Genomic DNA, 112,718 nt, shown 5'->3' on the forward strand with positions numbered 1-112,718 from the left:
GCTGGCCGCCGGGGCCGCCGGTGCGGCAGGCGACGATGTCGACGTCGGCTTCCGCGAACGTCGTGCGCGGGGTGTCGACCTGGCACGGCCGGGCGATGACGTACCAGTTCTTCCGCCCCGTGCCGGCCCGGTACGGGCTGGGGGCCTGCCAGCACAGGGTTCCGGTCCACGAGGCGGCGAACGCCTCGGCGCCGGCTCCCGATATCCGGATCAGGACCGACCGGTAGGTGCCGGGCCGGTCACCGGGAACGGTCTCGGCACGGCGGGTCTCCAGGTTCCGCCGGGTGGCGTCGGCTTCCAGCCGGCGCAGCAGCCGGGCCAGCGCCCAGGCGCACTCCTGCGGGCCGCGCCCGGCCGACAGGAGCAGGTGGACGCTCACCGACGGCCTCGCCTGCGCGCTCACGACCGGCCCCGCTTCCGGCGGCGGTCCCGCTGGGGCGTGGACCCGAGGTCGGGCGTCTTGTAGGTGACCAGAGGGACCGTGGTGGCCACGGGCGTGGCCAGGTCGTGGTCGACGAGGTCGGCGATCACCTGCTCGATGCGCTTGTAGGCCGTCGGCGCCTCCTCGAAGAGCAGCTGGCGGTCTCCGCACACCACCAGCGACCCCACCGGCGTGCGGCGCAGCTCCTCGACCGTGTGCTTGGCCCGGCCCCGGCGCAGGGCGTCCGCACGCGACATCTTGCGGCCCGCGCCGTGCGCGACGGAATGGTTGGCGTCCGGCCCGGCGTGGGCGGCCACGAGGTAGGAGGGGGTGCCTCGCGTACCGGCGATGAGCACGTCGTTGCCGTCGCCCGGAGCGGCCCCCTTGCGGTGCAGGTAGACCCCGTCGCGGATCTCGACCAGGTTGTGGCACTGGTCGACGAGCGGCTCGGCGGGCTCGGACCCCAGGGCATGGGCGACCCGGGCGGCCATCAGCCGCCGGTTGAGCGATCCCCAGCGTACGGCGTCGTCGTGCATCGCCAGGTAGGCGCCGGGATCGGGGGCGGGGCCCGCGCCGTGGACCTCGGTGTGCGCCCGCAGGATCCGCTCGCCCAGCCCCCGGGAACCGCTGTGGACGATGAGAACGAGGTCGCCCTCGGCGAGTCCGAGACGGCTCGCGTGGCCCGGCTCGAAGACGGTGCCGATCCGCGCCAGCTCGACGAAGTGATTGCCCCGGCCGACCGTCCCGAGGCCTTCGGTGTGACCGGCGGGAATGTCGCCCTTCACCACGGCCCAGGCCGGGTCGCCGGCGTCCCGCTCGGGATCCAGCGCGCGATCGAGGTCGGGGAAGCGGGCGGCGAGCTTCTCGGGTACGGCGCGCTTGAGCTTCATGGGGAACACCGCGATGCCGCACCCGATGTCGGAGCCCACCAGGAACGGGTACAGCACGGTCGACGCCATGGCGGCGCCGATGGGGGCCCCCTTGCCGGGATGCAGGTCGGGCATGGCGGCGACGTGCGTCATGCCGTCGAGGGCGGCCACCTGGTGGCACTGCGCGAGGGCGTCGGACTCGATCCAGCTCGTGGGGGAGGCGAACACGGTGACGGTGGCCGGACCCGTGGCCGCGGTGGACGGCGGCGGGGAGTGTTGTTGCGACAAAGAGTCTCTCTCAAAGGGCATGGGCTCTCAAAGGCTCAAAGGGCATGGGCTCTCAAAGGCTCAAAGGGCATGGGCTCTCAAAGGGCATGGGCTGACGGCGTTACGGGGCGCGTCGGCGCCGTGGCATCTCGCCGTGGCGTCTCGGGGGCGGGGTGCTGTCCGTCAGAGCGTCATGGACACCACGTTCCCCGAGCCCGCCACGTGAGGCAAGCGGTTTTCGGCCGTGCGAGCCTGCGCGTCTGGCAGGCCGGGACCTCGGTCGTGGCCCGCTTCGTCGTCGACGGGGCGCCGGCCCTGCCGCACGATCCCGCGTGCGAGTTCGTCGTCCTCAGCCGGGCGTGAGGCAGCCGGTGGGGCCCTCGCAGTACTCGACGGCCTCGGCCAGGCCGAGTGCGGCGCCCGCGGCGAAACCGGCCTCGTATCGGGAGTCCCCCGCCAGCGCGCGGGCCGCCGCCTCGCAGCGGGCGCGGGCGTCGCGCAGCTCCGGGGAGCCCATCTGGGGGTGGCCGTAGTCGCGCCACAGCTGATGACCCAGCCCCAGCAGCCGGGCGGCGCGCTCGCCGTCGCCGGCCGCGACCGCGACCTGGGCGAGGGTGTCGGCGCAGTTGGCCATGCCGAGGCTGTCGCGCAGCAGGTAGCGGGCCCGCAGCGAGCCGGCCGCCAGCGCCGCCGCCTCGTTGAGCCGTCCCATGACCAGGGCGACCTGGCTGCCGATGTAGTCGCCCCACGACCGGGTCCAGATCTCGCCCAGGCCCTCGGCCACGGCGCGGTGCTCGGCCAGTGTCGCCTGCGCGCCGTGCGGGTCGCCCGCGTGCAGGAGCGCGAACGCGCGCGAGATGAGCAACGTCAGCAGCCGGGCGGGCGGCCCGTCGCCCTCGCGGTGGCGGGCCACGGCCCGCCGGGTGGCGGCCTCGGCCACGGCGTGCTCCCCGGCCAGCGTCGCCGCCACCGCTTCGAGGTGGAAAGCGTAGATCAGCGCGTCCTCCGCCTCCACGGTCCCGGCGCCTTCGGCGATCACCGAGGTCGCGGCGGCCAGGCAGCCGGCGGCCAGGCGGCGGGTGGCCGCGAGGTCACCCTGGCCCACGGTCAGGTGGCCGCAGGCCCACAGCGCCTTGGTGCGCTGCGGGGAGGGCTCTGGGGCGGCGGCCAGGATGCGGTCGAGGTGGTGGCGGCCCTCGCGCAGCCGGCCGCACGCGGCCCACAGGGGCCACAGGGCGGCGGCCAGCTCAAGGGCGCGCAGGCGTTCGCCGGACCTGCTCACGCCGAAGTCGAGGGCGGCGCGCAGGTTGGCGTCCTCGCGCAGGAGACGGTCGCACCACTCGACCTGGCCGGGGCCGAACCACTCGGCCTCGAACCGTAGCGAGAGGGCGTGGTAGTGGTCGCGGTGCAGCCGGGCGGACCGCTCCTCCTCGCCGATCTCCCGCAGGCGCTCCCTGCCGAACTCGCGGATCGCGTCGAGCAGGCGGTACCGGCCGTCGTGCTCGCGCATCACGATCGACTTGTCGACCAGGCCGGCCAGCACCCGCCACACGTCGGCGGTGTCCTCGCTCGCGCCGACGTCCTCGGCCGCGCGCAGGTCGAAGGTGCCGGGGAAGATCGACAGCCGAGCCCACAGCGCCCGCTCCCCGGCCGAGCAGAGCTGGTGGCTCCACTCGATGGCGGTGCGCAGCGTCTGGTGCCGCGCCTGAGCCGTACGGGTGCCACCGAGCAGCGCGAACCGCGCGTCGACGCGCTCCAGCATCTCGGCGACCGTCATCACGCGCAGCCGTACGGCGGCCAGCTCGATCGCCAGGGGGATGCCGTCGAGCCGGTCGCAGAGCCGGGCGACCTGGTCGTGGTGGCGGGTGAGGGCGAACTCGCGGTCGACGTCCCTGGCCCGCTCGGCGAACAGCGCGGCGCCGTCGCCGCTGCCCGCCATCGGCCGCACGGCGTACACGCGCTCGCCGGGCAGGGCGAGGGCCTCGCGGCTGGTGGCCAGGACGCGCAGGCCGGGCGCGCCGCGCAGCAACGACTCGGTGAGGTGCGCGCAGGCATCCACCAGGTGCTCGCAGGTGTCCAGGATCAGCAGGGTCCGCCGGTCGGCGAGGTGGTCGCGCAGCTCGTCGGCGGGCGGCCGGGCGGTCTGCCCGGCCACGCCGAGGGCCTCGCCGACGGTCTCGGCCACCAGGCCGGGGTCGCCCAGCCCGGAGAGGTCGACCAGCCAGACGCCGTCGGGGGTCTGCGGTGCCAGGTCGCGGCCGACATGGACGGCCAGCCGGGTCTTGCCGACGCCGCCGACGCCGGTGAGCGTGACGAGCCGCGACCCCGCCAGCAGCCGCGCGACCTCGGCGACCTCGGCCCGCCGCCCGACGAAGGTGGTCGTGTCGGCGGGCAGGTTCCCGCGCGTACGGGCGACCGGCCCCGGCAGCAGCGCCGGATCGGCCTCGATGATGCGCTGGTGGAGGGCCACGAGGGCGGGCCCGGGAGCGAGGCCGTGCTCCTCGGCCAGGCGAGCCCGCAGGTCGCGGAAACTCTCCAGCGCCTCGGTCGGCCGCCCGGCCCGGTAGAGCGCCAGCATGTGGCTCTCCCTGATCCGCTCGCGCAGCGGGTGGGTCTCGACGAGCGGGCGGATCTCCTGGAGCGCGGCCTCCGTGTTGCCGCGTGCCAGCTCGATCCGCGCGAGGTCCTCGATGGCGGCCAGCCGCTGGTCCTCCAGACGGCTGCGGGCGGGCTCCACGAACGCGCCCGACGCGTCGGCCAGGGCGGGCCCGCGCCACTGCGCCAGGGCCTGCCGGAGCATGCCGGCCGCCTCGGCGGGTGGCAGCGTGCGGGCGCGCCCGGTCATCTCCTCGAACCTGGCAAGGTCGAGCGTGCCGTACCCGGCGGCGATGCCGTACCCGGCGGGGCCGGCCATCACGGCGTCCTCGCCGCCGAGGTCGCGCAGCGCCATGCGGACGGCGTGGATTCCGGTCTGGATCTGCTGGCGGGCCGTCGCCGGGGCGGCGCCGCCCCACAGGGCCTCGGAGATGGCGTCGACGGAGAGCAGGCGGCCCTCGTTGAGCAGCAGCAACGCCAGGAGCCCGCGCCGCTGTGAGCGACGGACGGAGACGCGAAGGCCATCCCGCTCGACCACGACAGGGCCGAAGACCGAAAACTGCATCGATGTGCCGTCCGTCCCCTATTAGTGCTGAGGCGGCTCTTGTGTAGCGAATGCGTAGTGATCATGTCAACTGTGTGTACGGCATCCCACGATCATCATGAGCACCACTCCGAACCTCCTGGGGGAACCACCGTGCGCAGCAACCTCCTCAGCCGGGCCCTGGTGGCCGTGGCCGCCGCCGGGCTCGTCGTCGCCACCGCCACGCCCGCCAGTGCGTACACCTCGTTCATCGAGCTCAAGCAGAGCGGCAACATGGCCGCCATCGTCTGGTACAACTCGGGCACCCACAACATGACCAAGGGCCGCAACTCCTTCACGCTGCGGGCCGCGGCGGGCACGACGTGGGCCAAGCTCCTCTACACGACCCAGTACGCCGGGGGGAAGTGGAACTCCACCCACAAGGTGACCACCAGCGGCGGCAACGCGGCCGAGATCACCTTCAGCGACTACAAGTCCGACACCGAGCGCCACTGGATCAAGTACCGCCTGTGCATGTACCGCGGCGGCACGGAGACCTGCTCGGTCAACACCATCACCGACTACATCGACTGACCGGTCCCGGAAGGAAGGCGGCCTGGCAGGGCGGACACCCGCGTGCTAGACAGGCCGGGGCACGGAGGCCCATCGGGGGACGCCTGCGTGCTAGACAGGCCGGGGCACGGAGGCCCATCGGGGGAGCGTGAACCACAGGGGCACGGCGCGGCGGAGCGCTTCGGGACCCCGCACCTCGACCGCGTGGGCGCGCAGCGCATCCGACCAGCTCAGGTCGCCGCGCCAGACCTCGACCATGCTGCGCAGGCCGGCGGTCACCGTCACGGTCACGGCGTGGCCGGGGTCTGTGTCGCAGACGTCGACCTCGCCACGCGTGATCACGAGCCACCAGTGGCGACTGCTGGGCGGCACGTCCGGGAACCGGAACTCGATGACCGTCCGCCCATCAGGAACGGCGGTCCGGTCGACGTTGCGGTGCATGTCCCACAACAGCAGCTTCGGGTCCAGGTCCTCGTCGCCCAGCTCTCCGATCCAGCGGACGCCCCAGGCGGCGAGTGCCTCGACCACCGGTCGCAGTTCGTGGCCGGCCTGGGTCAGGACGTATCGCACGTCGTTGTCCTCGACGTGCCTCTCCACGATGCCGGCATGCGCGAGCCGGTGCAGCCGCCGGGACAGCAGCGTGGGGGACATGCGCGGCAGGCCGCGTCGCAGCTCGTTGAAACGCTCGGTCCCGCAGACCAGCTCCCGGATGACGAGCAGCGTCCAGCGTTCGTCGAGGAGTTCCACGGCCTTGGCGACTGGGCAGAACTGGTGGTACGAGGAGCCCATGCTCCGCAGTCTAAGCTCAGCTGCCGTGAACGCCAGAGACAGCCGACCGGGTCTCGGCCGGGTGCTGGTACAGATCGTGTACTAGATGGCGAACCCGTCCTTCCTTACCGTCGATCCCAGTTCACCGCGGCGATGAGGGAGAAGCAGGATGAACGTACAGAGCGACGCGCCAGAGGCCGACCGTGCGCTGAAGGCCAGGCATCGCGACATGTGGGCGCTGGGCGACTATCCCGCGGTCGCCGCCGAGATCATCCCCGATCTGGGCGCGATCCTGGTCGAGGCGTGCGGGGTGGGACGCGGGGACCGGGTGCTGGACGTGGCCGCCGGGTCCGGCAACGCCGCCATCCCCGCGGCGCTGGCCGGGGCGAGCGTGGTGGCCGGCGACCTGACCCCGGAACTGCTGGAGGCGGGACGGGCCCTGGCCGCGCAGCGCGGCGCGAAGGTGGAGTGGCGGCAGGCCGACGCGGAGGCCCTGCCGTACGCCGACGGCGAGTTCGACACGGTCCTGTCCTGTGTCGGGGTCATGTTCGCTCCCCACCACCGGGCCGCCGCCGACGAACTGATCCGGGTCTGCCGCCCGGGCGGCACGATCGGCCTGCTCAACTGGACGCCGGAGGGGTTCATCGGCCAGATGTTCGCGACGATGAAACCGTACGCGCCCCCACCTCCGCCCGGCGCGCAACCCCCTCCGCTGTGGGGCAGCGAGGATCACGTCCGTGCGCTGCTCGGGGACGCGGTCACCGATGTCGTCGCGCGCCGGCAGACGGTCACGATCGACCGGTTCGCTCACCCCGACGCGTTTCGTGACTACTTCAAGGCCAACTACGGCCCGACCGTCGCCGTCTACCGGGGGATGGCCGGGGACCCCGACCGGGTCGCCGCCCTGGACCACGCCCTCACCGAACTGGCCCGCCGCCATCTACAGGGCGAGAAGAAAACGGTGATGGAATGGGAGTACCTCCTCCTCACGGCACGCAAGCACGACTGACGACAAGAATCGGTGTGTCCCTGGTCCTGCGGAGGCGGTGGTCTGCCCGGGTCCGGCGGAGCCGCGTCTCCCACCCGAGCGGTCATCGACGGATCGCCGTGATCCTGGGCAGGAATCGCTGTGATCCTGGGCAGACCGCCGCACACGTCGGCTCAGTCCATGGGCGGGTCAGTTGCGGAGCTGGTGGGCGATGGACGGGTCGGCGATGGCGGTGTCGGCGGCCAGCAGGAACGCCTTCGACAGGATGATCGACAGCATCCCGCCGTCCTCCTCGAAAGGCAGGAAGAGCTGGTCGCCACCGCCGCGAGGGACGATGCAGAGGTAGGCGTCATTGGGGTCCATGAGGATGTTGCCCGAGCCGAGGTGGATCTTGTAGGTGCGTAGGTCGCCCCGGACCACCAGGAAACGATCGGTCAACGTGCACCGGCCGGCGATGGTCGTGCGGCCGATCAGCCGGGACAGCGCGTCTCGGCGCACCTCGGCGGACGGCGGCAGCGGCCCGAACGAACCCGTCCGCCAGTGGTCCCGCAGCCGATCCAGCCCACGGTCGGTCCATTCGGGGTCGGTCGCGATCGAGGTGACCGCGACGAACAGGTCCACGTCTCGCATCGCCTCGCTGAACACCAGCCGCGGCACCTCGATCAGCGGCGCCGGGTGCCACTCGCCCTCCGTGAGCCGGTGGAAGCGGACCTGGTCGGTCACCGCGTACCCCTCGTCGTGCGAGAGGTACTCGTGGTGGAACTCCGCTCGCCACCGTCCACCGGTCAGTACGCGTCGCGCCTCCCCGGAACCACCGCCGTCCCAGGGCCCCATGTAGTCGGCGCGCCAGCCCCGCTGCTTGAACAGCGCGTACAGCTTCCGGTAGTCGACCACGTGCCCGGCGAACCTGTTGGAGTAGATCCCGGTCGCCTCCTCGGCGGGCGTGAGCAGATACACCTCACGGAACGCCTGCTTGAACGGCTGCCGCAGCTCCTTGTCCTGCACGACCTCCCGCCAGGCGCGCACCTCCTCCGGCGACGCGCGGGCCGGATGCCACAGCCGCACCGGCATGTCCGGCAGGCCCAGCCCCAGCTCGCTCCGCCACACACCGTGGGAGACCTCGAACTCCCAGATCAGCCGATCGGTGAGCGGCTGCCCCGCCAGCTGCCGGTACGGCGGCGCGTTCTCGCTCGCGTATCCGGCTTCCAGCGCTCTGACCAACGTCGCCTGCTGCTGCCGAACTCGCCTGGCCAGCTCCCGCAGCCGCTTGACCTCGTCCGCGTGCTCACGTCTGACCGCTGCGGGGACGGACTTGAGCCTCCTGTCCCCGTGCCACCACGACAGCTCGACCTCGCCCTCGGTCGAGATCACCGCCGTGTGCTCGCCCACTGCCTGTCGTACCCGCCCGTCGGGCAGCCGGAAGGCCACCTCCACCCGGTCGGCCAGGGCGGGTTCGATCCGCTTGAGCATGCGGTCCAGCTGTTTGGACGCCCCCGCGTGCCTGGTCGCCTGACGGGCGGCTCGCAGCGCCGAGATCGCCTCCGGGGTGGGGTGGTCCTCCACCGCTCGGGCGATCTCGAACAGCACGCCCTGCGAGGGCAGCGTCCTGGCCTGGGTGGGTGCCACCGAGACTCCGTGCAGGAGTCGCCGCAGCAGTCCGGGCAGCCAGGGTTCGTCCCGGAAGAGCGCCAGCCGTACGGCCCGGCCGATGGTCTCCTTCTCCCCGTCTTCGAACGCCTTGTCCGCCCGATAGGGGATCTGCCCGGCGTGGATCGCTGCGATGCGGGCCTCGGCCGCCTCCAGAGTCGCCTGGGCGAAGGCCACATAGTCGGACAGGTCGGCGAGCCGTTCCCGGACGTCGGGTAGCGGTGGCGAGGAGGTGTACGACCGCTCCTCTTGCACCGACTCGGCGTACAGCGCCCGGCGCTCGGCATCCCAGCCGAGCAGCAACTCCACCTCGGCGACCGCGATCGGCCCCCGCCTCTCGACGAGCCGGGCGGCCACCTCCGTGTCCAGTCCCGCGAGCCCGGCCGCCGCCAGCAGGAAGAAGGGGGTGTCCAGCCGGTTCTCGCGCAGCAGGAAGCCGACCAGCACGCGGGCGGGATCGGCCAGCCGCTCCAACGGCGCTCCCGCCGGGCAGCGCACCAGCGCACCGATCCCGACGCACAGATCCGCCCATTTCCGGGTCTGCAATCCCTCGACCAGTGCGTCGAACATGTCGACGCATGCCTCAGGCGTGAACAGCGGTTGCCGCTGCCTGGCCTGCTCTTCGATCGAGAACCGGGCACTCATGGCGCCGCCGCCCTGTTTTCCGACCCGGTAGGCCGCAGGGATCAGCGTGCCCAGCTCGACCGCGCTCACCTGAGAGGCGTCGGGCCACTCCTCGTGGTCCTTCCCGGCTCCGGTCATCAGATCCAGCAGTTGCCGCGCTTGAGGGGAAAGCCGCATGCCTTGAGGGGAAAGCCGCATGCGGGAGATCCTGCCGGATGCCACCGACAGAGTCACCTCACCCGCTTCGGAACTCCTGACGGAATGATCCGCGATCTCAGGAGTCGATCTCCCAGAAGAGCGCGCCCATCTCTTCCGGCCCGGTAAGGATCTTCACCAGGGGGTCCGGGTCAGTACCTGGAGGGAGATCGACAGAGAGATAGGTGCCCTGCAACCACTCGTGAGCCAGACCGGACGTCGCCACTTCGCCATGAAGGAGCTCGTGGAACCGGTCGCGATGAGGGTGCTGCCGGACCAAGGCGACCCGCAAAGTGCGGTGGCCCGACTTCTCGACCACGGCCGCCACCAGGTGCCGGTCGTCGATGGTCACCACATCGTGATGGCAGATGCCGTGGGTGAAGAACGGCAGGCAGGTGATCTCGAACCTGTCCGGGGTCAGCCGGCGGGTCCACAGCTGCTCGCGCCAGCCGTCCACGCGTTCGGAGAGATCCGCGTGGACCATGTAGTCGCTGAGGTCACGGCCGATCGGATTGTCGTGCGTGATGATGGTGATGACGCGCCTTTCGGGTGAGAGTTCATATTCCGACAGCCGGAGAAGATCAGTTTCGGTGAGATGCCGTCAACCGACGCCGACGGATCAGGGCGCGTCCCAGGCTGAGGAAGGCTTCGTGGTCGTAGGCGCGGTCGGCATACAGCCTGCGAGGCTTTCGGCGGGGACGGCCGACCTTTGAGGATCAGCGCTCCTCTCGACGGCCGGCTCCGGAACACATGCGCCATCCTGAGCAGAAGGATCACACGCACATCCCCTCGTCTGCTGCAGGAGCCGTCGATGCCGGCACGTCGGATCGTCCCCAACATCCAGTCCGAAGCCCTGGAGGAGAGCGCGGAGTTCTACGGCCTCCTGGGCCTGGAAGAGGTCATGAACCACGGCTGGATCATGACCCTCGCCTCTCCGTCCGCTCCCACGGCGCAGGTCAGCATCATGACCGGTGACAAGACGGCACCTGTCACTCCGGACATGAGCATCGAGGTGGACGATGTGGACGCCGCCTATGCGGCCATGCGTGACAGCGGTGCCGAGATCGTGCATCCGTTGCAGGACGAGGAGTGGGGGGTCCGCCGGTTCTTCGTCCGTGACCCGAACGGCCGCGTGGTCAACGTCCTGGGGCACCGCTGACCGCGGAGGTTCGGTGACGGCGGTGGCAGCCGATGTACGGCATCGCCCGGCTGGCCAGGTGGTGACCGATCCGCACTCGCAGCGACCGGTCCATCTCCGGCGTCTCGGCCTCTTCGCGCGGCGAAGCCGGACCGCGTAATCCCTATGGGGCCTCTGTGTACTCCCGCAACCGGCCGTTCATGAGGTCCCAGAAGGAGCGGAAGCGCATGGCTCCGGGTAGCCAGGGTGCGAGATACCAGGCCTCCCACTCACCGTCCGGGGTCTTGATGTGAGGGTTGAGGAGGTACGTGCCGTCGTCGTATTCGCCGATCTGGAGGGTGTCCGGTAGATACTCTGCCCGGAGATGGACCGTGTCCTGACCTTCCCCGTAAACGAAGTAGTCCTCATCGGGCACGCTCAGGAGCTTCTCGTCCGGGGACGACCACATGCCGGCCAGATGCGGATCGAGATCACGAAGCCAACCGATCTCGGCAAGCGGCAGCAACTGACCGCAGGCGATACCGTCCTTGTCCCAGCCGTTGGTGACCTGGAGGAATTCCCTGTAGCTCGGGGGCAGGCGGGCACCAAGACGCTGCTCGTGCCGCACGATCTCGGGCTCAGCGACCCCAGGTGAGCCCAGCCAGTTCTGGGAGCTAACTTCGGCCGAGAGGTGTTCGGGGTCATCCCCGTACACACGCTCAATGGCTGTCGGGCCCACGTGCCGCAGAAGGCCGAGCCAGGGATGGCGCATGGTGCCGGGGACGTGGATGGCGTTCATGGGCGGATACCGTAGGGCAATGTGATCAAGAGGATTCGATGATGCGCGGCAGGTCGTTTCCGGCTGGGTAGTGCTCGGTACACCCGGGTGTCGTTGTCGCTGTGACGGATCATCAGGATCTCGTCCGCCTCGTTGGGCGACCGTCACGTTGACGGACGGGACCGAACTCTCGGCTGCACGTGATCGTTGAGAGGGGGCGTACTGAGCCCCAGGTCAGGGGCTAAAACAGCTGGTCAGAAGAGTGCCCCCGGCATGATTCGAACATGCGACACCCGCTTTAGGAGAGCGGTGCTCTATCCCCTGAGCTACGGAGGCAGGGGCTCCTAGTAAGAGTAGCGAAAGTGGCGAGTGGTTGCGCGCCCTGAGGGGGAGTTGGGGGCAGACGGTGGGTTATCGGTTCGCTGGCCTGGAGTAAAAGGGCGGCAAGTGGGCGGGTGTGGGGTGGTGGGCGAGGTTAGCGTCACGTTCCGTGATCGACAGGCGACGGAAGCGCATCCGCGGGCATCGCGCCCTGCGACCGGTGGTGCTGTGTGGCGCGATGCTGGCACCCGCGCTTCTGGCCGGGGGGTTGCTGGTGGCCGAGCTCACCGGCTACGAGGCGGCCGTCCAGATGGCCGACGGCGATGTGGAGCCTGAGGGGCCTGGAGAGGCCGAAGGACGCGGGAGAGCCGAAGAGGCCGAGAAAGCCGCAGAGGCAGCGGAGGCGGCGGAGGCGGAAGAAGCCGAGGGACCCGGGGAAGCGGAGATGCTTCACGGAGACGGAGGTCTCTGGGCGAAGGGTGGGGAACGGCAGGGTTCCCAGGGGAGTGGTGGAGCCTGGACCGGCGCGGCGTCCCGGGTGGGAGCCGGGGGGCCGGAGAGTTCGCCGGACGAGGAGCCGCCGGGGGACGCGGTGGCCGTGGTACCGGTCGTGGTCGGGCCCGTGCGGAGCCGGATGTTCGAGCCGAGGCTGGTGCCTCCGCCGTTGCGGCCGGAGCGGGTGTACGGGGGGTGGGTGCCCGTCGCGGCGAAGTCGGGAGTGCGCCGTACGGAGGAGGACCCGAGCGAGCCCGGCCGGCTGGACGATGCCCGTGAGACGAACGGGACGGATGGTGCGGGTGAGTCAGATGTGGTCGTTCCCATAGAGACCTATCCGCAAGGCTCCAGAGGGCCACGGAAGGTGGCATTGCCGCCCTCTGTGGCACCTGGGCCTCGGGGGGAGCGGAGGCCGCCACTCGCGCCACCTGAGCCCCGCGACGGGTGTTCGGCGGAGTGGAAGGGGACGTGGCTCTGGGAGGTCTGCAAGAAGCGCGGGCGGCAAGAAGTCTGACTTGTCCGGTCCCAAAAAGGGGTGTTCGGCGCATAACGGCTGTGGGGAGTCTGGCCCGTGCACTTGGTCAGCTGTAGTAGCGTGCGTGCCTGACCCAGGTCACGAGTTCGCAAACGGAGGGGTCGAACGTGCCACCTCGTCGATCAGCGGGTCTGATCGCCGTCGTCGCGACGATGACTTCCTTCCTGCCGGGAGCCGCTGCCGCGCAGCGGGCGCCGGCGGAGGTTCAGGCCGTCGTTGCCGCGGAGCCGGTGAATCTCACAGAACTGCGTCGTGAGGCGGAGAAGGCCGCGAAGGATCTAGAGGCCGCGACCAAGGCGCTGGAGCAGAGGCGGACCCAGATCCGCACCTCGGAGAAGGAGCTCTCCACCAAGCTGCGGGAGCTGCAGGTGGCAGAGAGGGCCTTCGCCCAGGTACGGCAGCCGCTGTCAGACCTTGTCGGGTTCCTCTACCAGCAGCCGAGCGGTGGGGACGTGGCCGGTTTCCTTTCCGGTGAGTCCGACGCCGACACCCTGCGCGCGATGGCCGGTCTCACCCAGATCGTCGCCGAGCGCGACCTGATCCTTGAGGACAGCAGCCGCCTGCAGCTGGAGCGAGAGCGCCTGGCGGGCGAGGCGCAGGAGCTCCGGGCGAGCAACCTCCTCGCGGAGGCGCAGATGGGCGCCGAGATCGAGACGCTCAGGGTGCGCTCGCAGAAGATCGTGCAGTCTCTCACCAAGGCCCTGGTGAAGCTGGGCGTCAAAATCAACAAGAAGGGGCAGCCGGCGGCCGGGTGCGACCCGACCAGGGCGACCTCGATGAGCGAGTTCCCCAACGGGCTCATCCCGCAGGCGTACCTCTGCCCGCTCCAGCAGCGGGGCAACCAGCTGCGAGGGGACGCCGCGCTCGCGTTCATCAGCCTCAACGAGTCGTACAAGCGGCAGTTCGGCAAGCCGATGTGCGTGACCGACAGCTACCGGAGCCTGGCCGAGCAGCAGTCGGTCTACTACACCCGCCCCGGCCTGGCGGCGATCCCGGGCCGCAGCAACCACGGCCTGGGACTCGCCGTCGACCTGTGCGGGGGCGTCGAACGCTTCCGCTCGGCCGAGTTCAACTGGCTGGAGACCAACGGCAAGAAGTTCGGCTGGATCCACCCCAAGTGGGCCTACGTCAGCCCCTTCGAGCCCTGGCACTGGGAGTACGACCCCAAGATCGGCTCCCTGCTGTAAGGGCTCGGTCGCGGTCTCGCGGGCGCTGTACCTGCGGCCAGTGCTCGGTGTCGGGTCAGATCTCTCCGGTGCGGATGCCTGTCAGGAAGTCGTTCCAGGCCGCGGGGGTGAAGGTCAGCGCTGGGCCGGACGGGTCCTTGCTGTCGCGTACGGCGACGAGTCCCGGCAGGTTGGTGGCCACCTCGACGCAGTTGTTGTTGGCTCCGCTGAGGGTGGAGGTGCGGAATTCGGCGCCGGACAGGTCAGGGGAGATCATGGTTGCTCCTCAACACGGTGATGAGCGCCGCGGATTCTTCGGGGGACAGGCATACGTCGATGAGGCGCTCGAACGTCAGCATAAGTTGCCGAATCTGCTCGCTGTCCTCGACGTACACCTCGCCTGCCGGGCATTCGGCGTAGCCGAGATCCGGATCGTCGTCGAACGACAGCACTGAGAAAGTCCCTTCCATGCCGCCGTGAGCACCGACTTTCGATGGGAGGACCTGGATCGTGATGTTCGGCTGATCCATGGCGTGAAGGATGTCGCCAAGCTGCCGGGCCATGATGCCGGGCGCTCCCACAGGATGGTGTAGAGCGCCTTCGGCGATGAGAGCGTGCAGGGTGGTGTGAGCACCGAACAGACTGGTCTTGCGCTGCATCCGGGCATCGACACGGCGTGCCAGCTCAACGTCAGACCGATCGGGATGACCTGCTTGGATGATCTCTCGGGCGTAGTCAGAGGTCTGGAGCAGGCCGGGAATCAACAGCGGTTCCCAGTGCCGGATCGTCTTGGCAGCCGCCTCGAACTCGACATACGACCCGGTGAACACATCTGAGTAGGCCGTCCACCAGCCGCGCCGGGCGACTTCGCGCGTGAGCTGCACCATGGCATTGGTGGTTGCCGTCTCCACGCAGTACAGGTGACAAATCGCCGCCACATCGTCAGGGGTCGGCGCACCCTTGCCCGTCTCGAAGCGATTGAGCTTGCTGCGCGACCAGCCGAGCTGTTCGGCGGCGGCCTCCGTCGTCATTCCTACGGTCGCACGCAGCGTGCGCAACTCACGTGACAGGCGGCGCAGCCGAACGGTGGAGTGCTTCATGCGGACAGCTTGCCGCATCAGCCGCTCCGGGGATGGACTTATCGGACACTTATTAGATGCCGTTGTATCGATGGGATTCTCACTGCACTATAGGAGTCCTGAGGGGCGTAGGCCTGAAAGGGGTGCGTGGCACGTCATGAGATTCGATCTCTGACGCGGAGCATGACCTGCTTCATCCGCCTACGAATGCAGGAGCCGTTGCGGCTCACCGATGGGCCTGCGAGCAGGTCAACACAGCTACTGGACTGAACGAGGTCATCAACAGAAAACGGACCCGTCGCCGGTCTTGCACACCGACGACGGGTCCTTGATCAGGAAGTGAGTCCTGACCCGTGAACAACCCTAGTGCTCCGGTCCTCGACCGGGCCACGGCGAGCGGCTGCGCCTGTTTCGCCGACGTACCGCCGTTGCCGATGGGGTGTGCCGCCTGCGGGCACGCCCCCTACGCGCACAGTTGCCCCGACCAGCTCGCCGATCATGAGCACGAGTACGCGCAGCCCTCGGGCGCCTTGATGGCCATCCGTCTGGAGGCCCGCCGCACCGGGAATCGCTCCCTGTCCTGCTTCGAGCCGCTCGCCCCCGCGCGCCGGGCCGAGGCGATCTCCCCGGTGCCCGCCCAGCGGTCCGCGGAGCAGGTCCAGGCCCAGCTCCAGGCCCAGATCCAGATCCAGGCCCAGGCTCAGTCCCAGGTCCAGGCCCAGGTCACTAAGGCCTCGCCGGTGCCCGTTCTGCGTCCTCCCCGGCGGGCTCGGACCGTACCGGCGCCGTCACCGTGCCGGGTGCGCGGCCGTCGTCGCCCGCTGCTCCCATCCAGGGCCGTTCTGACCAGGCCGCCCCGGCCCGGTACCGGGCGTCATCGCGCGCCCCACCCAACCCGGCCACTTCGGTCCCGGGGCATCGGGCACCACCTCGGGCGAACAACCGCCCGCATCCCGTGCCGCGCGGTGCTCACTCCAGCTCCGTACCGGCCGTCCGGCCCGTACGGTCCACCCCTCCATGTCCTTCCCCGCTTCACAAGGCGGGCCCGTCCACCGCTACCAACGACCGGACGGGCCCTTGATCGGATGGAGGTCCAATCAATGGACGATGGTAAATCCAGCACACCCGAACAGGCCATCCCCGGCTGGCGGCTGATTCTCAGTGACGCCGGGCGGCTGTGGGCCAGCCGTGAGAAGCCCTTCTCAGCGGTCGCGTTCGAGGCCGGGGCCGAACGGACCGTCGACGCCGACACCCTCGATGCCCTCCGGGATGAGACCGACCGGCAGGAAACCATCGCTGAGGAGGTCGTCGCCAGGGAGGCTCAGGAGGAGCGGGCTGCGGGGAGGGTGATCTCGTGATCCGCCGCGTTCCGATCAGACGGGCCTCCGCTCGCGGGCGCCACCGCGACGGCCTGGCCATCGCCGCCGTACCCCACTACACCTGGGACCACGAGGCCCGTGCCGAGGCGGCACTGCTGCAGGTCACCTGGCCGGGCTGGGCCGTGCTCTACGGCACCGGCAGCCGCCTCTTCCACGCCATCGCCACTTGGCCCACCCCGGAACCGCTGCTGCTCTGCGACCGGACCGTCGAGGGCCTGAAGAGCCAGATGCGCGAGGCCGAGATGACCGCGATCATCCGGCGCTGGGCGCTCACCGGGACCGACGGTCCCTGAGTGGGTATGGCGGCCATACCTCCCCGGCCCTGGCCGCCGTGCCCTCACCGGTCGTCATGAGATTCATCCCCCGCGAGGGCCGATCGTGATGGAGAGCCGCCCGCCGGCCTGGGCGGAGGCCAGCTCGGTCGCCTGGGCCGACGTGGTGGCCAGCACGATGAGCGCGCCCCGCTCCGACTCCCCGCCCGGGGTGGCCAGGACCGTGACGTCCTCGGCCGCGATGGTCGCCGGAGCATTGCCGTCCCAGGTCGAGGTGGCGGCGAGCACGTCCACCACGTCACCCGGGGAGAGCAGGCGCGCGGTCTCGGGATCGGCGACGCGTACCGGAGTGGCGACCGTCCCCTCGCCGTGGGCGGCCAGCAGGCCGGGGCCGAGCAGGCGGACGTCGGTCAGCGGCTCCCCGCGCCGTGCGGGACCCGCCAGGATCTTTCCCGCGTACGGCATGCCGGGCCGCAGGGCGCCGTCGGGGACGGTACCGGGTCTCAGCGGGGCCGGTGTCAGGTCGGCCTGTTCCAGCACGCCTCCGGGGAGATCCTTGGCGGCGGTCAGTACGGTCACCGAGGCGGTGTCCGGGCGCAGTGCCAGCACGGCGCATCCCATCGCCAGGGCGGCGACGGCGGTGGCGATGAGACGGTGACGGCGGTCGAGGAAGCGGCGCAGAGCGCGCATGGCTGACTCCAGAGGTGGGAGCCGGGCGGCGCGGTGCCCGTGATGGGTGGGGCAGCCCCGCCGAGTGGCGGCGTGGTGCCCGTGGTGGATAGGACGCCCCGCCGGATGGCGGCGCGGCGCCCTTGGTGGGTGGGACAGACCCTTGGTGGGTGGGACAGCCCCGCCAAGTGGCGAGGCGGTGCCTGGGGTGGATGGGACGCCCCGCCGGCTGGCGGAGCGGGGCGGAGCGAGTGGTTGTCGGCGGATCCGGGGCGTGGCCGGGAGCTGGATTCGGCCCTTCTCGGGTTTCGCCGGGTGGCTCACCTGGCGGTGACGCCGGGGCCGCCGGCTACAGGATCAGCCGGGGAGGTCGAAGGGGAGCTTGAGGCCGTCCAGGGCGTTCTGGCAGGGGCAGGTGCGTTCTTCGGGGAGGGCGGCGACGACCTCGCCGACGAGGGAGCGCATGCGGCCGACGTTGGTGGCGAAGAAGGCGAGGACCTCGTCGTGGGTGACCCCCTCACCCGCCTCGACCCCGGCGTCGTGGTCGGTGACCAGGGAGACCGAGGTGTAACAGAGAGCCAGCTCGCGGGCGAGGACGGCCTCGGGGAAGGCGGTCATGCCGACGATCGACCAGCCGTTGCCGCTGAACCAGCGGGACTCGGCGCGGGTCGAGAAACGCGGGCCCTCGATGACCACGAGGGTGCCGCCGTCGGTCACCTCCCAGCCGGCGGAACGCGCGGTGGAGACGGCCGCCGCGCGACCCGAGGGGCAGTAGGGGTCGGCGAAGGCGACGTGGACGACGCCGCCCGCGTCGTAGTAAGTCTGCACGCGGCCTGAGGTGCGGTCGACGATCTGGTCGGGGACGACCAGGGCGCCGGGGCCGATCTCGGCGCGCAGGGAGCCGACCGCGCTGGGGGCGAGGACCTGGCGGACGCCGAGGGAACGCAGTGCCCACAGGTTCGCCCGGTAGGGGATCCGGTGCGGGGGGAAGCGGTGGTCGCGGCCGTGGCGGGGCACGAAGGCGACCGAGCGCGACCCGATCCGGCCGACGGTGACGACGTCGCTGGGTGGGCCGTACGGCGTGGCGATCTCGACCTCTGTGGCGTCGTCGAGCAGGGAGTAGAAGCCCGAGCCGCCGATGACCCCGATGTCCGCGCGAGTGACCATGGAGCTGAGGTTAGCGCCACGGGCCGGTCCCTGAGGAGCCCGGGTGACGGCCTGTGGATAACCGCGTCCCCGGGTAGCCGCTCGGTCGCTTTCGGTGAAAGCGGTGGAACGCCGATCGGAGGCCGGGCGGGCTGTGCTGAACTGGCCGAGGGCTGTCCTGCGACGACCGGCGGCGGAGGGGCCGGGGCCGGGGCTCGTCAACCCCGCTTCGGTCGGTGAAGGGGGCGGATGGGAGGCCACGGCCCGGGGCGGCCGGTCGGACGGCCGCCCGTGAACGGCCGGCCGGGGGTGGGTTCGAGGGGGACGGGGGCGCGGCTCAGGAGGCCGCGGCGGCCGTGCTGCTCGCGGTCTTCGTCGACGTGGAGGCCGACGAGGAACTCGACGACTTCGACGAAGACGAGTCGGACGAGCTCGACGAGTCGGACGACTTCGACGAGGACGAACCGGAGGAGTCCGAGGAGCTGGAAGAGCTCGACGAACCGTTCGCGGACGTCACCGTGCTCGACGACGAGGACCGGCTGTCGGTCCGGTAGAAGCCCGAGCCCTTGAAGACGATGCCGACCGCGGAGAACACCTTGCGCAGGTCGCCCGCGCAGCTCGGGCACTCGGTGAGAGCGTCGTCGGAGAACTTCTGGACGATTTCGAACTGGTTGTTACAGGCTGTGCAGGCGTACTGGTAGGTGGGCACGCGCTCCTCCTCGTAATGATCCGCGCCGATTGGCACTCTAGTGGCGCGACTGCTAATGGTACGCAGCCGACAAGCTTAAACGCGAGTCGGAGTCCTCGCATTCCGTAGCAGGATTCCGATCAGATGTGGACGGACCACGCTCCGGACGCGGCCCGGCCTGGCGGATCGGGTGTCGCCGGCCCTCGATTCGGCCGGGACGAATCCCGCTTCGGATGTGGCCGGGGCCATGGGGCGGATGTGGCCGGAATCCGGTTCGGGCGCGGGCCGCCCCCGGATCGGGTGCCGTCGAGCCTCGGTCAGATGCCGGACGTCGCTCAGGTGCCGAACCTCAGTTGGACGTCGCTCAGGTGCCGAACCTCAGTTGGACGTCGCTCAGGTGCCGAACCTCAGTTGGACGTCGCTCAGGTGCCGAACCTCAGTTGGACGTTGCTCAGGCGCCGAACCTCGATCTGGTGCCGCCTTCGATCGGACGCCGGATCCCGGTCAGGTGCCGCGTTCGCCGAACCAGCCCGCGAGCTTGCCCTTGCGGCTGATCGCGCGCATTCGGCGTTCGACCGTGTCACGGCAGGCGGCCGTGGTCACGACCAGCAACTGGTCGTCGGTCCTGATCCTCGTGGAGTCGGTGGGGACGAACGTCCGGCCGTCCCTGACGATCAGCGTCACCTGGGCGTCCGTGGGCAGCCGCAACTCGAAGATCTCCACACCGTGCAGCTTGGACGTCGGCGGCACCTTGACCTGGAGCAGGTCCGCGTTGAGCTCCTCCAGCGGCGCGGACTCGACCTCCAGGTCGCGGGCCTCCTCGGGGGTGGACAGCTTGAGGAGTTTCGCCACGAACGGCAGCGTCGGACCCTGCAGCAGGGTGTAGACGATGACGATCACGAAGACCTCGTTGAACACGAACTTGGCGGTGCCGTCCGGAACGGAGGTGGCGGCCCAGGGGATGGTCGCGAGCACGATGGGCACCGCGCCGCGCAGCCCGGCCCACGACAGGAAGGCCTGCTCCCGCCAGCCCAGCCTGTCGATGCGCAACAGCCGGGTCAGCAGCGCGGAAACGATGATCGACAGAGGACGGGCCACCGCGACCAGGATCAGCCCGGCCACCAGGCCGGGCACAATCGCGGACGGCATCTCCGAAGGGCTGGCCAGCATGCCGAGCATGACGAACAGGCCGATCTGCGCCAGCCAGGCCACGCCCTCGGCGAAACCCCGCGAGGCCGCGCGGTGCGGCATCCGGGAGTTGCCCATGACCAGTGCCGCGAGGTAGATCGCGAGGAAGCCGCTGCCGTGCAGCAGCATGGCTCCCGCGTAGGCGACGAACGCGAGCGCGAGCACCGCGATGGGGTACAGGCCGGAGACGGGAAGCGCGATGCGGCGCAGCGCGTACACGCCGAGCGGGGCGACCGCCAGGCCGACGGCCGCGCCCACCACGAGTTCGAGGGCCACCTCGAACAGCGCCAGCCCCAGGCTGGGCGAGGTCGCGGCGCTCAGCAGCATGACGGCGATCACCGTGGGGGCGTCGTTGAGACCCGACTCGGCCTCCAGGATGCCCGCGAGGCGCGAGGGCAGGGGCAGGCGGCGCAGTACGGAGAAGACGGCGGCGGCGTCGGTGGAGGCGAGGATCGCGCCGAGCAGGAGCGCGGTCCGCCAGTCCATGCCGAGGATCAGGTGCACCGGGATCGCGACGGCCGCGATGCTCACCCCCACGCCGACGGTGGCGAGCACCAGGGCGGTGGGAATGGCTCCCTTGACGTGGCTCCAGGTGGTGGTCAGGCCGCCCTCGGCCAGGATGATCGCCAGCGCGATCAGGCCTATCTCCTGCGCGAGCTGCGGGTTCTCGAACTGCAGCCCGAACCCGGACTCGCCGACGAGCAAACCGAAGCCAAGGAAGATCAGGAGACTGGGCAGCCCGCTCCGATGGGCGACACGAACTGCGACGATGGCCGCGATGACGATTCCGGCACCGAGAAGCAGCCAGACGTCCAGTCCCATCTGGTCCCCTCTCTGACTCCGGGGACCATTGTGTCGCATTCAGGAGGGGCGCCACGCACACGCGGCGCGCACTCCCCGTCACGATTTCGACGCCTTCGGCCCCGCGTCCGGCGGCGATTCCGGCGGTCGGTCACACCTACGCCCGCCGGTCGGTCACGCCTGCACTCCTCGGCCGGTCACGCCCCGTTCCGGCGGTCGGTCACACCTCCGCGGCGGCGGTCTTGAAGATCCCCTCGGGGGTCGCCGCGTAGCGGACCGCGAGGTCGTGGGGCTCGGCGGGCACGCCGTCGAGCAGCTCGCCCTCGTGGAGCAGCGCCACCGTCGGCACGTTCGGGCCGACCCTGGCCAGCGCCCGGTCGTAGGAGCCGCCGCCGCGGCCCAGCCGTACCCCGGTGGTCCTGTCGACCGCGAGCGCGGGCACGATCACCAGGGCCGCGGTCCTGACGGCGTCGACGCCGCGCCGGGTGTCGACCGGTTCCATGATCCCGAAGCGGCCGGGGGCGAGGGTGTCCGGGCCGTCGTACACCGCCCAGTCGAGATCGTCGTCGTCGCGGAGCACCGGCAGGATCACGGTCGCGCCGTGTTTCCACAGGGCGAAGACCAGCCCGTGGGTCGCCGGTTCGGTCCCGATCGACCAGTAACACGCGACCAGCCCGGCCATCTGGACCCAGGGCCGGTCCAGCAGGGATTCCCTGATCTGGACGGAGGCCGCGTGCCGCTTCTCGTCGGGGATCGAGGCGCGTGCGGCCTCGATCGTGGCACGCAGCGTCAGCTTGTCCACAGGTCCCTCCACTAAGGTTTTGGTTATGGCCGACTTCGAAGCTGTGACGAAAGCAGTCGTTCCCGCGGCGGGTATGGGCACCCGTTTTCTTCCGGCGACCAAGGCGACCCCCAAGGAGATGTTGCCCATCGTCGACAAGCCCGCGATCCAGTATGTCGTCGAGGAGGCCGTCTCCGCCGGGCTGCTCGACGTTCTCATGGTCACCGGGAAGAACAAGCGTTCCATCGAGGATCACTTCGACCGGGCCCACGAGCTCGAGGAGATCCTGGAGGCCAAGGGCGACGACGAGCGCCTCTCGCAGGTGCGGGAGCCCGCTGACCTGGCCACCCTGCACTACGTACGGCAGGGCACGCCACGCGGCCTCGGCCACGCCGTGCTGTGCGCCAAGCAGCACGTGGGCAACCACCCCTTCGCCTGCCTGCTCGGCGACGACCTCATCGACCACCGCGACGAGCTCCTCAAGCGCATGATCGAGGTACGCGGCACGCACGGCGGCAGCGTCATCGCGTTGATGGAGGTCCCCCAGGAGCAGGTCTCCCTGTACGGCTGCGCCGCCATCGAGCCCACCGGTGAGGACGACGTGGTCAGGGTGACCGACCTGGTGGAGAAGCCCCCCGCCGACGAGGCCCCGTCCAACTGGGCCATCATCGGCCGGTACGTGATCGACCCGGCCGTCTTCGAGGTCCTGGAGAACACCCCGCCGGGACGCGGCAACGAGATCCAGCTCACCGACGCGCTCCGTACCCTCGCAGGACGCGGCACCGACCAGGGCGGCCCGGTGCACGGCGTGCTGTTCAGAGGCCGCCGCTACGACACCGGCAACAAGCTCGACTACCTGCGTACGGTGGTGCAGTTCGCCGCCGAGCGTCCCGACCTGGCGCCTGAGTTCATGCCCTGGCTCAAGGAGTTCCTGGCCTCGCGATGAGCTCCCTGAAATCGGTCGACGACCACCTCTCCGACATCCTCCGCACCGTGCGGGTGCTCGCCCCGCTGGAGCTGGAACTGGAACGGGCGCTGGGCACCACGCTGGCCGAGGAGGTCACTGCTCCGGTCTCGCTGCCGCCCTTCGACAACTCCGCGATGGACGGCTACGCCGTGCGGGCCGAGGACGTCGCGGACGCCCCGGTGACGCTCCCGGTGATCGACGACATCGCGGCCGGAGACGGCCGGTTGCAGGCCATCGGTCCCGGCATGGCGATGCGGATCATGACCGGGGCCCCGCTGCCCGCCGGGGCCGACGCGGTGGTCCCGGTCGAGTGGACCGACGGCGGCACCGCTCAGGTCGCGATCGGCCGCCCGGCGATGAAGGGCCACGCGATCCGCAGGTCCGGGGAGGACGTGCGGGCGGGCGACGTCGTCCTGCCCGTGGGCACCCCGATCGGTCCCGCGCAGCTCGGGATTCTGGCGGGTGTCGGCCGCCGCCGGGTTCTTGTACGGCCTCGCCCGCGGGTGGTCGTGATCTCCACCGGAGCCGAGCTGGTCGAGCCCGGCCTGCCTCTGGGACCCGGCCAGATCTGGGAGTCCAACAGCTTCGCCCTGATCGCCGGTGTCCGCGAGGCGGGTGGCGAGGGCTACCGGGCGGGGATCGTCGGCGACGACGCCGCGGGGTTCCTCGACCAGCTCGACGCGCAGCTGCTGCGGGCCGACCTCGTGATCACCAGCGGCGGCGTCTCGATGGGCGCGTACGAGCCCGTCAAGGAGGCCCTCGGCCCGCTCGGCACGGTCCGTTTCGAGCGGGTCGCCATGCAGCCGGGCATGCCCCAGGGATTCGGCGTGGTCGGCGAGGACCAGGTGCCGATCTTCGCGTTGCCCGGCAACCCGGTCTCGTCGTTCGTGTCGTTCGTCCTGTTCGTCCGGCCGGCGCTGCGCAGGATGCGGGGCCTGCCCGAGGAGCCCACGCCGACCGTGCGGGCGGTCACCACCGGCCGGCTCCGCTCGCCCGAGGGCAGGCGCTCCTACCTGCGCGGCGTGTTCGGCCCCGGCGGTACGGTCGGCCCGGTGCGCGGGCAGGGTTCCCACCAGCTCGCCGCCCTGGCCGCGGCCAACGCCCTGATCGTGGTGCCCGAGGACGTCACCGAGCTTCCCGAGGGTACGGACGTGGAGGTCATCCCCCTGTGAACCCTGTGAACCCTGTGAACCCTGTGAACGACCGGGACCGGAGCGAAGCGGCCGGATTCACCCACCTCGACGAGACCGGCGCGGCGCGCATGGTGGACGTCTCGGCCAAGGACGTCTCCCTCCGTACGGCGACCGCCACCGGCCGGGTGCTGCTGTCCGCCGAGGCCGTGGCGCTGCTGCGGTCGGGGGAGGTGCCCAAGGGCGACGCGATCGGCACCGCGCGGATCGCCGGGATCATGGGCGCCAAGCGGACCCCTGACCTGATCCCCCTCTGCCATCCCATCGCGCTGCACGGGGTCAAGGTCGAGCTGACCGTGGCCGACGACGGCGTGGAGATCACGGCACGGGTCAAGACCGCCGACCGTACCGGCGTCGAGATGGAGGCGCTGACCGCGGTCTCGGTCGCGGCGCTCGCCCTGATCGACATGGTCAAGGCGGTCGACCCGGCGGCCGTGATCACCGATGTCCGCGTCGAGGAGAAGACCGGCGGCAAGACGGGGATCTGGACCCGCCCCTGACATCCCGTCCCGGGATATCCCGTCCCTGGCCGTCCCCGGATATCCCGCCCCGGGATATCCGGTCCCGGTGAGGAGATCCCGTCACGACGGCGCCGAATCTTCGGGAGACCAGGTCGGTGGGAGGCCGGGTCCCCAGAGATCAGGTCGATGGGGGGCCGGGTCCCCAGAGACCGGGTCGGTGGAAGGCCGGGTCCCCAGAGACCGGGTCCCCAAGACCCTGGGAGGATGATCCCATGAGAGCTCTGGTGATCACCGCCTCCAACCGGGCCGCCGCCGGGACGTACGAGGACACCTCCGGGAAGCTGCTGGCCGAGCTGCTGGTGGCGGCCGGGTGCGACGTGGACGGCCCGGAGGTGGTCCCCGACGGCGAGCCGGTCGAGGCGGCGCTGCGGTCCGGGGTCGCGGAGGGGTACGACGTGATCGTCACCACCGGCGGCACCGGCCTGACCCCGGCGGACCTCACCCCGGAGATGACCCAGCGGGTGATCGACAGGGAGGTTCCCGGCATCGCCGAGGCCATCCGTCACGTCAACCGGGACAAGGTGCCCACCTCCATCCTTTCCCGCGGGCTCGCCGGGCAGGCCGGTGGCACGTTGATCGTCAACCTGCCGGGTTCCTCGGGAGGGGTGCGCGACGGCATGGGCGTGCTGTCTCCCGTGCTCAGGCACGCCGTGGACCAGATCAGGGGAGGAGATCACCCCCGTTGATCCGCCTCCCCTGCTTCCATGGCACCGCGGGCCTTCTTCGGGAGATGATGAGGGTGTGGATCGACTTCGTGGCTGGCCGGTGACCCTTACGGAAGGCCCGGTAGGACTTCGGCCGCTGCGGCTGCGGGACGTGCGCGTCTGGCGGGAATCGCGGCTGCGCAACGCGAACTGGCTCCGTCCCTGGGAGCCGAGCAATCCCGAGACCCCCCTCTTCAAGACCGGTCTCGGCCCTTACGTCTCCATGGCCGGAACCCTGCGCAGGGAGGCCAGGCAGGGTCTCGCGCTGCCGTGGGTCGTCACCTACGAGGGCGCCTTCGCTGGACAGCTCACCGTGGGCGCCATCGTCTGGGGCTCCGCCAGGTCGGCCCAGATCGGCTACTGGGTGGACGGCGCGCTGGCCGGTCGCGGGATCACCCCCACCGCGGTCGCCATGGCCGTCGACCACTGCTTCTTCACCACCGGGCTGCACCGCGTCGAAGCCAATATCCGCCCAGAAAACCACGCGAGCCGCAGAGTGGTTGAAAAGCTTGGTTTCAGGGAAGAAGGGATCAGACGTCGGCACCTGCACATCGACGGTGCCTGGCGCGACCACATCTGTTACGCACTCACGGTCGAAGACGCCCCGAGGGGGTTGCTCGTACGGTGGCGGCGGGCCCGTGAGGCGGCCGCCCACGGTGGCACTCCGCACGAAGAGGTTTGAAGATCTCGCGACACACCGCATCGAATGCTCGTCAAATAGTGACACGCGGTCTTACGGTGCGTGACATGAGCAGATTGAGGACGCCGGGAGACCATGCGCGTCTTCATGCTGCCCGGAGGTGGCCGTGAGCAGCGGTGTCGTTCTCTACCTGGCCATCGTCGTCATGTGGCTGTGCGTGCTGGTGCCCATGTGGCTGCACCGCGACCGCAACACCCTGGCCGAGACCCACAAGGACATCGAGCCGTACGCCTACGACGAGCGGGCGATCGACGAGGACTCGGCCGAGACCCTCACCGAGCCCCTGCCCGTCTCCTCCGCCGACCTGCCCGAGTCCTCGCTCTCCCCGGAAGGGGACGTTCCGTCGCCCGGTGCAGAGGAAGCCTCGCCGGGTGCCCAGACAGCGTCCGGGACCGGGGGTGAGGCCCCGCCCGCCCCGCCCCAGGCCGGCAAAACCGGTAGGACCGCCGCCGGCAGGGCCGCGTCCGAGCGCCGCCGCGCGGAACTCCGCCGCCGGGGCAAGCAGGTGGCCAAGCGAAGGCGCCTCACGCTCTGGTGCGTCCTGCTCCTGCTCGCCTCCGTGGTGACGGCCGCCGTCCAGATCATCCCCTGGTGGGGCGTGGCGCCCTCAGTGGTGCTCCTGGGCGTCTACATGGCCGTTCTCAGGGTCACGGTCCAGATCGACGCCGAACGGCGCGCAGCGATAGCCCAGGCCCACGCGGAACGTGCCAAGCGCGCCCGCCGCCGTGCCGCCCTCCTGGAGGCCCAGCGCCCCGTGGCCGAGATCATCGACCTGGCCGCGCTCCGCGACGAGATCTTCGATCAGTACGCGGAGCCCCCCCGCCGAGCGGTCGGCGACTGACCCGCGCTCCGGATGGCGCGAGTGCCCTCGGAAGTTTGCTAATCTAGTCCACGTCTTGGGGATGTAGCGCAGTCCGGTAGCGCACTTCGTTCGCATCGAAGGGGTCAGGGGTTCGAATCCCCTCATCTCCACCAGGTCAGAGGCCACTTCCGAGAGATCGGAAGTGGCCTTTTGCGTGACTAAGCCTCCTTGTCAGAAGCGAAGATGCGGTTCATGGCGGTTGCTCCGCCTTGGAGTACCGGGCGGATCTGCTTGCGGTAAATGGTCTCCGTGGTGACCGTGCTGCTGTGGCCGACCAGCCGGGAGATCTCCTCCACCGGGATGCCATTGTCTGAGAGCAGGGACACGAAGCTGTGCCGTAGCTCGCGGGGCGTCCACTCGCGGGGATCTAGGTCAGTCTTCTCCAGGATCTTCCGGAACGCCCGCCGTACGTTGTGCGCGTCCAGCTCGGTTCCGGTGGTCGAGGCGAAAACCAGGCCAGTTACCGACCATGAGTCTCCCTGCGCTTCCACTTGTGCCGCCAGGTGGTCGAGTAGTGCGTCTACGCAACGCTGAGGGAGTGCTAGCGTGCGCCGGGACTTCTTGGTCTTGGTGTCGCCACCGGTACGGACCGAGCGCCAGACGGCGACGAACGGTGGAACGCTGGGCGCTGAGTCTGGAGAACCTTCCAGGTCAACGTGGTCCCAGGTGAGCGCCCGTAGTTCCTCGGTACGAGCACCGGTGAGCAGGGCAAGCACGACGTAGGCATGGAGCGGAGTGTCCTCGGCGGCCTTGAGTACGGCTTCCGCCTGAGCCAGCTGAGCGCCTTGGAAGGACGACCCGTCTTGCCGCGAGGAACAGAGCAGAGGTCGACAGGGTTAGGCGTGATCAACCCTAGAGTGTTCTCAGCCGCTCTTGACGCGAAGCGCAGGAAAGGACGCGCAGGCGGCGAGATCGTCGAGGTATGCCCACGTTCCATGACCATCGCCGGGACTCTGGACGAATGGCGCAAATGGACCGGCCTCCCTTCGACGCCCCGGGCCTTCAGGATGTCCCGGAAGCGCTCGCCGCCGTCCACGTCGACATCGACCAGAACCACGCGGTTTATGTCGAACCCAATGTTTGGGTACGGCGCGGCCTGGCTTAGACCTCTCAGTCCAGACAGAACTCGTTGCCCTCAATGTCCTGCATCACGAGGGTCGACTCGTTTACCCCATCGGCAAGCAGGAGCTCTACGCGGACCGCGCCGAGCGGGATCAGCCGCGCGCATTCGGCCTCAAGGGCCGCCAGACGCTCCGCACCCACGAGCCCGCTGCCGACCCGCACACAAAGGTGCAGCCGATTCTTGACGACCTTGCCTTCGGGAACGCGCTGGAAGAACAACCGCGGACCCACCCCTGAGGGATCAACGCATGCGGCCCATGAACCCTGATCCTCAGGCGGCAGCGTGCGGTTGAAGTCGTCCCAGGTAGCAAATCCCTTAGGTACCGGCGGTGCGACATACCCCAACACTTCGCACCAGAAACGAGCGACGCGTTCAGGTTCCCCACAGTCGAAAGTGACTTGAAACTGCTTAACGGATGCCATGGGAGAAGCTTTCCATACTGAAGGTATTTCACCGCACCTTGCGAGCTTGCAGGACGAAGATTGCTTTGACGAGTTGACCTGCACGTAGCGGGCAGCAGCGGAGTTTGCGCAGGATCCGCCAGTTCTTCAGGACGGCATTCGCGCGTTCGCCGTGAGCCGGAGGTCTGGCAACTACGCCTGGAGCTGTCCCCCGTGTCCCCGCTGTCCCCGCTGTCCCCCAAAGGGGGTTGACCAGGGAGAACGCCATGAAGAATCGGGGACACTGCCGGGGACAGGCTGTCCCCGCTGTCCCCGACAAGGCCGAAGGGCAGCATAAGAGGCGCTTCTTGCTGGGTTCTGAGTGACCAACTGCGTGACAACCGTAAAGGTCGATCACAGACGTAGATGGACGTTGACGGACGGTCGGGCGCAGGTCGCGAGGGCGAGAACACGATCGGTACATGTGTTCGAATCCCCTCATCTCCACAAGGCGAAAGGCCCGATTCCAGATCATGGAGCCGGGCCTTTTCGCTGTTCAAAGGTTGTGAGGTCGCTTTGTCCTCCGGGAGCGTACGGCCTCCGAAGGGCCTTTGCGGACCGGGATCGGCGAAAAGTCGGTGATCACCGTGCGAGCCCTGTTGGTGTCAGGAGGAGAACAGTCTCCAGTGGCCCTCGGACACGACGTCGACGGTGCCCTCGGTCACTCTGATGGCGGTCTCGTCGTCGATCGCGTACGCCGGACCTGGGATTCCGGCCGCCCATCTTTCCGCGTCGGCCATGCTGTTCTCCGGCAGGAGCTCGTGATCCAGGTGCGGGAAGATCGAGAAGTCGACGATGCCCAGTGTGCTGTCGCTCCCGGCAGGCGGCTGCCAACCGACGAAGTGCTCTCCGATACGGGGGGTCATCACCATGCTTCCGGCGCTCAGTCCCACCCAGACCCTCTCGTGCAGCGACGGCAGGAGATCCGCCAGTCCTGACTGCCGCATCCAGTGGCACAGGTACAGGGCGTCGCCGCCGTTCACCAGCAGGACGTCTGTCTCTCGGACCCAGGAGACCCAGCGTTCTTCGTCGATGCTGGGCAGCGCGGTGAGCTCCAGCACTCCCAGGGACTTCCAACCCAACTCGCACATGGGGGTGGAGGACTGGCCGCTGATGAAACGCCATGCCCCACCGGGATTGCCCTGGGGGTGCCCGTAGCTGGCGGTGGGGATACAGAGGGCGTTGGAGTCGGCGATCGGTTTGCCCAGTAAGTCGACCAGCGCGCTGTGGATGCTCGGGTTCTTGACGCCGCCGGAAGTGAGAAGGAGCTTCACGCTTGCCTCCTGTACGGAGCGGTCATGACGCTCTCGTCGAGAGTCGGGAGATCGGTGCATACGAGCGCTGATCATGGCGTACAAGACCGACAAATTCGTGCCGGGCGCGGGAAACGCGGCTTCTCGTAGCCATGGTGAGGGGCCACGGTGATTCCGGACAGCCGTCTTATGGGCGTAGCCTATGCGGCTGTTTGGGTTGAAAGGGCCTCGTTGAGTACTTCCAGGGGTGGCCGGTAGCCGAGCGCGGAGTGCAGGCGTCGGTGGTTGTAGAACCCTTCGATGTAGCGGATGGCTTGTCGTTTTGCCTTGGCTCGGGTGGTGAAGACGAAGCGGTGCAGCCATTCGTTCTTGAGCGCGCTGAAGAACGACTCGGCCATCGCGTTGTCGTAGCAGGCCCCGGTGCGGCCGACCGAGCGGCGGATGTCCAGCCCGGCCAGGAAACGGCCGAACTCGTCGCTGGTGTAGTTCGAGCCGCGGTCGGCGTGGAACACCGCGCCGGGCTGGAGCAGGCCGGTGCCGACGGCCATCTGGATCGCGGCCTTGATCAGGTCGGTGCGGTAGTGGTCGGCCATTGCCCAGCCAAGGACCGCTTTGCTGTGGCAGTCGATCACGGTGGCCAGGTAGAGGAAGCCCTCCCAGGTGCGGATATAGGTGATGTCGCCGACCAGTTTGATCCCCGGCCGGGTGGCGGTGAAGTCGCGGGAGACCAGGTCGGGGATGCCGCGAAAGTCGCCGTGCACGGTGGTCCTCGGCCGAAACGCCCGTACCTGGGCCGGGGCCAGGCCCTGCTCGCGCATTAACGCGCGGACCAGTTCGGCTGAGCAGTACTCGCCGCGGCGGCGCAGGGCCGCGTGGACGCGCCGGTAGCCGTAGGTCTCGTGCAAGTCGGTGAAGATCTCGGCGACCAGGGCTGCCAGCAACCTCCGGCGTTGCGCGGTGGCCGAGGCCGACCGCTCACGCCATTCGTAGTAGCCCGAACGAGACACTCCCAGCCAGGCGCACATCCGGGCGATGGAGTGGCATGCCTTCTCCGCGTCGATCAGCTCGTACTTGGCGAGCGTCATCGACTCTCGGCCGCGAAGAAGGCGGCTGCTTTTTTCAAGAACGTCAGCTTCTCACGCAGCTCCGCATTCTCCCGCTCCAGCTCCCGGATCCGCGCCCGCTCCGGCCCGGAAACCAGCCGCTGCTCGTCCTGGGTGCTCACGATCCGATGCCGGTTCACCCAGCTGCCCAGCGTGCTGGCGTTGATGTCGAACTCCCGCGCCACCGACGCGACCGTCCGCTCGCCCTCCAGCACCATGCGGACGGCTTCTTCTTTGAACTCCGGCGAGAACTGCCTACGACGCCTCGTCACGTACCTACCTCTTCCAGACTTCTGTCAGCTTATGTAGCTGACTGTCAGGAATCTGCAGGGCACCTCAAACCGCGTTCGTGAACACCCCGACCATAAGGAGTCGCACAGTGATCGCAAAAACGTAACCGTAGAGGGCTGGGAGGCGCCGATGAAGACAGGTCTGCAACATTGTCGCTGCGAAGCCTTCGGCTCCGGACGCAACCCTACGGACGGGTGATCGAACTCGCTGGTCCTTGATTGTCGGGCACGTTGTCCGACAACATGATCGTTCGGTCGAGGAGGTGCGGGAAGCATGGCGTTGTCGCGCATGAACAACTGCCTGAAGAGCCTCGTGGGTCCACTAGGTGCTGTCCTCTTGGCGGTTGGCCTGGGATGGGCCACGCTGTACTTCTTCTTCGGGCCCGACGTGCGGCGCGTAGACCCGGACGTGCTCCCGGAGTTACGAACCGTCGGCCGGGTTGTCGGCGAAGAGGCGGTCATGGTCCATGAGTGGGAGAACGCGTACGTCGAAATGAACGACCTCGTGATCTACTTCGACGGCGACGTGAAGAACGACATACTCGCCGCGGCCGAGCGACGGCTGAACCAGAGTGGCTGGTCCGTATCGCGCAGGGAGCCGCCTGAAATCTGGGTGGAGTCGGCCAGATGGCCTTCCGTCCTCGTTACGGTGGAGCAGTTCAAAGGGGCGCACATGAGCAGCGACCTGCGCGAGCAGGTCGCGGCGACAGGGCTGCCGATGGACAACATGGCGTACATGAGCGTCCGGCCGTGAGCCTGTGAGCTCTAACGACTCTGTGCGCGATTGAGGTCGAGGCATGCTGGCCTGGACGGTCCTGTCGGTGCCCCTACCGCATGGCGCAGCGGTCGGAGACCAGCCCGGCGATGGCGCGGGCGATGGGTGCGAAATGCTCGCGGCGTCCGATCCAGCGCTGCATGGATCGCCATTGCTTGGGTTCGGCGATGGCGTGTTCGACGCAGATGCGCTGTGAGGACTGTCGGTGGCGTTGCGCCTCCCCGGGGGTTACCTCGGCTGGTGTGGTGTCCTTGCCGGGCTTCTTCGGCGGAGTGGTGACCTGGGTGGGGAAGTCGCGGGCGAGGCCTTGGTAGCCGGAGTCGACCTTGGTCTTGACGTCGGGATGGAACCGGAGCAGGTCCTCGATGCCTTCGGTGCGCAGCATGGTCACTTCCTTGCGGTGTTGTGGGTGACCGGCATGCTCAAGGTCGTCGGCGGGCTGCTGGGCCTGGCTCTGGTGCGCCGCCGCGCCTGGGGGCGCGGCATGGATTGCCTCCTGCAGCTGATGGCATGGGGCGCGGGGGTACTGCTCGTCTGGCATGGAGCACTGTTCGTCGGGCAGGGACTGCTCGTCCAGGCGCACATCATCGAGCTCGCTCCGGAGCTGCTACCGGTCAGCCGCTGGTACACCTACCTGTGGGGACCGTGGTTCGTGGGCGGCGGGGTCACCTTCATCTTGGCCGCACGTACTCACTTGAGCACGATGGCCGACCGCCGGGGTGCCACGATCACGGGCATGATCGGCGGACTCGGCGCACTGGCCCTGTCCGCCGCGGCCCTAATAGCAGGAATCGGATAACCCGTCCGGGATCGCCCACAGTCCAACTCGGTCCCTACGACCGATCTCCGCTATCGCGCACTAACTCGTAAGGCGTCGGTCATATCCGACAGTGGTCGCCGGGCAGGTATGTCCGAGTATTGCCCTGTCGTGCGCGCCGGGCCAGGATCGCTCGCGTGAGCGTCTTTTGTGAGTACTACCGGGCTGCGGATCGTGCGGCGGCGATGGTCCAACCGGACCGTTCCCGCGTGATCGACGATCCTGAGTACGGAGTCGCCGGGTTCGACGCCGTGGAGACCAAAGGAATCGACCCTCAGGTGATCCTGGGCCAGCTCGTGGCGTTCATCGGCGATGTCGACTTCTCCTTCGACCTGGTCGATGCGGTGCCCCTGTACCCCTCGTATCCCGATCCGGCCCCGCAGACCGACGAGGAGTGGGATGCCCTGCCTGAGGACTCCCCCTACCTGGGTGGGGCGGCCATCTACGAGTTGCCGGTGAACGCGCGCGACATCCTCGCCGGCGCGGACGACTCATCCCTGCCTGCGGTGGCGGAACGCTGGACGAAGATCGAGGAGTTCTCTTTCCACTCCTCGGACGACGACAGGGAATACATGCTCTCCCTGGTCAAGGACCTTGTCGGGCTGGCCCGCCGCGCGAAGGAATGCGACCAACTGCTCTACTGCTGGATGTTCGTCTGACCGAGGTGGTCACCGAAAGAGTCCGGCCTCAATGGAGACCTCTGCCTCTGCGAGAGGGACGACCACGTCCTCACCCTGAGCGCGTCGATACGGCGAGACCATGCAGTCGTCCACAGCAACAGATCAAAGCGCAGCCGAGCTCATTCTGTTAGGCACTCTCAGCGGGAAGCGATCTTCGTAACCCCCCTCGCGCCCCAGGCCAGCTCTACTTGTGAACACCCCACCAGGTCAGAGGCCGTTTCCGAGCAATCGGGAACGGCCTTTTGCTTTGCCGGGTGACCAACTGAGTGACTAGCCCCGCTACTGGGAGTCGCGTCCTGAGATCGCCATCACGGCGGCGGTCAGGATGCAGGCCAGCCCGACAGCGGAATTGGCGATCAAGAAGGGGACGGCGTCGTTGTCGGCGCCGGTGGCGACCGCTCCGCATCCGCCGAGAATGAGAATCGCCCACCCGAGGGTCAGCGGAAGCATGTGGGGACGACTCTGAGGTTTCACTGATCATCCTTCGTGGGGCGGACCAAGCTGGACGATGATCGCATGCCGTGATCAGTCCGGGAAGATCCGATCCATAGCTTCGGCTCCTTCCAGGAGCATCGGGCGGAGCTGCTTGCGGTAGACCGTGGCAATCTCCGACTATGGGAAGCCCAGCGGCTCATCTACTGATCGGTTCGTAGACATCTCTCTATTCGGTGAGCAGGACAAAGCCGGGCAGCATCACCATCTCCAGGAGGCGGGCCAGCACGTCCTCAATCGGCGGAAGATCCAGCGCGAGCAGCCCGGCCAGCGAGGTACGGCACACGTCAAGATCGATACCGTTGTCGGCGTACTCCCGTTCCAGTTCTGAGAGCCTGCTGACAAAGGCTTAAGCGCTCGTGGGCATGGGACTATAGAGGGCCGGTCCGATCTTGTTGATGTAGCCCTGGTGGGACCATTGAGACAGCTGGACGCGAAAGCTGTTGACGTTCTCGATACCGAGGATGGCGGCCAGTTCGCTCCCTCTCCAAGCCCGCCAGGGTTGAGCGGTCAGGAGTTCCAGGACCTTGCCGCGCCGGTCGGGGCTGGACAAGTTCGGAAGCGGCGGCGGGTCGCTCCAGTGGCTCGAGGGCGGCTGGCCTGCCAGTTCGCGCGTCAGACGGCGGGTCATAAGATGCACCGTGGCCCACCAGATCATGGCTTCGTGGTGTTCGGGCTTACGTTCATAGATCCGCACCAGGCGGCGGTAGCGAGCCAGCCAGGCGAACGTTCGTTCCACCACCCACCTGCGAGGCAGGACGACGAAGCCACCGATGTCGTCAGTGCGCTTGACGATCGTGACAGCCAGACCGAGAACCTGCTTGGCCCAGATCACCAGCCGTCCGGCGTAGCCACCGTCGGCCCAGATCAAGCTGACGGTGGAGAACTTCTCCCGCAGCAGTGCCAGCACCGGATGCGCGCCGTCACGGTCTTGAACCGACGCGGCGGTGACGATCACGCACAACAGCAGCCCGAGCGTGTCGACCACGACATGTCGCTTCTGTCCCTTCAGTTTCTTACCTGCGTCGTAACCGCAGGCCACCGCCCCGACGGTCTCGGCTGCCCTGACCGCCTGGGAGTCGACGCACCCGGCTGTCGGAAGCTCACCGCGCCCGGCCCGGACCCGCAGACGACCGCGTAGCCGCCCGGCCAGCCGTTGAGGCAGGCCACGCCCAGACCAGCGCAGGAAGAACGCGTACACCGCCTCACGCGGTGGAAAGTCGACCGGCAGGGCCCGCCACTCGATCCCGTACCGGGTCACATAGGTGATCGCGTCCAGCGCCGCTCGCAGATCATGCACCATCGGCCTGCCCGTGGTGACGACCAGTTCGGTCATCATCGCCCGAACCTCGCCCTCCAGGACCTCCCATTCGGCATTGGTCAGATCCGACGGATATGCCGGTTTCCGGGCGCGACATCCGCACCCCGGTGAGGCGCAACCGATGGCGTTCACGGCCGCAGGCGTGTAGATAGACAACCACGGGCTCCTGGCCGCTGAGCTGCTTGGACAACACCTCAGCTACCAGGAGCCCACTCCTGTCCGCAGGCGCGTCACTCGAAGACGCCCTCGAACAGGGCATCCTGTTGGGCGCCACTCCCGACGAACACACTGCGTCGCTCGTCGCGAGCAGAGGAAATCGGATATGAACGAGCTGAAAACCGGCGTCCACGTTCGCGATGACGCGGTGCTGTTCACCGTGACGGTACCTTCGGCAGATTCGGCTACACGTTCGTGGTGACGGGGGTGCGGTCGACGAGATTGAAGACCGTGTGAGGATCACGTCCGCCGAACAGCAGCGAGATCACGATCGCGGCCATCGCTTCGAGGTGGAGAGCGTGCTGCAGGTCGCCGATCGGCAGGGGCTCACCGCCGATGTCGACGATCAATTGCCGCGTCATGTCTCGTGCGGCCGAGTGGTCACCGCAGTACGGAACGACCAGACGGCGGCTGTCGAACAGTGGAGGTTCCATCTGCCATACGCGCGCATGGCAGAGGTTGAATGCTTTGACGACGTGACCGCCGGTTGTCCGCTCGATGTCCTGCGCCATCGACCGGCCGGGTTTTGTGACCAGTGTGAACCTCTCGATCTCGACCGGGTTGGTGCAGTCGACGATCGGCTTGCCGCGCAGCGCGTCGCCTATCTCGGCCAGCGTGGCCGGCATCCCTTGGTAGAGGACCGCGATCAGGGCGATGTCGCCGAACTCGGCCACCTCTCGGATACTGCCTGCGCGGCCGCCCCACTTGCGAGCCAGCGCCTGCGCCTTGCCCGCTGTCCGGCCGGCGACCATCAACTCGTGTCCGGCGGCCGCCCACCGGGTACCGAGCGCGTCGGCCATCACCCCAGCACCAACAACACCAATTCTCATGCCTGGCAACGCTAGGTGGACGTGGGGCACCATGTGGTTCCCTGCACGGTGTCAGGCGCTGTCATCGCCGGCAAGTTCCTCGGCGTGCTCTTCGGCCCACCGGGCGAGCACCGAAACCGGCCCGAGCAGGCTCTGCCCGAGCGGGGTCAGCCGGTACTCCACGCCTGCAGGCGCGGTGGCCAGGACTCGCCGCTCCACGAGGTCATTGCGTTCGAGCTTGCGCAGTGTCTGGGTCAGCATCTTCTTGCTGATTCCGCCGATTCGGTCGCGAAGATCGCTATAACGCTGCGGACCGCCTCCCAGCCCGAACACCACGACGACGGACCAGGTGTCAGCCACCAGGTCCAGCGTGGTACGGGCGGGGCAGTCGGCGAGGAACACATCGTGCTCACTCATACAGTGCCGATCTCCGTGTCCTGTACAGCGCGCCAACGTTCGGGGGCGTGTAGCTCATGCCAACAGGATTCCCCCTGTAACCAAGTGCCGTATACCCGAGGCACCCTAAGCGCGTTCCGGTGTGGATTCCGGGGCGTTCGGCGACTGGAAACTCCCAGCTCACCGCCCCGAACCTGGCCAAACATATCCGCTCATGCCGGGTATCGAATATTGTGAGCCGCGATCATGTCCCAGTGCCAGGATCAACTTCGGTCGCTTGTTCGACGGGGTGCGTAGCCACGAAATTGGGGATCTACGCCCAGCGCATGGTCGGCACACGGCGGAGGCAGTCGCCCGGCATATTTCAAGACTCGTGTTCACGACGCTGTCGTTACCGATAAGAGGGTTTCGGTCCCCGTCCTGCTCGCGACGAGCGACGCGGTGTGTTCATCGGGAATTACGGGCAACAGGCATCCCTGGTCCCGGCCTCAGCGACCAAATCCTTTGTCAGCAGGCTCTGAGACCACCGATCGCATCGCCTCCAGGCCGCCGGAGACGCGTGCGAGGCAATCCCTCCAACACGGGACTCTCACGATCAACTGGATCGCAGTGGTCAGGTTGCGGCCGATCGCATCGATGGGTGATCGAGCGAACTATCTCCTGGCTGTTCGGTTACCGGCGCCTGTCACCCGGCACCTATGTCCCTCTGAGGACGCAGTCAACGGCCGTATAGAGGGTTTCGGTCTCGGATCTCAGGATCGAATCCTCGGCAGGCAGGGCTCGTTCGATCGAGAGTCCGTCGAGGACGGTGAGCAGGAATCTCACCCGGCGTGCGTGGTCTTCCTTGGGCGCCACCCCTTCGTCAGCGAGAACCGTCAGCCAGTGCTTGATACGGCGCCCACCTTCCCGCTCCAAGGCGAGATACGCCGCGCGCACCTCCTCGGTCGGGTCGGACGCGATATACGTCTGGTACGCCTTGGTCCACGCCTCACGTGCCTGCTTCCCGACGCCGGCGGGGGCGAGCACTTGCCGGAGACAGTTGACCAGTCGATCTCGGGCCGGTAGCGATCGGTCGTGGATCGGGTCGTCAGGGAACAAGTGGCCGTAGATCCTGGCGAGCACGGCCTCCTGTAGCGCGAGCTGGGTCGGAAAGTGAAACCTGAGCGAGCCCGTGCTCACCCCGGCGCGTGCCGCAACCGCACGCACGCTCAGCCTCGCCCCTACATCCTCTGCGAACATCGCCGCCGCAGCCGCGAGAATCCGTTCGCGCGAGCCGGTGTTCTTGTCCCGCTGTGTCACCTGCCACCTCCTGTCACATCGTACTAGCACACTGTGCTAGCTTTGCCACTAGCACGGTGTGTTAGTGAAATGGCGGCGGTCAAGGACGAGTGAGGAAACGTGATCGAGGACTGGCGGCAACGGCGGGCAGCCAAACGCATCCAAGGCGGAGACGGGCGGACGTTGAAACCTCTCCGCTGGTGGCAGTTGCCCTTCCGCGCACTGTTCTACCTGCCGTTGCCCCACTGGGATGGCCGGCAGACGGTATATGCCGTCGACCTCCCGTACCGGGTTGATACGGGCAGCGGCAAGGTGAGAGCGCACCTGTACCTCGACGGCAGACACCACGCCGAGTCCAAACTCCCGGCAGCCTTTCCCGTCGAGGGCGGCACCATCGAGGTGGCGATCAGTGCATTCGGGATCAAGCGCTGCCACTACGTCACCACCGACGGCGCGGAGCACCAGCTCATCCCTGATCCGAAGTCCGCCGAAGGGCGCCGTGCCCGCGTCGAACGCGACCACCCGGCGCTGAGCCGCTCGGTCGGTTTTCTCTCGGTGCTGATGCTCCTCATCGGCGTCGGCCTGAACCTGCTGCAGCTCGCCGAACCGGTTTCGCGGATCCCCCCGATCGCCGAAAGCATCGGACGTTTCGAATCGCCCGTCCACCTATCGATTTGGCTTAACTTCGCCCTCGCTGTCGGGGCCATTTTGGGAAGCACTGAGCGGGCACTTCGCCTGCGTTACAGCCTGCTCGACGAAGCCGGGAAATAGCACACTCATAAGGAAAAGCCATGACCACCATGACCAAGCCGAACTGGCTGCTCACTCCAGGCGAGCCCCGCGATGGGCCGTCAATTCCAGCTGGAGTGGAGTACCACCGGGTACTCGCCGGCGACAAACGCCGGATCGGTCGCGGCATTTTCGCAATCATCCTCCTGCTGGCGGGCTTGGTCATCTTCCCGACGGTCATCGGCAGGGCGGCTGCGCTCATCGACGTACAGATGGGCAAAACCCCGCCGATCCTGGGTGGCACTGACTACACGCCGCTTTCCCATGCCAGTTCGATGATCTCCCTCGGCCTGCTCATTCCGTGGAGCATGCTCATCCAGCGGTGGCTCTACGGCGTGCCCGGTGCATCTCTGCACTCCGTGACATCGCGGTTCCGCTTCGGCCTGCTCGGCAGATCGCTCCTCGTCTTCGGTCCCGCCTGGCTGATCGTCAACGTCCTCGGAGCTCTCACGCCCGTTGAGGAGTCCCCTTGGTCGCAGACCGACCTCATCGCCATCTTCATCGCCACGATGCTCCTCACCCCGCTACAGGCGGCGGGCGAGGAATACGGCGTGCGTGGTCTGATCTTCCGCGTCATCGGAAGCTGGACCCGCAACCCAAGGGCGGGGTTGGTCGCCGGGGTGCTGGTCTCGAGCGTGCTGTTCACGGCCATCCACGGCGCAACGGATCCGTACATCATCGTCTGGTACTTCGTGCTCTGGACCGGACTGGCCATCATCACCTGGCGCACAGGCGGGCTTGAGATCGCGGTCATGCTCCACGCCGTACTCAATACCTTTACCTTGATCCTGGCCACATCCCTGCGGGTAGACCTCGGTAGTTCATTGCAAGACCGCTCAGCCGGAGTCGGCTCGCCGTACCAGCTCGTGCCCGCTCTCACCGTCATCGTCATAACCGCCATCGTCTGGTGGTGCACCCGAAAGTCAGGACCAGCACTTACTTTTGACTCGTTGAGTGGTGGAGGCGGCGCCGGCAGATCAGGGCGCAGCCGAGTTTGAGCTGGGCCAGGAACGTATGCCCGGTTAAGCAGGGCAAACAGATGCCATCACCGAACCGGTACGAAGATCACGATTTCTGCGCCCAGCCTTTTCTGGGGCCATCAGGCGGCTCATCGAGAGCCTGCGGAGCCGACGACGGTTGCCGGCCACCTCGCCTGGACAGCGGCTCCTCACAAGGTTGCTAATTCGTATGAGTAGCTGATATCAAATGAGGTGGGGAGCCGGTGAGGTTGGCGCGGGCTCAATGAGATGACCTCGGGACTGAGAGACAGTGATGGCCAAGAGGACGCGAGCTCCCAGGCAGAGCGACATCGCACGGCTCGCCGGCGTCACTCAGTCCACGGTCTCGCTCGTGCTCAATGGTCGCGCGGCGGCGGAGTCCATCCCGCAGGCGACGCAGGATCGCGTCCACGCGGCCGTCAAGGAGCTCCAGTACGTCCCGAACGTCGCGGCCACCTCGCTGCGCGGGGGGCGCAACGGTCTGATCGGGGTCCACACCTTCGAGCCGGTGTTCCCCGTGACCTCCGACGACTACTACAACCCGTTCCTGGTGGGGATCGAAGAACAGGCCGTCGAGCTCAAGGTCGACCTCGTGCTGTTCGCGTCCACGCAGGGCGACGACGGGATCCGCAGGATCTACGCCAACGGGGCCAACCGGCTTCGTCTGGCCGACGGCGCGGTGATGCTGGGTATGGAGCAGAACGAGGAGGAGCTGGTCCGCCTCGCCTCCGAACAGTACCCGTTCGTGTTCATCGGGCGACGAGACGGCGCGAGCGCGCAGCTCCCGTATGTGGCTCCCGATTACCACCAGGCGCTCGCCCTGGTCCTCGAACCCCTCGCCGAGGCCGGCCACCGCCGCATCGCCTATCTCGGAGAGACCGCGCGCAGGAACCCGCAGGAGGCGCGCCATGAGAGCTTCCGTGCGCATGTCGCCCGTCTGGGCCTCGGGTCGGGCGACCCGCTCTTCATCGCGCCGGACGAGCTGAACGCCGAGGTTTTCCACGGGATCCTCCGCGAGGGCTCCACCGCGCTGTTGATCGAGAACCACGACTCCGCGACGATACTGGCCGCCATCGCGCAGGCCGCCGGGCTCGACATTCCCCGCGACCTCTCGGTCGTGGTGCTCGACACCGTGCCCGACGTGTCGCCCGCGCACACCTGGAGCCAGATCCGGATGCCGCGCCGCGCGCTCGGTCGTCGCGCCATCTCCGTGCTCATGGAGCTGCTCGACGGGACCATCCCGAACACCTACCACGAGTTGCTCCCGGTCGAGCCGCCCTCGACGGCGACCATCGCCAGCCCGCACACGTCCCCCCCGGCCATCTCGACCTGAGCGGGCCGCACCCCGCACCCCGCACCCCGCACCCCGCACCCCGCAGCAAGACCGAACAGTTTTCTACTCATACGAAAAAGGAGATCCGATGAAGGCTGATGCTCCACGGCGCGCCCGGTGCCGGGCCGGCGTCACCGCGCTGACGATCGGCGCGCTCCTGCTCGCCGGATGCGCCTCGGCGCCGGCCGACGACGCATCGCCGGGCGGCGACGGGTCCAAGGGGAAGACCCTGACCGTCTGGTTCCCCGGAACCAACCAGACCGAGATCGACCTCGTCACCGGACCGATCGCCAAGGCGTTCGAGGAGAAGACAGGCGCGAAGCTCGATGTCACCTTCGTCGACTGGGGCGACCTGTCCACGAAGCTGAACGCCGCGTTCGCCGCGGGGACCGCCCCGGACGTGTTCGGGCACGGTCCGGCCGCGATCGCCGACTTCGTGGTCAACGACCGGATCGAGCCCCTCGACGGCTATCTCGCCAAGCTCGACCCGGCGGACCGGGAGGACATGGCCGCCGCCCTGCCGGGCGGACAGGTCGACGGCGTGCATTACCTGATGCCGCTGTCCATGCAGGGCAGCTTGATCGTGTACGACGCGGCCGACTTCACCGCCGCCGGGCTCGACCCCGACGCGCCGCCGAAGACATGGGAGGAAGTGCGCGCCGCCGCGAAGAAGCTCACGGTGCGTGACGGCGACACCATCACCCGCTCCGGGCTGCTGATGCCCAGCCAGGCGATCGGCCGGCAGCAGACGTTCGCCTCACTGCTGGGATCGGCGGGGGGATCCCAGTTGAACGAGCAGGGCACCGAGGCCACGTTCAACTCCGAGCAGGGTATCCAGGCGCTCGAGTTCTTCACCGGTCTGTTCGCCGGTCCCGACGCGGTCTCGGCGAACCTCGGCGAGGACTACGTCAACGCGCCCGCCGCGCAGCAGCCGATCGTTCTGGACACGGCGGCGATGGAGATCCAGTCGGCCAGCGGCGCGAACCAGATCGTCGCCGCGGCCCCCGACCTGGACCTTCGTGTGATGCCCGCCCTGCCCTTCGAAGGACAGGGTGAGGGCTCCGCCCTGGGAGGATCGGGCCCCGGCCTGATGATCAACACTGACAGCAAGGCGAAGGACCTCGCGTGGGCGTTCATCTCGTACATGCTCAGCCCTGACGTCAGCGCCGAGTACACCCGGGGCATCGGCGCTGTTCCGGTACGCGCGTCCGCGGCCAAGACGGCCTACGTGAAGGACAACCCAGTGCTCCAGGTGTTCGTGGCGAACGCGCCGAACTTCAAGCCCAACCCGAATGTCCCGGGCTGGGTGCAGGCGCGAGACACGCTGGACAAGCACCTCGAGCAGGCGCTGAACGGCGTCGCGACCGCACGGAATGCACTGGACCAGGCGAAGGTCGAGGTCGACAAGGTCCTCAAGCAGAACCGGTAGGAGCCTCTCATCGTGTCGACCAGCACTCCCCGCGCCACTTCGCCCCGCCCCGGACACCGCCGCTGGAACCGCACGCAGCTCATCGGTCTGCTGTTCGTGCTTCCCGCGGGCCTGTACATCCTGATCTTCCAGATGATCCCGGTCGTCTACGGGTTCGTTCTCAGCTTCACCCACTACAACCCCATCCGCCGGGGCGGCCCCGAGTTCACCGGCTTCGACAACTACGCCGAACTCATCGGCAATCCCGAGTTCGGCAACGCGCTGCTGGTCACCGGGCGGTATGTGCTGCAGGTCCTGCCGCTGACGGTCGTCATCGCCCTCGTTCTCGCGCTGCTGGTGAACCGGCCGTTTCGCGGGGTCGGCCTTTTCCGCTCCGCGCTCTACCTTCCGCACATCGTCTCCCTGACCGTCGTGAGCCTGGTCTGGCTGTGGATGTACTCTCCGAACGGCCTGTTCAACGACATCCTCGCCACGTTCGGCCTTCCCCGGCAGAAGTGGCTGCTGGATGCCGACACAGCGCTCAACGCCGCCTCGGCCATGCGGATCTGGAAGGCGCTCGGCAGCAACATGGTCCTCCTGCTGGCCGGTTTGCAGTCCATCCCCCGCAACCTGTACGAGGCCGCCCGCGTCGATGGCGCCGGTCGCTGGAACACCTTCCGCTACGTCACGCTCCCAGGGCTGCGGCCGATGCTCGTCTACGTCGTGACGATGGACATCGTCTTCCTCGCGCAAGGATTCGCCGAGATCTATGTCCTCACCAAGGGCGGGCCTCTGGGGTCGACCACGACCGTGAACTACCTGATCTACACCGAGGCGTTCCAGTACAACCAGCTCGGGTCGGCGTCGGCGATGGCGTTCGTGCTGTTCGCGTTCATCGTCGGGTTCTCTGCGCTCTCCGTCCGCTCGCTCGTTGGGAGACAGAAGTGACCGTCACTCGACCCATGGCGACCACGTCACGACGCACGACGAGGATCAAGGGCACGTCGCGCGTGCCGGCCATGATCTTCCTCTACGTCTTGTCGTTCCTGGTCGTCATGCCTTTCCTGTGGATGATCAGCCTGGCCTTCACGCCGAACAACGAGGCGTTCGGTTCCGTCTCGCTGATTCCCGCCAACCCCACACTGGAGAACTTCGGCACGGCGTGGACGGACGCCAACATCGTGCGGGCCATGTTCAACTCGACGATCGTCGCCGTCGCCGTCGTGGCATGCAACAGCGTCTTCTCGGTCCTCGCCGGCTACGCGTTCGCACTGATGCCGTTCCCCGGCAGCTTCGGCGTCTTCGTCGGGATCGTCGCCACCACGGCGATCCCCGTCTCCGTGACTCTCATACCGCTGTTCCTGATGGCGCGCGGGATACCGCTGGCGGGCGGCAACGACATCCTCGGGCAAGGCGGCAGCGGGCTCCTCGACACCCTTGCCGGGGTCATGCTCCCGTACCTGGTCCTGCCGATGAACATCTTCCTCGCTCGTCAGTACTTCAGCACGGCACCCCCTGAGCTCGCCGAGGCGGCACGCATCGACGGCGCCGGCGAGTGGCGAATCTTCCGCTCCGTCTACCTGCCGCTGGCGAAGCCGCTGATCGCCGTCGTCGCGATCTTCTCCTTCGTCGGCGTCTGGGACGACTTCCTCTGGCCGCTGGTGGTGACCAACACGGAGAGCTCCCAGACCGTGCAGCTGGCGCTGGCGCGATTCCTCGCCAGCGGCAACATCCAGTACGGCCCACTGATGGCCGGCGCGGTCATCTCGACCATCCCCGTCGTCGTCCTCTTCCTGTTCAACCAGCGCGCGTTCGTGGCCGGACTGGCCGACGGCGGCGTCAAGGGCTGACCGGCCCGACCTCTCGAAAGGAATCCTTTGCGCATTTCCGCCATCTCCACAGATCTCCTCGTCGTCGGCGGAGGGCTCGGAGGCGTCGCGGCGGCGCTCACCGCCGCGAAGCTCGGATGCCGGGTCGTCCTCGCCGAACGCTCGACGTGGCTGGGCGGACAGTTGTCCACGCAGGCTGTGCCGCCTGACGAGCACCAGTGGATCGAGACCTCCCTGACCTCGCCCAGCTATCGGGCGCTGCGGGAGGCGATCCGCGGTCACTACCGGCGCGCGTACCCGCTCACCGAGGACGCCGCCGGGATCGAACATCTCAATCCCGGGATGGGCTTCGTCTCACGGATCTGCCACGAACCACGCGTCGGGGCCCTGGCGGTGGAGGAGATCCTCTCGGCGCACATCGCATCCGGGGCGATCACCTTGCTGCGCGAGCACACCGCGGTCGACGTACGCAGGGATGGGCGACGGATCACGTCGGTGACGCTTCGCGCGCCGAACGGCGATCGCCTCGAGGTGCGCGCGACCCTGGTCGCCGACGCGACGGAGGAGGGCGACCTCATCGAGCCGGCCGGACTGCCGGTGGTCATCGGCGCGGAGGGGAAGGACGAGACCGGGGAGCTGCACGCCCCCGACGTCGCCGACGTCCACGACCAGCAGGCGGTCAGCTGGTGCGTCGCCCTGGAGTACCGCCCGGGGGAGGAGCACACCATCCCCCGGCCCGATCGCTACGAGTACTGGCGCGACACCGTCGACCCGCGCTGGCCCGCCTCCCAGCTGTCCTGGGAGGACGTGGTCCCCGACACCCTGCGGCCGCGGGTGCGCCCGTTGTTCGCGCAGTCCCCGCAGGAGGCGATCCACACGCGTGCGGACGATCTCTGGCAGTACCGGCGGATCCTCTCCAGGCAGCTGCTGGACCCGGACTTCACCGGCGGGGAGATCACCCTGGTCAACTGGCCGCAGATCGACTACTGGGAGCTGCCGCTGCACGGCGTGAGCCCGCAGGCCCGTGAGGAGGCGCTGGAGGGCGCACGCTCTCTCACCCTCAGCTTCGTGCACTGGATGCAGACCGAGGCGCCTCGCCACGACGGCGGGTTCGGCTACCCGGAGCTGCGTCCCCGCGGGGACGTCATGGGCACGGCCGACGGTCTCGCGAAGGAGGTGTACATCCGGGAATCGCGGCGCATCCGCGCCCTGTTCACCGTCACCGAGGGACACATCGGCCGCCGGATGCGCGGTGCCGACGCGGGAAGCGCGATCTTCGCGGACAGCGTCGGCATCGGCTACTACCGCATCGACCTGCACCCCAGCACGTCGGGGCGCAACTACGTCGACATCGACTGCTTTCCCTTCCAGATCCCCCTCGGCGCGCTGATCGCGGCCGACGCCGACAACTTCGTCGCCGCGAACAAGAACATCGGCACCACCCACATCACCAACGGCGCATACCGGCTGCACCCGGTGGAGTGGTCGATCGGCGAAGCCGTCGGCGCCCTGGCCGCGCGCGTCGTGGAGACCGGCCTGGACCCGGCACGGATCCGTGAGGACCCGCGGCAGCTGACGCGGCTGCGGCAGGTGCTCTCCGAGGATCTCGGGGTGTCCCTGGCCTGGCCGGAGCAGATCCGCACCGGCGGGGCCGCGTTCGACCGTGTCCCGATGCCGGCTGATGACGCGGCGCCGGCTCCCGCGCCGGCGGGGGCGTAGCGGAGATGCTCACCGACCTCGACGAGGCAGGGCTGCTCGACTACCGCAGCGCCGTGGTCGACCCGGAGGACTTCGACGCCTTCTGGACCGCCCAGCTCCAGCGTGCCGCCGAGCATCCGATCGACGTGCGAGCCACAGAGGTGGACTCGCTGCCGGAGACGGTCGATGTGTTCGACGTCCGGTTCGCAGGCCATGGCGGTCACCCGATCCGCGGGTGGCTCTACCTCCCGAAACACCGCGCCGCGCCCATCCCCGGGGTGGTGCAGTGCCAGGGCTACGGCGGCGGACGGGGACACCACCTTGAGTCATTGCTGTGGTCCTCGGCCGGATACGCCCATCTGATGATGGACAGCCGCGGTCGGGGCAGCGGCTACCGGCGGGGAGCCACCGCGGACCCCGTCGGCCCGTCCGGCCCGACCGTTCCCGGTCAGACGACCAATGGCATCGAGGATCCCGCGGGCCACTACTACACGCGCCCGTACGTGGACGCGGCTCGTGCCGTCGACGCGCTGCGCGCCGTCTTCGGCCGTACCAACGGGATCGGGAGGAGCAAGAGATGAGACTGCGACGAACCGACGTGCGCGACGGCTGGACCCTCCTCCACCTGGAAGGAGGGGCGCCCGTCGGATTGGGCGGCGTGCGCGTCCCGGCCGAGGTCCCCGGCACCGTGCACACCGCGTTGCACGCCGCCGGCGTCACCGAGGATCCCTACCTGGACGATCAGGAGTCCGCTCAGGCGTGGATCGGCCGGTCACGGTGGCGATACCGCACCGACTTCGATCTGGACGATCTCGGCCCCGGACTTGACCTCGTCTTCGACGGCATCGACACGGTCGCCACGGTTCGGCTGAACGGTCACGAGCTCGGCCGCTCCGAGAACATGCACCGCGGCTACCGGTACGACATCCGAGCCGCCGCGCGGCGCGGATCGAACGCCCTGGAGGTCGACCTCGAGTCGCCCGTCCGCGAGGCCGACCGCCGCTCGCTGGAGCTGGGATACCGGCCGCATGTGAACTCCCACCCGTTCAACGCGCTGCGCAAGATGGCATCCAGCTTCGGCTGGGACTGGGGAATCGACACGGCCAGCGTGGGCATCTGGCGCCCGGTGCGGGTGGAGCGGTGGACCGCGCGGCTGAGCGACGTGCGCCCCGTCGTCACCGTGGAGGGTTCGCTCGGGCTGCTCGCTTTGCACATCGATGTCGCCCGCACCGATCGCGATCGGCGCCTTGCCGTCCTTGTGACGATCGGGGGCCGGACGATCCGCGCCGATCTGGGCCGGGACACCGACCGGATCGTGGTCGACGCGGAGGTTCCCGACGTGCGGCTGTGGTGGCCTCGCGGGCACGGCGACCCCGCGCTCTACGACGTCACGGTCGCCCTGATCGATGTCAGCGACCCGGTATCCGAGGCGGTGCTCGATGAGCGCGACCAGCGCATCGGGTTCCGCACGGTTCACCTCGACACGACACCCGACGAGCACGGCACTCCGTTCACGGTCCGGATCAACGGTCGCCGCGTCGAGGTCCGCGGTGCGAACTGGATCCCCGACGACGCGTTCCCGCACCGGGTCACCCGTGACCGCTACGCCGCCCGCATCGGTCAGGCCACGTTCGCCGGACTGAACCTGCTGCGCGTCTGGGGAGGTGGCATCTACGAGTCCGACGACTTCTACGATCTCTGCGACGAGCGAGGGATCCTCGTGATGCAGGACTTCCTGTTCGCGTGTGCCGCCTACGCCGAGGAGGAGCCGCTGCGCGGCGAGGTCGAGGCGGAAGCGCGTGAAGCGGTCACCCGCCTCGCCGGGCATCCGTCACTGGTGATCCTCAACGGCAACAACGAGAACCTCTGGGGCCTTCACGAGTGGGGCTACCTCTCGCGGCTGGACGGCGCCACGTGGGGGGCGTGGTACTACCACGACCTCCTGCCCAGGATCGTCGAGGAACTCGCGCCGCACATCGGATACACCCCCGGAAGCCCGTTCACCCCCGCCGGCAGCGGGCTCGGCGACGACCCGGATCACAACGACCCGCGTCACGGCAGCATCCACATCTGGGATGTGTGGAACGAGAAGGACTACCTCCACTACCTCGACTACACGCCGCGGTTCGTCGCGGAGTTCGGCTGGCAGGCGCCACCGGCCTGGGCGACGCTGAAGCGTGCCGTCTCCGACGACCCGCTCACGCCGGAGTCCCCGGGCATGGTCGTCCACCAGAAGGCCGTCAACGGCAACGACAAGCTCACCGACGGGCTGCTCCCGCACCTGCGGCTGCCGAACGACATGTCGGACTGGCACTGGGCGATGCAGCTCAATCAGGCGGCCGCGATCCGCACCGGGATCGGATGGTTCCGCTCCCGCGCGCCGATCTGCTCCGGCACCATCGTCTGGCAGCTCAACGACTGCTGGCCGGTGACCTCCTGGTCGGCCGTCGACGGTGACGGGCGCGCGAAGCCGATGCTCTACGCGCTGCGACACGTCAACCGGGAACAGCTGGTCACGATCCAGCCCGCTCCGGACGGTCTCGAGGCGGCGATCCTCAACGACACCGACCGGCGATGGGACGGCGAGCTGCTGCTGGAACGCAGAGACTACGAGGGCGCGATCCTGGCAGAGGCCACCATCGCGGTCGCCGTCGGACCCCGCGGCGCGCAGCGCGTCCGGATCCCCGACGAGATCGGCACCGCCTCCTTTCCGGAACGAGAACTGGTCGTCGCGGCCCTCCACGGCGTACGCGCCCTCTGGTTCTTCGCCGAGTACCGAGACAGCGCGCTCGCGTCGGCGTCGTTCCGCGCCGAGGTGAGCAGGATCCCGGAGGGATACGAGCTGACCGTCCGGGCCAGAACGCTGATCCGGGATCTCACCCTCCTCATCGACAAGGCCGATCCGGCGGGGTTCGTCGACGACGCCCTCATCACGCTGCTGCCCGGGGAGCAGACCACGCTGCGGATCCACAGCACCGAGGAGCTGGACCTCGAGACCCTCAGCGCGCCCGGCGTGCTCCGATCCGCGAACCAGCTCGTTGCGTCAGTCCAGGTGATGCCCCGACGAGCACAGGTAAGGGCGTAGCCCGCGCGGTCCCGGAGACCGTCCGGCACGACTTCACAGAGCTCACTTCTATGCACGCCGATCCCCCAGGAGGTTGATCATGGAAGATCAGTCCGTTCCCTCAGTGTTTCGTCCGTCCCTCTCCCGCCGACAGGCCCTCATCGGCATGGCCACGGGAACAGCGGTGTTCACCCTGGCGCTGAACACGGCAAGGCCCGCGCTCGCCGCGACATCCGAGATCGGCGGTCCGCCGGCCGATGTCACCGCGTTGCCACCCGGTGCCCCCGACCGCGGTCTCTTCGCCGCGGCCGAGCAACGACTGGCTCCGTATCTGGCCGTGCTCGCGCCCTTGGCGAACGGGGTGGAGGATGAGGACCCGAACACGTACGGGTTCATGAGGGGCGGGTTCTGGCGGTCGCCGGCCGAACCGTTCAACGCCCGGGTGCAGGAGAACGTCTTCACCCTGTCGTGGTTCCACGCGAACGCCCGGAGCTGGAACCCCTACACCGGTGATCCCGCGCTGCTGGCGCGCCTGGACGCCGCCATCGGCCACTACCTCAAGCTGCAGAAGCCTCAGGGCTGCTGGCCGGAGTACTCCGCCGGAGAGCTGTCACGACCCGCGACGGGCTTCGCGCTCGGCTTCCTCACCGTCACGCTCGTGGAGCTCCAACGCGCCGGCGCGCTGCCCGAGACCCAGAGCAAGATCATCACCGCCCTCCGCAAGGCCGCGGACTGGTTCCTGGACCCGGCCAACCCGCTGGTCTGGTCGAACCCGATCCCGTACACCAATCAGGTCGCCGGGGGCCTTCTGGGGATCGCGGAAGCACTGCCGTTGCTCGGTGATCCCACCCTGGCCACCCGTCTCAACGAGCGGATCGACGTGCTCGCCCGGGACGGACTGAGCCCCGTCGGCTATTTCTACGAGCAGAACGGGAACGACCCGGGGTACTCGCTCGGTGTCATGACGCCCGACCTGGCGGCGCTCCACGAGACCACCGGCTCGCCCGTCGTGAAGCGGATGCAGGAGACGTACTACGAGTGGATCCGGTACAACTTCGTGCGTGAACCCGACGGCGCCGGCTGGTTCTGCAACGTCGCGACGTCATCGCGCACCTCTCTCCACATCCTCGATGACGTGAAGGACGACAGCTACAAGGCGGACATCAACTCCCTGTGGACGCCCAGCATTCCCGTCTCGGCGGCCTTCACGACGGCTCGGGAGGACAAGGCGGCGCTGAGGGCGGAATGGGCGGCGTCGACCGAACCGGTGCAGCGGCCGCCGGCAGGCCAGGTCGATCCGCAGGTGGTGCGCCTCTCCACCTACCCCGAGAAATTCCCCGCCCGTGCTGACAAGGATGCCGCGATCAGCACCATGCCCTACCTGACCTCCGACAGCTTCGTGGAGTTCCGGACCGATCCGCGCGGGCAGCAGTTCCTCTTCGTCAGAAAGCCCCCCTACTACTTCGGGGGCCTGTTCGGCGTCCGTGCCACATCCCGGGTCCAGAGCGGGCTGAGCTTCCTCTGGCACCCGGATGCCGGCATGCTGCTCTACAGTACGAACAACTCCGTGGAAGGGTGCTGGGGCACGCATCGTTCCGCCCAGTTCACCAGCATCGACTCCAATGGGAACCTGCTCGCCCGGTACTTCCGGGGCGACCCGGCCCACAACGACGAGCTTGCGCTCGACGAGGTGAGCTCAGCCGAGCATCTCGGCATCCGCTACACGACGCCGGACGGTCGACTCACGAAGGACGTCGATCTCCGCGCCGATGCCCTTCGCGTCAAGGTCACCGCGCTTCAGCACTCGACGGAGCGCATGCCTCTCGTGCTGCGCGGCGCCGATCGTCTGACGCTGCTCGGTCCGGTGGAGACGGAGTGGACGCCGGGTGTCGACGTCACGGGCGAGGGCACGGGGTTGCGCGTCCGGCGTGGTCGCACGGACATGGTCATCGAGTGGAACGCGACGCTGACGGCTCGGGTGGTGCCGAAGACGCAGACGTACTTCAAGGACGCCTCCCGGCGCCAGCACATGCTGCTCCTGCCGTTCGGCACCGAACTGGAGTACACGGTGCGCTTCGCGGACGTCACGGCGCTCGACGTGACGGCAGCGGTCACGTCACGCACGCGCGGCGGGAAGGTGCACTTGTCGGTGGCGGCGACGAACGACAACACCTTCCCGGTGGACATGGCGATCGCCACCGTCTACGGCGACAAGACGTTCAGGAACGTGGTCCCCGGCAAGACCGTGAGCGCGTCGATCAACACGCGGCTGACCTCCGTCCCCGCAGGCGTGGCCACCGTCACCGCGACAGGCGTCGCGCACGGTGAGACCATCACCGCGACCAGGTCCGCCGACTACGGAGCGTTCCCGGCCGCATCGTGACTCGCGGCCTCCTGACGCCCTCCATCGTCTCCATACGGATGTCTGCGGAATACGGCGGAAACGGGCCGCGCTCTTGATCGCCGGTCGTTGAACTTCTGACTTCACGCTGGTTGGTGATGGTTCCGGAGGGGATGGGTGGCGTCGATCGCGGTACCGCGATGCGCGCCTGACGCCGGCACGAGAACTCCATGATCATATGTGCTGTCGCCTGCGCGGCGCCCCTGGTGCTCCCATGTCGGTCGGGCTGCGCAGCGAAGATCCTTTTCCTCTTCTGTCCTCGCCGACGATCGGCACCGGCTGATCCTGGGAAACGATCTATCCCATTCCGGGAAGCGATCTTTAAGCGCCCGTTCCATCACAGGTCCCGGCTGGGAACGTGAACACGTTCCCAGCCGGGATCAACTCCAACACACGACCCACACCTCAGGCTTGGTCGCGACCATCCGGCAGTCGACCATGGCCCAAGGCCGAATTCCCGACTCCGGTCCGGAAAGGTCGGCAAAACCTTCCGGACACTCCTGCTCGCAGTGCGGGTCAGGTCACCAGCAGGCCACCGTCGAGGTACAGGTCGTGGGCGTTGATGCCGGTGTTGCGGAGCAGGAAGTCGGTGGCGTCGGCGACCTCGGCCATCGTGACCAGGCGTCCGATCGGCGTCCGGTCCGCATGCGGCGGGTTGGGCACATCGCGCCATTTTGGGCTGTTGCCGATCAGCCCCGGGTGCAGGGCGTTGACACGGTGCGGGGCGATCTCGACCGCGAGGGTTCTGACGAGGCCGGTGATTCCTGCGTTGAAGGTCGTGACGATGGTCGAGCCGGGGTACGGACGTTCCTTGGCGAGCCCGCCGAAGAGCACGACGGAGGCGCCGGGGTTGAACCGGTCGCTCAATGCCCGGACGGTCTCGGCGTATCCGACGAGCTTCACGGTCACAGCCGTGACGGCATGGGTGATGTTGAACTGCGCCAGCGAGTTCGCCCCCTCGGGGATCGCTGTGATGACGAGGTTGTCGACGTCCGTCACACCGGCCAGGGAGGTGCTGATCGTCTCTGGCCGGGCGAGGTCAAGGGCCAGTCCTTGGGCGCCGTGGCCGATCCGCGCGGCGACGGTCTCGGCCCGTGCCTTGTCCCTGCTGGTGATGACGACCTCGTCGCCGCGTTCGGCGAAGTGTTGGGCGATGACGCTGCCCAGGCCGCCGGTGCCGCCGACGATGACAGTGCGGGTCATGAGGTGACCGTCCTTTCGCGGAGGCTGTCCAGGGTGGCTCGGGCCTGCTGGCGCATGACCGGGACGAGTTGGAGCACGGGTTGCGGCAGGTTCGCGGTGACCACGGCGAGTTCCGCGGGGGTGCCCACCTGCTCGAAGAAGCCGATGTTGAGGTGGGCGTTCACGGGCGGGGCCGAGGCGATCACCTTCTGGGAGAACGCGGCCCAGGCCAGATCGGACATGTGCGCCGCCAGCACCGGGAACAGCACCGGCTCTTCGTGATCGAGGTGCTCGTGTACCAGGTCACGCACGGCGGCCGCCGCCGCGGCCAGTGCCGGCCGGTCCGCATCGTCGCGCACGGGGGCGGCGGCGAGCGCGTCCAGCCCGGAGTCCAGGGCGTCGTGTTCCCGGTTGAGTGCGGTCAGGCCTGGGCCGGCCGCGGGGTCGGCTGCGATCAACTGCGGCCACAGCTCGTCGTCCTCGCTCTCATGGTGATGGCGCAGCGCCGCCACCAGGAAGTCGCGCAGTTCGCCCAGCATGGGCAGCGGGGCGCTGTCCCGCTGTGCGGCGTCGGCCAGCAGGGAGGTCGCCACCCGGTGCATCTTGTGCAGCAGTCGGGTCTCGGCGACGGCCGCCGGCTCCGGCGGTTTCATGCTCATGACAGGCTCCTTGTCGTCCTTAATGGCCACTTGGCCATTAAGGGTACAGTAGTACAGTGACGACATGCGGGAGCCTCTATGAACGAGCAGGAATCACCCGGGGAGCCACGGCGCAGGCGCCGCGACCCGGAGGGGCATCGAGCGGCCATCCTGGAGGCGGCCCGCCACACCTTCACCGAGCGCGGTTACGCCCGCACCACTCTCAGGGAGGTCGCGCGCCGGGCCGATGTCACCCACGGCCTGATCTCGCGCCACTTCGTCTCCAAGGAACGGCTTTTCCTCGCCGCGATGCCGGGCAACCGTGACCTGGAACAAGTGGCGGCCGGGGACCCGGCGACGCTGCCCGAGCGGATCGCCCACGGGTTCGTCCAGCGCATGGAGACCGACGCCGCCAACGACTCGCTCGTCGCCCTCATGCGTAGCGCCGCGACCGACGAGCAAACGGCGACCCGCCTCCTGGCCGCGATGCAGGAGCGGAGTGTCCGCGTCTACCGCTCGGTGCTCTCGCCCGACGCGTCGGGCGACCCCGGAGCCGACCTGGACGCTCGCGTGGCACTCGTGGGCTCGCAACTGATCGGAGTGACCTTCAGCCGGTACATCGCCCGTGCCGAGCCGCTCGCCTCCATGCCATCCGAGCAGCTCACCGAGCACCTGGCGCGGACACTGCGGCACATTCTCTACAGCTGACAACGCGCGTGCCCGCTTCGGCGCGCGGTGTTCGGCGGCTTCCGCGACGTTGGTGAGGAGCATGGCGCGGGACAAGCGATGGACGGATACATTCACGATTCATTGCCTTTCTGTGAAGCGATCTTCTGCGCTGCTCTTCTCTCCCGAGTCAGACCCACTCGTGAACGTCCCACCAAGGTCAGAGGCCGCTTCCGAGAGATCGGAAGCGGCCTTTTGCGTTGCCGGGTGACCAGCTGAGTGACTACGGTCCATCCACCCGGTCCGTGCCCTTCCGGGTTTCGCAAAGTCCAGCGGTGAGCGATTCCAGTCCCGTGACCGTGTGGGTCTTCCTGGGCGAGAGTGCTCAGTGGCCGTCCGGCGTGTTCCGGACACGAGAGCGCGCAGAGTTATGGATCAAGACCGGCGAGCTGACGGGGATGCTCACGGAGTACCCTCTCGACACGGGTGTCTACGACTGGGCGATCGAGCACGGCCACTTCCAGCCTCGCACCGCCCATCAGCAGATCTCCTCGTTCGCCGGGCGCTTCACGACCGCGTGCCAGGAGCATTTCCACTACACCGACGGGGATCCGGACTGGAAAGAGACAGCGATCTATCATGCGTACACCGGCTACATGCGCGACTACGAGATGATCATTTATGTGTCGGCCGACCCGCGGTCGGGGATCGCACCTGTCCACCTCCGTTATCTCTTTCGATACTGCGTGGAGGCGCACGCGCGTACGGCGATCCTTCCAGAGCAGCGGAGGGCGTCTCTCCGACGGTCCAGGAGAGTGCGTCCTCCAGCCACTGATGCCGCTCGAAGAAATCGCGGTAGTAATCGATAACATGATCATTGTGGCGGAGGTCGAGTCGCATGATGAAAGCCCGACTCCAGATAGTGGAATCAGGCTTTCTCGCGGTGTCTCCGGTTAACTCCACCAGTCTTGCTCGGGCAGCTTGAGCCACCTGTCGGCCTGGCCGTTGATCGATCGGTTGTCGGCCGGCCGCAGGCCCGCTCCGGCGAAGCAGTAGGCCTCGGCTTGGTGGTGGTAGAGGTAGGTGGCGAGGATCTCCTCTGCGGACTCTTCGGAGTAGACGCTGCCGCCGCCGGGGTGGGTGTCCCATTCCTCGATGGCGCCGTCGCGGGCGACGGCCCCCTGGTTGCCGCTCTTGGGATTGGCGAACAGCCCGTAGCAGACGGTGCCCACCGACAGGCGTTTCATGACGCCGGGGTTGGACGCGGCGTATCCACACGGCTGAAAGACGACGCATCCGCCGGGCACGTCGGTGACACCGATGAGGGCCAAGCTGGCGTCGAAATCCGCCCAGGGATCCTCCACGATCTCTTCAACGTCGGCGTCATCGGCCGGTACGGCCTCCAGGCGCCGTACCGCCTCGGCAGCGGTGAGGTCGGCGACGCAGGCGAGGCTGTGGCCGTCGTCGTCGAAGCGCCCCAACGCGGAGATCAGGCGTCCGGCCTCCGCCACGGCGGCGGCCTCGGTGACGGACAGGCCGGCCTCCCCATCGGGAAGAGTGAACAGGTCAGGGGTGGGAGTGGCCAGGCTGAGCCGTCCGGGAGACCAGCCGTTCATCATGGGTCGCCACGGGTCTGCTCCGGCGGCGACCAGGGCGCGGGCGTTGTCGGGGCGGTTGTTGAAGACGGCTGCCCAGAGCGCGGTGCGGTCTTCGTGTTCCGCGTCGACATCGTCGACACGTTGGGCCAGTTCGGTGACCACCTCGGGTGAACCGCGCTCGGCCGCCGCATGAAGTGGCCGTCCATGGAAGGACACCCCCGAGTTCGGGTCGGCTCCCGCGTCGAGCCGGGCACGGATCAGGCTGAGGTTCGTCCAGCTGTCCCAGCCGATGCCGGACCACCCGGATCCATCGTTGACGGTCATGGCCGCTCCTTAAGGGGATGTACGGGATGTATGACCGCCGATCATGGCGTACGAGGCCGACAGATTCGGGTCGCGGCGATGCGGTCCGGCAGAGCCGTTCCCGCGGTGTTCTCGTGCGCTGAGGCGGCGAGTCCCACCGCTGCGATGACCAGTCCCAACGTGTCCACGGCCAGGCCGCGGTTGCGTCCCGGAACCTTCTTGGCCACGTCCTTGCCGGTCGTGGCGGCGTGGATGCTCCGGGTGTCCGGCACGACCAGGCTCGGATCGGCCTTTCGCCCTATGCTCTCGCGGAGATACCGGCGCAGCAGGTCGTGGGTCACCTGGTCGGTGCCGTCGTTGCGCCACTTGGCGAATCCGTACGGTTCTGATCAGCCCCGTTGGCGGCGCAAGTCCATCAGGCATGCGTGTGCCATGGCCGCGAACTCCGGGTGCCGTGTCGCGATGACCCGCTCGAACGCAGCCTCGGCGTCCGCGACGCGACCCGCGGTGAACCACAGGGCGCCGAGCTGGGTCAGTGCTCCCGGCGACTCGTCGGGATGACCTGAATCCACCGCGCGCTGCAACGCGCGCATCGCCTCTTCGGTACGGCCCTCTCCGGCGAGCAGGCCCCCCAGATTGAACGCCCCTTTCGGCGCGGCCTGCGGGTGGCCCGACTCCATGGCGAGGGTCAGGAAGGTCCGGGCCTGCTTGGTGTCACCTTCGTAGAACAGGATGATCCCCAGGTTCAGCGCGGACATCGCCGCCGCCTCAGGATTGGGAGAGTTCACGGCCATCCGGTACGCGTGCTGGGCGCCGCGCGCATCACCGCGAGATTCCAGCACCACCCCCCAGTTGAAGGCTGCCATTCCGGCGGGCGACGGGCTGCCCTTGGTCGCGAGCAGGCGCAGCATTTCCTCCGCCGCGGCGACGTCACCTTTCTCGTAGGTGTTCTTCGCCACCGCGATCGCCAGTTCCTCGGCCTCGGAACTGCTCATCTGGGCAGTGGGGATACCTCGTTTCCGCGCCGCCGCCAGCAAGAGGTCGGCGAAAGGGTCGGATTCGACCGCACGTCGTCGCCAGCGTTCAGGCCACCATCGCATCCCCTGTCACCCCTTCGGCCAAGAGCCTTGCCTCATCCTTCAGCCACCCTCCTCGCGGGTCAACGCAAAGCGGTGGCGAAAACTCGGAGTGGTCGACGAAGTCTTCGAATACCGCTACCTACGAAATGCTTACTGAGATCACCTCACTGCCCGCGACCGTCAGCCTCCTGCTGAAGCGACGCCGCCCCGATCGGCATGCGATCCCTCACTGCCAGACTGGTGTGACCCCGGACGGATGCGGATGTCCGGAACCTCCCGGCGCCCGGTCCTGGACGAGTGCTCATTCGCCTGGCGCGTGCTGCCGGAGGAAATCTCGCGCCGCGGCTTGTGCCTGACTCGCTTTCGGGCTGAGCCAGAAGCCCAGGTGATCGTCGTGTTCCATCCAGTACCGTTTCGCGCCGGGTATCCGCTCGGCTGCGAACTTCCCATGGTCGAACGGCACATCACCGTCTTGTGTGCCGTGGATCAGTAGTGCCGGGGCCGAGATCCGCTCCAGAGGCGGCTTTCCACGCCGGGCTTGCACCGCGTCGTTGTCCGTGCCCGCCCAGCGCTTCTGGTAGGGGAACGTCGTATCGAACATCGCTTTGAAGAGCTCCCGCACATGCGGCGTGTTCATGATGTGCGAGACGCGCTCCGCCCGTTGCCCGTCGGTGTAGGTGCTGGTCTCGCTCAACGTCCCCGCGACGATGGTCTCGAACGAGACCTCCGCCGTCAGCCGGGCCAGCTTCTGGCCCACCGTGTCCAGGAACGCTCTCCGCAGTGGCGAGCCCGTCCCGCCGGCAGGCCGCGGTTTGCTCACTCCGCCGATGGAGACCAGTGCCCAGATCCGATCCGGATGGCGCGCGGCGAAGGTGTAGCCCACCGGGCTTCCTGCCGAGATCGCGAGGACTCCGACTCGGTCGATGCCGAGCTCGTCCAGCAGCGCCGCGAGCAGATCCGCCTGCTCCTCGTTGGTCCGGCCGCTCTCCAGCGGCGTTCCGAGGTAGCCGGGCCGTGAGGGGCTGAGAATGCGGAACCCGTCCTTCCGCAGCCAACCGGCGAACAGCCGTCCCTGGTCGGCTCCACCGAGCCCGGCGTGAACAGACAGCAGCACGGGGCCTTCGGTGCCGTGCAGGTCGTACTCGACCGGACCGAGCCGTGTCATGGCGGTCCGCAGATCGATCCGGACATCACGGAGGATCGCCCGGCGCGGATCGGTGTCGATGCCGCCGTCCCAGAGGGCGAGCCCGGCGACTCCCAGTGCCGGCACCCCGATCAGAACAGCGAGCGTCACGCTGACGATTTTGACGGCTCTTCGTTTCCACATGGCTTCACATCCTTCGGGTATCCGGTTCGGGTTGACGGCGGCGTCTCGCGGGGAGCCGAGACGCCATCTCGTACGTGCTTCGCAAGCGTGCACTCGCCCGTTGGATGTCGTTGCTCCAGCGCTTCCAGGTAGGTGCCTGGGATGTACGTGCGTCCGGCGATCCGTGCCGACGCCGAAGTCACGCCGCTGTTTCTCGCAGCGGTGCCGTGATCCGATCGCCGAGGATGTCCGGAGCGCCGTACGCGGTGGCCTGGACAGCGGCACCCCTGTCGCCGGCAACGGTCCTGTGTGGTCGATCGATCGACGGCGGCCGAGGGTCGCCGGCACCGCAGTACCCGATGCCGGGGTGCGATGGCGGCCCGAGACGGAGCTGCCCGCCGTATCTCCGGATCAGATGAGTCGCCGAGCTCTTTCAACGGGTCTCGGGCCGGGCGAGGACGGCGATGCTGATTATCAGTGCAAAAGCAGACAAAGCGGTCAGAGTGCGGATCGTGTGGAAGAGCTCCCACCTCTGCAGGATCTCGGTGTGACCGGCCGGGGCGGAGGCGGCGGCGGCCCATCGCCTGATGTGGGCGTGCAGCGGGATGTTGCCGAAGACCGTCACCAGCAGCGAAGCCACCGTCAGGGCGCCGGCCCCGAGCGCCAGGCGCCGTGGCAGGCCGTGGCAGACGACGGCCAGGCCGAACGAGGTGAGGATCGCCAGCGCCATCGCACTCTGCATGATCGGCTCGTTGACCTCCATCATCGCGGTGTGGAAGGTCAGACGCACGTCCAGCGGGACGGTCCCGAAGGTGGGGACCACGTTGGCCGCGCCGTACCCGAAGGCTCCGGCGAGCAGCCCGGTGGCCAGCAGTGCGGCCCCGTGGACGTACCTGGCTGGGGTTCTCATGGCCGTAATCGTCGCTCGCCCGCCGACGCCGGTCGTCGCACCGCAGGAGACTTTCACCCGTACGACATCGGGAGGAGAGACGGTCTCTCTACGGCACCGGGAGTAGGCGCGCACCATGGCGCCACGCGGACGAGGAAGGTCTCATCTCGCTCGTGAAGCGCAGGGGGGTTGATCCGGGCGGGCGAGCCACGGGGTCGGTTTTCAACCCGTCGTCGACAATCGGAAGCGGCCTTCTGCGTTACCGGGTGACCAGCTGAGTGACCAACCCGTGAGCGCCGTCAGAATTTCGGCGATGACCGGTCCGCCGCGCACCTACCCGCCAGCCGGATCATGACGAGGCTCATCCGCTAACGGGTATGGGGCAACCCCAGCGGCAGGAAATCCCACAGGGCATTCAACAGCGCATCCCACCCCGTTGCCAGCATCCACCATGCGCCCACAGCGAGTACGACACCCAACAGCAGCGTCAGCACGGTCAACTTCGCCAAGGCTCGCCCGGGGGACCGGTTCGGACTCCGGAAAGTCATCACGACGCCAGCTAACCAAACAGATATGCGGCATACCAGCCCTTACGGCTATGCGCACCTGGCTCGCGACGGTGTCGAGGCAGCGCCAGGTCATGCCGGGCCCAGAGCTCACAGGACATTCACGCGGGGTCGACGGCTTCGAGGAAGAGAACATGGTCGAGGACCCGCGCTCGTTCGGTGGTTCTCGGCGGCGGGTGGAATCGGGCTGGATGTCATCCTTGGACAGTCGTTGTGAGATCGACGCGGGCGTTCCCTAGTTCCGGGGGAGCACGGTCGCCGCGATGATGACGCTGTTGACGATGGTCGCGGTGACGGTGCGCGCGACCGCTTCGGCGGCGGCCCCGGCTCCCCAGCTGCCTTGCTCGAGCTCCTTGGCGCGGGTGATCACGGAGGAGGTCCAGGGGATCTCGGGATGGAACTGGGGAAGCGTCCCGCTTCCCGAGAGCAGTGCCGCGAGTGCGGCGACACGGGGCCGCGGTTCCACACCCTCGACGAGCACGTCGCGGACGTCCTCAAGAAGCCGGGACCGGCGCCCGCTGCCGCCGTCCTCGAGGACCTTCACATCGAACAGGCCGAGCGTCCTGCGGCTCGCACGGCGGATGTCGCCGCGTTCGACGAGTCTGTCGAGCAGCGGGCCACGCATTGTCGGCCCGACCGCCGCGAGCACCGTCTGGACGCCTCGGGGCTTCTCGGAGAGGTAGTCCCAGGTGAAGCGGAGAATGTCGTCCGATGGCGGGTGATCCTCGACGGCCTCTACCCGCGTCGTCCCGCCCCAGCCGGAATCGGTTCGCACATGATCGCCGAGCCCGAGATCCGCGAGCACCGCTCCCGCGAGGGTGTAGAAGAGCGTGTTCTCACCTGCGATGGTCCCGGTGCCCGACCGGAGGCCGGAGTTCGGCTGGAACAGGAGGAGCAGGAGATCCTCCGCCAGGGTCGGGGCCCCGAGCCGTTTCGCCTCGCCGGGCGTCTCGGCCTTGCCGCCGTCGAAGGGTTGTTCAGGCTGCTGAGTCATCGGTCCTGCCTTTCGAGGGGAGGTGTGCCGGCTTCGTGACGTCGGAGGTCGAGGAACATCGGAGCGAGAAGTGGCGCCAAAGAAACGTGATCATGGTTTTTGGCGTGACGATCAGCCGGGTCCGGTGGTTCCGGTGATCAGTACGAACAGCGGCAGGCCCATGTTGTGGACGGTGTGGACGGCCACCGCGGGCCAGATCGACCCGCTGCGGCGCATCGTCTCGGCGGCGACGATGCCCACCACGAACGCCGTGGTCATGGCGATGTTGACGCCGTGGAAGAGGGCGAAGATCGCCGAACTGGACAGGACGCCGACGACGGGCCCGTAGCGCAGCAGGGCGTTGGTGACGACGCCGCGGAAGAGGAACTCCTCGCCGATGGGGGTGAGGACGGACAGGAAGGCGAAGGTCAGGATCAGGGGCAGCACGCCGCCGCCGGCCGCGTCGTGGTACGGGCCTTGGGGATCGGCGTCGAACCCGGTCAGGGTGATGACGGCGTAGTTCACCACGCCTTTGAGCACGAACGCGATCACGCCCGCGGCCGCGCCGATGCCCATCCAGCGCCAGGTGGTGCGGCGCACGCCGAAGGCGCCCCAGGAGCGGATGCGGATCAGCGCGGCCGCGGCGAAGCCGACGAGGCAGACGATGCCCGACCAGGCGGCCAGGGTCAGCCCGTACACCACCGCGTCCGACTCCAGCCCCAGCGGGCCGAGGAACGGAAGGACGGCCGTGGCGGCCGCCATCGCGAGTAGGCCGACCACGATCTCGGGCCAGCCCGGGCGCGCAGGAAAAGTGGTGCCGGCCGGGGCCGGCTGCTGCGAGTGGTCGGCATGGTCGGTCGACATGGCGGTGAACTCCTTGTTCTCTGGTCTCGAGGGGAGCCGGGCCCCGCGGGTGGCGCGTCCGGCGCGTGGCGTTCGGTAAGGGGCGCCGGTCGGCTTCCGGACGCGCCGTCAGTACGTGGCCGATGCGTTTCAGCACGTCAGACCGGGCGGAGTCGTACAGGTCCCCGCCGCGGCGAGAGTCTGCGCGGGGCTGTCTCGATTCCGGCCAAACTCATCGGAATACGGTGGAAGTCGCCGTAGGCGAGGTTCGGACGTTCGACGTCGATGACCGGTGTGGAGGACATGCCGTCGATTCCAGCAGTCGCCGTGCTCGGCGGGCAGTGCGACCACGTCACGACCTCGTCATGACATTTCCTGGCCGAACGTATGACGCAGCGTCACTGGTGGCGCCACTCCTCATGATCGATTGTAGGGTGAGGCGTTCGCTCCCATCCCCTCGGAATCCCCAGGAAGCGTCCCGTGTTACGTCGTCACCGCTCGGCCCTGCCCGCCCTGCTCGTCACCGGTCTGTACGGCACCGCGCTGACGGTCGCCGTCGTCGTCGCCCTGGTCTCTGGCGACCTCGGCCCGTTGTGGTGGCTGACACTGTTCACGACCGTGACCGAAGGCGTCGCGGTGACAGGGCAGAACCTGCTCCTCCTGGTCCTGACCGGGCTGTCCTGGGCATGGGGGATCTGGCAGATCCTGCGCGGTCCGCCGGCGGGGCCGCAGCCCCTGCAGGACCGGAACACCCTGCGGTTGCGGGTGGCGCTCTACGTCGCGACGGCCACGACGTGGCTGCTTTACGGCACCGAGTCGTGGATCTGGGCAGATGCGATGGTGGTCGTCTCTGCGGTTATGTGGGTGGTCGTGCTGCTGTTCATGCGGGTGCTGGGCGGCGACCGGCCGTACATGCGGGGCGCGGGGGTGCTGGGGTACGGCGGTTTCACCGTCATCGGCGTGCTCGACCTCGTCGGCCGGCCCGTCCCGGATGGGGTGGAGTCGATCTGCGGCCTGACCGGCCTGGCCTGGACGGTTCTGGTCCTGCGGGCCCAATGGCACGACGACCGCTGGGAGACGGCGACCGTCGCATACGGTATCGCCGCCCTGGTGGTGCCGATCTTTCTGGTGCTGGTGGCATTGCCGTTCTCGGACGAGGGAAGCGCCGCCGAGGCTCTCGGTGTGGTCTCGAGCGTCCTGATGATGATCTGGCTGGCCCGCTCCGCCCACGACCTCGCCGCCCCGCGCCACCAACCGGCCGCCCGGACCACGCCGGAGGCATGAGCCGACGAGCAGTCGCGTTGTCCGTGGCGACCGGGTGACCGTACGGGCGAGGTGGTGGCGGCCACCGCCTCGGTCGGGCCTGTCCCCGTACCGCGGTCAGGTGGATCCGCCGGCGAGAACCTTTCCACGCGGCGGCGGGGGCGGCCTCCGGTGCGACCTCGGACGGTCACCGCCGGGCGGTGACCACCCAGAGCTCTCCGCCCAGGCGGACGCCTTCGGGACCCGCGTAGGGCCGCAGCGCCTCCTCCAGAACGGTCCGGGCGGCGTCGGCCGTCATGACCGCGTCGTCGAGGATCGCACGAACGGGGCCGGTGCCGAGAAAGAAGCCGGCGGCGCTCGCGGCGTCCTGGCCGAAGAACAGGGAAACGCCGGCGGAGACCGCCGTGACCGTCCGGAATCCGGCCCCGTGGAGCACGTCCTCGATTCTCCCCCGGTCGGCGAGCGAGAACATCCCGGGTTCGCACGCGTTCGGGGAGGGCTCGGGAGGACCGGTCAGGGCGGAGATCGGAACGGTGTACCACTCGCATCGGGCCATCTGCCGGGGGCACACGAAGACGAGGCGGCCCGCGGGTTTCAGGGCGCGGCCGATATTGGCGAAGGCGGCCACGGGGTCGGCGAAGAACATGATTCCGAACTGGCTGACGGCCACGTCGAACTCGCCGTCGCCCAGGGGATGGACCTGGGCGTCCCCTTCCTCGAACCGGAGGTTGGCGAGCCCGGCTCGGGCCTGGTCCGCGCGGGCCCGTTCCAGCATCGGCCGGGAAAGGTCGAGACCCACGGCATATCCGCAGGACGCCTGGCGAGCGGCCAGGATGGTCGTCTCGCCCGCGCCGCACCCGATGTCCAGGACCTTGTCCGTTTCCTCTATCGCCGCGGCCTCGAACAACAGCCGGTGCAAGGCGGTGTTGCGGCCCGTGGTGCGGTCCGTGCTCTCGGCCCAGTGGGTTCCTTCGGGCCCGTTCCATGAATTCGCCTGTGCGGCGTTCGGGAGGGACATGAATCTCCTTTTCGTTCGTGTTGCTCGTTCGGGGCGCCGTGGTCGCCGCCCTGGCCCAGCAGGAGACCCGGCGGGAGACGTCGGATCGCGCCCGGCCGCCACGGTCCGGCCGGGGAACCACAGGCCGAGTCGTCGCGCGGTCGCGCCGCCGACCGCTCCGTACCCGCCGATGACGACGATCGACTTGCCCGCGCCGGGCCACTCCCGGTATTCGTCGGCGCCTGTGCGCATGCTGTGCCCTCGCAGTTCGGTGTCGGGAAGCGCTGAGGTTCCCAGGATCACGTGGGAGTGATATGCACACCACTGCGGATGTCTTATGGGGGACATGTGTGGCCCGCATGGCAGGCCGATCGGAGGGAGGGGCTCGCACATGCTTGATCCCTGGACGTTGCGGGTGATGGTCGAGGTGGAGGAGCGCGGGTCCTTCTCGGCGGCGGCCGAAGCCCTGTCGATGACCCAGCCGGCCGTGTCACGGCAGATCGGCGGTCTGGAGCGCAGGCTCGGCGTGTCCCTCTTCCGGCGTACCGCGCGCGGCGTCAAGGCGACGGCGGCCGGTGAGATGGTCGTCAAGCAGGCGCGGGACGTCCTGGCGCGCCTGCGGGCTCTGGAGATGCGGGTGAACGCCTTCACCGGCGCCGAGACCGGGCATCTGCGCCTGTCGGCGTTCTCCAGCGCGAACACCTGGTTGATGCCGGAGGTCATCAGGCGTTTCAGCCGATCCCACCCCGGAGTGCGGCTGAGCCTGATGCGGGAGGACGCCGCGGGGCCGGTGGCCGCGATCAAAGAGGCCCGGATCGACCTCACCTTGGTCACCGCCTGGAGTCTGTACGCGGATCCGACGGCGGCCAAGCACGACTCGTCGGCCGAGCCCCTCGATCCCGCCGATCTCACCGGAGTCGACCTGCTGCCGTTGCTGGATGAGGAGTTCCAGGTCGCCTTGCCCGCCGGCCATCGGCTGGCCCGGCTTCGCCGGGTGCCGCTGCCCGATCTGCGTGACGAGGTGTGGATCGAAGGCGGTTACCCCGACTGCCTCGGCCCGCTCCCGCAGCTCGCCGAAGCCCTGGGCCGCCCCCCTCGGATCGGGTTCTTCTGCGAGGACTGGAACGGCAGGCAGGCCCTGGTGGCGGGCGGATCCGGCGTCATGCTCATGCCCACGCCGGTGCGGGGCGCCGTACACCCGGGGGTGGTGAGGAGGCCGACCGCTCCCTCGCTCCCTTCCCGCCGGTTGTACGCGGCCTCCCTGGCGCCGCCTTTCCGCCTCCCGGCCGTGACCGCCCTGCTGGACGTGATCGCCCGCGTGAGCCGAGAGCAGATCCCGGCCTGATCCGCCGGGCAAGGGGTGGATCTCTCAGCGTCGCAGCCGGCTGCGGTACGCGGCGCTCTTGGCCCGGGCGGTGCAGGCGGGGCCGCAGTATCGGCGCGATCCGTTGCGCGTGAGGTCGACGTAGACGGCGTCGCATCGATCGGCCGAACACCGTCCGAAGCGCCCGGCCCCGTAGCCGTCCACGATCAGCGCCAGGGCGGTGGCGAACTCACCGCCCATCGCCTCCACGTAGGTGCCGCCCTGCCCGTGGAAGTGCAGGTGGAAGGGCTGACCGACGTCCTCCACCAGGTACGGCTGCGCGCCGTACCTGCGGATCATGGCGTTGATGAGCGCGGCCTGGTCCGCCGCCCGCTCCGCCAGCAGCGCCTCCCTCAGTTCCCCGGCCAGCTCGGCGAGGCGTTCCCCTGCGCCGGAATCGCCCCGAAGTGCGGTCGCGACACGCTCTCCGGCGGTGGCGGCGAACGCGGCCACCAGGTCATCGCCGCGAGGGCACGGTGTGGCGACGCCGCCCCGCCGCTGAGAGGTCGCCAGATTGACCAGTTCGGTGATCAATGGCACCTGCCGGGTGACGTTACAGGCTATTTCCACTTGACCGGTAACACCTTCTCGTGATGCGTTATGGGCTAAACAAGATTCGATGGTAACGGAGGTGTCGTGGTCACGTCCTATCGCCGCTTCCTCTCCCATCCGGGGGTCCCTTTCCTGCTCGCCGTGGAGGTGATCGCCAGGCTCAGCACTCCGATGCTTGGTCTCGCGCTGCTGCTGTCCGCCGCCGGCCAGGCCGGCACGTACGCGACGGCCGGGCTCGTCCTCACCGGACACGCCCTCTCCCTGGCCGGGTGCGCCCCCCTCGGCGGCCGCCTCGCCGACCGTCACGGCCCGCGCCGTACCCTCACGGCCTACCTCGGAGCCCATGCCGTCTCCTACGGGCTGCTCCTCGCCGCTCAACGGGCCGGGCCCGCCGCGATGGTCGGCACGGCAGTCCTGCTCGGCGCGACCACACCGCCCGTCTCGGCCGTCATCAGGGCCAACTGGCCCCGGCTCGTCCCGCCCGGCTCACTGAAGACCGCCTACGCCGTGGACAACGCCGTCAACGAGGCGATGTTCATCCTCGGCCCCCTCCTCGTCCCCGTCCTGATGCTGGCCATGCCGGCGTACGGCGTGGTCGTCACGGCGGGCGCCGCCCTGCTCATCGGCGGCGCGTTGACACTCCTCGCGCCATCCGTCCGGCAGGCCGGACCCTCGAACACGCCGGCGGCGACCGGGTCCGGGCTGACAAGACTGGCCGGGCCGCTGGCCCATCGCCCGACCCTGACCCTGCTGGTGCTGGCGGCATTCGGCACCTTCACCTTCGGCTGCCTGCGCATCGCCACCGTGGCGGCGGCCACGGCGTCCGGCGCACCGTCATCGGCCGGAGTGCTGATGGGGCTGTTGTCCGCCGGCGCGCTCGCCGGCGCGCTCGGCTTCGGAGCCCGCGACCGGCCCGTCTCCGCCAGACGACTACTCGTCGTGACCTCGGTGGCCGACGGCGCCGTCATGGCGGTCGCCGGCCAGACCCCGAACCTCCTCGTGCTGGCCGCGCTGATCACCGTGATCGGACTGGTGACAGGACCCCGTGACGCGCTCCATCCCACCCTGCTCGCCGAACACGCTCCCGCCCGCCACCGAACCGAGGTCTTCGCCTGGTTGAACACCTTCATGTGGACGGGCTACGGCCTGGGAACCGCCGTCGCGGGCTATCTGAGCGAGCCGGACACCGGCGGAGCGGCGGCGTTCACGGCCGCCTCGGTGGTCGCCCTGTCAAGCGCGATCGTCGCGGCCGTCGCCTACCGCCCGCACCACACGCCGCCGAACGAGCGGGAAACGATCCATCCTGTTCCGGGCAGCGATCGTTAGGCGTCCGATCCGTCCCAGGTCAGACCTGCTCGTGAACACCTCGCCAGGTCAAAGGCCGCTTCCGAGCAACCGGGAACGGCCTTTCGCGTTGCTGGGTGACCGACTGAGTGACCAGCCCCGCCACTGGCGGTCGCCGCCTCCTCCATCGCGAGTTCGTTCAACTCGTCGAAGGCCATCACGTGCGGGTCGCGGCTCGACGCGTCAGCCGGCGCGATCGAGGCGGACGCCGTCGTCGTACGACTCGCGGGCGTCGAGCAACTCGTCCCAGTGCTCCTGCGTCCAGGCGCAGGCGATCGCCATCGGCCCGAGCATGCTGTGGCCGAGTGGGGTCAGCTCGTACTCGACGCGCGGGGAAGCGCCGGCGTGGGCGGTGCGCTTGACCAGCCCGTCCCGTTCGAGGGAACGCAGTGACCGGGTGAGGACCTTGGGAGTGACGCGGCTCAGCGGCACGCGCAGTTCGGAGAACCGGCGCGGCCCGTGTTCGAGGCAGCGGATGACGAGAGCCGCCCACTTGTCGCCGAAGCGGATCGGATTGAGCGAGGACGGGCACAGCTCGTCGAACATGTCGGCGGGCAGAGGTTCCCTCATGGCCTCACGATAGCCGGTATCCCAGCGGTAACCGCAGCCCTCGATAGCGTCCGCGAAGTGGCCGGGCGGATGGGACCCGGCCCCGGTGAAAGGTGGTCCACCATGAACATCGTGGTCTTCGGCGCGGGTGGCAGAGCCGGTAGGCAGGTCGTCGCCGAGGCGCACCGGCGCGGGCACCGGGTCACCGCCGTGGTGCGTGACCCCGCGGGCCACGGCGACCTGGCCGACGTACGGGTGGTGGCGGGCGACGTAACGGACGGGACGAGCGTCGCGGATGCGGCCGCGGGGCATGACGCGGCCGTCAGCGCCGCCGCGGACCTGTCGGTGCCGCCTCACGAGTTCTTCACCGCGTCGGCTCGCGCCCTGACCGGCGGGCTGGCGAAGGCGGGCGTGCGCCGGCTGGCGGTGGTCGGCCTCGCGTCGATCATGCCTGGGGCGTCGGGTGCTCCCCTGATGGACGAGCCCGGTTACCCCGACGAGTACCGCGACTTCTATCTCGGCCACGCGGCGGGACTCGCCGTGCTCCAGGGCTGCGACCTGGACTGGACGTACGTCGCGCCGGCCGGCGACTTCGACCATGCCGGCACGCGCACCGGCCGGTACCGGATCGCCGATCACGCGGATCCGGCCAGCAGGATCACCTACGCGGATTTCGCGATGGCGCTGCTCGACGAGATCGAGGCCCCCCGCCACCACCGCGCCGCCGTCAGCATCAGGGAAGCGTGATGCCCGAGATCCACGACAGCCCGGATCCCTGGATCGCCGAGCACATCCGTCGTTTCCGGGAGACCGGCGGCCGGCCACGGCCCGGCGTGAACGATCTGCTGCTGACGACCCGGGGCCGGAGAACCGGCGAACTGCGCCGCACCGCGCTGGTCTACGGGCTCGACGGCGAGCGCTACGTCCTGGTGGCCTCCAACCGTGGCGCGGACCGCCATCCGGCCTGGTATCTGAACCTGCTCGCCGATCCGTGTGTCACCGTGCAGGTCGTTACGGAGACCTTCGCCGCGCGAGCGCGTCCCGCCGCGGCCGCGGAGCGCCCGCCTCTGTGGAGCCTGATGATCTCGGCGAGACCGGAGTACGCGGCCTACCAGGAGCGGACCGCCCGTGAGATCCCCGTGGTTCTCCTGGAACGCCGGTGACGACCGGGCACAGTGCTTCCGGGACGCTCCGGGTGGCGGCCGTTGTCCGACCATGGGCGGGTGCCGCGTGATCCGGTGAGGCGATACCGTCCCATCATGGAATGGGCCGGCTGGCGGCGCGGTGGAAGGGACGTCACCGACGCGGTGGTGGCGGTCGCCGTGGCGCTGCTCATCAGATACGCCATCGTCGATCCGCCGGGGTCGTCGTCACCGTGGCCCGCGTGGTCGGCATGGCCGGTGGCGGCGGTCCTGAGCTTTCCGATCGCCGTCCGGCGGCGTCGGCCGTGGGCCATGCTCGCCGTCGCGTGCGCCGCGGGCACGGGGGTGACCGTGGCCGGCGCCGTCGCGGCGGGCGCGATCTGGCTGACTTTCGTGCCGACCGTGCTCGTGCTGTACCTGGTGGCCACCACCGTCTCGATCGCCTGGTCGGCGGCGGGCCTAGCGGCCTGCCTGTCCGCCGCGGTGACCGCGATCCTGATCTTCTACGCGCAGGTGTTCCCCGGTCTCGAGCGCGCGGCGACGCCCAGCGAGATGCCGGCGGCCTGGCCGATCGAGATCGGTACGATCGGTGTGCTCCTGACCGTCGCCTGGGCCGTCGGAACGGCCGTGCGCTGGAAGCGGGACACGACCGCCCGCCTTGTCCGCCACCTCGCCGACGCCGCGGTGACCGACGAGCGCAGGCGCATCGCCAGGGAACTGCACGACGTCATCGGCCACAGCATGAGCCTGATCGCCGTCAAGGCCACCGTCGCCAACCACGTCGCCGACGCCCGCCCGCAGGAGGTGCGCGCCGCGCTGGCCGTCATCGAGCAGACCAGCCGCAGCACGCTCGCCGAGATCCACCGGGTGCTCGACCTGCTGCGTTCCGACGGTGATCCCCAGCAGGACCCCGTGCCCGCGCCCGGCGTGGCGGACCTGCCCGAGCTGGCCGCCCACGCCCGCTCGGCCGGAGTCGAGGTGGAGCTGACCGTCCGCGAGGAGGCCGGCCTGCCCGCCGCGGTCGCGATGTCGGTGTACCGGATCGTGCAGCAGGCCCTGACCAACGTCGTCACCCACGTGGGGCCGACCCGCTGCGCGGTCACCGTGGACGTCGGCGGGCGGGAGGCCGTGATCGAGGTCGTCGACGACGGTCCCCGCCACGGCCGGCCGCCGCGCGCGGTCCACGGCGGACACGGTGGCCACGGCCTGATCGGCATGCGGGAACGGACCAAGCTGTACGGAGGCACGTTCGACGCGGGGCCCCGGCCCGAAGGAGGCTTTCGCGTGTCGGCTCGACTGCCCTACGCCCCGGACGGCACCGCGGCATGAGCACTGACGGCATGAGCACTGACGGCATGAGCACTGACGGCATGAGCACTGACGGCATGAGCACTGACGACATGAGTATCGACGACATGAGCACTGACGGCATGAGTACTGACGACATGAGTACTGACGACATGAGCACTGACGGCATGAGCACTGACGGCATGAGTACCGGCGCCGCATCGCACGACTCGTCCCCGCCGGTCCGGGTCCTGCTCGCCGAGGACCAGGTCCTGATCCGCGACAGCTTCAAGATTCTCATCGACGCCACACCGGGGCTGGCCGCCGTGGGCGAGGCCGGCACCGGCACCGAGGCCGTGCTCCTGGCCCGCCGGCATCGGCCGGACGTCGTCCTCATGGACATACGGATGCCGGACATGGACGGCATCGAGGCGACCCGGCGTATCTGCGCGGACCCTGACTGTGCCGGTGTGCGCGTACTGATCCTCACCACGTTCGACCAGGACGAATACGTGTACGCGTCGCTGCGGGCGGGTGCGAGCGGCTTCCTGCTCAAGAGCGCCACGGCGGCCGAGCTGCTGGCCGCCATCCGGGTCGTCGCCTCCGGTGAGGCGCTGCTCGCGCCCACCGTCACCCGCCGGCTCATCACCGAGTTCCTGCAGGACCCTCGTCCCGCCCAGGTCGTACGGGACCTCGACGACGTCACCCCGCGCGAGCGCGAGGTGCTCGCCCTCATCGGCAAGGGGATGTCCAACGCCGAGATCGCCGAGCACCTGCATCTCACCGTCGGCACGGTCAAGACCCACATCGGCCGCCTTCTGGCCAAACTGCGGGCCCGGGACCGGGCCCAGCTCGTCATCGCCGCCTACGAAGGCGGGCTCGTCACCAATCCGCACGGCCGCCGGTGACCGGTCCGCCCTTCCCCGGACGAGGGCCCGCCTTCGCGCGTTCGTCGGCTCTGTCGCCGCTCCTGGGGCGGTCGGCTTCGGGGCCGGAGCGGGATCCGCTTTCGGAGCGGATCGAAGCCTGCTCGCCCGCAGCCCTGCCGCTTGATCGGCTTCACTCGCGTGTTCCGTCTTTCGGTCTGGACCGAGTTCCAGGGAAGTCTTTCGGCCTGGCCGCAGTTCCAGGGAAGTGACATGCCGGCTCAGCGGCGTACCACCGGTCCGGATCGTCATCCTCTCGGGCCGAAGGCCGTCATGAGGACGTGCACGCCGATGAGGACGGCGACCCAGATCATGGCGCGCCTGGTCGGCGGGGGGCCGCCACGCAGCAGCGAGACGCCCAGGGGGATGAAGGCGAGGCAGAGGCCGCCCACGGCGATGAAGGACTGTGGCTCGGTGCCTTTGAGCGTCCCGAGCGCGAGCGCCGACATCAGGCCGAGCGCGATCGAACGGCCCAGCCCCAGGGCGCCGGAGCGGTAGGCGCCGATGGCCAGCACGACCCAGCCGAAGAAGGCCGGCCCGGACATGGACCTGAACGGGTGCCAGACCGTGTCCCGCCATGCCAGGTAGTAGCCGTCGATGCCGGTGAGCATGGTCTGCAGGCCGAGGGTGTCGGTCAGGTGAAAGGCCAGGTGATCGGTGCCGAACTGGAAGGTCCGGGTGAACAGGCCGACGATCACCAGGCAACCGCCCCAGATTCCCCACAGCGGGTTGGTGGCGGCGATCCTCTGCGCCAGTGTCATGACCGCCGGCCACAGCAGCACGAACCCGCCGGCGAAACAGACGTAGGCGGCGGTGATGAGGGCGGGATGCTGGGTGTAGGCGGTGAGCTGGTAAGGGACGAAGTAGTAGAACGGGGAGCGCAGGAGAGTCCCGGCCATGATCAGGGTGGGGCCGCCGATCAGCGAGATGGCGCTCACCCATCGGCCGGGAAACGGGGGTTGGCGGTTCAGGTTGGCGGTGGCGTTGGCGGCCCGCCGGTCCGCGCCGGTCTGCCGCCATCGCGTGACGCGCCCGCGAAGATCAGTGCTCATGGATTGCTGCCCGTCCTGTCCGTGTCGGTGCGCCCGGACCGGTATGTCCGGGCACACCGAAATGGTGAGGGACGACGCGGGGGGCGCGCGTCTGGCTCGGGTCGCATCTTGGTGGGCGGGCACGAGCAGGTGGTGCGACCCCAGACGGATGCGCATATCTGACCGTGGGCAGATGCCGAGTGATCCGTCGAGGCGATGACCTCTCTGACCGTGGGCAGATGCCGAGTGATCCGCCGTGGCGATGACTTCGCGTCGTGGAGTTGCGGCGGGCCCATGTCGTAGCGGACGTCGGCACCCGCGGTGAGTTCGGCCGGGCGCCGTACCGTGTCCGGGTCGCGGAGCAGTTCGGTGAACAGCCGGGCCGGTCCCGGGGCGGAGCCGAACTCCCTGAGATCCTCCGGCGGCGACGGCTTCCGGCCGGCCGAGCCTGGGGGCGGAGATCTCGTTCGCGTGGGGAAACCCAAGCCGTCACCCTGCGGGCAGGACAACCATCGGGCGGGAGCCGATTCCCGGCCGCAACGCTACGGACCGGGTCGGAAACCGAGTTCGCTCTGCTCAGAGCAGATCTGCCGCAGGCAGATCGTGTCGACGCCGATCCGGATCGCCCCACATGATGGGCGCATGGGCGAAGAATCGAAACTTCCACTGTTCGACGCGCGGGTGAGACGTCAGCTTTACGATGGGCGCGTTCTCGTTCTCGACGGTCCTCTCGATGACGACAACGGGACATTGCTCGCCACGCAATTGATAGCACTCGCCACGCAGGACGAGTCGGCCGACATCGCATTGTGGATTCACTCCCCGGGCGGCTCGGTTCCGTCGATGCTTGCGATCCGTGACATCATTCGGCTCATTCCCTGTGATGTATCGACCCTCGCGATGGGCATCGCCTACAGCGCAGGGCAGTTCCTGCTCTCGTCGGGCACCCGGGGGAAGCGCCGCGCCCTGCCGCACGCGCGTGTCCTGATGCACCAGGGCTCGGCCGGAATCGGTGGCACCGCGGTCGACATCGAGCTGCAGGCCGACGACCTCCGGCATACTCGTGACACGGTGCTCGGCCTCATCTCCGATGACACGGGTCAGCCTGTAGAGCGCGTATTCGAGGATTCCCTGCATGATCGCTGGTATACGGCGCAAGAGGCGCTGGACTACGGCTTCATAGACGCGATCGTCCAGAGCTTCGACGAGATAGCGCCACACGACCGCCTGCGGTCCGGATTCGGCGTCACCGAAGGAGCCGGACGGTGACCACGTACACGATTCCCAACGTCATCGCCCAGAATCCTCGCGGTGAGCGGATCATGGATGTCTACTCACATCTTCTCACCGAGCGAATCGTCTATCTGGGGACCGCAATCGACGCGGGCGTCGCGAACGCGCTCGTCGCGCAATTCATTTTTCTGGAGTCGGAGAGCCCCGATGCCACCATACAGTTCTATATCAACTGTGAAGGCGGGGACCCGAGTGCGATGCTCGCGATATATGACACCATGCGCTATATCCGCCCGCGGGTTGAGACAACCTGCGTTGGACAGGCCGTCGCGGTGGGTGCGGTCCTTCTCGCCGCGGGCGCCGAGGGAAAACGTGCCGCTCTCCCGCACGCACGGGTGATCCTGCACCAGCCGGCTGCTCAGGGGCGCGGAACGATCCCCGATCTCATCTTGCAAGCCGACGAGGTCGTACGTGTCCGAGCGGACATCGAGCGCATACTGTCACGGCACACGGGCCAGACCGTCGAGACCCTACGCGCCGACACCGACCACGATCGCGTGTTCACCGCGACCGCGGCCTTGGAGTACGGGCTCCTCGATCAGATCATCGAGGAGCGTTCACCGGCTCGTGGATGATCCAGGCAGGCCGCGCTACGCGGCCAGAGCATACGCCGCCGAGCAGGTGGCGCCTCTCGACGTGCTGCTCTGAGCGGACCGCAGGCTCGTGCTGCTCTGAGCGGACCGCAGGCTCGTGCTGCTCTGAGTGGACCGCAGGCTCTCGGCGACGGCGAGGGTCAGATCGACCAGGGTGACATCCAGCGCGCCGGCGACCGCAGCGATCATTTCGCTCGATGGCTCTTTGACGCCTCGTTCCATCTCGGAGAGATACTGCGGCGAGACGCCGGCGCGACGCGCCGTCTCGCTCAACTTCTCGCCCCGCTCGTGACGAAGACCTCTGAGACGCTCACCGAGCACGTGCCGCCACAATGGCTCGCGAGCCGGAGACGACGTGGGATCGGTCCGATCGATCGCCGGCCGTAGCGGCGGGACAGAGGAGGCCATACCTCACCATAGGTAGATGGCGCGTTCGAGTTTTGCCGACTTCGCGCAGAGCGGAACCGTCTCCGGCTCCTCCGTCCCGCCCTCGGGGGCGGTGAGGATCGCAGCTCATACAGACGTGACCCGGATCAGAGGCCGTTCCCGAGAGATCGTCGCCTGGGGCGCAGCTGCTCCAGGGGCCGTCGGCGGCAGTGGTGATGCGGCTGATCTGCCGGTCGGTGTGGCCAGGCATTCCGGCGATGAGCGTCCGGCCTACGCGATAGGGCGATCAAGCTCGATCAAGCCGAAGCCGAGCTGGCTGTACAGCTCCAGCTGGTCGTAGTACTCCCGTTGCGCAATGATCACACCGTTGGCGACGTGGTACGCGCATGAAGCACGGATGGTGATGCGACGTCCGGTTCCTTCCACCTCACGCCCCCCAGGTATGAGGAGGGGTCCCATGTGGGTGCCGGTAACCGTCCATTCCGTGACCACGGGATCGCCGTCGGCGACCTCGAGCCACGCCGTCTTGTGAAAGTCCGGGAAGGCTTTGAAGAACTGCTCGTAGAACCAGGCGATCTGCTCCTGTCCTTCTGCCATGCCCATTGGTGAGATGAGAACAGCGTCCGGACTGTAGTACTGGAGCAATTGATACAGATCGTGAGCATTGATCGCTTCGGTCAACCGGTCTTTGAGCTCCCAGGGTTCAGGCATGGAAGTGGCCCTTCGATGATGCGGGACGAGGCGTCGGGCTCGCCGATGCCTTCGAAGTCATCGGGATGACAGATGTTTCATCGGGATGACAGATGTTTCGGTGCTCGGGCGGCGTCGAGTCGGGGCCGAAGCCTCGACGGCGCCCCTCCAACGTTACTCAGCATCGCGTCAGGCGCTGATCTCGATGGCGTTGTACGGACACCACGGAAAGTTTCGCTGTTTCTCGACAAACCCATGACAATGCCAACAATGTAAAAGTTTAGAAATTACCCTGGCTTCCCCGGGTCATGTCGATGTAATTGATTTAACAAGAATCAGCGATTATTTTATAAATTTTCCCCCGCGAGCTGCGTTGTCCGAGGTGTGACCTCCGACTGCGCGCCGCTCTTCCGGTGATCCTCGTGGTCGCCGGTCTCACACCACCGGGGTGTTGTGAGACCGCGCTGCCGGGCCGAAAACGGCCGCGGCCCGTGTGGGTCGACCGGCCCGTGTGGGTCGATCGGCCCGTGTGGGTCGACCGGCCCCGGAAGAATCCCGCCGGAGCTTCGCGAGAGCATTATCCGGTCGTACTACGGTCATGCTTCATCGTGCGCACACACCGTTTGGCGGCTTCTGCCTACTTTGCCATCACCCTCGGTTCGATCATCCTCCAGGACTGGGCGACCTGCGTGACGGCGAAGGCGCTGCGCTCGGCCCCGCCACCCCTGCGACGCAAAGGCTGGGACGCGGTGGTCGAGGCGGACATCGTCAGCGAATCGGGTCACCTGTTGATGGAGACGCTGTCGGCGAGCAAGGTGCGCTTCCCCGATCTCGCGCGCGGCGGTCCCGGCCGCTACCGGCTGCGCCTGTACACGCGTCCCGGCGTGGATCTCATTCTCGTCTATCCGGCCCGGAGAGCGGCGTAGCGACGGCCGGCCGGTTACGAGCGTGACGCCGGTTCCGCGGCCGCCTCTCGGCAGAGGAGCGATCCACGGCCTCGAGTGTGGCGACGGTGTGGAGGTATGGGGCAGGTAGCGTGCAAACCATCGTACGGATGAGGCATCACCCCTAACGTCGCAAGATATGCAGACAGTGGATGTACTGGTCGTGGGTGCGGGTCTGGCCGGTCTGCGCACAGCCCGCCTGCTCGCGCGACGGGGACTGAGCGTGATGGTGGTCGACCGCCGCAGGTCGCTGTCTGCGGGCATCCGCACGACAGGGATCTTCGTGCGCCGCACCCTCGACGACTTCGACGTGCCGGATCACCTGCTCGGGCCGGGGATCCGGGACGTACTGCTGTATCCGCCGTCGCGGCGGGCGCCGATCCGGCTCACCAGCGACCGGGACGAGTACCGCGTGGCCGACATGGCGGCCGTCTACGAGCACGAGCACCGTGCGGCGGAGTCGGCCGGGGCACGGGTCCTCCTGGGCGTACGGTACGTCGGCACGTCGATGGGTTTCGTGCGGTTCGCGGATGCGGAACCGGTGACGGCCCGGTTCGTCGTCGGCGCGGACGGCGCCCGCTCCCGGGTGGCCCGTGATCTCGGCCTCGACGTCAACCGGCGCTTCCTCACCGGTGCCGAGATCGTCCACCCGATCGCGTCGGGCACGACCACCCCGGCGTTCCACTGCGTGCTGGACCCCCGGATCGCGCCGGGGTACCTGGGCTGGGTCGTCGACGACGGCCGGCACGCGCACATCGGCGTCGCGGGGTATCCGAACGCGATGCGCACCGGCATCCGCCACCTGCTGGACGCCTTCGCCGCGGACGCGCCTGGCAGCACACCGCCGGCCGGACCGGTCGAGCGCCGGGGTGGTCCGATCCCGGTCGGCGGTGTGCTGCGGCGGTTGGCGTGCCCCGCCGGACTGCTCGTCGGAGACGCGGCGGGCGCGGTGTCGCCGCTGACGGCCGGTGGGCTGGACCCCTGCCTGCGCATGTCCGAGCTGGCCGCGGCGGTCACCGCCGGGTACCTGCGTACTGGCGACCGGCGCATGCTCAGCCGGTACGACGGGAACGCGTTGCGGACCCGGTTCCGGGGCCGGCTGTTGCTGCGCCGCGTGTTCGCCGGCATCCGATCCCCCGCCGCGGCGGAGGCGGCGGTGGCCGCGCTGCGCGGTCGTGCCGGTCGTGCCCTGGCGGCGCGGATCCTGTTCGGCGACGGATCGTTTCCCGAAGTCAGCTCACAGCTCGCGGACCTGGCGATCGACCGCCCTCACCGGTGACGCCGGCCGGCTCACCTGTGACAGAGCGGGCGCGGGCGCACGGATTCCGCGCGGTGGTCGTCCGCTGACGTACGCGCCTTTCGCGCGGCGGACGTGCGCGCCTTTCGCGCGGCGGACGCCGAGGCCGGAACCATGCCGGTCTGATCCGCTTCCACGCACGTCATGGTCCTTCGTGCCAGGTTCCGTCTCGCGCGAACCACGGCCCAGGACGGTCTGGACCGCCGGTTTCACCGGACAGCACACGGTCGACCGCCGCCACGAGCAGTCGCGCCCTGTCGGTGCCGGTGGGCCCCACGCGCGTCCTGCCGGTCTTCCCGGCCCGGTTGTCCCGATCGATGCGACTCAGAATCGCGTCCCCGAATTCCTCCGGTGTCCGCAAGCCGCCCAGGACCTCCGCACGGACGTCCTCGTCGAGAAAGTCGTCCCTGGCGATGACGGGTAGTCCCGCGAGGGCGGCCTCCCACACCGTGATTCCCTGTGTCTCCGTGACGGAGGCGGTGGCGAAGACGTCGACCCGGCGGTAGAGGTCCGACAGCGTCCGGCGCTCCACGGGGCCCACCACGAGCAGGTTCGCTCCCAGACGCAGCCGCGCCGCACGCAGCCGAAGCCATGTTTTCGGGTCTTCGCACGGGCCCACAAGGATGAGAGCCGCTCGTGGCCGGCGCTCCACAACGTGCCCGAACGCCTCCACGAGGAAATCGATCCCCTTCTCCCGGCTCAGCCGGCCGACATAGACGATGCGGCTTCCCTCCGAAGTGGCTTCGATGGACTCGACCAGCCCCTCCGGCGGTGTTCCTCCCCTCAACTCCGATTCCTCGACGCCGGTGGGCAGCACGAAAACAGGCCGCTCGGCTCCCAGGCCCTTCAGGTAGGAAGCGGTTCCGGCGGACGGGGCGACCACCAGGTCAGCGGCATCGGCCACGTACGCGAGGATTTCCCGGATAACGCCTGACCCGCCGGCGCGGGCTGCCTTCCTCGTCAAGTCGCGGCATGACCGAACACCTCCTCCCCTCAGAACGATGTATGCGGGAAGTATGAACAGCCACGCCAGCCGATACCTGTTGAGGTAGGACTCGAAATCCGTATGCCAGGAGAGCGCGACAGGCGATTCCAGCCGGTGCGATGCGCGCAGGGACGCCACCCCGAGAGAGCCGATGGTCTGGACGGAGATGAAATCCGGTTCGAAAACGCGAATGATTCTGGCGATGCTTTTCGCGGAGGCCAGGGAGAGCGGATACCCGTCCAGCGGCGTCCTGAACGACGACACGCGCCACCGCTGCGTGCCCGTCCCGTCCACCCCGTACTCCGAGCGCCGCCCCGGAAAAACCACTCCCACGTCGTGGCCGGCGGAGACAAGGCCGTGAATCAGGGATTCGACGGAGACCGCCACCCCGTCCATCCTCGGCGAAAAAGAATCCGTAACGATGAGGACGCGCATTCCAGGCTCCAGTTGATGCGAAGCATCCGCATGTCGCCCCGTCCAGGACGGTGATCGTCGATTCTACAATGCGTAAAGGCGGATCATGCATTCTTCCCATGCGTATTCGAAACCCTTGGGGCACGAGCGGCGGTACCGGTCCACGGCGAACGGTCTCGACGGCAGGCGACGGCCTGGATCATGAGGGCGCTTGACGCGGCGTTCGGCTGTAGCGAAAGACCCACTTCTTCAGCCTTTGAGTCGCGCGGCCGCACGGCGGTGGTGGGCGGGGCTTGAGTCTCAAGCCGCTTGAGACCCCATAGTGACGGCATGGACGACAACGAGCTGTATCCGATCGGGGACGTGGCACGCCGGACCGGTCTGAGCGTCAGCGCCATCCGGTACTACTCCGACGCCGGGGTCATCGCCCCCACGCATGTGACCGAGGTGGGCTACCGCCTGTACGACGTCCGGGCGATCGCCCGGCTGGAGCTCATCCGCACCCTTCGCGACCTGGACGCCGGCCTGGACGACATCCGCCAGCTGCTCGACGGCGAGACGTCACTGCATGATCTCCTGGTGACACACCTGGAGCTCGTCGAGCGCCAAGAGCGTGACCTCCGGGCCAGACGGGCCGTGCTGAGGACCCTTGTCAAGCAGGGTGGCACGGCCGCGCAGGCGGCCCTGATGCACAGGCTCGTCTCGATGCCCGATGAGGAGCGCGAGCGGCTCGTCGACGATTTCTGGAACGAGGTCGGCGAAGACCTCGACGTACCCTCCGGTTTCGTCGAGCGGTTGCGGACGATGCGACCGCGGCTGCCGGAGGACCCCGCCGCCGCCCAGCTCGAAGCCTGGATCGAGCTGGCCGACCAGGTACGGGGCGAGGAGTTCCGCGGCGCGGTCCGCTCCTATCTCCGGGACACCTACGGCACGTTCCCGGGACGGCGCCTGGCCGCCGCGCCGGTGTGGGACTTCATCCACCGGGAGGGGGCGAAGGTCGGGGAGGAGATCGTGGAGGCGTATCGTTCCGGGCTGCCGGCGGACTCCCCCCGGGCACAGGAACTGGTCGTCCGCATGGCGAACGCGACCGCCGAGGTCTTCGGCGGGCAGGCCACGGCCGAGTCACGGGACCGACTGGCCGCGGCCTTCCTCCTCGTCGAGAAGGCCCAACGCGAGGATTCCCAGGAGGAGGCCCGGTACGACGCCACTCATGGCAGGTACCTGTCCCTGGTGGCCGTGATCAACGGGACACCGCCCGATACGGGCGAGGAGGGTGCCGCGCTCTTCAGGTGGATCGCGGCGGCCCTTCGTGCCTCGGCCCGGCCCGCCGTCCGCGACGAAGCTTGAGCACCTCCACGCGGCGCCTCGGGCGGATCGCGCGGAACCCGGCGGCCGGGTCGATCGCAGGCCGGCACGCTCCCGGCCGGAAGCGGCGCGGACGCCGTCGTCGTGGTCTCGCCGGACTAGCCCTTGTCCATGAACAGGGCTTCGAGCACACGGGGGCCGCCGTCGAATTCCTGCACGGTCACCACGATGTCCCGGTCGCCGACCTTCTTGCCCACTCCCGCGACGCAAAGATCTGCGCAATGCTCTATGGGCTGAGGCAGGTCGGCCCATCCGGCGGAATGAAATTTCTTCAGCGCCGCCCTGGGAGACACGCCGGGATCCAGGTCATAGGTTATCCACGCTCCTCCCTCCAGTACGGAGTCGCAGCCGCTACCCGCCTCGAGCGTCGACCGCACGTGTGGCGCCAGCAGCGGCCCTGTTTCCTCCGCGAGCCGGTTGCTCTCGCGTCTGTCCTTTTCGTAGCACTCCTCCTGTGCTCGGAGGAACGCGGTGTCGTCGTGATCTCCACATCCAGCACCGACCGCCGCTGTGACGGCCAGAAGCAATGCCAGGCCGATCTTCATTCGGCACCCTTTCGACATGAATGATCGAGGGATGTGGACGTCGTCGCACCGGCGACGGCTATATGCCCGGATGCGAAGATCATAGGTGGACGAACGCGGCGGAACCACATCCCGTTCGATCGCCTTGGTCGGGCGGGATCCCCTCGTTTCCCGGTCGGTGCGGCCGTCGGCGAAGGACCGTCAGGTCGTCAACGGATCACCCTCGCCCGGCACGCCGGTGAACCGGTCGCGGAAACGAACCTGGAATTCGCGGCCGAGGTGTTGTGCGGCACCCCGTACCACCGCGGCCTGCCGTCAACCCGCCCATCGACGAGAGCGCGGTCGGCGGGCTGCCGGACATGTTCGTGGCCACTTGACCTCGACTCCGGTTGAGGTTGGAGACTTCTCTGCGCCGGTGTACGGGTGGGCCGAGTGCGGGGGAGCGATTGACATGCGGGTGGTGCAGGCGACGCGTTTCGGAAGTCCGGAGGTGCTGGTCCCGGGCGAGCTGCCGGATCCGGTCGCCGGGCCGGGCCAGGTGGTGGTCGACGTGTCCGTCGCGGGCATCACGTTCGTCGAGACGCAGATCCGGCGTGGTGTCGACAAGTGGCACGACAGGCCCGCACTGCCGTACGTGCCGGGCGGTACGGTGGCCGGCCGGGTGGCTTCGACCGGGGAGGGCGTGGACCCGAGCTGGTCCGGGCGGCGCGTCATCGCCGATGTCGGGGAGACAGGCGGCTTCGCCGAGCGTGCGGTGGCCGTCGTGGAGAACCTGATCCCGGTGCCGGAAGGGCTGGGGCTGCCCGAGGCCGTCGCCCTGCACACCGACGGCGGCACCGCGCTGGGTCTGGTCGAGGGAGCCCGGATTCGTCCCGGGGAGTGGGTGCTGGTCGAGGCGGCGGGTGGCGGCGTCGGCAGCCTGCTGGTGCAGCTGGCCCGGGCGGCCGGTGCCAGGGTCGTCGGGGCCGCGCGCGGCGCGCGGAAGCTGGACCTGGCCCGCGACCTGGGCGCGGAGGCCGTGGTCGACTACTCCGATCCGGACTGGACGAAGCGGGTACGTGAGGCGACCGGTGGTCCGGGCCCCGACGTGGTGTTCGACGGGGTCGGCGGGGAGATCGGCCAGGCCGCGTTCGAGGCGACGGCGGACGGCGGCCGTTTCTCCGTCCACGGTGCTTCCAGCGGAGAGGTCACGGTGATCGATCCCGCTCGGGCCCGGCGACACGGAGTCGAGGTGATCGGGATCGAGCAGCTCTTCGGCTTCGGGCCGAAGATGCGGCACTGGGCCGAGCAGGTGATGTCGGAAACGGTGGCGGGCCGGATCCGGCCGATCATCGGCCAGACCTTCCCCCTGGAACACGCCGCGGACGCGCATGCCGCGATCGAGTCGCGCAGTGCCCTGGGGAAGACTCTGCTCCTGATCTGACGGTGTTCCAGGACGGTGGGCCAGGACTGGGCCAGGACGGCGTTCCGGGGCGCCGCCCTGTCGTCGCGGTACCGGGGCGAGGGAACGCCGCTCGCGTCCCTCCGCGCCGACCGCGTCGTGCCGTGACCGGGCTCGCGCCGACCGCGTCGTGCCGTGACCGGGCTCATGTCCCGCCGCGTCCTGCCGTGACCGGGCTCGTGTCCCGCCGCGTCCTGCCGTGACCGGGGAGACCCGTACGCTGCCCGCCCTCGCGACGGGACCGGTCGAGACGCCGTTCTCATGTGCGGGCCGACCGGTCCCGGTTTCCGCGCCCGTCGCACCGTCGCGGGCCGGCGGCTCCGTCCGATCCGGTGCGACGGGTGGTCACCCCAGGTGGATCGGGGTCACGCGCGCAACGCGGGGCTAGCGCTGGATGGCCTTGAGCTCGGTGAACTCCTCCACGCCCGCGCGGCCCATCTCGCGTCCGTTGCCGGACTGCTTGTATCCGCCGAACGGGGCGAGCGGGTTGAACCGGGCGCCGTTGATGTACACCTGCCCGACCCGCAGCCGCCCGGCGATCCGCAGGGCGTGCTCGTCCTCGCCGAACACGGCGGCGTTGAGGCCGTAGATCGTGTTGTTGGCGATCTCGACCGCGTGGTCCTCGTCGTCGTAGGGGATGACAGACAGCACGGGCCCGAAGATCTCCTCCTGCGCGATCACCGAGTCCGGGTCGACGTTCGCGAAGATGGTCGGCCGGATGTACGCGCCGTGCTCCAGGCCGGGGATCCGGCCGGGGCCGCCGGCGACGAGGGTCGCCCCGTCCGCGATGCCGCGTTCGATGTAGCCGTTGACGCGGCTCCACTGCCGCTCCGACGCCAGGGGGCCGAGCCGGGTGGCCTCGTCGGTGGGGTCTCCGACGGTGTAGGCCTTCGCCGCCGTGACGAGCATCCGCACGATCTCGTCATGCCGGGCCGCCGGGACGAGCATGCGGGTCCACGCTCCGCAGGCCTGACCGTTGTTGGTCCAGGCGTAGACGAGCGTCTCGTCGACCGCGTGGTCCAGGTCGGCGTCCTCGAGCACGAGGTTGGCGGACTTGCCGCCCAGCTCGAGTCCGACCCGCTTGACCGTGGCCGAGGCGACGACCGAGACGCGTTTGCCCACCTCCGTGGAACCGGTGAACGAGACCATGTCCACGTCAGGATGGGCGGCGATCGCCTCGCCGACGACGGGTCCGGATCCGTAGACCACGTTGAACACGCCCGCGGGCATTCCCGCGGCGCTCGCGGCCTCGGCGAACAGCCGCGCCGTCAGGGGGGCGAACTCGGCGGGTTTGAGCACGACGGTGTTCCCGGCCAGCAGCGCGGGCGCGATCTTCGTCATGATCTGCTGGAGCGGGAAGTTCCACGGGGTGATCGCGCCGACGACACCGACGGGCTCGCGGACGACGATGGAGTTGCCGATCTCCTCGGTCCAGGGGAACCCGTCCGCGAGGCCGGCCGTCGCGGACGCGACCGCGACGGGGAAACCCGCGTGGCCGAGGCGGGCCAGGGTGATCGGGGCGCCCATCTCGGCGGTCACGGCCTGCGCGATCTCCTCGTTGCGCGCGGACAGCTCGTCGGCCAGCCGCTGGATGATCGAAGCCCGCTGTGCCGGTTCGGTCGCCGCCCATCCGGGAGAGGCGGCCCGCGCCGCCGCGACGGCGCGGTCGACGTCGGCCGCGGTGCCGGCCGGGATCGTCGCGACGACGTCGCCGGTGGCGGGGTTGACGACGTCGATGGTGGCGCCGCTCGCGTCGACGATCGCGCCGTCGATCCAGTGACCGGTCACGCTCAGGTGCTCATGTGTGGGTGTCATGGCCTCAACGATTCACCGCGTGGAGGACGACATCCAGGTCGAGACGATCCGCGGATAACGAGGAAGACCCTGGTCAGGGCAGGGACACGTTGTCCGTGGACACAGGTGGCACGGATGCCGTCGCGAAGCGCGAGGCTTGTCCGGTGGTTCGGCGGGCCGGCCGGGAAACGCCGGCCGGACGACCTCGGAACGGCCTGCCACCGCGTACCGGTCCCGCCCGGCACGGCGCGGACCGTGGTGCTCTCCGCGGGAGCGGGAACGCGGGTGACGTCAGAAGAAGGACGGGGCGTCCGGCTCGACACGCCTGTCGAACAGCCGCCACGCCCACACCTGCACGACGACGACGAGGACGAGCGCGCCGAGCCCGTAGGCGGTCAGCACCGCGAGGGCCTGCCCGCTCGCCGGGTGGGCCAGCAGACCGGGTGCGGCGACCAGCCCGGCCGCGGCGGCCGGGGCGCTCACCGCGACGGCGCTGAGCGCGAGGGTCCGGCCGCCCCCGTCGAACGGGCGGGACCGGATCCACCACAGCGCCGCCACGGCGGCGAGGAGGGGGAGCAGCGGGAGCATCGCCGGGACGTCGCCGAGCCCCCGGGTGGCGACGGTCACCGCCAGGCCGCCGCCCGTCGCCACGGCGGTGAGCACGAGGGCGAGCCCCGTGACCCTGACCCCGAGCCGCCGGACGTCGGGACGGAGACGGCCGGGCAGGCGGCGGGACAGGAAGGCCGTGCCGTGCGCCGCGAGCAGCGCGGGCAGGGTCACCGCCCACAGCACCGCGTAGGGGGCGAACAGCCTCCCGGGTGACAGCGGCGTCCCGGGCAGGCCGAGGAGCAGGTTGCCGACGACGAACCCCCACGCGACGGCCAGCAACCCGCTGCCGACGACGATCGCCCTCGCCCACAGGCGTCGCCAGGCACCCCCCGTACGGCGGAGCCTGAACCACAGCCCCGCGTCACGGACGACCCATCCGACGAGGCCGGTGACGACGAACGGGTAGAGCCCTGAGATGATCTCTCCTTCCACGAGCGGGAACGCGCCCATCAGCACGCCCGCCACGGCGACCAGCCACACCTCGTTGGCCAGTACGAACGGTGCGAAGGCGGCCACGGAGACGTCCGTGTCGTCGCGTGTGCCGTACCTGCCCAGCAGCAGCCCCGCGCCGAGGACGAACCCCTCCAGGACGAAGTAGCCGACCAGGACCAGCCCCAGGATCAGTAGCCAGACGACGTCCATGGCGTTTCCTCCCTTTCCGGCGACAGGCGGGCGGTGTCGGCGTCGGCCTCCGGCGCCGGCAGGGTCCCGGCGCCGAGCCTGAGCACGTCCTCGTCGGGGCCGCGCCGGACGAGGTGGGCGATGAGCGAGTAGTCGACGGCGGCCAGCAGGAGCAGGACCGCGGTGAACGCGACCAGCGATCCGGTGATGGCCACCGTGCCGATGTCGCCGAGAGCCTCCTCGGTTCTCAGCAGGCCGTAGACGGCCCACGGCTGGCGGCCCACCTCCCGGACCACCCATCCGCAGATGACGGCGACGAACGGGAGCGGGATCAGGAACACCATCACGTGCAGCAGCGGCCGCAGGCGGACGCTCCAGCGCCAGACCATCAGCGGGAGGAGGATCAGGGAGAGCAGCGCCAGTATCTGGCCGAGGTAGACCATGACCTGGCTGACCTCGTAGATCCATGTGGGCGGGGTGAGGTCGCCCGGCCCGAACCGGGCGGCGAGCAGGCTCCGGGCCTTCGCGAGCTCCTCGGCGCTGCCGCCGGTCAGCGCCGTCTTGGCGGGCTGGAAGCCGCCGATCACCGGGAACTGCGCGATGCCGGTGACCATGACCGACGGCGCGGTCACGGCCGCCACCACGAGGCCCACGCGCATCGAGCGGCGGAAGAACTCGACGTCCCGCGTGCGCCGGACGAAGTGGTGGGCACTGACACCGGCCACGAAGAACGCCCCGACGCTGAGCGCGGCCGGCAGCAGATGGGCCAGGGCCACCGTCAGGGCGGGGTTGCTCACCAGCGCGCCGAAGTCGGTCAGGCGGATGCCCGCCCCGTGCCTCTCGTACCCGACCGGGTGCTGCATGAAGGAGTTCGACACCATGATGAAGAACGCCGAGGCGTAGGCCGTCAGCGTGACGACGGCGAACGCGCCGAGGTGCGCGATCCGGGGGAGCCGGTGCCAGCCGAAGATCCACAGCCCGAGGAAGGTGGACTCCAGGAAGAACGCCACCAGGGTCTCCAGCGCGATGGACGCGCCGAAGACGTCCCCCGTCAGCTTCGCCAGGCCGCTCCAGTTGAGCCCGAACTGGAACTCCATCACGATGCCCGTGACGATGCCGAGCGCGTAGTTGACGAGGTAGATCTGTCCCCAGAACCGGGTCATCCGCTCGTACACCGGCCTGCCGCCGAACACCCATCTGGCCTGCATGTACAGGATCAGGGGCGCGAGACCGAGGGTCAGCGCGACGAAGAGGAAGTGCAGGCTCGTCGTCAGCGCGAACTCAAGCCTGGCGAGGTCGAGTGGCTCCATGGTCTCGCACGCTAGAGGCGTGTGCAGGGGCCGGTCGTCATCCCGTGGGGGCGCAGGAAAGCGCCGCTGGACGTATGCGGCCCGCTCACCGTACGCAGGGAGGCGCCGCCGGACGTGTGCGGCCGCTCACCACAGGCCGGGGAGGCGCCGCTGGACGTGTGCGGCCGCTCACCGTACGCAGGGAGGCGCCGCCGGATGTGTGCGGTCCGCTCACCGTACGCCGGGAACGACCAGTCCCGTCTCGTAGGCGATCACCACGAGCTGCGCGCGGTCCCGCGCCCCCAGCTTGAACAGGGCACGGCCCACGTGGGTCTTCACCGTCGCCGGGCTGATGAAGACGCGCCGGGAGATCTCCTCGTTGGACAGCCCGCCGCCGACGAGTCCCACGATCTCCTTCTCGCGTTCCGTCAATACGCCCAGAGGCGTGTCGTCGAGCCGGTGGGGGCGCTCTCCGGTGACGAAGCCCTCGATGAGGCGGCGCGTGACGCCGGGGGAGAGCAGCGCCTCCCCCCCGGCCACCACGTGGACGGCTCTGCGCAGCTCGTCGGGGTCGGTGTCCTTGAGGAGGAAACCGCTGGCCCCGGCCCGCAACGCGTCGAAGACGTACTCGTCGACCTCGAAGGTGGTGAGCATGACGATCCGCACGTCCCGCAGCGAGGCGTCGCCCACGATGGCCCGGGTCGCCTCGATGCCGTCCAGGACCGGCATGCGGATGTCCATCAGCACGACGTCGGGCCGCTCCCCGCGTGCCAGCTCGACGGCCTCGGCCCCGTCGGACGCCTCCCCGACGACGACGATGCCGGGGTCGCGTTCGAGCAGCGCGCGGAAACCCGCGCGCACCAGCGTCTGGTCGTCCACCAGGGCGACGCGCGTGCTCACCGGTGCCCCTCCTTCGTGGGCAGCCAGGCGTGGACGCGGAATCCCCCGCCGGGGACGGGGCCCGCGGCGAGGTTGCCGCCGAGCGCGGTGACGCGCTCCCGCATCCCGGTCAGGCCGTGGCCGGGCGGCCGCTCCTCGGCCCCTCCCGGTCCTCCGCCGTCGTCGACGACCTCGATGGAGACACCCGACGGCTCGTAGGAGACGGTCATCTCGACCACGCTCGCCCCCGAGTGCCGAATCACGTTCGTCACCGACTCCTGGATGATGCGGTAGGCACTCGCGTCGACCGCCGCCGGAAGGTCGTACGGTTCCCCGCGAGTGTTCCAGCCTACGTGGAGTCCCGCCCGTTCCGCCATCGTGGTGAGGTCCCGCACGCTCGACAGGCGGGGTACGGGAGAGCGGGGCTCCCCGCCCGGATCGAGGTGGCGCAGCAGGCCGATCGTCGACCGCAGCTCCCTCATGGCCTCGACACCCGCTTCGCGGATCACCGCCACCGCTTGCCGGCTCCGCTCGGGTTTCTCCTCGAACAGCTCGTGGGCCACCTGGGCCTGCACCTGGATCACCGTGACGGTGTGGGCGATCACGTCGTGGAGCTCCCGGGCGATCCGCAGCCGCTCTGCCTCGATACGGCGCTCGGCCTCGGCCTCCCTGGCCTCCTGGGCGATCCGCAGCCGCTCGCGCACCTCCTCCGCGAGCGCCTGCCTGCTCCGCGCCGCCTCGCCGAGGAAGAGCACGGCCGCCAGCAGCGCCGCCTGGAGCGCCGCCTTCTCGACGAGGAGGCTGAGCACCGGGTCCCGGACGACGATCGCGCGGTAGCCGACGCTGTAGACGCTGAGCGCGCCCACGATCACCGCGGCCCAGCCGAAGTGCCCGCGCTCCGCGGCCGTGTACGTGGCCACGCCCAGGACGATCGCGACGGACAGGCTCGGGTAGGCGAGGGAGTGGTAGACCAGCACCAGCGCGCAACTGGCCACCAGGACCGGCAGCGGCCAGGTGCGGCGGGCGAGCAGGACCAGGCCCATCCCCGCGCCGATGGCGTAGGCCGCCGCGTCCGGGGGCCTGGCGCCCGGCTCGGCGGACACGCCGATCATCGTTGTCGCGGCGACGGCGACGAGGACGGCGAGCGTCCCGTCGAGCAGGCTGGGCGGGACACCTCGCAGCAGCGCCCGGAGGGCTCGTACCGGCATAGCGTGACCATAGGACGGCTGAGCCTTTCCCGCGTCATCCTCAAAGACGCTTTCGTCATCTTCAAAGATGCTTTCGACATCCCAAGGACGCTTTCGACGCCGGCCGGCCTGGGCCGGGGACACCGGTGGCGAGACCTGAGAACGGCGAGATCCCGCCCGATCATGTCGATCGGACGGGATCTCGCCGTTCTCGCGCCGGCGCCGGCGTCCGCGCCCTCAGCCGGCGAGCAGCGCCGCGACCGTACCGGCGTCCGCGCCCTCAGCCGGCGAGCAGCGCCGCGACCGTACCTTCAGCCGGCGAGCAGCGCCGTGACCGCGCCGGTCGTCGCCGGGTGCCGGGCGAGCAGCTCGCCCGCCGCCGTGCCGCCGCCCGCCGTAACCCCGCCCGCCGCAGGCCACTCCGCCGGGTGGCCGAGCAGCGCGGCCACGGCGTCGCACGCCTGCGGATGTCCGGCCAGCAGGGCGGCCACCGGCCCGCCCGGAGCGCGCCGGACCGCCTTCGCGGGCGCGGGCGCCGATCTCTCCCACGGCGGGACCCACGCGTCGAGCTCGGCCAGCCCTCCGGGGAACGTCCGGCCCGCCTCGCGGACGAGGACGGGCACCAGCTCCAGCGCGTGCCGCCGCAGCGTCGTGATCAGCGTCGGCAGCCACGGCAGCAGGACCGGGTCGGGCAGCCGGGCGAACGCCTTGGACAGCACCTCGACCACGAACGGCGCGAGGGCGGGAACCGGCTCCAGAGCCTGGACGAACCCGCTCAGGTAGAGCGGGAAGGAGGGGATGACGAGCGGGTTGGCCAGCAGCTCGTCACAGCGGGCGCGCAGCTCGGCCTGCGAGAGCAGGCCCAGCTGGGTTCTGGCCGCCCACAGCAGCGCCACCTTGGCGGGGGTCTCCGGGTGCGACTGCCGCACCGCCAGCTCCAGCTGGGTCCGGTCACAGCCCAGCGACAGCGCGAGGCTCTCCATGCCGAACAGGAAGCCGAGCGTGGCGCCGACCTGGCGGACACCGGTGTCCTCGTCCACGAAGGCGGTCGGCAGCAGCGTGCAGTAGTGCGCGTAGCCGGCCGTGACGAACGCCTCGCACCAGGCCGGCAGGTCCGGCTGGGTGGCCCGGTAGTGGGCCAGCAACCTGCGGATCCGGTGCAGCACCTCGGGGGCGTCGTCCACGGTGCGTTCGGCGGCGAGCAGTTCCACCGCGCGGTCGCCGAGCTCGTCGGTGAGGCGGCGGCCGCCCAGGTAGAGGATGGCGTCCTCCACGGCGGCCAGGGCGGTCCCCGCGGTGGCCCGCGGCTCCCACACCTTGCGGCGCAGCCGCTGTTCCAGCACCTGCTCGACGGTGACGCCCTCGTAGCCCAGCTCGATGATCGCCCGCTGGTGGCGGCCGATCGCGATGTCCCAGCTCTCCTGGATCGGCCGCTCACCCAGGCGGCGCGTCCCCATGATGGGCCGGACCGCGTCCTCGGGCAGCAGGTAGCGCAGCTTCCACAGCAGATCCGAGCACGGCACCAGCTCGGGATCGACGGTGAGGTCGAGCAGCGCCCGCTGCAGGGTGCGCCTGCTCAGGTCCAGCCCGAGCGGTTCCAGCCGGTCGTACACGTCGCGGGCCAGCGGCGGGAGCGCGTGGTAGCCGACCTGGCCGATCCGGTCGCCGCCCAGCAGGATCTCGCACAGGCGGCGGACGTCGCGGCGGCCCGGCACCACGTCCTTCTCGATGCACGTGACGGCGGCGTCCTGGAAGTCGTACGGCGTCGGCCTGGCCCGGTTGCGCAACCCCGCGAGCAGGATCGAGGTCTCGAACACGGCGATGGCGTCGGCCGTACTGGCCAGGTAGCCGTTGCGGCGGGCCAGCCGCACGATGTCGACGCACCATCCGCGCAGCTCGGCCTCGTCCAGGCCGTCCAGCGCGGGCGGGGTGGCGAGGAATCCCGACAGCCGGTCGGTCGCCGGCTCCGGCGGGACCGGTTCCACGGCCCGCGCGGCCCGCGCGGCCCGCGCGGTCTTCGCACGCGAGCGCGTGCCCTGCTGCCCTCCCAGCCGGTACGGGGTGACGCCGCCGCGCGTCGCGGCCTTGGCCCAGGTCGCCGCGGCGATCGACACCGATCCCTGGGCCAGGCCGAACTGGGCCTCGATGGCCGAGTGGCTGGAGGGGATGAGCCCGTACAGCCAGCGGGTGGCCGTGCGGGGGGTGACGACGTAGTCCCGCACGGTGGACGCCAGCCCGAACTCGGGCACCGTGCTGACCGCGTGGAAGGCGCCGCACACGTACAGGCAGTGTGCGGGGTCGGCGCCGGAGGAGGCGAGGTGCTCGTGGATCCGGGTCCACATGTAGCGCTCGCGCTCCTCGTCGTCGGCCAGCCGGTCGCCCCCGGGGCCCAGCCGCCGGAACAGGCTGCCGACCAGTGCCATGGCCTGCCGGTAGGTGTCGTGGTCCGCGCCGGTCAGCGGCTGCTCGACGTACTGGTCCCACCACTCCGACCAGTGCCGGACCTTGCCGTGGCGCAGCAGGTGCTCCTCCAGCTCGGCGAAGCGCGGGCGCAGGTCGCCCACCTCCACGCCCACGGCGTCGCCGTGCAGGTCACCGGCACCCTCGCCGGTGCCCTCACCGGTACGGCCGGGGGCGGCCGGTTCCCGGGGGAGCCACTGGAAGACGTGGTCCGACGAGCGGTCGACCAGCACCAGCTCGACGTCCGGCGTCTCCAGCGCGTAGGCGATGGCCTGGTACTCCGCCGACGCCTCGGTGACCGGCGCCACCACGCTGAGCGGGCCGGAGCCGGGCGGGAAACCCTCGAGCTCGGTGGCGAACGCCTGCAGCGCCACCGGCAACCGGCAGTTGCGCAGCTCCTCCAGCAGCGGCCGCAGGTCCTCGCACAGCTCCAGGTAGATCACCTTGGGCCGCTTCTCGCGCAGCCGCCGCGTCATGGCCAGCGCGGAGGCCGGCGAGTGGTGGCACACCGGGAAGATCTCGAGCTCCTCGCCCAGCGCCCGGTCGACGTCGTCGACCAGGCCCGTCAGGATCTCCGGCAGCGCGTCCGGGCCACCGGCGAACGCGGTGGCGGCGCCGAGGAGCTGCTCGCGCAGAGCGGTGAAGGTGCTCGTGTCAGTGCTCGTAGCAGTGCTCACAGCAGTGCTCGTGCCGGCGCTCATATCAGCGTTCATGACAGCGTGGAGATGGCCTGGCGGCCGCCTTCGAGGAAGGCCGTCCACTCCCCGCCCTCCCGCTGGCTGCGCGGCTCGACGACCCCGTGCCAGTACTTGTTCAGGATGGCCAGGTCCTCGGGGGCGCGCCTGGCCAGCGAGCCCACCAGGGCGCCGGCCAGCGTCTGGGCGCGCAGGGTGCGGTCGCCGAAGAAGTTGCTGTGCAGGATGGCGTTCTCCAGCACGCCGATCTGCTCGGCGGTGGACAGCGCCGACTCCAGCTTCTCGTCCTCGCTGCCGGCCGAGGCCGCCGCGGCGCGCAGGTCGGCGAAACTCTGCAGCAGGATGTCCAGCAGCGTGGGCGGCAGGTCCAGCTCGATCCGGTGGCGGCGCAGCAGCTCCTCGGTGCGGAACCGGACGATCTCCGCCTCGCTGGCCTTGCTCGTCACGACCGGGATCCTGACGAAGTTGAACCGGCGCTTCAGCGCCGAGGACAGGTCGTTCACCCCCCGGTCGCGGCTGTTGGCCGTGGCGATGATGGAGAACCCGGGCCGGGCGAACACGATGTTGTCGGTGTCGAGCTCGGGGATGGACATGTACTTCTCGGACAGGATCGAGATCAGGGCGTCCTGCACGTCGCTGGTCGAGCGGGTCAGCTCCTCGAAGCGCCCGATCACGCCCTGCTCCATCGCCGTCATGATCGGCGAGGGGATCATCGACTCGCGGGACTGGCCCTTGGCGATCACCATGGAGACGTTCCACGAGTACTTGATGTGGTCCTCGGTCGTCCCGGCCGTGCCCTGGACGCCCAGGGTGGAGTTGCGGCAGATCGCCGCGGAGAGCAGTTCGGCCAGCCAGCTCTTGCCGGTCCCGGGGTCGCCGATCAGGAGCAGGCCCCGGTCGGAGGCGAGCGTCACGATGCTGCGCTCGACGAAGCTGCGGTCACCGAACCACTTCTGCGGGATCTCCCGCTCCAGCCCGTCGGAGCGCTCGGAGCCGAGCACGAACAGCCGCACCATCCGGGGGCTGAGCCGCCAGGAGAACGGCTTGGGGCCGTCGTCGACCGACTCCAGCCAGTCGAGCTCCTCGGCGTACTTCACCTCGGCGGGGGCGCGCAACATCTCGTTGGTCATCGGGGGTCTCCTAAGCGAGGAAGTTCTTCAGTTCGAGTACGAGCTTGCGGATGTGGCCGGAGATCACCGGCGTGCCCTGGTCCTTGAGCTTCTGCCGGAACCACGGATTGACGCTCTGCTGGCCGCCGCTGTTCACCGAGCCCACCGGGATGAGCCGGACACCGGAGCGGTGCAGTGCCTCCATGCCGGCGAAGACGGCCTCGGACCGCCATTCGTAGAAGTCCGAGATCCACACGACCACGGTGTTGCGCGGGTCGGCGACCTTCGGCTGGGCCAGGGTCAGGGCGGCCGTACCGTCGGTGCCGCCGCCGAGCTGGGTTCGCAGCAGCACCTCGAACGGGTCGTGCACCCACGGGGTGAGGTCGAGCGCGCGGGTGTCGTAGGCGATCAGGTGCACGTCCACCTTGGGCAGCCCGGCGAAGATCGACGCCAGGATGGTGCAGTTGACCATCGCGTCGACCATCGAGCCCGACTGGTCGACGACCACGATCATCCGGGCGGGGGTGGTGCGCCTGGCGGTGCGCCGGTAGTACAGCCGGTCGACGTAGAGCCGCTGGTCCTCGGGATTCCAGTTGACGAGGTTCTTCCAGATCGTGCGTTCGACGTCGAGGTTGCGGAAGACCCTCTTGGGCGGCACCGACCGGTCGATGACGCCCGCGCCGGCCTTCTCGACCTGCGTGCGGAGCACCTCGGCGACCTCGTCGACGAACCTGCGGATCAGCGCCTTGGCGTTGGCCAGCGCCACCCCCGAGAGGTTGGACTTGTCGCGCAGCAGCTGCTCGACGAGCGACATGCTCGGCGTGAGCCGCCTGGCCAGCACCGGGTCGGCCAGCACCTCGCGCAACCGCATGCGGCTGACCAGGTCGGCCTCCAGGCCGGCCAGCACCGCGGCCAGCTCGCGGTCGCTCTCGGTGCCGCCACCACGGCCGCTCTCGCCGCCCGCCGCGTGGCCGCTCCCGCGACCGTTCCCGTTCCCGGGGTTGTTTCCGTGACCGCTCCCTGGACCGTCTTCGGGGCCGGTCCCGCCGCCGCGCGTACCGCCCAGGGCCTGCCTGAACCAGCCCGCGTCCTGCTGCCAGGCGGCGAGCCGGGTGGCGGTGACCTCTCCCGTCCCGGTGGCGAAGACGTTGAGCAGCAGTTTCGACACCAGGGCCGCCCTGCGCACCTCCGCACCGGACGTGTCGGGTTCACCGGTCGCGTGCTCCGGCGGTGTCATCAGGGTCTGGAAGTCGGCGGCCAGCTCGGGGAAGCGCTGCACCAGGGTGTCGACCGACACCGAGGGGTCGAGCAACGCCCCCGGCAGGCCGAGGTCGTCGAGGACGGCCGCGCTCGCGGTCTCCAGCGTGGGCTGCTCGTCGCTGTCGAAGAGGCGGGCGAGCAGCCGCCAGTAGAGCACCTGGCGGCGGTTCCGCTCGGCACTCGTCACGGTGTCGTGGCTGTTCTCGCTCATCGTCGCAGCAACCGTCCGGCTCGCTCGCGCAGGATGGTGACCGCGTCTCCGGTCCTGGCCTCGGCCTTCACCACCTTGGGGTCGGTGGGCCCCAGCGCCCAGTCGCCGGTGTGCACGTCGAGCGTCTCGCGCTTGACCTTGGTCTGGACGGCCAGCGGCTGCAGCAGCCAGCGGCCGTCGTCCCAGCGGACCAGCCCGATGCACGCCGAGGAGCCCGCCACCAGCTTCGGGGTGAGCGGCCCGCAGGCGGGCAGCAGGCCGGTGTCGACGGTGAGTACGGCGCCGCCCAGGTCGAACGAGCCGTCCGCGGTGACCTTGTAGCCCTCCACCAGCACGGGCTCGGCGATGCGCACCGGATGGCGGTCGAGGGGCGGTACGGCGGGCGCGAGCACGCCGCCGAGCCGGAGCCTGGCCACGGCGAAGGGGTCGGCCGGTTCTCCGGCTCGCGCCCGGCCGTCGTCCCACAGCAGGTCGCCGCCCGCCAGCACCGGCATGTCGGTGATCTCCAGGCCGCGCCGTCCGGCCAGCGCGCCCAGCAGCAGGGGGTGGCGGTGCAGCAGCTTCCACACGGCGGGACCGGTGATGGTGTCCACCTTGGCGGCGGCGACGGTGGCGCGTACCAGCCGGGCCTGGCCGCCGCCGGCGGGTTCCAGCACCCCGTGCACCTGCGCCTGGACGGCGGTGGAGTGCTCGTGCACGTCGACGCCGAGGATCAGCAGCCGTCCGGACAGTTCAGGAGGACGGCCGGCCGGGGCGGGCTCGCCGGTCCGGCCGCCCGTGCCGGTCAGGAGGAGGGCCCGGGTCCACAGATCGGCCCAGCGCCGTACCGGCAGCCGCTCCATCGTGCCGACCGGGCAGGAGGCGCGCAGCTCGGCCGCGAGGCCGTCGAGCAGCACCGCCGGCCTGCGGTGTCCCGGCACGGCCAGCAGCGCCTCGATGACCTGGTCGGCGGCGGAGACGAGCCCGTGGTCGACCCCGCGCCAGCCGGTGATGGCCAGCTCGCACAGCCAGGACCGGGCGGCGCCGAGCAGGTTGCCGGAGTCCGTCCCGGGGACGGGCGCGGCCTGCCACGTGTCGCGTTCGCGCCCGAGCGCCCCGTCCAGGTCGGCCAGCAGGGCGTCGTGCACGGCGCCGAGCAGCGCGGCCCGGCCGCCGGCCAGCGTCGTCAGCGACTCCTCGGTGATCGAGCCTGCGGTGATCTTGGCCGTGGCCTCCGCCAGCCCCTCGCCCAGCGGGGTGAGCGCGAAGGCGTCGGCGAGCGCGGTCAGCGCGGCGGCGCGATCCTCGGCGAGCCGGGCCAGCCCGTGCACCAGTGCCTCGTCGAGGCCGGTCACCAGGTCCAGCGCCTCCCCGAGGCCCGCCGGGTCGCCGTCGAGCAGCTCGGTCAGCTGCACGGGGAGCATCAGCGCACCACCCCCGTGGCCGGGGACGTGGCCGGGAACCAGTGGAGCTCGGGGATCGGCTCGGTGGTGTCGGGCAGCTCCAGGTAGGCCAGATGGCGCAGGAAGCGGCTGAACACCATGGCCGCGGGGGCGGGCTCGTGGCCGCCCTGTAGACAGTCGATCAGCTCGGCTCCCTCGGAGACCTCCGCCCGCAGGTAACGGGCCACCCGGTCGGTGCCGTACTGCAGGACGGCCTCGGCGGCGAGGGCCCGCAGGTGCTTGCACGGCGAGCCGTACAGGCCGCCGCACGGGCGGTTGTTGTTGGTGCTGCAGTTGTAGGCGTGGGTGCCTGCGGCGATGGAGGAGACGTAGACGCGGCTGATGTCCGAGCCGCTGGACACGACACCCTGCAGCCGTCCGTCCGCCAGCTCGACGAAGGGCACCTTCGCGAGCTTGCGGGGCTGGACGGGTGGCACCACCCGCACCCTGCTGCACTGCTCCCATGCGGCCCTGCCGGCCGCTGAACGGTCGATCATGAATCGGGAACCTAGCGCCGCGCACCGACAGAAACACGGCGAAGGCGGTAGGACGCAGGGTGGTGCGGCTGCTGCGCGCGACGGGAGAGCGGGTACGGCCCGCGTCCCGTTCCGGCGAGGTGCGTTTCGACTGGTCGGAGCCCGCCATCTGGAAAAACGCGCTGCGAGGCGCCGAGGCGGTGTACCTGGTGGCGCCCGACGACCCCGCCCCGGTCCACGACTTCGTCAAGCGGGCCACGGGCGCCGGCGGTTCGGGGTGTCAGGGTGCGCTGTGGTGCGGGGAGGATCGCAGGGCGTTCAGCAGGGCGTCGGGGGTGTCGGTGAAGAAGCGGATCGTGGTGGCCTCGGCGCGGCCGCCGAGGGGGCGGACCACGGTGACCGGCTCGGTCAGCTCGACGACCACGTTGGTCTGGGAGGACACCACCACGCTGAGCCGCGAGCCCGTCACGGTGATCATGCCGCTCTCGTTGTAGGAGCGCGACAGCCGCACCGAGGAGATCAGCTCGCGGGGGACGCGCAGGTCGAAGTACACCCCGGAGCGGATGCGCAGTTCCCCGGGAGTCACGACGTGGGGCCGGGTGACGCCGGCCGCGCCGAGCATGAACACGTACAGGATCCCGTAGAGGTCGGCCACCAGCACGGCGAGGCGCACCCCGTGCGGCACGTCGAGCGCCTTCAGCAGCAGATCGATCCCCACCGTCTCCACGACCATCACGAACAGGAACACCAGCAGGATCGACGACTGCTCCCGCGAGTACGGCGCGGCGACGGCGCCGGGCGGCACGCCGTCGCGGCGGCGCGCGATCCACAGGGCGATGCTCACCAGGCCCTTCAGCTCGAATCCCACGAGCCTGCGCACCTGTACGGGCACCAGGAGGTGGAAGGTCGCCACGAGCGCCGCCCGCCGGTCGGCGCCGCCCCGGCGCTCGGCCCTGAACAGCCAGTACGCGGTCACCGCCTCCAGGACGAGCATCGACGCGACGGCCAGCTCCGCCGCCACGATCACCGGGCCGGGCAGCGGCACCCCCGACACCAGCAGGATCACGAGCAGCATCTCCACGGGGATGACGGCGAACAGCGCGGCGCGGGCGGCCCTGAGCATCAGGCTCTCTCCTTCAGTGTCGTCATGACCGTCTGGAACACCTCGGCCTGGGCGGGGGAGACCTCGGCGTACATCGTCTCCAGCCACCGCCCGCCGTCCGGCCGCTCCGCCGGGCCGTGGCCGGGCGGGCGCGAGGGGTCGGGGGGCGGATCCAGGTTCGCGACCATCACCGCGGCCATCTCGCCGGGGATGTGGGCGACGAGGTCGGCGGCGAGCGCGGCGACGCGGGGATCGCCGGGATCCGCGTCCGCGAGCTCGTCCAGCCGCCGGTAGAGGTCGTGTCCCCGCGCGAGCGCGTCGGGTTCGGTGAGCGGGCGCATCAGGTCGAGCATCTGTGCCCGGCCCGACGGGTCGGTCACGGTGTCCAGCAGGGCCAGCAGCTCGCGGTCGATCTCGGCGAACCTCGAACCCGTGGCGGGAAGGTCGCGCAGCACCGCCGCCATGGCGGGGGAGACCATCGAGTCGGGATGCGGGTCCGCCTCCGCCAGCAGGGCGGCCAGCCGGTCCCGCCTGGCGCCGATCGCCTCCTGCTGCCTGGCCAGGTCCGTGTCCAGCTCCAGGAGCACCTCGCGCAGTTCCTTGCCCCGGTCGTCGGCGAGCACGTCGCGGATCTCGTCCAGCGACAGGCCGAGTTCTGCCAGCCGCCGCACCCGGGCCAGGACGACCGCGTCGCGCAGCCCGTACTCCCGGTAGCCGTTGGCCAGGCGTACGGGTTCGGGGAGAAGGTCCAGGTGGTGGTAGTGGCGCACGGTCCGGGCGGACACCCCGACCAGCGCGGCGAGCTCGCCGATCCGCATGCCCTCATTAGAAACGTTGACGCTACGGCAAGGTCAAACCCGGCGGTTGATGCTCAAGTGGGTGCCCGGCCGTTCGCATCACCCCCTGTGAGGTCCCGGGGGAAGGGGCAGGGCCGGCCGAGGCGCGCCGGGAGGGCGGGCCCCGGCCGGGGGTGGGTCAGATGTCGCCGTTCTCGATGGCCTGCTTCAGGCCCGCCTGCGTCGCCTGGTGGGAGGAGACGCCGCCCGCGACGACGAAGTCGATCAGTGCGGTGTCCGCGTCGAAGGTGAGGTACTCGGTGACCTGGGTCTTCCCCGGGGTCAGCTTCTTGAAGACGATCTTCTGGTGCGTGACGACGCCGGGCAGCGACCAGGTGTCGGTCTCGTAGGAGAGGTCCGCGTAGTCGATGCGCTGCTGCGCGTGCGTGTTGCTGACGACGATCGAGCCCTCGTAGGGGATCTCCTCGACCGCGGTGAAGTTGACGTGGCGCTTACCACCCTGGAAGCAGTCCTTGTGGGTGACGACCCGCTTCAGGAACGAGTGCATGCCGAGGTGGTTGTTGATGTTCGAGTACGCCGGGAACACGCGGCTGACGGGGGCTTCGATCGTGATCGAGATGCTCTCCTGCGCCCGGCTCCGCCCCGATTCCGGGAGGGGAGGAATGTTCTCGTAGAACTTGTGGGTGTCCCAGGCGGCCTGCCACTCGGCGGCGAGCTGGGGGTCGGTGTCGGAGGTGGCCGCGCCGGCCGGGCTCGAGAAGGCGGTAAGGACGAGGACCGCAGCGAGCAGCTGGGCCGCGAGGAGTCGAAGGTGCTTCTTCACGTGTACCCCAAGGGGAGGCAGTAAGTACAAGTGATCTTTTACCGCATGTTGTCGTGATCTCGGTACTTTTGTGGCGAAGAGGCGAAAAAATCTTTTTATGTCGTTATGTACGTATGGGTGCGCCGAGAAGCCCGGCGCGGTCCTGTCCCGTGACGGTCAGGCGCGTTCCTGCCGGGGCAGGACCACCTCCCGCAGAATGAGCAGGATGGCCGCGGCCATCGGGATGCCCAGCAGCGCGCCCACCACGCCGAGCAGCGCGCCGCCCAGCAGGGCGCCGACGATCGTGGCGAGCGGCGGTACGTCGACCGAGCTCTTCATCACGGCCGGGGCGATCCAGTAGTTCTCGATCTGCTGGTAGATCGTGAAGAAGACGAGGCAGACTATGCCGACGGTCGGGGAGACGAAGAACCCCACCAGGGAGGCGACCCCCGCGCCGATGAAGGCGCCGACCAGGGGGATGAGGTCGGTGAGCGCCACGATCAGGGCGAGCGCCAGGGCGTACGGGACCCGCATGATGCTCAGGAAGATGAAGGTCGTCACACCGGCGATGAGCGAGATGATCAGGTTCCCGGCGACGTAGCCGCCGATGCTGTCGATGATCTGGTCGCCGAGCAGGGTCGCGCGGGTGCGGCGGGTCCGGGGGACGAGGCGGTAGGCCATCCGCTTCAGGGACTTCAGCGAGCCCAGGAAGTAGAGCGTCAGCACCAGCACCGTCAGCGAGTTGAAGACCGCCCCGATGAGGACCGTCCCGATGCCGAGCACGCCGCCGAACATCTGGGTGCCGAAGTCGCCGCTCGTCACGTACGTCTGGAGCTTCTCCAGCAGTTGGAAGCGCTGGTCCAGGTCGCGGATCACCGGGTTGTTCTGCAGCTCCTGGACGTACTGCGGGAGCTGGTCGACGAACTGGGCGGACTGCGTGGTCAGCGGGGGGACCACGGCCAGGCCGAAGACGACGAAGACGAGGATGACGCCCAGGAAGACGATGGTGATGGCGATCGCGCGCGGCACGTTGCGCCGCTGGAGGAACTCCACGGCCGGGTTCAGGCCGATGGCCAAAAAGAGCGAGACGACGATGAGGATCAGCACCGAGCTCGCGCTCGCGACGGCCTGCACCAGCCACCAGGCGGTGAGCACGCCCAGGGCGGCGGTGAAGCCGAACACGAAGGGGTTGTTGCTCATCGAGCGCCCTGGACGGCCGAACGGGAGGTTCGGCGCCACAGCCGAGGGCGGGGCCGCGCCGGAGGACGCGGTGGCCGTGCTCGCGGGTACGGCTCCGCTCACGGGTACGGCTCCGCCCGCGGGGCCGCCGGGGTCCGCGGGCGGGGTGGGCGGCAGGACCAGGGGGCCCGCGGAGGTCAGGATCGGCTCGGGCGCCGCGGGGTCCGTGGGCTCGGCGGCCGGTCCGGCCGAGGTGGCGGACCCGGCCGGTCCGGCCGAGGTGACGGGCTCTGTGGTTCCAGCCGATGAAGCCGGTCCGGCCGATGAAGCCGGTCCGGCCGGTGAGGCCGGTGTGGACGCCTCCGCGGACGGAACGCCGGGGGCGGGCGGGGACGCTGCCGCCGCTGTGGCGCGGTCAGCGGAGATGGGCTCGGGCACCAGCGGCCACTGCCCTTTCCGGAGAGGGATAGTCGGCTTCCGCCACCTTACTTTCCCTGGTCACCGCACGGTTCGGAGCACCGGGGGACGGGAGGGGCGGAAGGAGTGACGGATGGTGCCGTCAGGGCATGTTGACGTACTGGCGGGGCCGCAGGGCGTGGCTGCGCAGGGCGGCCAGGGCGGCGGAGCGGCCCGCGGGGGTGAGGCGGCCGTCGACGCGGAGGCCGAAGGCGTCCAGGCGCCTGCCCAGCTCGGTGAGCGAGGCGTCGACCTCCACGGTCTGCCACTCCGCGCAGTCGATCACGGCGGTGACGTGGTCGCGGTCGGCGGGGGAGCCGTCGGCGAGCAGCATCAGCGCCACCTCCCTGGCCGAGGCGCGGAAGCCGTTCTCCCCCGACGCGGGAGCGAGCAGGGCGGCGGCCGCGGTCTCCCAGAGCAGATCGGCGTCTCCGAGCAGGCGCTCGCCGGCCGGGGTGGTCACCAGGCGTCTGCCGGCCTGGCGCAGCGCGCCCATCTGGTCCTGGGCCACCTCGCGGACGGCCGCCAGCTCCGCGCCGCTCCAGGTGCTCTCGGCGAGCACGGAACGGGCGAGGTTGTGCCGCTGGGTCAGCGGGATGCCTCCGGGGCGGCGGCCCACGGTCAGCAGCCAGCGCAGCGCACCCAGGTGATCCTCGTCCGGTGCGGGGATGGGCGCGTGCAGCCGCACCTCGAAGGGCTGGGCGAGCTCGCGCCAGGCGGTGCCCCGGCCGAGGACCCAGCGGTTGAGCCGCTCGCCCTGGACACGGTGCAGCCAGTTGTCGCCGCCCAGCTCGGGACGGGGCGTGGTGAGCCAGTGGCTGGTGAGCTTCTGCCGCTCCTCGGGGCCGGGGACGAGCTCACCGGAGACGATGGCCAGCTCCAGCGCGGCCGAGCAGGCGCCGTGCGCGCCCAGCTCCTCGGGGCCCATGATCGAGCTCCACCGCAGCTCGGGGACGTCGGGCGGGAGCACGCCCGTCGCGTCCAGGGCGGTCTGGTACGCGGCCATTCCCGCGTCCTCGCCCAGCCGGGCGTAGGTGCGCAGGATCTGGGTCGTCGTGGCCGACGAGCACAGGGCGGCGTAGCGCTCGAGGCCGCCCAGCCGCAGCAACCGGCCCAGCGCGCGGGCGATCGCCGGGCGGTCTCCGGTGACCTTGGAGGGCAGGGTGTACCAGAGGAACTCGCACACGTTGAGCTCGGTGATCGTTTCCAGTGGCTCGCCGCCGGTCAGCCAGTCGATCGCGCTACGGGCGTGCTCGGCGGAGGCGGGCTCGGAACGCTCCAGCTCTGACAAGAGTGCGGCCACGTCCGGTGCAGGCATGCTTCGAAGTCTGCCGTATGCGGGCCTGCTCTGACGATGGACGTGACGTAATGGATCCTGCACGGTGCCTACCCTAGGAAATGTCTTCTAAGTGGCTCATATGCGGACGCTCAGATCCAGCCCTTCTTGAAAAGCATTCGTGAACTCCACTCGGCGTACGGGACGATCTCGGCGGTGAGCACCGGGTAGAGCCACCAGAAGTTGACGAGCGCCAGCAGGGCGAAGGCTCCCACGGCTGCGGCGCCGACGATCCGGCGTCCCTGCGGGGCGCTCGCCGGGCCGATGATCAGCCCGGCCGCGAGCACGATCGCCAGGATCATGAAGGGGACCATGGGAATCGCGTAGAACAGGAACATGGTCCGGTTGTGGACGATGGCGTAGTAGAACCAGGGGAGCCAGCCGGCGGCGTAGCCGAGGAGCACGGTCCCCGCGCGCCAGTCGCGGGTGGCGACGTACCAGGCGATCATGGCGACGAGGGCGACCAGGCCGCCGTACCAGATGACCGGGGTGCCCACCCCGAGCACCGCCTGAGAGCAGCTGTCGGCGCCGCAGGCGCCCGTGGGGCTCTCGTAGAAGAACGCCACCGGGCGCAGCAGCAGCGGCCAGCTCCAGGGGTCTGACTCGTAGTTGTGCGGCGTCGCCAGCCCGCTGTGGAAGCCGAGCACCTGGAAGTGGTAGCTCAGCCACGAGCGCAGCGAGTCGAAGACGAAGAACGCCGGGCCCTGCGAGGTCGCCTGCGCCCAGTTGCGGCCCCAGCCGCCGGCGGAGGCGAACCAGCCGGCCCAGGAGACGACGTAGGTCACCGCGGGCAGCAGGGCCATCGCCGCCAGGGCGCTCGGCAGATCCTTGCCGAAGGTTCCGGCGTACGGCTTGCGCAGGCCGATCGCGCGGCGGGCGCCCGCGTCCCAGACCAGGGACATCACCGCGAAGGCGACCAGGAAGAAGACCCCCGACCACTTCACCGCGCAGGCCGCGCCCAGGCACAACCCGGCGGCGATCCGCCACGGCCGCAGCCCCAGCCCCGGCCCCTGATCACTCAGCGGCGAGGTCTCGTACCAGGTCACCAGCCGCTCCCGCGCCCGGTCACGGTCGACCACCAGGCAGGCGAAACCGGCCAGCACCCAGAACACCAGGAAGATGTCCAGCAGCGCCGTGCGCGACAGCACGAAATGGAGGCCGTCCAGCGCGAGCAGCAGCCCGGCCAGGCAGCCCAGCATGGTCGAGCGGGTCATCCGGCGGGCCACCCGGGCCAGGATCAGGATCGACAGGATCCCGACCACCGCCCCGGCGAACCTCCACCCGAAGGGGGTCATGCCGAAGATCTGCTCGCCCACGCCGATCATCCACTTGCCCAGCGGCGGGTGGACCACGTAGGAGGCGCACTTGTCGAGCTCGGTGGGCGCGCACTGCTGCCAGATCCCGGTGCCGCCCCCCATCAGGATCTTGTCGGCGTCCTTGACGACGTTGTGCTCGGCGCCGAAGGTGATCAGCGCCCAGGCGTCCTTGGCGTAGTACGTCTCGTCGAACATGATCGCGCGCGGGTGACCGAGGTTCGTGAAGCGCAGGATCGCCCCGAACGCCGCGACCAGCAGCGGGCCCAGCCAGCCCCACAGGGCGCCGCCGGGCATGGGCGGCACCATCCGGTCGCGCACCGAGCCCCTCGCCCCGCCGGGCGGCTCGGGCTCCGGCTGCTTGGGTGCCTGATTGGTGAAGTCGGTCACGGCCACCCGGACATCGTACGGTCCCCCCACCCCCCTGAGCCCAGGAAAAATCTGCCAGATGCCCAATTCGAGAACTTCTCCCCAGGCTGGGGGGCCATCCGGAATGCGGGAGGATGGAACGGTGACGGACAACGGCAGGCTTGTGCTGGCAGGGGCTCCGATCGGGCAGGTGGGCGACGCCTCGCCCCGGCTGCGGCAGGCGCTGGAGAGTGCCGACGTGGTCGCGGCGGAGGACACCCGCAGGCTGCGCCGCCTGGCGGGGGAGCTGGGCGCGGAGATCGGCGGCCGGGTCGTCTCCTACTACGACGCCAACGAGGCCGGGCGGGCCACCGAGCTCCTCCAGGCCCTCCAGGACGGCAAGACCGTGCTGGTCATCACCGACGCGGGCATGCCGGGCGTCTCCGACCCCGGCTACCGCCTCACCCACCTGGCGGTCGAGGCGGGGATCACCGTCACCTCGCTGCCGGGACCGTCCGCGGTGACCACGGCGCTGGCCGTCTCCGGGCTGCCCAGCGACCGCTTCTGCTTCGAGGGCTTCCCGCCGCGCAAGTCCGGTGAGCGCTCCCGCCGGCTCGCCGCCCTCGCGGAGGAGGAGCGCACCATGGTCTTCTTCGAGGCGCCGCACCGGCTGCAGGTCGCGCTGGCGGCGATGGCGGAGGCGTTCGGCGCCGACCGCCGGGCGGCGGTCTGCCGGGAGCTCACCAAGACGTACGAGGAGGTGCGGCGGGGTGGCCTCGGGGAGCTGGCCGAGTGGGCGGCCGGGGGCGTCAAGGGGGAGATCACGGTCGTCGTCGCGGGGTACGCCGGGCAGGCCCTGCCGCCGGTGATCGGGGACCTGGTCGACGAGGTGGCCCGCAGGGAGGAGACGGGGATACCGAGAAAGCAGGCGATCGTGGACGTGGCGAAGGCGGCGGGCATCCCCAAACGCGATCTTTATGATGCTGTCCATCGCGGCTGAATTATCACCATAATTGCCCGAATGGGATTAATACGGGATCGCCTCTTGCCGCCCATGCAGGGAAGCGTGGCCTGGGGCTGGCTGGGACCGATACTGGTCGCGGCGTTCGGAGGGGTCCTGCGGCTCGTCGACCTCGGACGGCCGCACGCGGTCGTGTTCGACGAGACGTACTACGCCAAGGACGCCTGGGCGCTGATCCACTACGGGGTCGAGCGAGCCTCGCTCGGCACCGTGGAGGACCCGGTCGCCGACCGGATGATCATCGCGGGGAAGACCGACTTCCTGGTCAAGTGCACGCCGCCGGAGGCCGACCCTTGCCCGCTCTACGTGGCCCACCCGCCGCTGGGCAAGTGGATGATCGGCGTGGGCGAGCAGATCTTCGGCATGACCCCCTTCGGGTGGAGGTTCGCCGGGGCGGTGGTCGGGATCCTGTCGATCCTGATCCTGGCCCGGGTGGCCCGCCGGATGACCCGCTCGACCATGCTGGGCTGCCTGGCCGGGCTGCTGCTCGCGCTGGACGGCCTGCACCTCGTGCTGTCGCGCACGGCGCTGCTGGACATCTTCCTGATGTTCTGGGTGCTGGCCGGTTTCGCCTGCCTGGTGGTCGACCGTGACCGGGCGCGGGAGCGGCTGGTGACCTGGTACGAGACCTCGCCGCTGAGTGACCAGGGGCCGGGGCTGGGGGTGCGGCCGTGGCGGATCGCCGCCGGGTTGTGCCTGGGCGCGGCCTGCGCGGTGAAGTGGTCGGGGGTCTTCTTCCTGGTCGCCTTCGCGGTGATGTCCCTGGTCTGGGACGCGGGCGCCCGCCGCGCGATCGGCCTGCGCAAGCCGTACGTGGGGGCGCTGAACAGGGACCTGACCGGTGTCGTGCTGGCGATGGGCCTGCTGCCCGTGGTCACCTACGTCGTCTCCTGGGCCGGTTGGTTCGCCTCGCCGCTGGGCTGGGGCCGCAACTGGGCGCAGGCGACCTCGCAGGGCCCGGGGTTCTTCGTCTTCGACTCGCTGCGGTCGTGGCTGAGCTACCACTTCCAGGTGCTCGGCTTCCACACCGGGCTGAGCACCGGGCACAACTACCAGTCGGCCCCCTGGACCTGGCCGCTGCTGTCCCGCCCGGTGGCGTTCCACTATCCGCCGAACAAGACCGGGTGCGGCGCCGACAGCTGCGCCGAGGCGGTGCTCGGGGTCGGCACCCCGGTCATCTGGTACGGCGGCCTGGTCGCCCTCATCGCCATGATCGCCTGGTACGTCGCCACCCGCGACTGGCGCGCGGGGACCGTGCTCCTCGGCTACGCCGCCGGCTGGCTCCCCTGGTTCTACTACGCCCTCGCCGACAACCGCACCATGTATCTCTTCTACGCGATCACGATGCTCCCCTTCATGATCCTCGCGCTGACCCTGGCCGCCGGGCTGATCATCGGACGGGCGGACGCCGCGCCCAACCGCAGGGCGGTGGGGGCCGCGGTCGTCGGGGCCTTCACGCTCCTCGCGCTGATCAATCTCGGGTGGCTCTACCCGGTGCTCGTCGCCGAGCTCATCCCGCACTCCCAGTGGTGGGCGCGGATGCTGTTCCGGAGCTGGGTGTGACGGAAGCGGACGGGGCGGAATCCGGTGCGACGGGATCGGCCGTGACGGGATCGGCCGTGACGGGATCGGCCGTGACGGGATCGGGTGCGACGGAGCCGTCCGCGCCGGCGGGCGGCGCGGCGGGACCGATCGCGATCGTGCCGGTCGGGGAGTCACCGGGGACGACGTCGCCGGACGTGACGTCGCCGGGTGTGACGGCGGCCGGCACGGCGGCGGGCCCGGAGAACCCGTGGCGCAGCGAGATCGCCGCCGCCAGGCACGCCAGCGGCACCGCGGGCAGCAGGTAGCGGTAGTCGAACTCGGCCGTCGCCGCCGGGGCCAGGATGAGCCCGAACGCCGCCAGCCACGGCAGCAGCACGGCCCCGCCCAGCGCGCGCCAGCGCGCCGCCACCCCGGCCAGGCCGACCAGCAGCAGCGCGCCGAGCACGATGCCGGGCAGCCGGACGACGCGCTGGTAGCCCTGCAGGAAGTCGGCCCACGGGGCGTGCAGGTCGGTGCCGATCACGCGCTGCTTCCCCTGGAGCTGCGCGACCCGCAGGCCCGGGTCGTACTTGCGCGCGTCGGTGTCGGTGTTGCCCTGGTACGACGACCAGGCGGGCAGGACCTTGGTCGTCAGCGGGAACTCGTACTGCACGTAGGTCTGGACGTCGGGGAAGCGCGGCCTGCCCCAGTGGAAGGCGCGGAGGAAGTCGCCGGCCACGATGCCGAGATAGTCGAGCGGCTGGGACAGGATGGCCCGCTGGGCGAACGTGCCCGCGGTCTTGTTCATCTCCGGGGTGAACGTGCTGCCCACCCCGAAGGCGTGGAAGCGCTGGCCGTTCTGCGCCCACCAGAGATACTTCTGCCCGGAGAAGTGGCGCTCGCTCGGCGGCGCGCTGATGCACAGCAGCGCCAGCTCCAGCTCCTCGCGCGGATCGACCTTCATCTTCGTGCAGTCGGCGAAGAGCGACGTCCGCATGTAGAGGATCGCGCCGTCGCTGTTGGTCATCGCGAAGTTGCCGTGCGCCGAGGCGAACCAGGCCATGTAGCCGACCACCGGGAGGGCGCACGCGGTGATCATCGCCGCGATCGTCTTCCAGGCCGTGCGCTTGACCAGCAGGTAGACCACGACCAGCGCGAGGATCGGCAGGCCGATGGACCGGGTCAGGGCGGTCAGCGCCAGCATCAGCCCGATCACCGCGCCGAGCCGCCAGGACATCCGCCGGTGCCAGAGCACCAGCGTGATCACGCCCACGACCAGCAGCATGAACATCACGTCGGACATGATCAGGTGTTCGAGCTGGATCTGGTACGTGTCGAACAGCACCGGCAGCGCGGCCAGCGTCGCCCCCCAGCCGGGCAGCCCGAACCTGCCGCGCAGCAGGGTGTAGATCAGGACCGCGATGCCCAGGCCCATCAGGTGCTGGACGAAGGCCACCAGCGCGAAGCTGTGCAGGGGCCTCAGCAGCAGGAGCAGGAAGGAGTAGCCGTTCGGGCGCAGGGCGCTGGGACGGCTCGGGTTGACGGCCCCCGAGACGTACTCGTAGGAGTCGTTGAACCACAGGGCCGGGCCGTACCCGAGCATGGTGATCACACGCAGCAGGAACGCCAGCGCGAGGGCGGCCACGAAGAGGCGATGCCGGAAGAGGAAGGCTCGCAGGCGAGCGCCCCGCTCGGGCGGAAGAGCGTCCAGGCGGGGGCGGTCGGCGACGGTCACCATGCATTACAGGATGCCAGCCGTTTCAGGGAGTTGACCCGGGCAGGGGACTCTAGAGGGCATCATGGTGAGATTGGCTTGTGCAGTGAGTGAAGGGTTGAGACGTGGAACTGACCGTGGTCATGCCTTGCTTGAACGAGGCGGAGACCGTGGAGACCTGCGTACGCAAGGCGCTCGCCTGCATGCGGGAGCACGGGATCGACGGAGAAGTCCTGATCGCCGACAACGGCAGCACGGACGGCTCCCAGCAGCTCGCGCGCGAGGCCGGGGCCCGGGTCGTGCACGTCGACGCCAAGGGGTACGGCAACGCGCTGATAGGCGGCATCCGCGCGGCCCGTGGCCGCTACGTCATCATGGGCGACGCGGACGACTCCTACGACTTCACGGCGCTGCTGCCCTTCGTCGAGCAGCTCCGTGACGGCGCCGACCTGGTGATGGGCAACCGGTTCAAGGGCGGCATCGCGCCGGGCGCCATGCCCCCGCTCCACCGCTACCTGGGCAACCCGGTGCTCTCCTTCATCGGCCGCCTGTTCTTCCCCAGCGCGATCGGCGACTTCCACTGCGGCCTGCGCGGCTTCCGGCGCGACTCCATCCTCAAGCTCGGCCTGCAGACCGGCGGCATGGAGTTCGCCAGCGAGATGGTGGTCCGCTCGACCCTGTCCGGGCTGGACGTGCGCGAGGTGCCCACCACGCTGTCGCCCGACGGCCGCTCCCGCCCGCCGCACCTGCGCTCCTGGCGCGACGGCTGGCGCCACCTGCGCTTCCTGATGCTCTACAGCCCCCGCTGGCTGTTCTTCATCCCCGGCCTGGTCCTGATGACCCTCGGCCTGGTCGCGGGCGCCGCCCTCACCTTCGGCCCGGTCTACATCGGCAAGCTTGCCTTCGACGTCGACACCCTGGTCGGCGCCTCGGCCATGGTGGTGATCGGCTTCCAGGCGTCGCTGTTCGCCCTGTTCACCAAGGTGTACGCCGCCGAGGAGGGCTTCCTGCCGGAAGACCGCAGAGTGCGCAAGCTCGTCGACATCGTGAGCCTGGAGAAGGGCCTGATCGTCGGCGGGCTGCTCGCCCTGGGCGGCCTGGGCGGGCTGGTCGCCTCGCTGGTCCACTGGCAGACGCGCAGCTTCGGCCCGCTGATCCCGTCGGAGTCGCTGCGCCTCGTCGTTCCCTCGGCCACCGCGCTGATCGTGAGCTTCCAGACGATCTTCGCGGCGCTGTTCATCAGCATCCTGGGCATCCGCCGTACCAAGGAGACGCCCATCGACGTGGCCGCCTCCGCCGCGGAGGAGGCCGCCGAGGCCGTCAGCCGCGCCGCGGCGGGCGACCCGGCGGACGCCCCCGCCGAGGGTGTCACGCCGGCGGCCCCGCGGCTGCCGTGAGCGGCGCGGCGACACTGCGGCCGCGTGAGGTGACGCGGCGGCTGCCGTGAGGTGATGCGGCGGCTGCCGTGAGGTGACGCGGCGGCTTCGGGAAAAGCTCCCGGAAATCGAGGGCCGCGGAGACCCGAGACAGCACCAAGGCCCGAGGCCGCGTCCCTTAGGCTTGCACCATGTCCCAGCACATCCTGACCGCGGTCGCCTGGCCATACGCCAACGGCCCCCGCCACATCGGGCACGTCTCCGGATTCGGCGTGCCGTCCGACGTCTTCAGCCGCTACCAGCGGATGGCGGGCAACAAGGTCCTCATGGTGAGCGGGACCGACGAGCACGGCACCCCGATCCAGGTCCAGGCCGACAAGGAGGGCCTCACCGCCCGCGAGCTCGCCGACCGCTACAACAGAGTGATCGTCGAGGACCTCCAGGCGCTGGGGCTCTCCTACGACCTGTTCACCCGGACCACCACGGAAAACCACTACGCGGTCACACAGGAGATCTTCAAGGGACTCCACGCCAACGGCTATATCTTCCCCCAGACCACGATGGGCGCCATCTCGCCCTCCACCGGGCGCACCCTGCCCGACCGCTACATCGAGGGCACCTGCCCGATCTGCGGTTACGAGAGCGCCCGTGGCGACCAGTGCGACAACTGCGGCAACCAGCTCGACCCGATCCAGCTGATCGACCCGGTGAGCAAGGTCAACGGCGAGACCCCGATCTTCGTGGAGACCGAGCACTTCATGCTCGACCTGCCCGCGTTCGCCGAGGTCCTGGCGTCGTGGCTGTCCTCCAAGGAGGGCGACTGGCGGCCGAACGTGCTGAAGTTCGCCCTCAACATGCTCGGCGACATGCACCCCCGCGCGATCAGCCGCGACCTCGACTGGGGCGTGCCGATCCCGCTGGAGGGCTGGGACGACCAGGCCAACAAGCGGCTCTACGTCTGGTTCGACGCGGTCATCGGCTATCTCAGCGCCTCCATCGAGTGGGCCCGCCGCTCCGGCGACCCCGAGGCCTGGCGCCGGTGGTGGCAGGACCCCGAGGCCCTCGGCTACTACTTCATGGGCAAGGACAACATCGTCTTCCACGCGGAGATCTGGCCGGCGATGCTGCTCGGCTACAACGGCCAGGGCGCCCGTGACGGCGAGCCGGGCTCCCTCGGCGCGCTGAACCTGCCCTCCGAGGTCGTCTCCAGCGAGTTCCTCACGATGGAGGGGCGCAAGTTCTCCTCCTCCCGCTCGGTGGTCATCTACGTGCGCGACTTCCTGGAGCGCTACGACGCCGACGCGCTGCGCTACTACATCGCCGTGGCGGGCCCGGAGAACCAGGACACCGACTTCACCTGGTCGGAGTTCCTCAACCGCAACAACGGCGAGCTGGTGGCGGCCTGGGGCAACCTGGTGAACCGCTCGATCTCGATGGCCGCCAAGAACTTCGGGGTCATCCCCGAGGCGGGCGAGCTCACCGACGCCGACCGCGCGATGCTGGAGCGCAGCCGCGCGGCCTTCCCGAAGGTCGCCGTGGAGTTCGAGCACTGCCGGTTCAAGAACGCGACGAACGAGGCGTTCGAGGTCATCCGCGAGGCGAACCGGTACCTGGCCGAGCAGGAGCCCTGGAAGATCAAGGACGACCCCGCTCGGGTGAAGACCATCCTGCACGTCGCCCTGCAGGTCGTGGACGACGCCAAGACGCTGCTCACCCCGGTCCTGCCCAACTCCTCCAACAAGATCTACGCGATGCTCGGCGGCACCGGCGTCTGGACGGGCATGCCGGAGATCCAGGAGGTCACCGACGACGACGGCAGGACCTACCCGATCATCACCGGCTCCTACGACGACGGCGCCGCGCGCTGGGAGTCGTCCCCGATCCGGGTGGGCTTCCCGCTCGCCCCGCCGACCCCTCTGTTCGTGAAGCTCGACCCGAAGATCGTCGAGGAGGAGCTGGCCCGCCTGGGCGAGTAGGCCGGGCTCTCCACGGGCCCGCGCCCAGGGCTCTCGCGTCCCGCGTCCAATGCCCTCCGCGGGCCCGCCCCAGGGCCCTCCGCGTCCCGCGCCCGGAGCTCTCCGCGGACCCGCGCCCGGAGCTCTCGCGGCCCGCGCCCGGCACCGGGCGCGGGCCGCGTCCGCTTCTCGGTAGGTTGGACGCCGTGAGCACGCCGAAGCTTCCCGACGCACCCAGACCGCTGCCGGCAGAGGTGTTCGACAGCCACTGCCACCTGGACATCATGGTGGGCAACCGCCAGGCCTCCTCGGGGGATCCGGTCGCCCAGGCCGCGCAGGCGGCCCGGACGAGCGTCGAGGGCATCCTCGACGAGGCCCGCGCCGTCGGCGTGACGCGGCTCGTCACGATCGGCTACGACCTGCCGTCCTCGCGCTGGAACGCCGAGACGGCCGCCCTCCACGCGGACGTCTACGCCGGGGTGGCCATCCACCCCAACGAGGCGCACGCCTCGACGCCGGAGACCCTCGCCGAGATCGAGAGACTGGCCCGCCTGCCCCACGTCAGGGCGGTGGGGGAGACCGGTCTCGACTACTACCGCGACTGGGCGTCGAAGGACGACCAGCACGCCAGCTTCCGCGCGCACATCGAGATCGCCAAACGGACCGGCAAGGCCCTGGTGATCCACGACCGCGAGGCCCACGACGACGTGCTGCGCGTGCTGGCCGAGGAGGGCGCCCCCGAGGTCGTGGTGTTCCACAGCTTCTCCGGTGACGCCGAGATGGCGAAGCGGTGCGCCGCCGCCGGATATTTCATGTCGTTTTCCGGTCCGGTCACCTACAAGAACGCCGCCTACCTCCGCGAGGCCGCGCGGGTCGCGCCGAGGGAGCTGATCCTCGTCGAGACCGACGCGCCCTACCTGCCGCCCACCCCCCACCGGGGCAAACCCAACGCGCCCTACCTCATACCGCTCACGCTGCGCTGCCTCGCCGAGGTCAAGGCGGCCGACCTCGCCGACCTCGCCACCGCCATCAGCGCCAACGGGGAGACCGTCTTCGGCTCCTGGTGACCCTTACCGGGGTCCAGTCCACCGCGGCGCCGGAGCCGTTCCGAAGCCGGAGCCGTTCCGAAGCCGGGAGCTCCGCGCCCACGGCGACCGGGGCCGGAGACCTCAGCCCACGGCGGCGCCGAAGTCGGCGGAGGCGGCGCCTTCGAGGGCGGGGATCTTCCCGGCGCCCGGTGAGAGCGGGGTGCCCTCGGTGTCGTTGCGGCCCAGCAGGACGACCGCTCCGGCGCCTCCCCTGTCGGGCGCCCCGGCGACCAGCCGGTTGCCGCTGAACCCGACCGACCAGCCGAAGTGGTCGCCCGCCTCGCTCTGGGTGACCAGCGTGCCCGCGTCCGGCTCGCCCATCGTGATCAGTCGCACGCCGCCCTGCCCGCCGGTGCCGTCGAAGGGCACGCCCACGGCGAGCCTGATCTCTCCCGCGCCCTCGCCGGTGAAGGCCAGCGAGAATCCGTAGCCCTCGCCCTCGGCCCCCTCCGCGCCCTGGTGGAGGGTGGCGATCGGGCTGATCTCCTGGGCGTCGGAGGACTGGAACAGCTGGACGAGGCCGGAGTCCTTCACCTCCCCGCCGTCGCCGAGCGGGGCGCTCACCGCGAGGTAGCCGACGTCCCCCTGCTCGGCGTAGGCCATCGCGTAGCCGAACCGGTCACCCTCCTCGGACCTGGCCACCTCACGAAGGTCCCACTTCCTGTTCCGGTACTCCTCCTTGGCCTCGCGCACGTCGTAGATCACCGCGATCGACCCCGAGTCGAGCTTGCCCGCGCCGGCCTGGCGCCCCGCCCCGTCGTCGTTCTCGTACGGCACGCCGACCGCGAGATCCGGCTCGTCCGGGGTGCCGCCGAGCCTGCCGATCGCCAGGGACCAGCCGAACATGTCGCCGACCTCGCCGTTGCCCGAGATGCCCTCGGTCTCCTGGGAGATCCGCCGGCCCGCGCCGAGCGTCGCGGTGTC

107 protein-coding genes, 2 tRNA genes and 2 pseudogenes (2 of these 111 cut by a window edge) are annotated in these 112,718 nt (G+C 69.4%); 49 read left to right on the forward strand and 62 right to left on the reverse strand.

All coding sequences use genetic code 11. The features are described from left to right. Positions 1 to 403: the 5' portion of a peptide chain release factor H gene (gene prfH / locus AB0F88_RS17905; protein WP_362684517.1), read on the reverse strand. It extends 230 nt beyond the left edge of the window; the window shows 403 of its 633 coding nt (coding positions 1–403); it begins with the start codon at positions 401 to 403; its stop codon lies off the left edge, out of view. Next, positions 400 to 1,578 carry an RNA ligase RtcB family protein gene (locus tag AB0F88_RS17910; protein ID WP_362684520.1) on the reverse strand — a complete coding sequence of 393 codons (1,179 nt, stop codon included), beginning with the start codon at positions 1,576 to 1,578 and terminating at the stop codon, positions 400 to 402. The genes prfH and AB0F88_RS17910 overlap by 4 nt, the downstream gene beginning before the upstream one ends. Positions 1,579 to 1,779: 201 nt before the next feature. On the opposite strand from AB0F88_RS17910, the gene AB0F88_RS17915 reads away from it, so the two are divergent. Beyond that, positions 1,780 to 1,920 carry a hypothetical protein gene (locus AB0F88_RS17915; RefSeq protein ID WP_362684522.1) on the forward strand — a complete coding sequence of 47 codons (141 nt, stop codon included), beginning with the start codon at positions 1,780 to 1,782 and terminating at the stop codon, positions 1,918 to 1,920. Here AB0F88_RS17915 and AB0F88_RS17920 read toward each other — a convergent pair. Next, positions 1,907 to 4,717: a BTAD domain-containing putative transcriptional regulator gene (locus tag AB0F88_RS17920; RefSeq protein WP_362684525.1), complete on the reverse strand. Its 2,811-nt coding sequence runs from the start codon at positions 4,715 to 4,717 to the stop codon at positions 1,907 to 1,909. The genes AB0F88_RS17915 and AB0F88_RS17920 overlap by 14 nt on opposite strands. A 132-nt stretch (positions 4,718 to 4,849) precedes the next feature. On the opposite strand from AB0F88_RS17920, the gene AB0F88_RS17925 reads away from it, so the two are divergent. After that, positions 4,850 to 5,269: a hypothetical protein gene (locus AB0F88_RS17925; protein ID WP_362684528.1), complete on the forward strand. Its 420-nt coding sequence runs from the start codon at positions 4,850 to 4,852 to the stop codon at positions 5,267 to 5,269. A 90-nt stretch (positions 5,270 to 5,359) separates the two neighbouring features. On the opposite strand, the gene AB0F88_RS17930 is transcribed toward AB0F88_RS17925, so the two are convergent. Beyond that, positions 5,360 to 6,037 (reverse strand): helix-turn-helix domain-containing protein, encoded by a 678-nt coding sequence (locus AB0F88_RS17930; protein ID WP_362684531.1) that lies wholly within the window; start codon positions 6,035 to 6,037, stop codon positions 5,360 to 5,362. Positions 6,038 to 6,185: 148 nt separating this feature from the next. On the opposite strand from AB0F88_RS17930, the gene AB0F88_RS17935 reads away from it, so the two are divergent. Beyond that, complete coding sequence (locus AB0F88_RS17935) at positions 6,186 to 7,025, forward strand: class I SAM-dependent methyltransferase (protein WP_362684534.1); 840 nt, start codon at positions 6,186 to 6,188, stop codon at positions 7,023 to 7,025. Positions 7,026 to 7,193: 168 nt separating this feature from the next. Here the strand turns inward: AB0F88_RS17935 and AB0F88_RS17940 are convergent, their stop codons facing one another. Further along, positions 7,194 to 9,452 carry a DUF4132 domain-containing protein gene (locus AB0F88_RS17940; RefSeq protein ID WP_362684537.1) on the reverse strand — a complete coding sequence of 753 codons (2,259 nt, stop codon included), beginning with the start codon at positions 9,450 to 9,452 and terminating at the stop codon, positions 7,194 to 7,196. Between the two features lie 97 nt (positions 9,453 to 9,549). Continuing rightward, positions 9,550 to 9,954 (reverse strand): DUF4265 domain-containing protein, encoded by a 405-nt coding sequence (locus tag AB0F88_RS17945; protein ID WP_362684540.1) that lies wholly within the window; start codon positions 9,952 to 9,954, stop codon positions 9,550 to 9,552. A gap of 327 nt (positions 9,955 to 10,281) precedes the next feature. Here AB0F88_RS17945 and AB0F88_RS17950 point away from each other — a divergent pair, with 327 nt between their 5' ends. Beyond that, a complete protein-coding gene (locus AB0F88_RS17950) occupies positions 10,282 to 10,629 on the forward strand; it encodes a VOC family protein (protein ID WP_362684543.1) in 348 nt (115 codons plus the stop codon). Between the two features lie 142 nt (positions 10,630 to 10,771). Here the strand turns inward: AB0F88_RS17950 and AB0F88_RS17955 are convergent, their stop codons facing one another. Both AB0F88_RS17955 and AB0F88_RS17960 read right to left on the reverse strand, forming a co-directional pair. Continuing rightward, positions 10,772 to 11,386 carry an SMI1/KNR4 family protein gene (locus tag AB0F88_RS17955; protein ID WP_362684546.1) on the reverse strand — a complete coding sequence of 205 codons (615 nt, stop codon included), beginning with the start codon at positions 11,384 to 11,386 and terminating at the stop codon, positions 10,772 to 10,774. A 242-nt stretch (positions 11,387 to 11,628) separates the two neighbouring features. Beyond that, a tRNA-Arg gene (locus AB0F88_RS17960) sits at positions 11,629 to 11,701 on the reverse strand. A gap of 1,245 nt (positions 11,702 to 12,946) precedes the next feature. On the opposite strand from AB0F88_RS17960, the gene AB0F88_RS17965 reads away from it, so the two are divergent. After that, a complete protein-coding gene (locus tag AB0F88_RS17965) occupies positions 12,947 to 13,903 on the forward strand; it encodes a D-alanyl-D-alanine carboxypeptidase family protein (protein WP_362684549.1) in 957 nt (318 codons plus the stop codon). A 55-nt stretch (positions 13,904 to 13,958) separates the two neighbouring features. Here AB0F88_RS17965 and AB0F88_RS17970 read toward each other — a convergent pair whose 3' ends face one another. Then, on the reverse strand, positions 13,959 to 14,159 hold the full coding sequence (locus tag AB0F88_RS17970; RefSeq protein ID WP_362684552.1) for a DUF397 domain-containing protein: 201 nt from the start codon (positions 14,157 to 14,159) through the stop codon (positions 13,959 to 13,961). Continuing rightward, positions 14,146 to 14,982, reverse strand: coding sequence for a helix-turn-helix transcriptional regulator (locus AB0F88_RS17975; protein ID WP_362684555.1), 837 nt, complete (start codon positions 14,980 to 14,982; stop codon positions 14,146 to 14,148). Before AB0F88_RS17975 ends, AB0F88_RS17970 begins: the two co-directional genes overlap by 14 nt. Before the next feature lie 1,079 nt (positions 14,983 to 16,061). Here AB0F88_RS17975 and AB0F88_RS17980 point away from each other — a divergent pair. Then, complete coding sequence (locus AB0F88_RS17980) at positions 16,062 to 16,319, forward strand: hypothetical protein (RefSeq protein WP_362684558.1); 258 nt, start codon at positions 16,062 to 16,064, stop codon at positions 16,317 to 16,319. After that, on the forward strand, positions 16,316 to 16,633 hold the full coding sequence (locus AB0F88_RS17985; protein WP_362684562.1) for a hypothetical protein: 318 nt from the start codon (positions 16,316 to 16,318) through the stop codon (positions 16,631 to 16,633). Before AB0F88_RS17980 ends, AB0F88_RS17985 begins: the two co-directional genes overlap by 4 nt. A 63-nt stretch (positions 16,634 to 16,696) precedes the next feature. On the opposite strand, the gene AB0F88_RS17990 is transcribed toward AB0F88_RS17985, so the two are convergent. Then, on the reverse strand, positions 16,697 to 17,302 hold the full coding sequence (locus tag AB0F88_RS17990) for a flagellar biosynthesis protein FlgA (protein ID WP_362684565.1): 606 nt from the start codon (positions 17,300 to 17,302) through the stop codon (positions 16,697 to 16,699). Positions 17,303 to 17,638: 336 nt separating this feature from the next. Next, entirely contained in the window at positions 17,639 to 18,448 is an 810-nt protein-coding gene (locus AB0F88_RS17995; RefSeq protein WP_362684568.1) for an S-methyl-5'-thioadenosine phosphorylase, read from the reverse strand. Between the two features lie 335 nt (positions 18,449 to 18,783). Here AB0F88_RS17995 and AB0F88_RS18000 point away from each other — a divergent pair, with 335 nt between their 5' ends. Further along, positions 18,784 to 18,981 carry a hypothetical protein gene (locus tag AB0F88_RS18000; protein ID WP_362685614.1) on the forward strand — a complete coding sequence of 66 codons (198 nt, stop codon included), beginning with the start codon at positions 18,784 to 18,786 and terminating at the stop codon, positions 18,979 to 18,981. A gap of 14 nt (positions 18,982 to 18,995) precedes the next feature. On the opposite strand, the pseudogene AB0F88_RS18005 reads toward AB0F88_RS18000, so the two are convergent. From AB0F88_RS18005 to AB0F88_RS18015, 3 genes and pseudogenes are all read right to left on the reverse strand, one after another. Further along, positions 18,996 to 19,172 (reverse strand): annotated as a pseudogene (locus tag AB0F88_RS18005) (FmdB family zinc ribbon protein); the annotation flags it as partial. 447 nt (positions 19,173 to 19,619) lie between these two features. Continuing rightward, on the reverse strand, positions 19,620 to 21,125 hold the full coding sequence (locus AB0F88_RS18010) for a potassium/proton antiporter (RefSeq protein WP_362684571.1): 1,506 nt from the start codon (positions 21,123 to 21,125) through the stop codon (positions 19,620 to 19,622). 199 nt (positions 21,126 to 21,324) lie between these two features. Continuing rightward, positions 21,325 to 21,906, reverse strand: a complete 582-nt coding sequence (locus AB0F88_RS18015; RefSeq protein ID WP_362684574.1) for a 5-formyltetrahydrofolate cyclo-ligase — start codon at positions 21,904 to 21,906, stop codon at positions 21,325 to 21,327. Between the two features lie 25 nt (positions 21,907 to 21,931). Here AB0F88_RS18015 and galU point away from each other — a divergent pair, with 25 nt between their 5' ends. The 7 genes from galU to AB0F88_RS18050 all read left to right on the forward strand — a co-directional run bounded on the left by galU (position 21,932) and on the right by AB0F88_RS18050 (position 26,942). Continuing rightward, entirely contained in the window at positions 21,932 to 22,831 is a 900-nt protein-coding gene (galU, locus tag AB0F88_RS18020; RefSeq protein WP_362684577.1) for a UTP--glucose-1-phosphate uridylyltransferase GalU, read from the forward strand. Positions 22,832 to 22,836: 5 nt separating this feature from the next. Beyond that, positions 22,837 to 24,024, forward strand: a complete 1,188-nt coding sequence (gene glp / locus AB0F88_RS18025) for a gephyrin-like molybdotransferase Glp (protein WP_362685578.1) — start codon at positions 22,837 to 22,839, stop codon at positions 24,022 to 24,024. Positions 24,025 to 24,047: 23 nt separating this feature from the next. Continuing rightward, positions 24,048 to 24,542 (forward strand): cyclic pyranopterin monophosphate synthase MoaC, encoded by a 495-nt coding sequence (gene moaC, locus AB0F88_RS18030; RefSeq protein ID WP_362684580.1) that lies wholly within the window; start codon positions 24,048 to 24,050, stop codon positions 24,540 to 24,542. Between the two features lie 233 nt (positions 24,543 to 24,775). Next, on the forward strand, positions 24,776 to 25,249 hold the full coding sequence (locus AB0F88_RS18035) for a MogA/MoaB family molybdenum cofactor biosynthesis protein (protein ID WP_362684583.1): 474 nt from the start codon (positions 24,776 to 24,778) through the stop codon (positions 25,247 to 25,249). A gap of 55 nt (positions 25,250 to 25,304) precedes the next feature. Continuing rightward, the gene (locus AB0F88_RS18040) at positions 25,305 to 25,949 is read left to right on the forward strand and encodes a GNAT family protein (protein WP_362684586.1); all 645 of its coding nucleotides are present in this window, start codon (positions 25,305 to 25,307) and stop codon (positions 25,947 to 25,949) included. Positions 25,950 to 26,073: 124 nt separating this feature from the next. Continuing rightward, positions 26,074 to 26,808: a hypothetical protein gene (locus AB0F88_RS18045; RefSeq protein WP_362684589.1), complete on the forward strand. Its 735-nt coding sequence runs from the start codon at positions 26,074 to 26,076 to the stop codon at positions 26,806 to 26,808. Between the two features lie 57 nt (positions 26,809 to 26,865). Then, a tRNA-Ala gene (locus tag AB0F88_RS18050) sits at positions 26,866 to 26,942 on the forward strand. Positions 26,943 to 26,987: 45 nt separating this feature from the next. Here the strand turns inward: AB0F88_RS18050 and AB0F88_RS18055 are convergent. Then, positions 26,988 to 27,545 carry a site-specific integrase gene (locus AB0F88_RS18055; protein ID WP_362684592.1) on the reverse strand — a complete coding sequence of 186 codons (558 nt, stop codon included), beginning with the start codon at positions 27,543 to 27,545 and terminating at the stop codon, positions 26,988 to 26,990. Between the two features lie 245 nt (positions 27,546 to 27,790). Here AB0F88_RS18055 and AB0F88_RS18060 point away from each other — a divergent pair, with 245 nt between their 5' ends. Then, positions 27,791 to 27,934, forward strand: a complete 144-nt coding sequence (locus AB0F88_RS18060; RefSeq protein ID WP_362684595.1) for a hypothetical protein — start codon at positions 27,791 to 27,793, stop codon at positions 27,932 to 27,934. A gap of 5 nt (positions 27,935 to 27,939) precedes the next feature. Here AB0F88_RS18060 and AB0F88_RS18065 read toward each other — a convergent pair whose 3' ends face one another. From AB0F88_RS18065 to AB0F88_RS18080, 4 genes and pseudogenes are all read right to left on the reverse strand, one after another. Next, positions 27,940 to 28,374, reverse strand: coding sequence for a VOC family protein (locus AB0F88_RS18065; protein ID WP_362684598.1), 435 nt, complete (start codon positions 28,372 to 28,374; stop codon positions 27,940 to 27,942). A gap of 28 nt (positions 28,375 to 28,402) precedes the next feature. Then, positions 28,403 to 28,531 (reverse strand): annotated as a pseudogene (locus tag AB0F88_RS18070) (IS5/IS1182 family transposase); the annotation flags it as partial. A 466-nt stretch (positions 28,532 to 28,997) separates the two neighbouring features. Further along, a complete protein-coding gene (locus AB0F88_RS18075) occupies positions 28,998 to 29,666 on the reverse strand; it encodes a Type 1 glutamine amidotransferase-like domain-containing protein (RefSeq protein WP_362684601.1) in 669 nt (222 codons plus the stop codon). A 179-nt stretch (positions 29,667 to 29,845) separates the two neighbouring features. Beyond that, positions 29,846 to 31,020 (reverse strand): IS3 family transposase gene (locus AB0F88_RS18080; protein WP_362684605.1). Its coding sequence is split into 2 segments (ribosomal slippage): positions 29,846 to 30,783 and positions 30,783 to 31,020, totalling 1,176 coding nucleotides; the frame shifts between segments, so codons are not numbered across the junction. Positions 31,021 to 31,312: 292 nt separating this feature from the next. Here AB0F88_RS18080 and AB0F88_RS18085 point away from each other — a divergent pair. Further along, complete coding sequence (locus AB0F88_RS18085; RefSeq protein WP_362684608.1) at positions 31,313 to 31,792, forward strand: hypothetical protein; 480 nt, start codon at positions 31,313 to 31,315, stop codon at positions 31,790 to 31,792. 73 nt (positions 31,793 to 31,865) lie between these two features. Here AB0F88_RS18085 and AB0F88_RS18090 read toward each other — a convergent pair whose 3' ends face one another. Continuing rightward, complete coding sequence (locus AB0F88_RS18090; protein ID WP_362684611.1) at positions 31,866 to 32,198, reverse strand: hypothetical protein; 333 nt, start codon at positions 32,196 to 32,198, stop codon at positions 31,866 to 31,868. A gap of 15 nt (positions 32,199 to 32,213) precedes the next feature. Between AB0F88_RS18090 and AB0F88_RS18095 the strand changes: the two genes are divergently transcribed. Beyond that, the gene (locus AB0F88_RS18095; protein ID WP_362684614.1) at positions 32,214 to 32,612 is read left to right on the forward strand and encodes a DUF3995 domain-containing protein; all 399 of its coding nucleotides are present in this window, start codon (positions 32,214 to 32,216) and stop codon (positions 32,610 to 32,612) included. A 227-nt stretch (positions 32,613 to 32,839) separates the two neighbouring features. Next, positions 32,840 to 33,289 (forward strand): hypothetical protein, encoded by a 450-nt coding sequence (locus AB0F88_RS18100; RefSeq protein ID WP_362684617.1) that lies wholly within the window; start codon positions 32,840 to 32,842, stop codon positions 33,287 to 33,289. A 300-nt stretch (positions 33,290 to 33,589) separates the two neighbouring features. Here the strand turns inward: AB0F88_RS18100 and AB0F88_RS18105 are convergent, their stop codons facing one another. The 5 genes from AB0F88_RS18105 to AB0F88_RS18125 form a co-directional block, all read right to left on the reverse strand. Continuing rightward, positions 33,590 to 33,784, reverse strand: a complete 195-nt coding sequence (locus tag AB0F88_RS18105) for a hypothetical protein (protein WP_362684620.1) — start codon at positions 33,782 to 33,784, stop codon at positions 33,590 to 33,592. A gap of 367 nt (positions 33,785 to 34,151) precedes the next feature. Then, on the reverse strand, positions 34,152 to 35,279 hold the full coding sequence (locus tag AB0F88_RS18110) for an IS5 family transposase (protein WP_362684623.1): 1,128 nt from the start codon (positions 35,277 to 35,279) through the stop codon (positions 34,152 to 34,154). 245 nt (positions 35,280 to 35,524) lie between these two features. Then, the gene (locus tag AB0F88_RS18115; RefSeq protein WP_362684626.1) at positions 35,525 to 36,169 is read right to left on the reverse strand and encodes an NAD(P)-binding domain-containing protein; all 645 of its coding nucleotides are present in this window, start codon (positions 36,167 to 36,169) and stop codon (positions 35,525 to 35,527) included. Between the two features lie 51 nt (positions 36,170 to 36,220). Next, positions 36,221 to 36,565 carry a helix-turn-helix domain-containing protein gene (locus AB0F88_RS18120; protein WP_362684629.1) on the reverse strand — a complete coding sequence of 115 codons (345 nt, stop codon included), beginning with the start codon at positions 36,563 to 36,565 and terminating at the stop codon, positions 36,221 to 36,223. Positions 36,566 to 37,240: 675 nt separating this feature from the next. Beyond that, on the reverse strand, positions 37,241 to 37,843 hold the full coding sequence (locus AB0F88_RS18125; RefSeq protein WP_362684632.1) for a TetR/AcrR family transcriptional regulator: 603 nt from the start codon (positions 37,841 to 37,843) through the stop codon (positions 37,241 to 37,243). 99 nt (positions 37,844 to 37,942) lie between these two features. Here AB0F88_RS18125 and AB0F88_RS18130 point away from each other — a divergent pair, with 99 nt between their 5' ends. The 10 genes from AB0F88_RS18130 (at position 37,943) to AB0F88_RS18175 (ending at position 51,324) form a co-directional block, all read left to right on the forward strand. After that, positions 37,943 to 38,593, forward strand: a complete 651-nt coding sequence (locus tag AB0F88_RS18130; protein WP_362684635.1) for a hypothetical protein — start codon at positions 37,943 to 37,945, stop codon at positions 38,591 to 38,593. 20 nt (positions 38,594 to 38,613) lie between these two features. Beyond that, positions 38,614 to 39,609: a CPBP family intramembrane glutamic endopeptidase gene (locus AB0F88_RS18135; protein ID WP_362684638.1), complete on the forward strand. Its 996-nt coding sequence runs from the start codon at positions 38,614 to 38,616 to the stop codon at positions 39,607 to 39,609. 274 nt (positions 39,610 to 39,883) lie between these two features. After that, positions 39,884 to 40,942 (forward strand): LacI family DNA-binding transcriptional regulator, encoded by a 1,059-nt coding sequence (locus tag AB0F88_RS18140; RefSeq protein WP_362684641.1) that lies wholly within the window; start codon positions 39,884 to 39,886, stop codon positions 40,940 to 40,942. Positions 40,943 to 41,030: 88 nt separating this feature from the next. Then, positions 41,031 to 42,371 (forward strand): ABC transporter substrate-binding protein, encoded by a 1,341-nt coding sequence (locus tag AB0F88_RS18145; RefSeq protein ID WP_362684644.1) that lies wholly within the window; start codon positions 41,031 to 41,033, stop codon positions 42,369 to 42,371. A gap of 12 nt (positions 42,372 to 42,383) precedes the next feature. Then, positions 42,384 to 43,298 (forward strand): sugar ABC transporter permease, encoded by a 915-nt coding sequence (locus AB0F88_RS18150; RefSeq protein WP_362684647.1) that lies wholly within the window; start codon positions 42,384 to 42,386, stop codon positions 43,296 to 43,298. After that, complete coding sequence (locus AB0F88_RS18155; protein WP_362684650.1) at positions 43,295 to 44,200, forward strand: carbohydrate ABC transporter permease; 906 nt, start codon at positions 43,295 to 43,297, stop codon at positions 44,198 to 44,200. The genes AB0F88_RS18150 and AB0F88_RS18155 overlap by 4 nt, the downstream gene beginning before the upstream one ends. 27 nt (positions 44,201 to 44,227) lie before the next feature. Beyond that, positions 44,228 to 45,898, forward strand: coding sequence for an FAD-dependent oxidoreductase (locus AB0F88_RS18160; protein ID WP_362684653.1), 1,671 nt, complete (start codon positions 44,228 to 44,230; stop codon positions 45,896 to 45,898). A 5-nt stretch (positions 45,899 to 45,903) separates the two neighbouring features. After that, positions 45,904 to 46,458: an acetylxylan esterase gene (locus AB0F88_RS18165; RefSeq protein WP_362684656.1), complete on the forward strand. Its 555-nt coding sequence runs from the start codon at positions 45,904 to 45,906 to the stop codon at positions 46,456 to 46,458. Continuing rightward, a complete protein-coding gene (locus AB0F88_RS18170; RefSeq protein ID WP_362684659.1) occupies positions 46,455 to 48,962 on the forward strand; it encodes a glycoside hydrolase family 2 protein in 2,508 nt (835 codons plus the stop codon). Before AB0F88_RS18165 ends, AB0F88_RS18170 begins: the two co-directional genes overlap by 4 nt. A 145-nt stretch (positions 48,963 to 49,107) precedes the next feature. Then, positions 49,108 to 51,324: a hypothetical protein gene (locus AB0F88_RS18175; RefSeq protein WP_362684662.1), complete on the forward strand. Its 2,217-nt coding sequence runs from the start codon at positions 49,108 to 49,110 to the stop codon at positions 51,322 to 51,324. Positions 51,325 to 51,858: 534 nt separating this feature from the next. Here the strand turns inward: AB0F88_RS18175 and AB0F88_RS18180 are convergent. Together AB0F88_RS18180 and AB0F88_RS18185 are read right to left on the reverse strand one after the other, a co-directional pair. Continuing rightward, the gene (locus AB0F88_RS18180; RefSeq protein ID WP_362684665.1) at positions 51,859 to 52,545 is read right to left on the reverse strand and encodes an SDR family oxidoreductase; all 687 of its coding nucleotides are present in this window, start codon (positions 52,543 to 52,545) and stop codon (positions 51,859 to 51,861) included. Further along, positions 52,542 to 53,183 carry a hemerythrin domain-containing protein gene (locus tag AB0F88_RS18185; RefSeq protein ID WP_362684668.1) on the reverse strand — a complete coding sequence of 214 codons (642 nt, stop codon included), beginning with the start codon at positions 53,181 to 53,183 and terminating at the stop codon, positions 52,542 to 52,544. The genes AB0F88_RS18180 and AB0F88_RS18185 overlap by 4 nt, the downstream gene beginning before the upstream one ends. A gap of 78 nt (positions 53,184 to 53,261) precedes the next feature. Between AB0F88_RS18185 and AB0F88_RS18190 the strand changes: the two genes are divergently transcribed. Together AB0F88_RS18190 and AB0F88_RS18195 are read left to right on the forward strand one after the other, a co-directional pair. Continuing rightward, the gene (locus AB0F88_RS18190; RefSeq protein WP_362684671.1) at positions 53,262 to 53,870 is read left to right on the forward strand and encodes a TetR family transcriptional regulator; all 609 of its coding nucleotides are present in this window, start codon (positions 53,262 to 53,264) and stop codon (positions 53,868 to 53,870) included. A 293-nt stretch (positions 53,871 to 54,163) separates the two neighbouring features. After that, positions 54,164 to 54,697 (forward strand): hypothetical protein, encoded by a 534-nt coding sequence (locus AB0F88_RS18195; RefSeq protein ID WP_362684674.1) that lies wholly within the window; start codon positions 54,164 to 54,166, stop codon positions 54,695 to 54,697. Positions 54,698 to 54,781: 84 nt separating this feature from the next. On the opposite strand, the gene AB0F88_RS18200 is transcribed toward AB0F88_RS18195, so the two are convergent. From AB0F88_RS18200 to AB0F88_RS18235, 8 genes are all read right to left on the reverse strand, one after another. After that, the gene (locus AB0F88_RS18200; protein WP_362684677.1) at positions 54,782 to 55,750 is read right to left on the reverse strand and encodes an ankyrin repeat domain-containing protein; all 969 of its coding nucleotides are present in this window, start codon (positions 55,748 to 55,750) and stop codon (positions 54,782 to 54,784) included. 41 nt (positions 55,751 to 55,791) lie between these two features. After that, complete coding sequence (locus AB0F88_RS18205; protein ID WP_362684680.1) at positions 55,792 to 56,070, reverse strand: hypothetical protein; 279 nt, start codon at positions 56,068 to 56,070, stop codon at positions 55,792 to 55,794. A 48-nt stretch (positions 56,071 to 56,118) separates the two neighbouring features. After that, the gene (locus AB0F88_RS18210; RefSeq protein ID WP_362684683.1) at positions 56,119 to 56,724 is read right to left on the reverse strand and encodes a tetratricopeptide repeat protein; all 606 of its coding nucleotides are present in this window, start codon (positions 56,722 to 56,724) and stop codon (positions 56,119 to 56,121) included. Between the two features lie 385 nt (positions 56,725 to 57,109). Continuing rightward, positions 57,110 to 58,102, reverse strand: coding sequence for an alpha/beta hydrolase (locus AB0F88_RS18215; protein WP_362684686.1), 993 nt, complete (start codon positions 58,100 to 58,102; stop codon positions 57,110 to 57,112). Positions 58,103 to 58,547: 445 nt separating this feature from the next. Then, entirely contained in the window at positions 58,548 to 59,024 is a 477-nt protein-coding gene (locus AB0F88_RS18220) for a DUF1772 domain-containing protein (protein ID WP_362684689.1), read from the reverse strand. A gap of 347 nt (positions 59,025 to 59,371) precedes the next feature. Next, positions 59,372 to 59,497: a hypothetical protein gene (locus AB0F88_RS18225; RefSeq protein WP_362684692.1), complete on the reverse strand. Its 126-nt coding sequence runs from the start codon at positions 59,495 to 59,497 to the stop codon at positions 59,372 to 59,374. A 307-nt stretch (positions 59,498 to 59,804) separates the two neighbouring features. Beyond that, complete coding sequence (locus tag AB0F88_RS18230; RefSeq protein WP_362684695.1) at positions 59,805 to 60,563, reverse strand: GPP34 family phosphoprotein; 759 nt, start codon at positions 60,561 to 60,563, stop codon at positions 59,805 to 59,807. Between the two features lie 111 nt (positions 60,564 to 60,674). Then, positions 60,675 to 61,406 carry a type II CAAX endopeptidase family protein gene (locus AB0F88_RS18235; protein WP_362684698.1) on the reverse strand — a complete coding sequence of 244 codons (732 nt, stop codon included), beginning with the start codon at positions 61,404 to 61,406 and terminating at the stop codon, positions 60,675 to 60,677. Positions 61,407 to 61,865: 459 nt separating this feature from the next. On the opposite strand from AB0F88_RS18235, the gene AB0F88_RS18240 reads away from it, so the two are divergent. Continuing rightward, the gene (locus AB0F88_RS18240) at positions 61,866 to 62,669 is read left to right on the forward strand and encodes a hypothetical protein (RefSeq protein ID WP_362684701.1); all 804 of its coding nucleotides are present in this window, start codon (positions 61,866 to 61,868) and stop codon (positions 62,667 to 62,669) included. Positions 62,670 to 62,835: 166 nt separating this feature from the next. Here the strand turns inward: AB0F88_RS18240 and AB0F88_RS18245 are convergent, their stop codons facing one another. Next, entirely contained in the window at positions 62,836 to 63,666 is an 831-nt protein-coding gene (locus tag AB0F88_RS18245; protein ID WP_362684703.1) for a class I SAM-dependent methyltransferase, read from the reverse strand. Between the two features lie 370 nt (positions 63,667 to 64,036). Here AB0F88_RS18245 and AB0F88_RS18250 point away from each other — a divergent pair, with 370 nt between their 5' ends. Further along, positions 64,037 to 64,990: a LysR family transcriptional regulator gene (locus tag AB0F88_RS18250; protein WP_362684706.1), complete on the forward strand. Its 954-nt coding sequence runs from the start codon at positions 64,037 to 64,039 to the stop codon at positions 64,988 to 64,990. A gap of 24 nt (positions 64,991 to 65,014) precedes the next feature. On the opposite strand, the gene AB0F88_RS18255 is transcribed toward AB0F88_RS18250, so the two are convergent. Further along, positions 65,015 to 65,548, reverse strand: coding sequence for a CGNR zinc finger domain-containing protein (locus AB0F88_RS18255; protein ID WP_362684709.1), 534 nt, complete (start codon positions 65,546 to 65,548; stop codon positions 65,015 to 65,017). A 96-nt stretch (positions 65,549 to 65,644) separates the two neighbouring features. Here AB0F88_RS18255 and AB0F88_RS18260 point away from each other — a divergent pair, with 96 nt between their 5' ends. Further along, entirely contained in the window at positions 65,645 to 66,886 is a 1,242-nt protein-coding gene (locus AB0F88_RS18260; protein ID WP_362684712.1) for an MFS transporter, read from the forward strand. Positions 66,887 to 67,087: 201 nt separating this feature from the next. On the opposite strand, the gene AB0F88_RS18265 is transcribed toward AB0F88_RS18260, so the two are convergent. Then, positions 67,088 to 67,474 carry a helix-turn-helix domain-containing protein gene (locus AB0F88_RS18265; protein ID WP_362684715.1) on the reverse strand — a complete coding sequence of 129 codons (387 nt, stop codon included), beginning with the start codon at positions 67,472 to 67,474 and terminating at the stop codon, positions 67,088 to 67,090. A 102-nt stretch (positions 67,475 to 67,576) separates the two neighbouring features. Here AB0F88_RS18265 and AB0F88_RS18270 point away from each other — a divergent pair, with 102 nt between their 5' ends. From AB0F88_RS18270 to AB0F88_RS18285, 4 genes are all read left to right on the forward strand, one after another. Next, positions 67,577 to 68,200: an NAD(P)H-binding protein gene (locus AB0F88_RS18270; protein WP_362684718.1), complete on the forward strand. Its 624-nt coding sequence runs from the start codon at positions 67,577 to 67,579 to the stop codon at positions 68,198 to 68,200. Continuing rightward, positions 68,200 to 68,616 (forward strand): nitroreductase/quinone reductase family protein, encoded by a 417-nt coding sequence (locus tag AB0F88_RS18275; protein ID WP_362684721.1) that lies wholly within the window; start codon positions 68,200 to 68,202, stop codon positions 68,614 to 68,616. Before AB0F88_RS18270 ends, AB0F88_RS18275 begins: the two co-directional genes overlap by 1 nt. 96 nt (positions 68,617 to 68,712) lie before the next feature. Further along, entirely contained in the window at positions 68,713 to 69,924 is a 1,212-nt protein-coding gene (locus AB0F88_RS18280) for a histidine kinase (RefSeq protein WP_362684724.1), read from the forward strand. A gap of 146 nt (positions 69,925 to 70,070) precedes the next feature. Next, the gene (locus AB0F88_RS18285) at positions 70,071 to 70,790 is read left to right on the forward strand and encodes a response regulator transcription factor (protein WP_362685581.1); all 720 of its coding nucleotides are present in this window, start codon (positions 70,071 to 70,073) and stop codon (positions 70,788 to 70,790) included. 266 nt (positions 70,791 to 71,056) lie between these two features. Here AB0F88_RS18285 and AB0F88_RS18290 read toward each other — a convergent pair whose 3' ends face one another. After that, entirely contained in the window at positions 71,057 to 71,860 is an 804-nt protein-coding gene (locus AB0F88_RS18290) for a hypothetical protein (protein WP_362684727.1), read from the reverse strand. A gap of 621 nt (positions 71,861 to 72,481) precedes the next feature. Between AB0F88_RS18290 and AB0F88_RS18295 the strand changes: the two genes are divergently transcribed. Together AB0F88_RS18295 and AB0F88_RS18300 are read left to right on the forward strand one after the other, a co-directional pair. Further along, on the forward strand, positions 72,482 to 73,108 hold the full coding sequence (locus tag AB0F88_RS18295) for an ATP-dependent Clp protease proteolytic subunit (protein ID WP_362684730.1): 627 nt from the start codon (positions 72,482 to 72,484) through the stop codon (positions 73,106 to 73,108). Beyond that, positions 73,105 to 73,707: an ATP-dependent Clp protease proteolytic subunit gene (locus AB0F88_RS18300; RefSeq protein ID WP_362684733.1), complete on the forward strand. Its 603-nt coding sequence runs from the start codon at positions 73,105 to 73,107 to the stop codon at positions 73,705 to 73,707. The genes AB0F88_RS18295 and AB0F88_RS18300 overlap by 4 nt, the downstream gene beginning before the upstream one ends. Before the next feature lie 15 nt (positions 73,708 to 73,722). On the opposite strand, the gene AB0F88_RS18305 is transcribed toward AB0F88_RS18300, so the two are convergent. Continuing rightward, positions 73,723 to 74,046, reverse strand: a complete 324-nt coding sequence (locus AB0F88_RS18305) for a helix-turn-helix transcriptional regulator (protein ID WP_362684736.1) — start codon at positions 74,044 to 74,046, stop codon at positions 73,723 to 73,725. A 336-nt stretch (positions 74,047 to 74,382) separates the two neighbouring features. Then, positions 74,383 to 74,823 (reverse strand): ester cyclase, encoded by a 441-nt coding sequence (locus AB0F88_RS18310; protein ID WP_362684739.1) that lies wholly within the window; start codon positions 74,821 to 74,823, stop codon positions 74,383 to 74,385. Positions 74,824 to 75,410: 587 nt separating this feature from the next. On the opposite strand from AB0F88_RS18310, the gene AB0F88_RS18315 reads away from it, so the two are divergent. Together AB0F88_RS18315 and AB0F88_RS18320 are read left to right on the forward strand one after the other, a co-directional pair. Next, on the forward strand, positions 75,411 to 75,728 hold the full coding sequence (locus AB0F88_RS18315) for a hypothetical protein (protein WP_362684742.1): 318 nt from the start codon (positions 75,411 to 75,413) through the stop codon (positions 75,726 to 75,728). A gap of 157 nt (positions 75,729 to 75,885) precedes the next feature. Further along, positions 75,886 to 77,025, forward strand: a complete 1,140-nt coding sequence (locus AB0F88_RS18320; RefSeq protein WP_362684745.1) for an NAD(P)/FAD-dependent oxidoreductase — start codon at positions 75,886 to 75,888, stop codon at positions 77,023 to 77,025. A gap of 160 nt (positions 77,026 to 77,185) precedes the next feature. On the opposite strand, the gene AB0F88_RS18325 is transcribed toward AB0F88_RS18320, so the two are convergent. Beyond that, complete coding sequence (locus AB0F88_RS18325; RefSeq protein ID WP_362684748.1) at positions 77,186 to 78,463, reverse strand: glycosyltransferase; 1,278 nt, start codon at positions 78,461 to 78,463, stop codon at positions 77,186 to 77,188. A 309-nt stretch (positions 78,464 to 78,772) separates the two neighbouring features. Between AB0F88_RS18325 and AB0F88_RS18330 the strand changes: the two genes are divergently transcribed. Continuing rightward, positions 78,773 to 79,789, forward strand: a complete 1,017-nt coding sequence (locus tag AB0F88_RS18330) for a MerR family transcriptional regulator (protein WP_362684751.1) — start codon at positions 78,773 to 78,775, stop codon at positions 79,787 to 79,789. A 116-nt stretch (positions 79,790 to 79,905) separates the two neighbouring features. Here AB0F88_RS18330 and AB0F88_RS18335 read toward each other — a convergent pair whose 3' ends face one another. Further along, positions 79,906 to 80,352, reverse strand: a complete 447-nt coding sequence (locus AB0F88_RS18335; RefSeq protein WP_362684754.1) for a hypothetical protein — start codon at positions 80,350 to 80,352, stop codon at positions 79,906 to 79,908. 430 nt (positions 80,353 to 80,782) lie between these two features. Between AB0F88_RS18335 and AB0F88_RS18340 the strand changes: the two genes are divergently transcribed. Then, positions 80,783 to 81,754 (forward strand): zinc-binding dehydrogenase, encoded by a 972-nt coding sequence (locus AB0F88_RS18340; RefSeq protein WP_362684757.1) that lies wholly within the window; start codon positions 80,783 to 80,785, stop codon positions 81,752 to 81,754. Positions 81,755 to 82,156: 402 nt separating this feature from the next. Here AB0F88_RS18340 and AB0F88_RS18345 read toward each other — a convergent pair whose 3' ends face one another. From AB0F88_RS18345 to AB0F88_RS18420, 16 genes are all read right to left on the reverse strand, one after another. Further along, a complete protein-coding gene (locus AB0F88_RS18345) occupies positions 82,157 to 83,587 on the reverse strand; it encodes an aldehyde dehydrogenase family protein (protein ID WP_362684759.1) in 1,431 nt (476 codons plus the stop codon). 270 nt (positions 83,588 to 83,857) lie between these two features. Continuing rightward, the gene (locus AB0F88_RS18350; protein WP_362684762.1) at positions 83,858 to 84,817 is read right to left on the reverse strand and encodes a cytochrome d ubiquinol oxidase subunit II; all 960 of its coding nucleotides are present in this window, start codon (positions 84,815 to 84,817) and stop codon (positions 83,858 to 83,860) included. Further along, positions 84,796 to 86,106, reverse strand: a complete 1,311-nt coding sequence (locus AB0F88_RS18355) for a cytochrome ubiquinol oxidase subunit I (RefSeq protein WP_362684765.1) — start codon at positions 86,104 to 86,106, stop codon at positions 84,796 to 84,798. Before AB0F88_RS18355 ends, AB0F88_RS18350 begins: the two co-directional genes overlap by 22 nt. 210 nt (positions 86,107 to 86,316) lie before the next feature. Continuing rightward, the gene (locus AB0F88_RS18360; RefSeq protein WP_362684768.1) at positions 86,317 to 86,985 is read right to left on the reverse strand and encodes a response regulator transcription factor; all 669 of its coding nucleotides are present in this window, start codon (positions 86,983 to 86,985) and stop codon (positions 86,317 to 86,319) included. Further along, positions 86,982 to 88,172: a histidine kinase gene (locus tag AB0F88_RS18365; RefSeq protein ID WP_362684771.1), complete on the reverse strand. Its 1,191-nt coding sequence runs from the start codon at positions 88,170 to 88,172 to the stop codon at positions 86,982 to 86,984. Before AB0F88_RS18365 ends, AB0F88_RS18360 begins: the two co-directional genes overlap by 4 nt. A gap of 290 nt (positions 88,173 to 88,462) precedes the next feature. Further along, a complete protein-coding gene (locus tag AB0F88_RS18370) occupies positions 88,463 to 91,288 on the reverse strand; it encodes a DUF5682 family protein (protein WP_362684774.1) in 2,826 nt (941 codons plus the stop codon). A 32-nt stretch (positions 91,289 to 91,320) separates the two neighbouring features. Beyond that, on the reverse strand, positions 91,321 to 92,436 hold the full coding sequence (locus AB0F88_RS18375) for an AAA family ATPase (RefSeq protein WP_362684777.1): 1,116 nt from the start codon (positions 92,434 to 92,436) through the stop codon (positions 91,321 to 91,323). Between the two features lie 10 nt (positions 92,437 to 92,446). Beyond that, complete coding sequence (locus AB0F88_RS18380; RefSeq protein ID WP_362684780.1) at positions 92,447 to 93,886, reverse strand: VWA domain-containing protein; 1,440 nt, start codon at positions 93,884 to 93,886, stop codon at positions 92,447 to 92,449. Next, a complete protein-coding gene (locus tag AB0F88_RS18385) occupies positions 93,883 to 95,289 on the reverse strand; it encodes a hypothetical protein (RefSeq protein WP_362684783.1) in 1,407 nt (468 codons plus the stop codon). The genes AB0F88_RS18380 and AB0F88_RS18385 overlap by 4 nt, the downstream gene beginning before the upstream one ends. Beyond that, positions 95,289 to 95,804 (reverse strand): hypothetical protein, encoded by a 516-nt coding sequence (locus AB0F88_RS18390; protein WP_362684786.1) that lies wholly within the window; start codon positions 95,802 to 95,804, stop codon positions 95,289 to 95,291. Before AB0F88_RS18390 ends, AB0F88_RS18385 begins: the two co-directional genes overlap by 1 nt. 259 nt (positions 95,805 to 96,063) lie before the next feature. Further along, positions 96,064 to 96,906 carry a hypothetical protein gene (locus AB0F88_RS18395; protein WP_362684789.1) on the reverse strand — a complete coding sequence of 281 codons (843 nt, stop codon included), beginning with the start codon at positions 96,904 to 96,906 and terminating at the stop codon, positions 96,064 to 96,066. Continuing rightward, positions 96,906 to 97,703, reverse strand: a complete 798-nt coding sequence (locus AB0F88_RS18400) for a MerR family transcriptional regulator (protein ID WP_362684792.1) — start codon at positions 97,701 to 97,703, stop codon at positions 96,906 to 96,908. The genes AB0F88_RS18395 and AB0F88_RS18400 overlap by 1 nt, the downstream gene beginning before the upstream one ends. A gap of 157 nt (positions 97,704 to 97,860) precedes the next feature. After that, complete coding sequence (locus AB0F88_RS18405) at positions 97,861 to 98,505, reverse strand: hypothetical protein (protein WP_362684795.1); 645 nt, start codon at positions 98,503 to 98,505, stop codon at positions 97,861 to 97,863. Between the two features lie 156 nt (positions 98,506 to 98,661). After that, the gene (locus tag AB0F88_RS18410; RefSeq protein ID WP_362684798.1) at positions 98,662 to 99,684 is read right to left on the reverse strand and encodes an AI-2E family transporter; all 1,023 of its coding nucleotides are present in this window, start codon (positions 99,682 to 99,684) and stop codon (positions 98,662 to 98,664) included. Positions 99,685 to 100,222: 538 nt separating this feature from the next. Continuing rightward, entirely contained in the window at positions 100,223 to 101,437 is a 1,215-nt protein-coding gene (locus AB0F88_RS18415; protein ID WP_362684801.1) for a hypothetical protein, read from the reverse strand. 110 nt (positions 101,438 to 101,547) lie between these two features. Then, positions 101,548 to 103,065 carry a phospholipid carrier-dependent glycosyltransferase gene (locus tag AB0F88_RS18420; RefSeq protein WP_362685584.1) on the reverse strand — a complete coding sequence of 506 codons (1,518 nt, stop codon included), beginning with the start codon at positions 103,063 to 103,065 and terminating at the stop codon, positions 101,548 to 101,550. Positions 103,066 to 103,261: 196 nt separating this feature from the next. Between AB0F88_RS18420 and rsmI the strand changes: the two genes are divergently transcribed. Together rsmI and AB0F88_RS18430 are read left to right on the forward strand one after the other, a co-directional pair. Continuing rightward, complete coding sequence (gene rsmI, locus AB0F88_RS18425; RefSeq protein ID WP_362684804.1) at positions 103,262 to 104,116, forward strand: 16S rRNA (cytidine(1402)-2'-O)-methyltransferase; 855 nt, start codon at positions 103,262 to 103,264, stop codon at positions 104,114 to 104,116. Between the two features lie 54 nt (positions 104,117 to 104,170). Beyond that, positions 104,171 to 105,700, forward strand: a complete 1,530-nt coding sequence (locus tag AB0F88_RS18430) for a phospholipid carrier-dependent glycosyltransferase (protein WP_362684807.1) — start codon at positions 104,171 to 104,173, stop codon at positions 105,698 to 105,700. Here the strand turns inward: AB0F88_RS18430 and AB0F88_RS18435 are convergent. Beyond that, positions 105,648 to 107,399, reverse strand: coding sequence for a hypothetical protein (locus AB0F88_RS18435; protein WP_362684810.1), 1,752 nt, complete (start codon positions 107,397 to 107,399; stop codon positions 105,648 to 105,650). The genes AB0F88_RS18430 and AB0F88_RS18435 overlap by 53 nt on opposite strands. Before the next feature lie 101 nt (positions 107,400 to 107,500). On the opposite strand from AB0F88_RS18435, the gene AB0F88_RS18440 reads away from it, so the two are divergent. The 3 genes from AB0F88_RS18440 to AB0F88_RS18450 all read left to right on the forward strand — a co-directional run bounded on the left by AB0F88_RS18440 (position 107,501) and on the right by AB0F88_RS18450 (position 111,773). Then, positions 107,501 to 108,772 carry a glycosyltransferase gene (locus AB0F88_RS18440; RefSeq protein ID WP_362684813.1) on the forward strand — a complete coding sequence of 424 codons (1,272 nt, stop codon included), beginning with the start codon at positions 107,501 to 107,503 and terminating at the stop codon, positions 108,770 to 108,772. 170 nt (positions 108,773 to 108,942) lie between these two features. Then, positions 108,943 to 110,727 carry a methionine--tRNA ligase gene (metG, locus tag AB0F88_RS18445; protein ID WP_362684816.1) on the forward strand — a complete coding sequence of 595 codons (1,785 nt, stop codon included), beginning with the start codon at positions 108,943 to 108,945 and terminating at the stop codon, positions 110,725 to 110,727. A 185-nt stretch (positions 110,728 to 110,912) separates the two neighbouring features. Further along, positions 110,913 to 111,773 (forward strand): TatD family hydrolase, encoded by an 861-nt coding sequence (locus AB0F88_RS18450; RefSeq protein WP_362684819.1) that lies wholly within the window; start codon positions 110,913 to 110,915, stop codon positions 111,771 to 111,773. A gap of 102 nt (positions 111,774 to 111,875) precedes the next feature. Here the strand turns inward: AB0F88_RS18450 and AB0F88_RS18455 are convergent, their stop codons facing one another. Next, positions 111,876 to 112,718 carry the 3' portion of a hypothetical protein gene (locus AB0F88_RS18455; RefSeq protein WP_362685587.1) on the reverse strand. 624 nt of this gene lie beyond the right edge of the window, so the window shows 843 of its 1,467 coding nt (coding positions 625–1,467); its start codon lies beyond the right edge, outside the window; it ends in the stop codon at positions 111,876 to 111,878.

This window comes from Streptosporangium sp. NPDC023963 (assembly GCF_040639135.1).
Classification (GTDB): domain Bacteria; phylum Actinomycetota; class Actinomycetes; order Streptosporangiales; family Streptosporangiaceae; genus Streptosporangium.

Excerpts from the sequence above, each read along its gene's own strand:
- AB0F88_RS17920 (WP_362684525.1), bottom strand. The coding sequence starts at position 4,717 with ATGCAGTTTTCGGTCTTCGGCCCTGTCGTGGTCGAGCGGGATGGCCTT.
- AB0F88_RS17930 (WP_362684531.1), bottom strand. The coding sequence starts at position 6,037 with ATGGGCTCCTCGTACCACCAGTTCTGCCCAGTCGCCAAGGCCGTGGAA.
- AB0F88_RS17935 (WP_362684534.1), top strand. The coding sequence starts at position 6,186 with ATGAACGTACAGAGCGACGCGCCAGAGGCCGACCGTGCGCTGAAGGCC.
- AB0F88_RS17940 (WP_362684537.1), bottom strand. The coding sequence starts at position 9,452 with ATGCGGCTTTCCCCTCAAGCGCGGCAACTGCTGGATCTGATGACCGGA.
- AB0F88_RS17945 (WP_362684540.1), bottom strand. The coding sequence starts at position 9,954 with ATGGTCCACGCGGATCTCTCCGAACGCGTGGACGGCTGGCGCGAGCAG.
- AB0F88_RS17950 (WP_362684543.1), top strand. The coding sequence starts at position 10,282 with ATGCCGGCACGTCGGATCGTCCCCAACATCCAGTCCGAAGCCCTGGAG.
- AB0F88_RS17955 (WP_362684546.1), bottom strand. The coding sequence starts at position 11,386 with ATGAACGCCATCCACGTCCCCGGCACCATGCGCCATCCCTGGCTCGGC.
- AB0F88_RS17970 (WP_362684552.1), bottom strand. The coding sequence starts at position 14,159 with ATGATCTCCCCTGACCTGTCCGGCGCCGAATTCCGCACCTCCACCCTC.
- AB0F88_RS17975 (WP_362684555.1), bottom strand. The coding sequence starts at position 14,982 with ATGAAGCACTCCACCGTTCGGCTGCGCCGCCTGTCACGTGAGTTGCGC.
- AB0F88_RS17980 (WP_362684558.1), top strand. The coding sequence starts at position 16,062 with ATGGACGATGGTAAATCCAGCACACCCGAACAGGCCATCCCCGGCTGG.
- AB0F88_RS17990 (WP_362684565.1), bottom strand. The coding sequence starts at position 17,302 with ATGCGCGCTCTGCGCCGCTTCCTCGACCGCCGTCACCGTCTCATCGCC.
- AB0F88_RS17995 (WP_362684568.1), bottom strand. The coding sequence starts at position 18,448 with ATGGTCACTCGCGCGGACATCGGGGTCATCGGCGGCTCGGGCTTCTAC.
- AB0F88_RS18010 (WP_362684571.1), bottom strand. The coding sequence starts at position 21,125 with ATGGGACTGGACGTCTGGCTGCTTCTCGGTGCCGGAATCGTCATCGCG.
- galU (WP_362684577.1), top strand. The coding sequence starts at position 21,932 with ATGGCCGACTTCGAAGCTGTGACGAAAGCAGTCGTTCCCGCGGCGGGT.
- AB0F88_RS18035 (WP_362684583.1), top strand. The coding sequence starts at position 24,776 with ATGAGAGCTCTGGTGATCACCGCCTCCAACCGGGCCGCCGCCGGGACG.
- AB0F88_RS18060 (WP_362684595.1), top strand. The coding sequence starts at position 27,791 with ATGGCGCAAATGGACCGGCCTCCCTTCGACGCCCCGGGCCTTCAGGAT.
- AB0F88_RS18065 (WP_362684598.1), bottom strand. The coding sequence starts at position 28,374 with ATGGCATCCGTTAAGCAGTTTCAAGTCACTTTCGACTGTGGGGAACCT.
- AB0F88_RS18085 (WP_362684608.1), top strand. The coding sequence starts at position 31,313 with ATGGCGTTGTCGCGCATGAACAACTGCCTGAAGAGCCTCGTGGGTCCA.
- AB0F88_RS18090 (WP_362684611.1), bottom strand. The coding sequence starts at position 32,198 with ATGCTGCGCACCGAAGGCATCGAGGACCTGCTCCGGTTCCATCCCGAC.
- AB0F88_RS18115 (WP_362684626.1), bottom strand. The coding sequence starts at position 36,169 with ATGAGAATTGGTGTTGTTGGTGCTGGGGTGATGGCCGACGCGCTCGGT.
- AB0F88_RS18120 (WP_362684629.1), bottom strand. The coding sequence starts at position 36,565 with ATGAGTGAGCACGATGTGTTCCTCGCCGACTGCCCCGCCCGTACCACG.
- AB0F88_RS18135 (WP_362684638.1), top strand. The coding sequence starts at position 38,614 with ATGACCACCATGACCAAGCCGAACTGGCTGCTCACTCCAGGCGAGCCC.
- AB0F88_RS18140 (WP_362684641.1), top strand. The coding sequence starts at position 39,884 with ATGGCCAAGAGGACGCGAGCTCCCAGGCAGAGCGACATCGCACGGCTC.
- AB0F88_RS18145 (WP_362684644.1), top strand. The coding sequence starts at position 41,031 with ATGAAGGCTGATGCTCCACGGCGCGCCCGGTGCCGGGCCGGCGTCACC.
- AB0F88_RS18165 (WP_362684656.1), top strand. The coding sequence starts at position 45,904 with ATGCTCACCGACCTCGACGAGGCAGGGCTGCTCGACTACCGCAGCGCC.
- AB0F88_RS18170 (WP_362684659.1), top strand. The coding sequence starts at position 46,455 with ATGAGACTGCGACGAACCGACGTGCGCGACGGCTGGACCCTCCTCCAC.
- AB0F88_RS18175 (WP_362684662.1), top strand. The coding sequence starts at position 49,108 with ATGGCCACGGGAACAGCGGTGTTCACCCTGGCGCTGAACACGGCAAGG.
- AB0F88_RS18180 (WP_362684665.1), bottom strand. The coding sequence starts at position 52,545 with ATGACCCGCACTGTCATCGTCGGCGGCACCGGCGGCCTGGGCAGCGTC.
- AB0F88_RS18185 (WP_362684668.1), bottom strand. The coding sequence starts at position 53,183 with ATGAGCATGAAACCGCCGGAGCCGGCGGCCGTCGCCGAGACCCGACTG.
- AB0F88_RS18190 (WP_362684671.1), top strand. The coding sequence starts at position 53,262 with ATGAACGAGCAGGAATCACCCGGGGAGCCACGGCGCAGGCGCCGCGAC.
- AB0F88_RS18200 (WP_362684677.1), bottom strand. The coding sequence starts at position 55,750 with ATGACCGTCAACGATGGATCCGGGTGGTCCGGCATCGGCTGGGACAGC.
- AB0F88_RS18210 (WP_362684683.1), bottom strand. The coding sequence starts at position 56,724 with ATGAGCAGTTCCGAGGCCGAGGAACTGGCGATCGCGGTGGCGAAGAAC.
- AB0F88_RS18220 (WP_362684689.1), bottom strand. The coding sequence starts at position 59,024 with ATGAGAACCCCAGCCAGGTACGTCCACGGGGCCGCACTGCTGGCCACC.
- AB0F88_RS18230 (WP_362684695.1), bottom strand. The coding sequence starts at position 60,563 with ATGACTCAGCAGCCTGAACAACCCTTCGACGGCGGCAAGGCCGAGACG.
- AB0F88_RS18235 (WP_362684698.1), bottom strand. The coding sequence starts at position 61,406 with ATGTCGACCGACCATGCCGACCACTCGCAGCAGCCGGCCCCGGCCGGC.
- AB0F88_RS18245 (WP_362684703.1), bottom strand. The coding sequence starts at position 63,666 with ATGTCCCTCCCGAACGCCGCACAGGCGAATTCATGGAACGGGCCCGAA.
- AB0F88_RS18250 (WP_362684706.1), top strand. The coding sequence starts at position 64,037 with ATGCTTGATCCCTGGACGTTGCGGGTGATGGTCGAGGTGGAGGAGCGC.
- AB0F88_RS18265 (WP_362684715.1), bottom strand. The coding sequence starts at position 67,474 with ATGAGGGAACCTCTGCCCGCCGACATGTTCGACGAGCTGTGCCCGTCC.
- AB0F88_RS18270 (WP_362684718.1), top strand. The coding sequence starts at position 67,577 with ATGAACATCGTGGTCTTCGGCGCGGGTGGCAGAGCCGGTAGGCAGGTC.
- AB0F88_RS18275 (WP_362684721.1), top strand. The coding sequence starts at position 68,200 with ATGCCCGAGATCCACGACAGCCCGGATCCCTGGATCGCCGAGCACATC.
- AB0F88_RS18280 (WP_362684724.1), top strand. The coding sequence starts at position 68,713 with ATGGAATGGGCCGGCTGGCGGCGCGGTGGAAGGGACGTCACCGACGCG.
- AB0F88_RS18285 (WP_362685581.1), top strand. The coding sequence starts at position 70,071 with ATGAGCACTGACGGCATGAGTACCGGCGCCGCATCGCACGACTCGTCC.
- AB0F88_RS18290 (WP_362684727.1), bottom strand. The coding sequence starts at position 71,860 with ATGAGCACTGATCTTCGCGGGCGCGTCACGCGATGGCGGCAGACCGGC.
- AB0F88_RS18295 (WP_362684730.1), top strand. The coding sequence starts at position 72,482 with ATGGGCGAAGAATCGAAACTTCCACTGTTCGACGCGCGGGTGAGACGT.
- AB0F88_RS18310 (WP_362684739.1), bottom strand. The coding sequence starts at position 74,823 with ATGCCTGAACCCTGGGAGCTCAAAGACCGGTTGACCGAAGCGATCAAT.
- AB0F88_RS18320 (WP_362684745.1), top strand. The coding sequence starts at position 75,886 with ATGCAGACAGTGGATGTACTGGTCGTGGGTGCGGGTCTGGCCGGTCTG.
- AB0F88_RS18325 (WP_362684748.1), bottom strand. The coding sequence starts at position 78,463 with ATGCGCGTCCTCATCGTTACGGATTCTTTTTCGCCGAGGATGGACGGG.
- AB0F88_RS18330 (WP_362684751.1), top strand. The coding sequence starts at position 78,773 with ATGGACGACAACGAGCTGTATCCGATCGGGGACGTGGCACGCCGGACC.
- AB0F88_RS18335 (WP_362684754.1), bottom strand. The coding sequence starts at position 80,352 with ATGAAGATCGGCCTGGCATTGCTTCTGGCCGTCACAGCGGCGGTCGGT.
- AB0F88_RS18340 (WP_362684757.1), top strand. The coding sequence starts at position 80,783 with ATGCGGGTGGTGCAGGCGACGCGTTTCGGAAGTCCGGAGGTGCTGGTC.
- AB0F88_RS18345 (WP_362684759.1), bottom strand. The coding sequence starts at position 83,587 with ATGACACCCACACATGAGCACCTGAGCGTGACCGGTCACTGGATCGAC.
- AB0F88_RS18350 (WP_362684762.1), bottom strand. The coding sequence starts at position 84,817 with ATGGACGTCGTCTGGCTACTGATCCTGGGGCTGGTCCTGGTCGGCTAC.
- AB0F88_RS18355 (WP_362684765.1), bottom strand. The coding sequence starts at position 86,106 with ATGGAGCCACTCGACCTCGCCAGGCTTGAGTTCGCGCTGACGACGAGC.
- AB0F88_RS18365 (WP_362684771.1), bottom strand. The coding sequence starts at position 88,172 with ATGCCGGTACGAGCCCTCCGGGCGCTGCTGCGAGGTGTCCCGCCCAGC.
- AB0F88_RS18375 (WP_362684777.1), bottom strand. The coding sequence starts at position 92,436 with ATGACCAACGAGATGTTGCGCGCCCCCGCCGAGGTGAAGTACGCCGAG.
- AB0F88_RS18380 (WP_362684780.1), bottom strand. The coding sequence starts at position 93,886 with ATGAGCGAGAACAGCCACGACACCGTGACGAGTGCCGAGCGGAACCGC.
- AB0F88_RS18385 (WP_362684783.1), bottom strand. The coding sequence starts at position 95,289 with ATGCTCCCCGTGCAGCTGACCGAGCTGCTCGACGGCGACCCGGCGGGC.
- AB0F88_RS18390 (WP_362684786.1), bottom strand. The coding sequence starts at position 95,804 with ATGATCGACCGTTCAGCGGCCGGCAGGGCCGCATGGGAGCAGTGCAGC.
- AB0F88_RS18395 (WP_362684789.1), bottom strand. The coding sequence starts at position 96,906 with ATGCTCAGGGCCGCCCGCGCCGCGCTGTTCGCCGTCATCCCCGTGGAG.
- AB0F88_RS18400 (WP_362684792.1), bottom strand. The coding sequence starts at position 97,703 with ATGCGGATCGGCGAGCTCGCCGCGCTGGTCGGGGTGTCCGCCCGGACC.
- AB0F88_RS18410 (WP_362684798.1), bottom strand. The coding sequence starts at position 99,684 with ATGAGCAACAACCCCTTCGTGTTCGGCTTCACCGCCGCCCTGGGCGTG.
- AB0F88_RS18415 (WP_362684801.1), bottom strand. The coding sequence starts at position 101,437 with ATGCCTGCACCGGACGTGGCCGCACTCTTGTCAGAGCTGGAGCGTTCC.
- AB0F88_RS18420 (WP_362685584.1), bottom strand. The coding sequence starts at position 103,065 with ATGCCCGGCGGCGCCCTGTGGGGCTGGCTGGGCCCGCTGCTGGTCGCG.
- rsmI (WP_362684804.1), top strand. The coding sequence starts at position 103,262 with ATGCGGGAGGATGGAACGGTGACGGACAACGGCAGGCTTGTGCTGGCA.
- AB0F88_RS18430 (WP_362684807.1), top strand. The coding sequence starts at position 104,171 with ATGCAGGGAAGCGTGGCCTGGGGCTGGCTGGGACCGATACTGGTCGCG.
- AB0F88_RS18435 (WP_362684810.1), bottom strand. The coding sequence starts at position 107,399 with ATGGTGACCGTCGCCGACCGCCCCCGCCTGGACGCTCTTCCGCCCGAG.
- metG (WP_362684816.1), top strand. The coding sequence starts at position 108,943 with ATGTCCCAGCACATCCTGACCGCGGTCGCCTGGCCATACGCCAACGGC.